This window comes from Ruegeria sp. SATB027, from assembly GCF_059613825.1.
Window position 1 is genome coordinate 56,307 of record NZ_JBXWTH010000077.1, and the last position, 108,392, is coordinate 164,698.

At 55.8% G+C, this 108,392-nt stretch carries 93 protein-coding genes and 2 tRNA genes (1 of these 95 only partly in view); 41 read left to right on the forward strand and 54 right to left on the reverse strand.

Translation table 11 applies throughout. The features are described from left to right. On the forward strand, positions 1-266 hold the end of the coding sequence (gene mtnA, locus AC2FPW_RS19425; RefSeq protein ID WP_496815016.1) for an S-methyl-5-thioribose-1-phosphate isomerase. The gene continues 829 nt to the left of window position 1, outside the view; only the last 266 of its 1,095 coding nucleotides appear in the window; its start codon lies off the left edge, out of view; it ends in the stop codon at positions 264-266. A 62-nt stretch (positions 267-328) separates the two neighbouring features. On the opposite strand, the gene AC2FPW_RS19430 is transcribed toward mtnA, so the two are convergent. Continuing rightward, on the reverse strand, positions 329-1,564 hold the full coding sequence (locus AC2FPW_RS19430; protein WP_496815017.1) for an MFS transporter: 1,236 nt from the start codon (positions 1,562-1,564) through the stop codon (positions 329-331). Between the two features lie 149 nt (positions 1,565-1,713). Here AC2FPW_RS19430 and zapE point away from each other — a divergent pair, with 149 nt between their 5' ends. Further along, a complete protein-coding gene (gene zapE / locus AC2FPW_RS19435) occupies positions 1,714-2,772 on the forward strand; it encodes a cell division protein ZapE (RefSeq protein ID WP_496815018.1) in 1,059 nt (352 codons plus the stop codon). Between the two features lie 60 nt (positions 2,773-2,832). On the opposite strand, the gene AC2FPW_RS19440 is transcribed toward zapE, so the two are convergent. The 4 genes from AC2FPW_RS19440 to AC2FPW_RS19455 are packed head-to-tail and all read right to left on the reverse strand — an operon-like array spanning position 2,833 to position 9,081. Then, positions 2,833-4,107 (reverse strand): bifunctional folylpolyglutamate synthase/dihydrofolate synthase, encoded by a 1,275-nt coding sequence (locus tag AC2FPW_RS19440; RefSeq protein ID WP_496815019.1) that lies wholly within the window; start codon positions 4,105-4,107, stop codon positions 2,833-2,835. Continuing rightward, complete coding sequence (gene accD, locus AC2FPW_RS19445; protein ID WP_209597255.1) at positions 4,104-5,036, reverse strand: acetyl-CoA carboxylase, carboxyltransferase subunit beta; 933 nt, start codon at positions 5,034-5,036, stop codon at positions 4,104-4,106. The genes AC2FPW_RS19440 and accD overlap by 4 nt, the downstream gene beginning before the upstream one ends. A 60-nt stretch (positions 5,037-5,096) precedes the next feature. Beyond that, positions 5,097-5,981: a CPBP family intramembrane glutamic endopeptidase gene (locus AC2FPW_RS19450; protein ID WP_496815020.1), complete on the reverse strand. Its 885-nt coding sequence runs from the start codon at positions 5,979-5,981 to the stop codon at positions 5,097-5,099. After that, on the reverse strand, positions 5,974-9,081 hold the full coding sequence (locus AC2FPW_RS19455; protein ID WP_496815021.1) for an ABC transporter transmembrane domain-containing protein: 3,108 nt from the start codon (positions 9,079-9,081) through the stop codon (positions 5,974-5,976). The genes AC2FPW_RS19450 and AC2FPW_RS19455 overlap by 8 nt, the downstream gene beginning before the upstream one ends. 250 nt (positions 9,082-9,331) lie before the next feature. On the opposite strand from AC2FPW_RS19455, the gene AC2FPW_RS19460 reads away from it, so the two are divergent. Both AC2FPW_RS19460 and AC2FPW_RS19465 read left to right on the forward strand, forming a co-directional pair. Beyond that, entirely contained in the window at positions 9,332-10,093 is a 762-nt protein-coding gene (locus tag AC2FPW_RS19460) for a DUF6478 family protein (protein ID WP_496815022.1), read from the forward strand. An 11-nt stretch (positions 10,094-10,104) separates the two neighbouring features. Next, positions 10,105-10,464 (forward strand): hypothetical protein, encoded by a 360-nt coding sequence (locus AC2FPW_RS19465; protein WP_496815023.1) that lies wholly within the window; start codon positions 10,105-10,107, stop codon positions 10,462-10,464. A gap of 133 nt (positions 10,465-10,597) precedes the next feature. Here AC2FPW_RS19465 and AC2FPW_RS19470 read toward each other — a convergent pair whose 3' ends face one another. The 7 genes from AC2FPW_RS19470 to AC2FPW_RS19500 all read right to left on the reverse strand — a co-directional run bounded on the left by AC2FPW_RS19470 (position 10,598) and on the right by AC2FPW_RS19500 (position 18,007). Continuing rightward, positions 10,598-11,938 (reverse strand): S41 family peptidase, encoded by a 1,341-nt coding sequence (locus AC2FPW_RS19470; protein WP_209507125.1) that lies wholly within the window; start codon positions 11,936-11,938, stop codon positions 10,598-10,600. Between the two features lie 6 nt (positions 11,939-11,944). After that, entirely contained in the window at positions 11,945-13,075 is a 1,131-nt protein-coding gene (locus AC2FPW_RS19475; RefSeq protein WP_496815024.1) for a murein hydrolase activator EnvC family protein, read from the reverse strand. After that, a complete protein-coding gene (gene gpmI / locus AC2FPW_RS19480; RefSeq protein ID WP_496815025.1) occupies positions 13,072-14,589 on the reverse strand; it encodes a 2,3-bisphosphoglycerate-independent phosphoglycerate mutase in 1,518 nt (505 codons plus the stop codon). Before gpmI ends, AC2FPW_RS19475 begins: the two co-directional genes overlap by 4 nt. 103 nt (positions 14,590-14,692) lie before the next feature. After that, positions 14,693-16,363, reverse strand: coding sequence for a sulfatase-like hydrolase/transferase (locus AC2FPW_RS19485; RefSeq protein ID WP_496815026.1), 1,671 nt, complete (start codon positions 16,361-16,363; stop codon positions 14,693-14,695). A 73-nt stretch (positions 16,364-16,436) separates the two neighbouring features. Further along, positions 16,437-16,673, reverse strand: coding sequence for a (Na+)-NQR maturation NqrM (gene nqrM, locus AC2FPW_RS19490; RefSeq protein WP_267366293.1), 237 nt, complete (start codon positions 16,671-16,673; stop codon positions 16,437-16,439). Positions 16,674-16,687: 14 nt separating this feature from the next. Next, the gene (locus AC2FPW_RS19495; protein ID WP_496815027.1) at positions 16,688-17,713 is read right to left on the reverse strand and encodes an FAD:protein FMN transferase; all 1,026 of its coding nucleotides are present in this window, start codon (positions 17,711-17,713) and stop codon (positions 16,688-16,690) included. A gap of 66 nt (positions 17,714-17,779) precedes the next feature. Further along, positions 17,780-18,007, reverse strand: coding sequence for a hypothetical protein (locus AC2FPW_RS19500; RefSeq protein WP_267366289.1), 228 nt, complete (start codon positions 18,005-18,007; stop codon positions 17,780-17,782). 80 nt (positions 18,008-18,087) lie between these two features. Between AC2FPW_RS19500 and AC2FPW_RS19505 the strand changes: the two genes are divergently transcribed. Further along, entirely contained in the window at positions 18,088-18,612 is a 525-nt protein-coding gene (locus tag AC2FPW_RS19505; RefSeq protein WP_267366287.1) for a CBS domain-containing protein, read from the forward strand. 2 nt (positions 18,613-18,614) lie between these two features. Here the strand turns inward: AC2FPW_RS19505 and AC2FPW_RS19510 are convergent, their stop codons facing one another. Then, positions 18,615-19,379, reverse strand: coding sequence for a metallophosphoesterase family protein (locus tag AC2FPW_RS19510; protein ID WP_496815028.1), 765 nt, complete (start codon positions 19,377-19,379; stop codon positions 18,615-18,617). A gap of 184 nt (positions 19,380-19,563) precedes the next feature. Here AC2FPW_RS19510 and AC2FPW_RS19515 point away from each other — a divergent pair, with 184 nt between their 5' ends. Further along, positions 19,564-20,577, forward strand: coding sequence for an NAD-dependent epimerase/dehydratase family protein (locus AC2FPW_RS19515; protein WP_496815029.1), 1,014 nt, complete (start codon positions 19,564-19,566; stop codon positions 20,575-20,577). 55 nt (positions 20,578-20,632) lie between these two features. Here the strand turns inward: AC2FPW_RS19515 and nqrF are convergent, their stop codons facing one another. Genes nqrF through AC2FPW_RS19545 form a run of 6 tightly spaced genes read right to left on the reverse strand, consistent with a single transcriptional unit; the run spans position 20,633 to position 26,496 of the window. Next, positions 20,633-21,856 carry an NADH:ubiquinone reductase (Na(+)-transporting) subunit F gene (gene nqrF / locus AC2FPW_RS19520; protein WP_209507135.1) on the reverse strand — a complete coding sequence of 408 codons (1,224 nt, stop codon included), beginning with the start codon at positions 21,854-21,856 and terminating at the stop codon, positions 20,633-20,635. 13 nt (positions 21,857-21,869) lie between these two features. Continuing rightward, a complete protein-coding gene (gene nqrE, locus AC2FPW_RS19525; RefSeq protein WP_209507136.1) occupies positions 21,870-22,478 on the reverse strand; it encodes an NADH:ubiquinone reductase (Na(+)-transporting) subunit E in 609 nt (202 codons plus the stop codon). Next, positions 22,478-23,131, reverse strand: coding sequence for an NADH:ubiquinone reductase (Na(+)-transporting) subunit D (locus AC2FPW_RS19530; protein WP_496815030.1), 654 nt, complete (start codon positions 23,129-23,131; stop codon positions 22,478-22,480). The genes nqrE and AC2FPW_RS19530 overlap by 1 nt, the downstream gene beginning before the upstream one ends. Then, the gene (locus AC2FPW_RS19535; protein WP_267365756.1) at positions 23,131-23,946 is read right to left on the reverse strand and encodes a Na(+)-translocating NADH-quinone reductase subunit C; all 816 of its coding nucleotides are present in this window, start codon (positions 23,944-23,946) and stop codon (positions 23,131-23,133) included. Before AC2FPW_RS19535 ends, AC2FPW_RS19530 begins: the two co-directional genes overlap by 1 nt. Further along, the gene (locus AC2FPW_RS19540) at positions 23,939-25,147 is read right to left on the reverse strand and encodes an NADH:ubiquinone reductase (Na(+)-transporting) subunit B (RefSeq protein ID WP_496815031.1); all 1,209 of its coding nucleotides are present in this window, start codon (positions 25,145-25,147) and stop codon (positions 23,939-23,941) included. Before AC2FPW_RS19540 ends, AC2FPW_RS19535 begins: the two co-directional genes overlap by 8 nt. Positions 25,148-25,152: 5 nt before the next feature. Then, the gene (locus tag AC2FPW_RS19545; protein WP_496815032.1) at positions 25,153-26,496 is read right to left on the reverse strand and encodes a Na(+)-translocating NADH-quinone reductase subunit A; all 1,344 of its coding nucleotides are present in this window, start codon (positions 26,494-26,496) and stop codon (positions 25,153-25,155) included. A 296-nt stretch (positions 26,497-26,792) separates the two neighbouring features. Between AC2FPW_RS19545 and AC2FPW_RS19550 the strand changes: the two genes are divergently transcribed. Then, positions 26,793-27,908 carry a THUMP domain-containing class I SAM-dependent RNA methyltransferase gene (locus AC2FPW_RS19550; protein ID WP_496815033.1) on the forward strand — a complete coding sequence of 372 codons (1,116 nt, stop codon included), beginning with the start codon at positions 26,793-26,795 and terminating at the stop codon, positions 27,906-27,908. A gap of 118 nt (positions 27,909-28,026) precedes the next feature. Then, a tRNA-Pro gene (locus tag AC2FPW_RS19555) sits at positions 28,027-28,103 on the forward strand. Positions 28,104-28,695: 592 nt separating this feature from the next. Here the strand turns inward: AC2FPW_RS19555 and AC2FPW_RS19560 are convergent. Together AC2FPW_RS19560 and AC2FPW_RS19565 are read right to left on the reverse strand one after the other, a co-directional pair. Further along, complete coding sequence (locus tag AC2FPW_RS19560) at positions 28,696-29,295, reverse strand: hypothetical protein (RefSeq protein WP_496815034.1); 600 nt, start codon at positions 29,293-29,295, stop codon at positions 28,696-28,698. Positions 29,296-29,423: 128 nt separating this feature from the next. Beyond that, a tRNA-Leu gene (locus AC2FPW_RS19565) sits at positions 29,424-29,508 on the reverse strand. A gap of 834 nt (positions 29,509-30,342) precedes the next feature. Between AC2FPW_RS19565 and AC2FPW_RS19570 the strand changes: the two genes are divergently transcribed. The 13 genes from AC2FPW_RS19570 to AC2FPW_RS19630 all read left to right on the forward strand — a co-directional run bounded on the left by AC2FPW_RS19570 (position 30,343) and on the right by AC2FPW_RS19630 (position 47,443). Beyond that, a complete protein-coding gene (locus AC2FPW_RS19570; protein WP_209507691.1) occupies positions 30,343-30,765 on the forward strand; it encodes a hypothetical protein in 423 nt (140 codons plus the stop codon). A 2-nt stretch (positions 30,766-30,767) separates the two neighbouring features. Further along, a complete protein-coding gene (locus AC2FPW_RS19575) occupies positions 30,768-32,780 on the forward strand; it encodes a dynamin family protein (RefSeq protein WP_496815035.1) in 2,013 nt (670 codons plus the stop codon). Between the two features lie 8 nt (positions 32,781-32,788). Further along, positions 32,789-34,531 carry a dynamin family protein gene (locus tag AC2FPW_RS19580; protein ID WP_496815036.1) on the forward strand — a complete coding sequence of 581 codons (1,743 nt, stop codon included), beginning with the start codon at positions 32,789-32,791 and terminating at the stop codon, positions 34,529-34,531. A gap of 46 nt (positions 34,532-34,577) precedes the next feature. Continuing rightward, positions 34,578-34,979 carry a hypothetical protein gene (locus AC2FPW_RS19585; RefSeq protein ID WP_496815037.1) on the forward strand — a complete coding sequence of 134 codons (402 nt, stop codon included), beginning with the start codon at positions 34,578-34,580 and terminating at the stop codon, positions 34,977-34,979. A 23-nt stretch (positions 34,980-35,002) separates the two neighbouring features. Beyond that, positions 35,003-35,869 carry a hypothetical protein gene (locus AC2FPW_RS19590; protein ID WP_496815038.1) on the forward strand — a complete coding sequence of 289 codons (867 nt, stop codon included), beginning with the start codon at positions 35,003-35,005 and terminating at the stop codon, positions 35,867-35,869. 69 nt (positions 35,870-35,938) lie between these two features. Beyond that, positions 35,939-37,981, forward strand: coding sequence for a dynamin family protein (locus tag AC2FPW_RS19595; protein ID WP_496815039.1), 2,043 nt, complete (start codon positions 35,939-35,941; stop codon positions 37,979-37,981). Further along, positions 37,978-39,264, forward strand: a complete 1,287-nt coding sequence (locus tag AC2FPW_RS19600) for a dynamin family protein (RefSeq protein ID WP_496815040.1) — start codon at positions 37,978-37,980, stop codon at positions 39,262-39,264. Before AC2FPW_RS19595 ends, AC2FPW_RS19600 begins: the two co-directional genes overlap by 4 nt. A gap of 340 nt (positions 39,265-39,604) precedes the next feature. Continuing rightward, positions 39,605-41,776 carry a protein kinase domain-containing protein gene (locus AC2FPW_RS19605; RefSeq protein ID WP_496815041.1) on the forward strand — a complete coding sequence of 724 codons (2,172 nt, stop codon included), beginning with the start codon at positions 39,605-39,607 and terminating at the stop codon, positions 41,774-41,776. Positions 41,777-41,977: 201 nt separating this feature from the next. Beyond that, positions 41,978-42,997 carry an FHA domain-containing protein gene (locus AC2FPW_RS19610; protein ID WP_496815042.1) on the forward strand — a complete coding sequence of 340 codons (1,020 nt, stop codon included), beginning with the start codon at positions 41,978-41,980 and terminating at the stop codon, positions 42,995-42,997. Between the two features lie 3 nt (positions 42,998-43,000). Beyond that, positions 43,001-43,783 carry a PP2C family protein-serine/threonine phosphatase gene (locus tag AC2FPW_RS19615; protein WP_267366226.1) on the forward strand — a complete coding sequence of 261 codons (783 nt, stop codon included), beginning with the start codon at positions 43,001-43,003 and terminating at the stop codon, positions 43,781-43,783. A 21-nt stretch (positions 43,784-43,804) separates the two neighbouring features. Continuing rightward, the gene (locus AC2FPW_RS19620; RefSeq protein ID WP_480910975.1) at positions 43,805-45,067 is read left to right on the forward strand and encodes a type 2 periplasmic-binding domain-containing protein; all 1,263 of its coding nucleotides are present in this window, start codon (positions 43,805-43,807) and stop codon (positions 45,065-45,067) included. A 43-nt stretch (positions 45,068-45,110) separates the two neighbouring features. Continuing rightward, the gene (locus AC2FPW_RS19625) at positions 45,111-46,217 is read left to right on the forward strand and encodes a transporter substrate-binding domain-containing protein (protein WP_267366224.1); all 1,107 of its coding nucleotides are present in this window, start codon (positions 45,111-45,113) and stop codon (positions 46,215-46,217) included. A 191-nt stretch (positions 46,218-46,408) separates the two neighbouring features. After that, the gene (locus AC2FPW_RS19630) at positions 46,409-47,443 is read left to right on the forward strand and encodes a glycosyltransferase family 2 protein (protein ID WP_496815043.1); all 1,035 of its coding nucleotides are present in this window, start codon (positions 46,409-46,411) and stop codon (positions 47,441-47,443) included. A 384-nt stretch (positions 47,444-47,827) separates the two neighbouring features. On the opposite strand, the gene AC2FPW_RS19635 is transcribed toward AC2FPW_RS19630, so the two are convergent. The 3 genes from AC2FPW_RS19635 to AC2FPW_RS19645 form a co-directional block, all read right to left on the reverse strand. Then, on the reverse strand, positions 47,828-50,041 hold the full coding sequence (locus tag AC2FPW_RS19635; protein WP_496815044.1) for an NADP-dependent isocitrate dehydrogenase: 2,214 nt from the start codon (positions 50,039-50,041) through the stop codon (positions 47,828-47,830). Positions 50,042-50,284: 243 nt separating this feature from the next. After that, on the reverse strand, positions 50,285-51,343 hold the full coding sequence (locus AC2FPW_RS19640) for an ABC transporter ATP-binding protein (protein ID WP_496815045.1): 1,059 nt from the start codon (positions 51,341-51,343) through the stop codon (positions 50,285-50,287). Then, a complete protein-coding gene (locus AC2FPW_RS19645) occupies positions 51,340-52,146 on the reverse strand; it encodes an IclR family transcriptional regulator (protein WP_480833230.1) in 807 nt (268 codons plus the stop codon). Before AC2FPW_RS19645 ends, AC2FPW_RS19640 begins: the two co-directional genes overlap by 4 nt. Positions 52,147-52,286: 140 nt before the next feature. On the opposite strand from AC2FPW_RS19645, the gene AC2FPW_RS19650 reads away from it, so the two are divergent. The 10 genes from AC2FPW_RS19650 (at position 52,287) to AC2FPW_RS19695 (ending at position 63,552) form a co-directional block, all read left to right on the forward strand. Further along, positions 52,287-53,546, forward strand: coding sequence for an ABC transporter substrate-binding protein (locus AC2FPW_RS19650; protein ID WP_480487399.1), 1,260 nt, complete (start codon positions 52,287-52,289; stop codon positions 53,544-53,546). Between the two features lie 93 nt (positions 53,547-53,639). After that, on the forward strand, positions 53,640-54,566 hold the full coding sequence (locus tag AC2FPW_RS19655) for a carbohydrate ABC transporter permease (RefSeq protein WP_267364966.1): 927 nt from the start codon (positions 53,640-53,642) through the stop codon (positions 54,564-54,566). 1 nt (position 54,567) lies between these two features. Then, positions 54,568-55,416: a carbohydrate ABC transporter permease gene (locus tag AC2FPW_RS19660; protein ID WP_267364968.1), complete on the forward strand. Its 849-nt coding sequence runs from the start codon at positions 54,568-54,570 to the stop codon at positions 55,414-55,416. Beyond that, positions 55,413-56,753, forward strand: coding sequence for an alpha-glucosidase/alpha-galactosidase (locus AC2FPW_RS19665; protein WP_267364970.1), 1,341 nt, complete (start codon positions 55,413-55,415; stop codon positions 56,751-56,753). The genes AC2FPW_RS19660 and AC2FPW_RS19665 overlap by 4 nt, the downstream gene beginning before the upstream one ends. Before the next feature lie 58 nt (positions 56,754-56,811). Further along, complete coding sequence (locus tag AC2FPW_RS19670) at positions 56,812-58,518, forward strand: IlvD/Edd family dehydratase (protein ID WP_496815046.1); 1,707 nt, start codon at positions 56,812-56,814, stop codon at positions 58,516-58,518. Then, positions 58,518-59,282 (forward strand): SDR family NAD(P)-dependent oxidoreductase, encoded by a 765-nt coding sequence (locus AC2FPW_RS19675; RefSeq protein WP_267364972.1) that lies wholly within the window; start codon positions 58,518-58,520, stop codon positions 59,280-59,282. The genes AC2FPW_RS19670 and AC2FPW_RS19675 overlap by 1 nt, the downstream gene beginning before the upstream one ends. A 4-nt stretch (positions 59,283-59,286) precedes the next feature. After that, positions 59,287-60,180, forward strand: a complete 894-nt coding sequence (locus AC2FPW_RS19680) for a 2-dehydro-3-deoxygalactonokinase (RefSeq protein WP_496815047.1) — start codon at positions 59,287-59,289, stop codon at positions 60,178-60,180. Beyond that, entirely contained in the window at positions 60,177-60,782 is a 606-nt protein-coding gene (locus tag AC2FPW_RS19685; protein WP_496815048.1) for a 2-dehydro-3-deoxy-6-phosphogalactonate aldolase, read from the forward strand. Before AC2FPW_RS19680 ends, AC2FPW_RS19685 begins: the two co-directional genes overlap by 4 nt. Next, positions 60,779-61,639 (forward strand): SMP-30/gluconolactonase/LRE family protein, encoded by an 861-nt coding sequence (locus AC2FPW_RS19690; RefSeq protein ID WP_496815049.1) that lies wholly within the window; start codon positions 60,779-60,781, stop codon positions 61,637-61,639. The genes AC2FPW_RS19685 and AC2FPW_RS19690 overlap by 4 nt, the downstream gene beginning before the upstream one ends. After that, positions 61,636-63,552 carry a beta-galactosidase gene (locus tag AC2FPW_RS19695; protein WP_496815050.1) on the forward strand — a complete coding sequence of 639 codons (1,917 nt, stop codon included), beginning with the start codon at positions 61,636-61,638 and terminating at the stop codon, positions 63,550-63,552. Before AC2FPW_RS19690 ends, AC2FPW_RS19695 begins: the two co-directional genes overlap by 4 nt. Positions 63,553-63,595: 43 nt before the next feature. Here the strand turns inward: AC2FPW_RS19695 and AC2FPW_RS19700 are convergent, their stop codons facing one another. The 9 genes from AC2FPW_RS19700 to AC2FPW_RS19740 form a co-directional block, all read right to left on the reverse strand. Beyond that, a complete protein-coding gene (locus AC2FPW_RS19700) occupies positions 63,596-64,864 on the reverse strand; it encodes an ABC transporter permease (protein ID WP_480588610.1) in 1,269 nt (422 codons plus the stop codon). Next, positions 64,861-65,781, reverse strand: a complete 921-nt coding sequence (locus AC2FPW_RS19705) for an ABC transporter permease (RefSeq protein ID WP_209597330.1) — start codon at positions 65,779-65,781, stop codon at positions 64,861-64,863. The genes AC2FPW_RS19700 and AC2FPW_RS19705 overlap by 4 nt, the downstream gene beginning before the upstream one ends. A 12-nt stretch (positions 65,782-65,793) precedes the next feature. After that, positions 65,794-66,906, reverse strand: a complete 1,113-nt coding sequence (locus AC2FPW_RS19710) for an ABC transporter ATP-binding protein (RefSeq protein WP_480483654.1) — start codon at positions 66,904-66,906, stop codon at positions 65,794-65,796. Positions 66,907-67,022: 116 nt separating this feature from the next. Next, on the reverse strand, positions 67,023-68,147 hold the full coding sequence (locus AC2FPW_RS19715) for an extracellular solute-binding protein (RefSeq protein WP_209507630.1): 1,125 nt from the start codon (positions 68,145-68,147) through the stop codon (positions 67,023-67,025). 124 nt (positions 68,148-68,271) lie between these two features. Then, on the reverse strand, positions 68,272-70,257 hold the full coding sequence (locus tag AC2FPW_RS19720) for a beta-galactosidase (protein WP_496815051.1): 1,986 nt from the start codon (positions 70,255-70,257) through the stop codon (positions 68,272-68,274). Next, positions 70,254-71,900 carry an amino acid ABC transporter permease gene (locus AC2FPW_RS19725; protein ID WP_496815052.1) on the reverse strand — a complete coding sequence of 549 codons (1,647 nt, stop codon included), beginning with the start codon at positions 71,898-71,900 and terminating at the stop codon, positions 70,254-70,256. The genes AC2FPW_RS19720 and AC2FPW_RS19725 overlap by 4 nt, the downstream gene beginning before the upstream one ends. A gap of 66 nt (positions 71,901-71,966) precedes the next feature. Next, on the reverse strand, positions 71,967-72,716 hold the full coding sequence (locus tag AC2FPW_RS19730; protein WP_496815053.1) for a basic amino acid ABC transporter substrate-binding protein: 750 nt from the start codon (positions 72,714-72,716) through the stop codon (positions 71,967-71,969). A gap of 22 nt (positions 72,717-72,738) precedes the next feature. Continuing rightward, positions 72,739-73,785 (reverse strand): LacI family DNA-binding transcriptional regulator, encoded by a 1,047-nt coding sequence (locus tag AC2FPW_RS19735; protein WP_496815054.1) that lies wholly within the window; start codon positions 73,783-73,785, stop codon positions 72,739-72,741. Beyond that, positions 73,785-74,534, reverse strand: coding sequence for a sugar phosphate isomerase/epimerase family protein (locus tag AC2FPW_RS19740; RefSeq protein WP_496815055.1), 750 nt, complete (start codon positions 74,532-74,534; stop codon positions 73,785-73,787). Before AC2FPW_RS19740 ends, AC2FPW_RS19735 begins: the two co-directional genes overlap by 1 nt. Before the next feature lie 221 nt (positions 74,535-74,755). On the opposite strand from AC2FPW_RS19740, the gene AC2FPW_RS19745 reads away from it, so the two are divergent. From AC2FPW_RS19745 to AC2FPW_RS19755, 3 genes are read left to right on the forward strand one after another with little or no spacing between them, the layout of a single operon-like run. Further along, the gene (locus AC2FPW_RS19745) at positions 74,756-74,884 is read left to right on the forward strand and encodes a family 1 glycosylhydrolase (RefSeq protein WP_496815082.1); all 129 of its coding nucleotides are present in this window, start codon (positions 74,756-74,758) and stop codon (positions 74,882-74,884) included. 43 nt (positions 74,885-74,927) lie between these two features. After that, positions 74,928-76,025, forward strand: coding sequence for a glucokinase (locus AC2FPW_RS19750; RefSeq protein WP_496815056.1), 1,098 nt, complete (start codon positions 74,928-74,930; stop codon positions 76,023-76,025). Positions 76,026-76,064: 39 nt separating this feature from the next. Then, positions 76,065-76,991 carry a carbohydrate kinase family protein gene (locus tag AC2FPW_RS19755; RefSeq protein WP_496815057.1) on the forward strand — a complete coding sequence of 309 codons (927 nt, stop codon included), beginning with the start codon at positions 76,065-76,067 and terminating at the stop codon, positions 76,989-76,991. Positions 76,992-77,115: 124 nt separating this feature from the next. Here AC2FPW_RS19755 and AC2FPW_RS19760 read toward each other — a convergent pair whose 3' ends face one another. The 13 genes from AC2FPW_RS19760 to hutI form a co-directional block, all read right to left on the reverse strand. After that, positions 77,116-77,871, reverse strand: coding sequence for a methyltransferase domain-containing protein (locus AC2FPW_RS19760; RefSeq protein ID WP_496815058.1), 756 nt, complete (start codon positions 77,869-77,871; stop codon positions 77,116-77,118). Then, positions 77,868-78,488: a pimeloyl-ACP methyl esterase BioG family protein gene (locus AC2FPW_RS19765; RefSeq protein ID WP_496815059.1), complete on the reverse strand. Its 621-nt coding sequence runs from the start codon at positions 78,486-78,488 to the stop codon at positions 77,868-77,870. The genes AC2FPW_RS19760 and AC2FPW_RS19765 overlap by 4 nt, the downstream gene beginning before the upstream one ends. After that, positions 78,485-79,771, reverse strand: coding sequence for an adenosylmethionine--8-amino-7-oxononanoate transaminase (bioA, locus tag AC2FPW_RS19770; RefSeq protein WP_496815060.1), 1,287 nt, complete (start codon positions 79,769-79,771; stop codon positions 78,485-78,487). The genes AC2FPW_RS19765 and bioA overlap by 4 nt, the downstream gene beginning before the upstream one ends. Beyond that, on the reverse strand, positions 79,768-80,388 hold the full coding sequence (gene bioD / locus AC2FPW_RS19775; protein WP_480773632.1) for a dethiobiotin synthase: 621 nt from the start codon (positions 80,386-80,388) through the stop codon (positions 79,768-79,770). Before bioD ends, bioA begins: the two co-directional genes overlap by 4 nt. Beyond that, a complete protein-coding gene (locus AC2FPW_RS19780) occupies positions 80,385-81,518 on the reverse strand; it encodes an 8-amino-7-oxononanoate synthase (RefSeq protein WP_496815061.1) in 1,134 nt (377 codons plus the stop codon). Before AC2FPW_RS19780 ends, bioD begins: the two co-directional genes overlap by 4 nt. After that, positions 81,515-82,495 carry a biotin synthase BioB gene (bioB, locus tag AC2FPW_RS19785; protein ID WP_496815062.1) on the reverse strand — a complete coding sequence of 327 codons (981 nt, stop codon included), beginning with the start codon at positions 82,493-82,495 and terminating at the stop codon, positions 81,515-81,517. Before bioB ends, AC2FPW_RS19780 begins: the two co-directional genes overlap by 4 nt. Before the next feature lie 114 nt (positions 82,496-82,609). Next, positions 82,610-83,458 (reverse strand): carboxylating nicotinate-nucleotide diphosphorylase, encoded by an 849-nt coding sequence (gene nadC, locus AC2FPW_RS19790; protein WP_496815063.1) that lies wholly within the window; start codon positions 83,456-83,458, stop codon positions 82,610-82,612. Further along, positions 83,455-85,023 (reverse strand): L-aspartate oxidase, encoded by a 1,569-nt coding sequence (locus AC2FPW_RS19795; protein WP_496815064.1) that lies wholly within the window; start codon positions 85,021-85,023, stop codon positions 83,455-83,457. The genes nadC and AC2FPW_RS19795 overlap by 4 nt, the downstream gene beginning before the upstream one ends. Before the next feature lie 6 nt (positions 85,024-85,029). Next, positions 85,030-86,079: a quinolinate synthase NadA gene (nadA, locus tag AC2FPW_RS19800; RefSeq protein ID WP_267366643.1), complete on the reverse strand. Its 1,050-nt coding sequence runs from the start codon at positions 86,077-86,079 to the stop codon at positions 85,030-85,032. Positions 86,080-86,221: 142 nt separating this feature from the next. Continuing rightward, positions 86,222-87,904: a urocanate hydratase gene (gene hutU / locus AC2FPW_RS19805; RefSeq protein ID WP_496815065.1), complete on the reverse strand. Its 1,683-nt coding sequence runs from the start codon at positions 87,902-87,904 to the stop codon at positions 86,222-86,224. Beyond that, positions 87,901-88,695: an N-formylglutamate deformylase gene (gene hutG / locus AC2FPW_RS19810; RefSeq protein ID WP_496815066.1), complete on the reverse strand. Its 795-nt coding sequence runs from the start codon at positions 88,693-88,695 to the stop codon at positions 87,901-87,903. The genes hutU and hutG overlap by 4 nt, the downstream gene beginning before the upstream one ends. After that, positions 88,692-90,230 carry a histidine ammonia-lyase gene (hutH, locus tag AC2FPW_RS19815; RefSeq protein WP_480483635.1) on the reverse strand — a complete coding sequence of 513 codons (1,539 nt, stop codon included), beginning with the start codon at positions 90,228-90,230 and terminating at the stop codon, positions 88,692-88,694. The genes hutG and hutH overlap by 4 nt, the downstream gene beginning before the upstream one ends. After that, a complete protein-coding gene (gene hutI, locus AC2FPW_RS19820) occupies positions 90,227-91,435 on the reverse strand; it encodes an imidazolonepropionase (protein ID WP_496815067.1) in 1,209 nt (402 codons plus the stop codon). Before hutI ends, hutH begins: the two co-directional genes overlap by 4 nt. A gap of 82 nt (positions 91,436-91,517) precedes the next feature. On the opposite strand from hutI, the gene AC2FPW_RS19825 reads away from it, so the two are divergent. Further along, the gene (locus AC2FPW_RS19825) at positions 91,518-92,882 is read left to right on the forward strand and encodes a formimidoylglutamate deiminase (RefSeq protein ID WP_496815068.1); all 1,365 of its coding nucleotides are present in this window, start codon (positions 91,518-91,520) and stop codon (positions 92,880-92,882) included. Here the strand turns inward: AC2FPW_RS19825 and AC2FPW_RS19830 are convergent. Continuing rightward, the gene (locus AC2FPW_RS19830; protein ID WP_496815069.1) at positions 92,879-93,427 is read right to left on the reverse strand and encodes a HutD/Ves family protein; all 549 of its coding nucleotides are present in this window, start codon (positions 93,425-93,427) and stop codon (positions 92,879-92,881) included. The genes AC2FPW_RS19825 and AC2FPW_RS19830 overlap by 4 nt on opposite strands. Before the next feature lie 67 nt (positions 93,428-93,494). Between AC2FPW_RS19830 and hutC the strand changes: the two genes are divergently transcribed. Then, entirely contained in the window at positions 93,495-94,196 is a 702-nt protein-coding gene (gene hutC / locus AC2FPW_RS19835; protein ID WP_496815070.1) for a histidine utilization transcriptional repressor HutC, read from the forward strand. A gap of 73 nt (positions 94,197-94,269) precedes the next feature. On the opposite strand, the gene AC2FPW_RS19840 is transcribed toward hutC, so the two are convergent. From AC2FPW_RS19840 to AC2FPW_RS19855, 4 genes are read right to left on the reverse strand one after another with little or no spacing between them, the layout of a single operon-like run. Next, positions 94,270-94,596: a cytochrome o ubiquinol oxidase subunit IV gene (locus tag AC2FPW_RS19840; protein ID WP_496815071.1), complete on the reverse strand. Its 327-nt coding sequence runs from the start codon at positions 94,594-94,596 to the stop codon at positions 94,270-94,272. Beyond that, on the reverse strand, positions 94,589-95,221 hold the full coding sequence (locus AC2FPW_RS19845; protein WP_480773623.1) for a cytochrome c oxidase subunit 3: 633 nt from the start codon (positions 95,219-95,221) through the stop codon (positions 94,589-94,591). Before AC2FPW_RS19845 ends, AC2FPW_RS19840 begins: the two co-directional genes overlap by 8 nt. Then, a complete protein-coding gene (locus AC2FPW_RS19850; RefSeq protein ID WP_496815072.1) occupies positions 95,218-97,308 on the reverse strand; it encodes a cbb3-type cytochrome c oxidase subunit I in 2,091 nt (696 codons plus the stop codon). Before AC2FPW_RS19850 ends, AC2FPW_RS19845 begins: the two co-directional genes overlap by 4 nt. After that, positions 97,305-98,264, reverse strand: coding sequence for a cytochrome ubiquinol oxidase subunit II (locus tag AC2FPW_RS19855; protein ID WP_496815073.1), 960 nt, complete (start codon positions 98,262-98,264; stop codon positions 97,305-97,307). The genes AC2FPW_RS19850 and AC2FPW_RS19855 overlap by 4 nt, the downstream gene beginning before the upstream one ends. Before the next feature lie 185 nt (positions 98,265-98,449). On the opposite strand from AC2FPW_RS19855, the gene AC2FPW_RS19860 reads away from it, so the two are divergent. The 5 genes from AC2FPW_RS19860 to AC2FPW_RS19880 all read left to right on the forward strand — a co-directional run bounded on the left by AC2FPW_RS19860 (position 98,450) and on the right by AC2FPW_RS19880 (position 105,658). Beyond that, positions 98,450-99,685, forward strand: a complete 1,236-nt coding sequence (locus tag AC2FPW_RS19860) for a lytic murein transglycosylase (RefSeq protein ID WP_496815074.1) — start codon at positions 98,450-98,452, stop codon at positions 99,683-99,685. Between the two features lie 643 nt (positions 99,686-100,328). Beyond that, positions 100,329-101,222: a UTP--glucose-1-phosphate uridylyltransferase GalU gene (galU, locus tag AC2FPW_RS19865; protein WP_496815075.1), complete on the forward strand. Its 894-nt coding sequence runs from the start codon at positions 100,329-100,331 to the stop codon at positions 101,220-101,222. Positions 101,223-101,293: 71 nt separating this feature from the next. After that, the gene (locus AC2FPW_RS19870) at positions 101,294-102,733 is read left to right on the forward strand and encodes a mannose-1-phosphate guanylyltransferase/mannose-6-phosphate isomerase (RefSeq protein ID WP_496815076.1); all 1,440 of its coding nucleotides are present in this window, start codon (positions 101,294-101,296) and stop codon (positions 102,731-102,733) included. A 174-nt stretch (positions 102,734-102,907) separates the two neighbouring features. Further along, the gene (locus tag AC2FPW_RS19875; protein ID WP_496815077.1) at positions 102,908-103,972 is read left to right on the forward strand and encodes a DUF2793 domain-containing protein; all 1,065 of its coding nucleotides are present in this window, start codon (positions 102,908-102,910) and stop codon (positions 103,970-103,972) included. A 381-nt stretch (positions 103,973-104,353) separates the two neighbouring features. Beyond that, positions 104,354-105,658, forward strand: a complete 1,305-nt coding sequence (locus AC2FPW_RS19880) for a UDP-glucose dehydrogenase family protein (RefSeq protein WP_496815078.1) — start codon at positions 104,354-104,356, stop codon at positions 105,656-105,658. 42 nt (positions 105,659-105,700) lie between these two features. On the opposite strand, the gene AC2FPW_RS19885 is transcribed toward AC2FPW_RS19880, so the two are convergent. The 3 genes from AC2FPW_RS19885 to AC2FPW_RS19895 form a co-directional block, all read right to left on the reverse strand. Further along, positions 105,701-106,759, reverse strand: a complete 1,059-nt coding sequence (locus AC2FPW_RS19885; protein ID WP_496815079.1) for a helix-turn-helix domain-containing protein — start codon at positions 106,757-106,759, stop codon at positions 105,701-105,703. Positions 106,760-106,823: 64 nt separating this feature from the next. Next, a complete protein-coding gene (locus AC2FPW_RS19890) occupies positions 106,824-107,561 on the reverse strand; it encodes an anti-sigma factor family protein (RefSeq protein ID WP_496815080.1) in 738 nt (245 codons plus the stop codon). Next, complete coding sequence (locus AC2FPW_RS19895) at positions 107,558-108,082, reverse strand: RNA polymerase sigma factor (protein ID WP_496815081.1); 525 nt, start codon at positions 108,080-108,082, stop codon at positions 107,558-107,560. The genes AC2FPW_RS19890 and AC2FPW_RS19895 overlap by 4 nt, the downstream gene beginning before the upstream one ends. Positions 108,083-108,392 lie beyond the last annotated feature (310 nt).

The following is a 108,392-nucleotide window of genomic DNA, read 5'->3' on the forward strand; positions in this document are numbered from 1 at the left end:
CGCCCACGATTGACTGGACGGTTCGGGATGGAGTGTCGGAAATCCCGATCGAAGAACGCGATACAAAAGAAGTGACCCATGTCATGGGCGTGGATGGACAGGGGGATATTGCCGATGTTCGCGTCACCCCGAACGGGACGGAAGGTGGCAATCCTGCCTTTGATGTCACACCCAACCGGCTGGTGACGGGGCTTATCACCGAACGCGGCGTCTGTGCCGCCTCGGCCGAAGGCCTTGCAGGATTGTTTCCGGACCGAGTCGGCTAGATTAACACCCCACACGGCTTTACCCTTGGCACGCGCACGTAGGTCGAGCGCGAAACGTCACTTCAGGCAGGGACTGCCAGACGGTTCTCTCGGATCGGTAGATGAACGATGGCGCTAAAGGCCCCAATTGCCACACCGATCCACCAGACCAGGGCATAGTCACCATACTGGTCATACATGCGCCCACCCAGCCAGACGCCCAGGAAGCTGCCAACCTGATGGCTGAAGAAGATTATGCCATAGAGTGTTCCCATGTAACGCAAACCATAGAGGTGCGCGACAAGACCCGACGTGAGCGGAACGGTGGCCAACCAAAGCGACCCCATCACCAGCGAGAATGTAATGACGGACAGCGGCGTTATCGGGAAAATGATGAACAACGCCGCAGCAAGCGTTCGACCGGCATAAACCGAGGCCAGCAGATATTTCTTGGGAAAATGATTACCCGCCCAACCTGCCACAAGGGTCCCGGCGATATTGGCCAAACCAATCAGTGAAATCGATACCGCGCCAAGTGCGGACGTGGATGTGATGCCGATGGAATGCAGCACGCTGCCGGCTTGGATCGGTCCGCACATCTCGGTCACGAATGCGGGGAAGTGGGCCGTGATAAATCCAAGTTGGTAACCGCAGCTAAAAAACCCAATAAATATCAAAGCATAAGAAGGATCTCGGAACGCCTTCCCCAGAATTTCTCCCATGCTTTCTTGCAACTCTGCCTTTGAAGCTGGTTGAGGCGCCCGCATGAAAGGCAAGGTCAATACCAGCGCAAGAATCGCAGCGGCAAACACGACGAAGACTTGTTGCCAGGGCAGGAATGACAGCAACCACTCAGCCGTCGGCGCGCCCAGAACCTGCCCAAAGCTGCCCGCGGCGGTAACGATGGCCAGCGACATGGACCGGTTTTCATCAGAGGAAGCGCGACCGACCACAGCCAAAACCACACCGAACCCGGTACCGGCAATGCCAAACCCAACCAGCCACGCATAAACCTGATGCTCGAGCGGTGTGACGGACCAGGCCGACAGAACCAGACCAGCAGCATAGGTCAAGGCGCCGAGGATAATGGCCTTTCGGTCTCCTACTTTCTCAGCGATAGCTGCAAAGATCGGTTGACCGATGCCCCAAGCCAGATTCTGGATTGCAATCGCCAATGAGAAATCCGTGCGCAGCCAGCCAAATTCACTGGCGATCGGAATCTGAAACACGCCGAAAGACGCGCGCACGGCAAAGCTGACCGTGATGATGATGCATCCAATGATCAGGATCGGGTTCAACATGCGGGTGGATTGCGGCATAGAGACCTCGGGTAGCTTGGTCCGACGGACCGTACTGGATTTACGGGTTGCGTCAATTCAACAGATTTGCGGTCACGGATAAGCAAATTTGATACGTCAGGGAAAAGGCTTCTTTTCAACGGGCTGGGTCATGGGTAAGGCTCTGGGTCATGACGGATCTGATTTCGCACTACGAAGCCCGCGTCGAGGATGGAACTCTGACGCGTGACGACGCTCAAGAAGCCGTGTTACCCCAGTTTGAGCGCATCCGTGCAGCACTGGCCGAGCCGGTTAAACGAGGGTTTTTCCGCAAGGCTCCGCCTCCACCTAAAGGCCTGTACCTGTGGGGTGGCGTCGGACGTGGTAAATCGATGCTGATGGACATGTTCGTCGACACGCTGGGTGAAGTCCCCGCACGGCGCGTTCACTTTCATGCCTTCATGCAGGAAATCCATGCCGGAATGCACAAGGCCCGGAAAGAGAACGTCGAAGATGCTCTGGCACCCGTGGCAAAGGAGGTGGTGAAATCCGTCCGCCTGCTGGCCTTCGACGAGATGCAGATCACTGACATTACGGATGCGATGATCGTCGGCCGTTTGTTTGACCTGCTGCATGAAGGTGGCGTTGTTGTCGTGACCACGTCGAACAGGCATCCGGACGCGCTGTATAAGGATGGGTTGAACCGGCAATTGTTCCTGCCTTTTATTGCCCATATCAAAGACCAGTTGCAGGTATGGGAACTGGTATCGCCCACGGATTACCGTCAGAACAGATTAGAGGGGGCTCCGGTCTATTTTACACCCATCGGACCAGAAGCGCGGCAGAAATTACGGGATGTCTGGAACGATCTTGCAGGCGGACCTGCTGATCCGTTGATATTGCAGGTCAAAGGCCGCGCCGTCGAACTGCCCGCATTTCGCAACGGGGTTGCACGGGCTTCGTTTTATGACCTGTGTGGCCGGATGCTGGGACCGGCGGACTATCTGGCTATCGCAGAAGCAATTAAAGTGTTGGTGCTTGAGGATATCCCCCGTTTGTCGAGAAATAACTTCAATGAAGCCAAGCGCTTTGTCATCCTGATAGATGCGCTCTACGAGGCAAAAGTTCGGTTGATCTGCTCGGCTGCGGCGGAACCCGAGATGTTGTATGTCGAAGGAGAAGGCACCTTTGAGTTTGAGCGTACTGCATCGCGCCTGCGGGAAATGCAGGACCAGAACTGGGGGAAGTAGGGGCTCTGCCCCCGTCGCGCTGCGCGCGCCTCCCCCGGAGTATTTGCGAAAAGATGAAGCTTAACCGTTTTCGCGCAGGATGTTTCCGGCAAGATAAAGGGAGCCGCAGATCAGGACACGCGCCTGTGGGTCTTTGTCCGTGATTGTCTTCAACGCTTCCGAAACACTTGCAGCGACTGAAGAAGGCAGGCCAACTTTGGTGGCAGCGGCGGCGGTTTCATCGGCGCTGAGCGTGGCCGCCTCGCCTGGTATGGAGATGGCGGTCAGGCTTGCAACCAGTCTGGACAGTGGCGCGAGATACCCAGTCACGTCTTTCGTGTTGAGCATACCGCAGATTAAATGCGTGGGGCGTTGCGGCATCTTTGCCAGCACATCGGCCAGCGCGATTCCTGCGGCCGCGTTATGCCCTCCATCCAGCCACAGTTCGACCTGGGGGGCTTGCTCGGTCAGCGGACCGGTTTTGAGACGTTGCATACGCGCGGGCCAATCGGCATTGGACACGGCAGCCTCGTAGGCAGTGTCACCCATTGAAAGATGACGCAGAACCGCCAAGGCGGCACCGGCATTTTGGAACTGATGTGCACCCAGCAGGTTGGGGAGCGGCAGATCACGCAACCCGGTTTCGTCCTGATAGATCAAGCGCCCGTTTTCTTCATGAACGTGCCAATGCTGGCCATGTATAAGCAGCGGTGCGCCCAACCGGGCGGCTGTGTACTCGATCACCTCCAGTGCCTCGTCTTCCTGCGGGCCGACGATGCATGGCACACCGGGTTTGATAATGCCCGCCTTTTCGGCGGCAATCTTTCCCAAGGTGTCGCCCAGATACTGTTCATGATCGATTGAAACAGGCGTAATGACTGTCACCGCCGGTTCATCAATCACATTTGTTGCATCCAGCCGTCCGCCCAAACCGACCTCAAGCAGAGTGTAATCCGCTTTGCAGCGAGAGAAGGCCAGCAAGGCAGCGCAGGTTGTGATCTCGAAATACGTGATGTTTTCGCCGCCATTCGCCGCGTAGCACTCATCCAGAACCGCAGTCAGGTCGGGTTCTGAAATCAGTTCGCCCGCCAACCGGATACGTTCGTGAAATCGCGCCAGATGGGGCGAGGTGTAGGCATGAACGGAACGCCCTGCCCCTTCCAAGCCCGCCCGGATCATGGCCTGGGTCGAGCCTTTGCCATTGGTCCCGGCAACATGGATAACCGGTGGCAGCTTGAGCTGCGGATTGTCCAAGGCGGCCAGCAATCGCCAGACGCGATCCAAGGTCAAATCAATGATCTTGGGGTGTAGCGCCATCATCCGGTCGAGGATGGCGTCAGATGTCTTGGTGTTCATTTTTTCCCGGTCTCTTCGGCCTGCGCGACCTTGGCCGTTTCATCCGGTGTCGGTGCTGGCAGGTCACCTTTGATCGCCGGCGGTTGGTTCATCAGCATCCGGGTGATGGTGATCAGTTCGTCACGCATCTCGGTACGTTTGGTGACACGGTCCAGCATCCCGTGATCCAGCAGGTACTCGGCCCGCTGGAAGCCGTCGGGCAGCTTTTCGCGAATCGTCTGCTCGATAACTCGGGGACCGGCAAAGCAGATCAGCGCGTTCGGTTCCGAGATGTGGACATCGCCCAACATCGCATATGACGCCGTCACACCACCGGTGGTGGGATGGGTCAGCACAACGATATAGGGCAGATTTGCTTCTTTCAGCATTTCGACGGCCACGGTTGTGCGCGGCATTTGCATCAGGCTGAGTATACCTTCCTGCATCCGCGCTCCACCCGCTGCCGAGAACAGGATCAGTGGGCGCTTTAGCTTAACCGCTTCTTGAGCGGCCGCGATGATCGCGTTGCCCACATACATGCCCATTGATCCGCCCATGAAGGAGAAATCCTGCGCTGCCGCAACGATAGGCGTGCGCCCGATTTCGCCTTTGGCAACCAGCATCGCCTCTTTTTCGCCGGTCTTTTTCTGCGCCGCTCGCATACGCTCGGGGTATTTCTTCTGGTCGCGGAAATGCAAGGGATCTTCTTTTGGCGCTGGCACTGCAACCTCAGTGAAAATACCGCCGTCGAACAGGTGATTAAACCGCTCGCGTGGAGTAATCGCCATGTGATGGTCACATTGGGTACAGACGTTCTGATTTTCCGCTAGTTCACGATGAAACAGCATCGTTCCGCACTCGTCACATTTCTGCCAGAGGTTTTCGGGCACTTCGCGGCGAGAGAAGATCGAGTTGATCCGGGGGCGGACGTAGTTTGTGATCCAGTTCATGTCGGAACCTTGGCTTGTGCGGTGTTGACGTCAAATAAGACGCCACGGGAAGAAATGCAATCAACGCCTGATCGCAAGCCGCGCCGCCAGCCAGCATACGAACATCACCGCCAAATCCACCAACAGCCAGGGACGAAGCTGTTCGGCGTCAGATGCATCGAACGGAAGCGAGAAAAGCGCCAGCCCGCTCAGATTACCCGGCAGGGAAACGAACAATAGCGCGATGATGTTATTGAAGAAATGTAAGGCGATAGCTGGCCCCAATGTCCCTGATCGCGCTGTGAGATCGGATGCAAGCATCCCAAACATTAATGCCCACAGCACAAACAGAATTGCATTTTCTCCTGCCAGTTCCGTTGTGTAATGGCCAGCGGCAAACAAAACAGACGGTATCCCCATCCAAATGACGGGCGACTGAAACCTGGCGGCAAGGGCTTGCTGAATGTACCCTCGAAACAGAACTTCTTCGGCGCTGGTCTGAATCAGGACAACCAATACCGAGACCGGAAGCAACAAGAGCCATGTTAAAAATGGCAGATTCTTTGACAGAGATCCCCCCAAACCGTAGGGCGGTAGCAAGACACCGACAGCGCCCAAGACAAGCAGGGCTTTCAGCACTTTCAGAAATTGGGTCGCAACCAGACCCCGCTGGCCGAAAATTGATCCCAAGGATCGGTGCTGCAGCTGACGCGCGGCCACTGCCACGCCAAGAATGATGAACCCGAAACTGGCCAGCAACAAAAGCAGCGCCAAAGGTGTGCTGCCTTGCAAAAGTTCCTGAGCCCACTTCGCTGAGCCCAACCCCGCGACCACGGTGAAAAACACCAGGTTCAAAACGCTGACCAAAACGGCGATCAATGCCAGCCCCAGCAATAGACGCCAGAGTTCGGGTTTGGCGCGGGCTGTTTCGATCAAACGCGCATGAGCTGAATACGCACTAGGCATCCTTACCAATACCTTCCTGCGCCGTTTCATCTGTCACGGGCGGAAACATGTCTTCGGCGTTCTGGGCCACGCTGATTCTGTTCGAGAGCGTCGTCAGATACCCTGCAACCGTCTGTAGCAACTGCATAGCGACCGAAGAATCGCTTTCAACAACGGCACGCAGCTCTTCCGCGCCGATACGCAAAAAGCTGCTATCTTCCGTCGCGACCAGATCCAGCTGCCTTGGTTCCCCTGTAATGATGGACAGGTCTCCGATAAGCCGACCGGGTTCTATGATCGAGATTGTACGTTTCGTTCCATCCTCATTGGACCAATCCAGTTTGGCCTGTCCTGAAATACACAAATAGGCCGCATCCGGTGCCTGACCGCGGGAAAAAATGACTTGCCCGGCGCTGGCTTCGTACCATTGCGCCGAAAACGCCAGCAGCCTCTGGTTTCTGCCATCCAGGCCTGAAAACAGCTGCGTTGCTGACAGGATCTCGAGTTTCCGGCTCAGATCGTCCGACGTGCTGTCCTCATGCGCTGGTCTGCTTCGCGAGACGCCGTCGATCCGTCCATCCTTGATTTCCACAAACAAGTCATAGGCTTCGGGATGTGCAAAATGATCCTCCATGAATATCATGATGGAATCGGGCAGCAGTTCCCGTAGTTTCAGACGCGTGCGCAACCGGCTTTCCGAGTCGTGGCTGGCTAGTGCCTTGTCCAGGATCAGGATGTCGGGGCGTTTGATGCCTGCGCGCGAAAAAGCGGCACGCTCCTGAAACACGGTTGGAAGGTTGTTGCCGCCCAGCCCGGACGGAAGGTCATAAATAATGGCCGCTGCCCGACGGCGCAGACCGGCTTCGTTCATGGCCTCTGCAACGATGTCTTCGATATCTTCGGCATGGGCACCCGCCATCAACGATATCCGGCCATAGATCGCGTTCTCCATCACGGTCAAGCGCGGCACATAGATGTCAGGCGCCACAGACATGAACAAACCGTCCATGGCACCACGCAACCGTTCAGCCTGGGTCTTGCGGATAGCAAGTATTTTTTCCTTGTATTCCTCTGGGAAATCAGGACCGATCTGTTCTGCGGTCAGAAGGAAAGGCACTGTCAATAGCAAGGCGCGCTCCTGATCGCTCAGCGCGGCATTCCCTTTGGCTTTGCGCCGGTCCTGGATGTCGAGCAGCCGATGATACATGTCCTTTGACATGCCAAGCCGCAGAAACAGAGGATGGTCAGCCCCGTCCCGCCCAAATGTCTTGCCAAGAGTATCCATGACAGCATTCGATATGCTGATCGCGTCATCTGCCAGATCATGGGTGCTGAGCAATTGCACGAACCGCGCGTCTCCGGCCAGAATGTCTGGAGATATGTCTCGCGACGGTGCCGCGAACAACAGGTTGCCCCCAAGCGGGACAGCCGGGTTAAACTGGTTGGGATCGAACCGATAAACATACCGATCCAGTCCTTTTGCCTTCAGCCGTTCTGCGATGGTTTCTCTCAGCCTGACTATTTCCTGTGCCAGTACAGGGTGTATTTCTGGATCAAACTGGGAGCGCAGAGTGCGCCGGAACATGAACTCGTCAATCCCCATGGCTTCCACCAGCTGGAACCACCAGTCACGTATCCCATCGATATCGTCCAGACCGGCAAGCCCCGGATCAATCCACTCATCTTCCAGCGAGTCCGGTGGGTTACCCGCCCGAACAGACTCGATCTGACGACGGGACGGGGTTCTTATGGCATCTGCCTCGTGTTGCGGGTGGGTGCGCAACGGCATCATGAGGTTATCGCCCAAAGTCCCGTCAAACAGATAGGGGCGTGAATAGGCATACCCGATCCGGGCCGCGATAACTGATTGGTGCAATTCGTCCAGCTTGTGGCCAGCTATGACCACATCCCCCTGAACAGGCAGAACCTCGCGGGTCAGCAACTGGCCCAACGCACTACGTTCCGACGCATGGGTTGATTGAATCGCCACACGCGCGCCCCGCGGGATGGTCAGATCAATGTCTTCCAGAATGGTTTTGCCGTCGCCATCGCGAACGGTCACATTGCGCAATTCGATATCACCGGTCAGATGTGGGATGGTTTCCGGCTCGCCGATGAACAGCTCTTCGGGGATCATGTTGTCCGGGGCAAATCTTTCGGTGACCACCTCCCACCGCAGGGACATGTCCTGTACCTGGTTGTAGTAGGTCAGAAGGTCTTTCCAGGGCCCGCTTAGGTCTTTGTACGCGCCCAACGCGGCAACCAGTGCACCTACTGTCACCTCGCCCGTGATCGCCAGGTATCCGCCCACCGAATAAAACAGAAATGGCGTCATCTGAGTGATCAAATTGTTCAGGAACTTCATAAAGAATTTCTTGTTGTAGATCTTGAACCGGATCTCGAACAAGGTCCCCAACCTGTGACTGAACTGCGCCAGACGATACCGCCAACCGCCATTCGTGCGCAGGTCACTGATGCCCGCCGCGCTTTCCCCGATTTCCGAGCTCAGACGCCGAACCTCCTGAATACGATCCTTGTTCAGCAAGTTGATCTGACGTTGTAGCTTGGGAATTAACCAGGCCTGAAGCGGGATCAGCGCGATGCTTGCCAGACCGAACCAGATGCTTTGCATGAACAGAAAGGTGACGATTGTCATCATCTGACCAAACTGAAACACCGGTTGCGCGATCGCATCCCCCATAAGGCCGCCCATCGGCTCGGCCTCGGATGTGATCATCGAGACCAGCTCTCCTTGGCTGGTGGTCGCGAAATAGGACTTTGGGAACCGCATTGTGCGTTGAATCAGGGTATAGCGCAGACGGCGCAGCATGCGTTCGGACAAGATGCCTTTCATCGTATTGATGCGCATCTTCATCAACCCGCTGGCAATTACAGTAGCCAGAAATGCAAAGCATAATATCATCAGGTACTGAACCTGAGACACTGTAATGCCCCAGATTGTCACCGTATCGCCTGGCGCACCGATGGCATCGTTGATGATTTGCTTAGGCAGCTCCAGCGACGCATACAGAAACGGGAAAGACAGGACCGTTAACAGCAGCAGGACAAGTTGCTGTTTTTTTGAATGCTTCCAAATAAAGGAAAATAATGTGGGCTCCATAGCCTGGCCTTATCGATAGCTGAACTGATGTTTGGCTGTTCAGGGGTAACCCATTTTTAGGAAACAGACGGTAAGCATTGACCCGACGTATTGCAAGAATTGACGGGGTCAGGCTCCTAATCCGGCACCTATCTTTTTTACGCTTAGCCACCAACCGGAAAACGTAGCGCTTAAGTAGTGTTTTTGTGATTGCGGGTTTATTCCTACTCATTTCTTTGACTAAAGAAGGACATTATCGGACGAAGAGACCATGCGCAGGATTCTGGATCGCTATATTCATCGCCGGACGCTCGGCCGCTGGCGCCGGGCCGTGCGGCAGGCGCCAGATTCGGCGCAGGCCGAGTTGCGGGTGAAACGCGATCAGGCGCGCAGTCTGCGTGGACAACTGGATCGCCTGATCCAACTGGCAGATGCGCGCTTGCTCCGCCCGAAAATAGGATCAACTCAGTTTCACCGGCCTGTCGGCACCGACTGGAGCTGGCGACCAAGCCTGTGGCGCGCGCCGTTGTTGCAATCCGGCATGGCCTCTGTTCCCCGTAAAACGGTAATGGACGATCAGGTCAGCTTATTTCACGACTGCCCGTTGACCGAAATCGCTGTGCGGCAAATCCGCAACCGGGGGGCAAGTGATCTGGCCCCGTTCAGTCTGGAGGTCGAGGTCTTTGGCTTCGAGGGGTCGTTCCTGTCGGTATCAATCGATTTGCCGCGTGAGGTCGCCCGCGACCTGACACGCGAGCATCTGATCCGGTTGGAAACCCTGATTGACTGCGAGAAACCGTCTGGCGTGTTTGCGCGTCTCAATGTTCAGCACGGGCCCAACATGGAGCAGGTTTTGCGGCAGCTAGACCCTTCTGAAACCGTAAACGCAGTTGATTTCGACCTGGCTCACCTGCCTCTGAATGAACGTCGGATCGAAAAGATCTGGCTGGATCTTATTTTTGAGAAACCGCAGATGAACCGTATGAGTGTGCGAGACCTTACGTTTTGCCGCTTCCATCGCGCGGACTTGTGAGACGATCAAAGATGACACAACCATCCCTGACTTTCATTCGGTTCGAAAACGGTATTTGGCACGGCCATGTTGAGGCCGAACGGCAACCAGAGTTGGAGGTTCGATATCTGGGCAAAGCTCTGGAGAGTGTTGAGCTTTCACCTACAGACAACGGATGGAATCTGTATGTGCAGGTACCCGTCACAGCCCTGTCCGAAGGCGTGCACAGCTTCGTCATAGTCGACGCAGGCAGTGTCGATAAAATTGGGAGTTTCTCCATAATAGCAGGAGAGCCCGCCGCCGATGATCTCAGGGCTGAATTGGACCTTTTGCGCGCGGAGCTGGATATGCTGAAACGCGCGTTCCGACGGGTAAGCCGCGGAGACGGCTGAAACGCTTGCGAAATCGGATCATCCATTCGGTTATGCGCACTCTGCGCGACGCCTTCGGATTGCGCTGCTGGATGATGAAATGAAATCTCGCGAGAAAGAAAAGGGCCGCGTTGTACGCGACCCATTGGTTTGGTTATTGGGACGGCCCGTGCGGGGTGAACGCTGACAAGCCTTTGAGGATGTCTATGGCATATGCCAGTTGATAATCCTCTTTCCTCAACTCAGCGGTTGCTTCGGCCCTTGCACGATCTTCCTCGATCTGGCGGATTTCATCCTCGCTCAGGCTGTCATTGTTCAGACTGCCGCGCAGGTCAGCTTCGGACCGGGTACGCCCGTTGCTCTCTTCCTCTTCTTCTGCAGGTGCAGGGCGAGGCTGTTCAACAATGATGTCCGGGCTGACGCCAAGGGCCTGGATTGATCGTCCTGATGGCGTGTAATAGCGCGATGTGGTCAGGCGCATAGCGCCGTCGCCGCGCAGCGGCATGACCGTCTGCACGGATCCTTTGCCAAAGCTCTTGGTGCCCACAACGATAGCGCGGCGATGATCCTGCAATGCACCGGCCACAATCTCGGATGCCGAGGCCGAGCCGCCATTGATCAGCACCACAATTGGCTTGCCTTCAGCCAGATCCCCGGGGGTGGCGTTGAACCGCTCACCCTCATTCGGGTCGCGGCCGCGCGTGGAAACAATTTCGCCTTCGTTCAGGAACGCGTCCGAGACTTTGATCGCCTGAGTCAACAGGCCGCCTGGGTTGTTGCGCAGGTCCAGAACAAAACCGTTCACCTTGTCGATGCCACCCGCTTCGGCAATCTGTTCCTGCAATCCTTCCTGCAGGTTCGGGAAGGTCTGGTCGTTGAACGTGGTTACACGCAGCACGACACTGGTGCCTTCGGTCCGTGCGCGCACAGCGGTCAACTTGATTGTATCACGGATAATTGTGACATCGAAGGGATCAGGCTCACCCTCGCGTACGACGGTGATGATAATTTCGGATCCGACCGGGCCGCGCATCAGGTCAACCGCTTTGTCCAGTGTCAGGCCCAGAATACTTTCGCCGTCCACATGGGTGATGAAATCCCCGGCTTCGATTCCGGCTGCGTCGGCGGGGGTATCGTCAATAGGTGAGACGACTTTGACAAAGCCTTCTTCCTGCGTGACTTCGATACCCAACCCACCAAACTCACCCCGGGTCTGCACGCGCATCTGTTCGGCGTCGTCAGGAGAAAGATAACTCGAATGCGGATCAAGAGATGTCAACATACCGTCAATGGCCGCCTCGATCAGTTCTTCCGGCTCAACCTCCTCGACATACTGGGCGCGGATACGTTCGAAAATGTCGCCGAACAAATCCAGCTGTTCATAGACGCTTGCCTTGTTCTCGGCCTCCTGCGCCAGCAGGGGTCCTGCAATCTGAGTTGTTGCAAGAATACCTGCCACAGTTCCAGCCAGACCGGCCACCACAAATTTCTTCATACGCGTTTATCCATCCTTGTCGGTCCGAAACCACGATTCCGGGTCCACGGGGCGATTGTCTTCTCTTACCTCTATATAGAGCGTTTCTGAGCGGTCAGTTCCAGTGCCATCACTGCTTGTTGACAAAATTGCGCCTATTTCCGGCATTTCACCGGGCATCAGACCAACTGGTGTGCCCTCTGGGATCACCTGACCGGTCTGGCCATAGACCTCCTGCAAACCGGAAAACACGAACAAAAGACCCGATTGAGGTTCAAGTATTATCAGGTTCCCGAGGTCCAGCAGCGGCCCGCGATAGCGAATTGTCGCAGCGGTTGGCGATGTGACCAAGGCGCGCGGGCGTGTCCCCACGATCAGGCCGGGGCGCGTGACACCAGCGGCGTCCGTTTCACCGGCCTTGTGCAGCAAGATGCCCTGTACCGGCATTGATATCCGGCCTTTCCTGTCCAAGACGCTGGCATTGCTGTCGAGGATCTCTCCTTCCGAGATCTCGGACAGACCACTTGCAAAACCATCCAGTGTTTCGGTCGATGAGATCAGAATGGCCGTACGCACCGGGTCTTCCACGAAACGGCGGGGCAAATCCGTGCGGTCAGCGATTGCCTCGCTCAGGCGGGTGCGGGCCGCCTGAACGCCCGTCAGACCCTCTGTCAAAGTTTCCGAGGCCTTTTGCTGCAAGACACGCAATGTCTGCACTTCATTCAGGTCCTGCGCCAGTTCCTGCGCGCTGGCGTTCAGGCCGGGGGTGACCTCGGACAGCATAATACCCGCGCGGGCAGCCCCCAGCGAGCCGGAGGGATGTAACATCAAAACGGGTGGTTCGGTCGTTTCAATGGTTTGCAGAACACCAAGCAATCGCCGGATTTCCTTTTCGCGCGTCCGCAACTCGGCACTCAGTTGCGCCTCGCGGGTAGCCGCTTGGCGCAGTCCCACCCGCATCGCACCCAACCCGGCCTCATAGGCATGGATCGTCTCCGTAAGAGCATTGACCCGGTCCCGGGCACTTTCGGCTTCGGATAACGCGATGGACGCCTGTTCGAGCATCTGCGCTGCATCCAAAGCAGCCTTGGAAGCGTCTGGCTGGGCCAGCGCCGGCAAGGCCAAAAACAGACACACTGCCAGAGCAGCCGGTTTCATGACAGCAGGCTTTCCCCGGTCATTTCCGGGGGTTTAGGCAAACCCATCAGTTCAAGCAGGGTCGGGGCGAGATCGGACAAACGTCCTTGGCGCAATTTCGCACCTTCTGGCCCGCCAACCAGCGCTACGGGAACAGGATTGAGCGTATGGGCCGTATGCGGGCCGCCGGTCACAGGATCGACCATGACTTCGCAATTACCATGATCGGCCGTGATAATCATCGCCCCCTTGACCTTTTCAAGAGCCGCAATGACTTGCGCCAACCCCTGATCGACAGCTTCACATGCTTTGATTGCGGCATTCAGATCACCTGTATGACCAACCATATCGGGGTTGGCATAATTTGTAACAATCAGGTCATACCCGCCTTCGATGGCTTCGATAAACTTCGCCGTAACCTCTGCGGATGACATTTCGGGCTGTAGATCGTAGGTCGCCACTTTCGGCGAGCTCGGCATAAAGCGGTCCTCACCTAGTTCGGGCGTCTCCTTACCGCCATTCAAAAAGAACGTAACATGCGGGTACTTCTCGGTTTCCGCCAGTCGGAACTGACGGAGCCCTTGCTTGGCGACCCATTCGCCCAGCGTATTTACAATCGCGCGCTTTGGAAAAACCGTGGTCATGTAAGCATTATGCCCGTCAGAGTACTCGACCATGCCCAGCAGTGCTGAAAGCTTCGGGCGCGGTCCTGTCGCGAACTCGGAAAATCCGGGCTCTCCGAGGGCGCGCAGGATTTCACGTGCGCGGTCAGCGCGGAAGTTCAGGCAAAAGAAACCGTCGCCATCGTGAATACCGTCATATCCCGTCAATACGGTTGGTGTGACAAACTCGTCAGATTCGGACTGGTTATAGGCGTGATCAACCGCGCCATGGGCGCTGCTGGCTGTTCGGCCCTGCCCGTTGACCATTGCACCATATGCTTCACTGACACGCTCCCAGCGATTGTCGCGATCCATGGCAAAGTACCGCCCGCTCACGGTGACGATGCGTACGTTTTCGGGCAGGCGTTCTTCCAGCTCAGCGATGTAAGTCAGAGCTGACCTTGGCGCGACATCACGCCCGTCCGTCACTGCGTGCAGTGCAACCGGGACACCGGCATCCGTTATGGCAGTGGCTGCGGCAAGGATATGGTTCAGATGACCATGCACGCCTCCATCCGAGATCAACCCCATCAGATGCGCAGTACCGCCAACGGACTTAACACTGGCGATGAAAGCTTGCAGAGCTTCGTTTTCAAAGAATGTCCCGTCTTCAATGGAAAGGTCGATCTGGCCCAGATCCATGGCGACCACACGCCCTGCACCGATATTGGTGTGCCCGACCTCTGAGTTGCCCATCTGCCCGCTAGGCAGACCCACATCGGGGCCGTGGGTGATCAGGGTTGAATGCGGGCACTCAGACATGATCGCGTCAAACGTCGGCGTGTTTGCCAGATAGGGTGCGTTGGCTTTTGTGTCCTCGGACAGGCCCCAACCATCAAGAATGCACAGGACTACAGGTTTGGGGGTGGCCATTGATGTACTCCATTTGCTGCTCTTGGGTCACCTTCTATCCTTTGGACTTCGACGGGTGAACCGCCTTTTGCAATGATGTACAATTATAACCAACACAGAGGTGTTAGTCCTTCAGATAGCTTTGGAAAGGGCGCGCCTTGCGATTGCGGTATTTGACTGTCAGATCCAGTGGTGCATCGTTTTCATCATAAACGCCCAGAACAACACCCCTGCCCCGGCTTTTGGTGCGCATTTCAATCAATTGCTGCTCGGACCGGGTCGTGCGCTGTGACGCCCGCCGCGTCCAGGCGAACAGGTGCTCGTACATTTCGGCGATTACACCGGCATGTTCGGCGCTGTCACCCAGATCGTTCAACTCATCAGGGTCATTCTCCAAATTGAACAGGATTGGCCGGTACCCACCTTCACAATGGATCAGTTTCCATTTCTTGCTTGCGACCATGAACATCACCGCATCGCGGACCGACATGTCCAAAACATTTGCGATTGGCGAAGCCGAGTAGTCATATTCGCAGATCACCACATCGCGTTGCAACGTGTCCACCTCCCCATAAAGGATGGGCAGCAGGGAGTGACCTTCCAGAATATGCGTCGCCACTTCCCCACCAGCCGCATCGACAAAGGTCGGTGCAAGGTCGATGGATTCTACAAGCGCATCGCTGACTGTGCCACGTGTCGCGTCCGCCTCGGGCGACGGGTCATAAATGATCAACGGCACTCTGGTTGAGGCGTCGTGGAAAAAGGTCTTTTCCCCCATCCAGTGATCGCCCAGAAAATCACCGTGGTCTGATGTCAACACGATCATCGTATTTTCCATCCGCCCGGTTCTCTCCATCCAGTCCAACAGGCGGCCCATCTGATCATCGGCTTGCTTGATCAGCCCCATATAGGCCGGGATAACCGCCTCACGCACATCCTGCCGCGAAAAGGTCTGGCCGATCTTTGTGTCCATGAAGGCTTTGAGCACGGGATGCGCATTCTGACGTTCCGCCTCGGATCGCACCACAGGCAACACATGTTCCGGCCCATACATCGAGGCGTATGGGTTCGGTACGATGTACGGCCAATGCGGCTTGATAAAGCTCAGATGACAGCACCACGGGCCATCACGCGTTTCCATGAACTCGATCCCGCGCCCGGTCAGATAGGGCGTTTCGCTGTCTTCCTCGGCAATATTCGCGGCTTCGGGTGAATTCTTCAGAAACCAGCCAGACAGAACGTTCCCATCCGCATCCAGTCCGGAATTGGCAAAGTCATGCCAGGGATTGTCACTCTCATACCCCTTTGCTTTCAGGAACTTGTTGTATTCCTTTGCCCCGTCCGGGTCATAATACCCATCCGGACCTTCGGGCAGCATACCGTCATCCCGTTCATATACGTCAAACCCACATTCGGCGACGCGCGCACCTATCAAGCTGTCAGGTTCCAGACCAAGCCGCGCCATCCCTTCGGCGTCTGCACGCATATGGGTTTTGCCGACCAGCCAGCAATCCATCCCCGCCTTACGCAGGTGATCACCCATCGTTATCTCGCCGACTTTCAACGGAATTCCGTTCCACGACGCGCCGTGAGAATGCACATAGCGCCCTGTGTAGGTGGACATGCGAGAGCTGCCGCAGATCGGTGATTGGATATAGGCGCGGTTGAAGCGCACGCCTTTGGCAGCCAGACGATCGATATTTGGAGTATGCAGATGTGGATGGCCGTAGCAGCTCAGATAATCCCAGCGCAGCTGGTCGAACATGATGAACAGGATGTTTTTTGCCTTGGCCAAGTTGACGCCCTTCCCCAAAAGTCACGAGGGCCTAGTTAGCCCCTTCTGTCCGCACAACGAAGCAAAACCTGCGTCAGGCCTGACGGTCCATTTGTTCCAGCATCTTCTTGGCGCGTTTACATTGCAGCTTGTCGCGCAGTGGGCTGTCGGGGTCGATGTCTTTTTGGCAGACAACGCATTTGTCAGCGCCCGAGATCGCGTTTAGACCACCGCAGCTGCCTTTGATGGTCTTTCCCATCAGCATGACACCCAATGACATGCCCACCATGACGAGAGCGAGAAGAATGAAGGCCAGAATAAAGGTACTCATCTCAGCTCCAACAGTCAGTTCAATCCCAGCGCGTCTTTGAACGCCGCACTATGGGCAGTGATATAGGCATCTTCGCCGCCTGTCACATCCCGCGAGATGAAATACACGGCAAGTTTATGCTCCTCCGCCAAAGCAAGACCCTTTTCCTGACCCAAAGCCAGCATGGCTGTTGCCCAGGCATCGGCCATCATCGCGTTTTCGGCCAGCACGGTAACCGAGGTGGTGCGATGCGTGATCGGGTGGCCTGTTGTCGGATCGATGATATGCGAATAGCGCACTCCATCCTGTTCAAAGAAATTCCTGTAATCGCCCGAGCTGGCCATGCCCCGATCATCCAGTGAAACAACCAGTTGGATGGTTTGCGAACCCGTTTCAGGTTTCTCGATACCAATGAGCCACGCTTCGCCCTCGTCATTCTTACCTTTGGCCACAAGATCGCCGCCAATTTCGACCAGATAGTTTTCGATGCCAGCAGCCTGCAAGGTTTCCGCAACAGCGTCAATTCCATAGCCTTTTGCAATCGCGGACAGGTTAATGCCCACACTGGCGTTTGACTTGGCAAGCGTAGCAGCATGTGTATCGAGCTTCAGCAAGCGGCCCTGACCTACACCGTTCAGCGCTGCGTTGATATCGGCATCAGATGGCACCGGGTCCTCGGGTTTGCGTGGGCCAAAACCCCAAAGTTCGATCAAAGGGCCGAGGGTTACGTCGAAAATGCCACCGGATTTCGCGTGCACTTCGTTCGCCGCCGAAAGAACCAGCGCAAATTCGTCGGAAACAGGCATTGGATCTGTGCTGGACGACGCGGAAAAAACGGAAACCTCGGAGTTCGGATCCCAATTGGACATCTTGGCATTCACAGCTGCCAACTTATCACTGACGGCCGCAGCCAGTGCGTCTTCGTCAAGGTCTTCGCCAATTGCGGTGATATTGTAGGTCGTGCCCATTGTCTCACCGGACAGACGGACCACTTCGGGTTCCTTGTCAAAAAGACAGCCTGAAAGAAGGGTGAAAAAGACCAGTATGGGCAAAAGACGCATTGGGCGTTCTCCGGGACATTCTGTGCCCGGCATATGACAGCGGTCCCCGCCAGAGTCAAATTGGCATTAAAGTTTCAGCGGAAGGAAACCCAACAGCAAAAGACCAGTTCCGGCCGGAATACCAAACAACCACGCGCGTTTGCGCCACCCGGGCTGCTGTTGCTTCCACGCCATGCGAAAGTTGTGACCGCACACGACAGCCGCAAAGAAGATCAGCGCGGCAACGGGGGGCGTAAGATAGAGTTCATTCAAAGGCTTAAGCTCCCTTTCCTGACCTGCGTTTGGCCAACTCATGCAATTGTACCCTATACAGGTCGTTTAGCTGCGCTAAGGTGAAAGGGAAAGACTTTGCAAGAACCAAAAGGAGATTGCCCATGGCTCCAACCTCTTACCAGTCGCCGTCGCGCGGTGACAAGGCTGACAAGACAACCTACAGCCAATCAGCGGAATCAAACCTGTCGCATTCGCAGACGACCGTGGCCAAGTTGCTTGAGGGTAAAGGGGATGCGGTGTTTTCGGTGCGGCCTAATGATACCATCCATTCGGTGGTGAACACGCTCAAGGAAAAGCGGATTGGCGCTGTTCTGGTGACAGATCAGAACGGGGCATTGCAAGGGATCTTGTCGGAACGCGACATCGTGCGTCGCATGGCCGATACGCCCGGACAGACCCTGCCACAGTCGGTCGAAGACCTGATGACCGGGGATGTAAAGGCCTGTACGCCCGAGGATACGCTGAATGACGTGCTGAAAACCATGACCGAAGGGCGTTTCCGCCATATGCCGGTTCTGCGTGATGGCAATTTGTGCGGTGTCATCACTATCGGTGACGTGGTGCATTTCCGTCTGAGGGAATTGGAGTATGAAGCGCTTCGCATGAAGCAGATGATCGTAGGATAGTTTCAACTGGTTGAAAGAAACCCGACGCTGCCGCTGTCTATTTCAACGGCAGTTAATCTGCCTGAGGCAAAGGCACCTGTATCGATCGACACAACCCGGTTTTTTACCCGGGGGTGGCTTACAATTGTATGACCGTGTACAACCCATTGCGCGTCGCTGCGTGCAAGCCGTGGAAACATCGGATGACCCCATAGACAGATCTGGCGATCCTGGGATTGAATGGATAGCCGCGGATCAAGTGCCGCGTGGACAAAGGTGACGTTGCCGCTGGTCCAGGTCAGCGGCAGATTTGCAAGCCAGTCCAGCAAGCTGTCGCCCATCTTGTGCCGCAGACGCTCTGCCAGTTCAGGCAGATGCTTGCCACTGTCCAACTCATCGGGACATTCGAGACCGAAAGATGCCAAAGTTTCCGCTCCGCCGTTATGAAACCAAAGCCTGGCGTATCGTTCCGGGTCGTTTACAAATTGCAGCAGCATCTCTTCGTGATTGCCAAGCAGGCATTGCACCCGCCCGTCTGACGCCTCACTCAGGTGATGCAAATGCCGCAGTACCTGCGCGCTGTATGCCCCCCGATCGATGTAATCGCCCAGAAAGACCAGTGGGCTTTGATCGTCGAGTCGTGGCAAAACCGCCTGAAGCAAATCAAGACAGCCGTGAATATCACCGACAGCTGTCACCTTTTCCGCGGGTGCCACGTCGCATGGCATCGCATTGGTGCTTTCCTTCGCCGCGGATTGGAACCGCCGTCTGATCCAGTCTTTTATCATGGCATTTGATCCCTACCTGCCCTGCGTAGTGGTCGCAATCAACAACTGTTTGAGTAGGCAAAGTGTTGACCACGAGCCTTAGATTGTCCGATATGGCCCGCAGGATGTTCGCAAGCAGTTGATCTGATGATAGGATCAACGCCTTTCGATCAGCGATGAATTTGCAGTGAGTTCTGAGGGTTTCATGAAACGAGTATTGATTACAGGTTCTGCCGGGTTCATCGGGTTCCACCTGGCCAAGTTGCTTTTGGCAGAAGGGTTTCAGGTACAAGGCTATGACGGGATGACCGACTATTATGATGTGACCCTGAAACAACGTCGACATCTGATACTGCTTCAAACCCCGGGATTTACGGCAACTGAAGACCGTTTGGAAAACTTTGACCGTCTTGTGCAGGTCGCTGAGGAGTTTCAGCCCGATGTCATCGTCCATCTGGCCGCGCAGGCAGGCGTGCGGCACAGCCTTGAATATCCTCGCAGCTATATCGAGTCGAACGTTGTGGGCACGTTCAATGTGATGGAAATCGCGCGTCAGCACAAAGTGGAACATCTTTTGATGGCGTCGACCTCATCAATCTACGGTGCAAACGAGGACATGCCGTTCATCGAAACAGAAAAAGCCGACACCCAACTGACGATCTACTCCGCCACCAAAAAGGCAAATGAGGCGATGGGGCATTCCTATGCCCATCTGTGGGATTTGCCGACCACCATGTTTCGATTTTTTACCGTTTACGGCACTTGGGGGCGCCCCGATCTGGCCTATTTCAAATTCGTCGCTGCGATACTGGATGGCAGACCAATCGACATCTACAATCATGGCGACATGTATCGCGACTTCACGCATGTAGAAGACCTTGTGCGTGGGATCAGGTTGCTGATCGATGTTCCGCCGGTCCGCCCAACCAGCCGCGCGGATATCGAAGATGGTGACAGCTTGTCGCCCGTTGCACCGTACCGCATCGTCAACATTGGCAACGGAGACAAGGTGCGTCTGATGGATTTCATAGAAGCCATCGAAGAGGCTGTTGGCCAAAAAGCGGTCAAAAACTTCATGCCAATGCAGATGGGCGATGTTCATGCCACCTGGGCTGACAATCGACTGTTGCAACGGCTGACGCATTATCGCCCGCAGACCGACCTGAAGGACGGTATCGCACAGTTTGTCGCTTGGTATCGGGACTATTACGGAAAATAGGTCGATCTGGCGCCGGAATGAAAAAAACCGGCGCACTCAGCGCCGGTTACTTTAGTTACCCGCCAAAATCGTCGAGCATGATGTCTTCGCGATCCACGCCCAGATCCAGCAGCATGTTGATAACCGACTGGTTCATGATTGGCGGTCCACACATGTAGTATTCGCAATCCTCGGGTGCCGGGTGGTTCTTGAGGTATTCTTCGAACAGAACGTTGTGGATGAAGCCGGTATAGCCTTTCCATTCATCCTCGGGCTGGGCATCCGACAGAGCGACATGCCATTCAAAATTGTCGAACTCTTCCGCCAGTTGGTCGAAATCCTCGACAAAGAACATCTCTTTCTTGGACCGCGCACCGTACCAGAAACTGATCTTGCGGTCGCGGTTCTCAAGGCGTTTGAGCTGGTCAAAGATGTGGCTGCGCATCGGTGCCATACCGGCACCACCACCGATGAAGACCATTTCCTTCTTGGTTTCACGCGCGAAGAACTCGCCAAACGGACCCGAGATTGTGACTTTGTCGCCCGGCTTCAGGTTAAAGATGTAGGATGACATCTGACCCGGAGGAATTCCTTCTGAGCCCGGAGGCGGTGAAGCAACCCGAACATTAAGCATGATCATGCCCTTTTCATCCGGATAGTTGGCCATCGAATAGGCGCGCTCGATAGGTTCGTTCACAACCGACTCGTATTGCCACAGATTGAAGCGATCCCAATCCTCGCGATATTCTTCCTGCACGTCGAAATCGGTGTATTTCAACTGATGAGCAGGCGCTTCGATCTGGATGTAGCCCCCGGCACGGAAGTTCACATCCTCGCCTTCGGGCAGGTCCAGAGTAAGGGCCTTGATAAAGGTCGCAACGTTGTCGTTCGAGCGAACTGTGCATTCCCATTTCTTGACGCCAAAGACCTCTTCTGGAACCTCGATTTCCATGTCCTGTTTCACCGCTACCTGACAGGATAGACGGTCGCCACAGGATGCTTCGCGCTTTGTGATGTGACTTTCTTCGGTCGGCAGGATCGAACCGCCACCAGAATGCACTTTCACGCGGCACTGGGCACAGGTACCACCACCACCGCAAGCTGATGGAACAAACAGTTTTTCGGCCGCCAATGTTTGCAGCAGTTTGCCACCCGCCGGAACCGAAATAGTCTTTTCACCGTTGATGGTGATGTTGACGTTGCCGGTCGACACCAGCTTGGAACGCGCAGCCATAATGATTGCCACCAGCGCCAGAACGATCAGGGTGAATAGGACAACGCCTAGCGAAAAGGTTTCCATTCTCACGCCCCCCTTACAGTTTCACGCCCGAGAAGGACATAAAGGCCATCGCCATCAGTCCGGCGGTGATAAAGGTGATGCCCAGCCCCTGAAGCCCGTCCGGCACATCCGAGTATTTCAGCTTTTCGCGCACGCCTGCCATCGCGGTGATTGCCAGCGCCCAGCCGAAACCGGATGAGATGCCATAGGTGGTCGCCTCGGCAAAATTATAGTCGCGTTCGACCATGAACAGCGAACCACCTAGAATGGCACAGTTCACAGTGATCAAAGGCAGGAAGATCCCCAGCGCGTTGTAGAGCGGCGGGAAATATTTATCGAGGATCATCTCGAGGATCTGAACCATCGCTGCGATAACGCCGATATAGGAAATCAGCCCGAGAAAGGTCAGATCCACATCCGGGAACCCGGCCCATGCCAATGCACCCGGTTTCAGCAGGAAGGACAGCAACAGGTTGTTGGCGGGCACGGTGATGGCCTGCACCACCATGACTGATATTCCCAGCCCGATGGCAGTCGAAATCTTCTTCGACACGGCGATGAAGGTACACATGCCAAGGAAAAAGCTGAGCGCGAGGTTTTCGATAAAGACGGCCTTCACGGCCAGAGAGATAAGCCCTTCCATCAGTGCGCCTCTACCTGCTGGATTTTGTATTCACGTTCTTCGACCTGGTTCGGCTTCCACGTGCGGAAAGCCCAGATTAGCAGGCCGATCACAAAGAACGCCGACGGCGGCAGCAGCAACAGGCCGTTGGGCACGTACCACCCGCCATTGTTGACCGTTTGCAGGATTGTCACCCCGAACAGGCTGCCCGAACCGAACAGTTCGCGGATGATGCCCACCAGCATCAGGATCAGGCCATAGCCCATGCCGTTGCCCAGACCGTCAATGAACGATGCTACCGGCGGGTTTTTCATGGCGAATGCCTCGGCGCGGCCCATAACGATACAGTTGGTGATGATCAGACCGACGAACACAGACAAAGTCTTGGAAATCTGAAAGGCATAAGCCTTGAGGATCTGATCCACCAAAATCACAAGCGAGGCGATGATCACCATCTGCACGATGATTCGGATCGAACCGGGAATCTGGTTGCGCAAAATCGAAATGAACATCGACGAAAACGCCGTCACCGACGTCACCGCTATGGCCATGACAAAGGCCACTTGCAGTGATGATGTTACAGCCAGTGCCGAACAGATACCCAACACCTGCAAGGTGATCGGGTTGTTGTCGACAAGGGGGTCGACCAACAGCTCTTTCTTGGTCTGCGACATCAGATCTCTCCTGCTTGCAACTTGGCCAGGAACGGCGCGTAACCCGCATCGCCCATCCAGAATTTCACAAGGTTGTCGACCCCGCGCGATGTCAGGGTCGCGCCCGCCAGCGCATCTACGAAAAACTCGGGCCCGGCCGCTGGTTGTGACTTGGCGACGGTGATCTGCAAGGCGCCGGCGTCATCATGCAGTTTCTTGCCGTTCCACAACGCCTTCCAACGCGGGTTGTCCACCTCGGCACCCAGACCAGGCGTTTCACCATGCTGATAGAATTGCAGGCCGAAAATGTCGTTGCCGTTCTTTTCCAGCGCGATGAAGCCATAAAGCGTGGACCACAACCCATAGCCATGCAGCGGCAGGATCACCTTGTCCAACGCTCCGCTGTCGTCGCGCAGCAGATAGATGACCCGATACTTTGCCTTGCGACCAATGCCTGCGGGGTCATCGTCAAGGGCAACACTTAATTCCGGATCACCGGCAGCGGCCAGATCGTCAAAGGTGGCTGGGTCGAACTGATCGTCCGCAAATTCGCCCGTCGCCAGATCCAGAACATGCGGCTCGAACGCGGCAAAGGCCTGGCTGACATCAATGCCGGGTTCATACACCCCTGCCACCTGCAGAATGTTGACCTGCTTGTCCTTCAGCTTGTTGGCCTCCTGCACCGGGCGCAGGCTGACTGCCGCGGCCGACACGATCATCGAGGCAACGAGACAAACCGCAACAGCGATGAAGATCGTTTTGCCAACCGAATCCGGTGAGGCCGCCAGAAACCGGGCAATCGCGCCCTTGCGTTCAGGGGATTGCGTATCAGACATGGCGACGCGCCCTCCGTTTGATGTTGGCCTGAACGACAAAATAGTCGATCAGCGGTGCAAAGACGTTGCCGAACAGAATGGCCAGCATCATACCTTCGGGGAAGGCTGGGTTGATCACACGAATTAACACAACCATGACACCAATCAGTGCACCATAGATATAGCGCCCGACATTGGTGTGGCTTGCCGAGACCGGCTCGGTCACCATGAAAGCCAGACCAAAGGCGTAACCGCCCAACACGACATGCCAGTACCATGGCATTGCGAACATCGGGTTCGTCTCGGATCCGATCAGGTTCAACAGCCAGGTGAACGCAATTGTGCCCGCCAGACATCCCAAAATCAGCCGATAGTTGGCAATCTTGGTGATCAGCAGGAAGGCCAGACCGATCAGGCAGGCCAGAGTCGAGGTTTCCCCGATACTGCCCTGAATGGTGCCGTAAAACGCGCTCCACCAGGTGATACCGTCAGCGGCCAGTGCCTGGTAGCCTTCGGCAGCCGACACAGCCAGAGCCGTCGCCCCGGAAAACCCGTCAACCGGGGTCCAGACTGCATCGCCCGACATCTGCGCGGGATAGGCGAAATACAAAAACGCCCGCCCCACCAAGGCAGGGTTGAGGAAGTTCTTACCAGTGCCGCCGAATACCTCTTTGCCGATGACAACACCAAAGATAATACCCAGGGCAACCTGCCACAGAGGCGTGGTTGCAGGCATGATCAGGGCGTAAAGCATCGAAGTGACAAGAAAGCCTTCATTCACCTCATGCCCGCGGACGGTTGCGAAAATGACTTCGAAAATACCGCCTGCCACCAACGTGACAATATAGATCGGCAGGAAGTACATAAGCCCGTGCATGACATTGGCAAAAATGCTGTCCGGACTAAGCGAGATGCCAAGAACCTGAAGAATTGCAATCCGCCAACCAGTTGCAGACTCTGGGCCAAGCGCGGAAATGGCCGAGTTTGCCTGATAACCGGTGTTCCACATTCCCCACAGGATGCACGGAATAGTAGCAATCACGACATACGTCATGATGCGCTTCATATCCACGTAAGACCGCGCATGAGGAGCAACGGTGGTTACGGTTTTCGGAGTGTAGATGAAGCTTTCCACCATCTCGTAGATCGGAAAAAGCTTCTCGTACTTGCCGCCCTTGGTAAAGTTCGGCTCGATCCGGTCAAAGAAGTTACGCAATCCCATTCGGATCAGCCCTCCTTTTCAATCTTGTTCAGGCAATCGCGCAGCGCCAGCCCGTATTCGTATTTCGCCGGACAGGCAAAGCCCACAAGGCCCAGATCCTCTTCGTCCAGTTCAAGCGCACCCAGTGCCTGAGCCGTATCCGTATCCATCACCAGCAAGGCCCGAAGCAATTGTGTGGGCAGGTAATCCTGCGGCATCAACTCCTCGAACACGCCTGTCGGCACCATCGCGCGGCGGCCACCGTTCAGGTTGGACGTGAAAGCATAGAGTTTTCTGGAAAAGGCCGAGCCCAATACTGGCTGGACGGAATACTTGGAAGGCATTGGTCGGATCCAACCCATCGGAATCTGATCGTGATCCTCTCGGATGATACAGATTTGACGGGCAAACCGCCCCAGATATCCGGTCGGTCCGTCGGCATGTTGACCCGACAGGATCGAACCCGAGATAATGCGGGGCGTTCCGTCCACACTTACCTCACCTCGTGTCAAGTCGTCCGTGGACGCGCCCATCACGGTGCGGATCAAACGCGGCTGACGCGCACCGGGCCCGGTCAAGGCGATCACAACACTCGGATCCAGACGCCCGGTCTGCATCAGGCGGCCAATCGCGATGGTGTCCTGATAACCGATAGTCCAGACTTGCTTTTCCCCCGAAATCGGTTCGAGGAAGTGAATATGCGTTCCTGCCAGGCCCGATGGATGTGGACCGGAAAACGCCACGGCCTCGACACCGGCGACATCCGCGCCGGGGATCGTGTCACCTTGTTTCTGGCAAATATAAGTCTTGCCTTCGGTTAGCTTGCTGACTGCCGCCAACCCAGCAGCAAAGGCCTCGGGCGCTTCGGCAATGATCGTGGCGGCATCAGCCGCCAAAGGGTCACTGTCCATGGCGGTCACGAAAATCGCGTTCGGCTTGGCACCGGGTTCCGGCATTTTCGAATAAGGCCTCGTGCGGAATGAGGTCCATAGACCAGCGACGCACAGTTTTGCAGTCACGCCTTCGGCGCTGTGCGCATCGCCCACGCTCGAAAAATCCAAGCCCGTGTCATTGGCGTCGGACACTTCGATGACGACGCTCTGCAACACCCTGCGGGCACCCCGGTTGATGGCAACAATCTTGCCTGTCACCGGTGCAACCATCATCGCGTCAGGCGCATCTTTGTGACAAAAGAGCGGCGTACCCCGCTCGACACGATCACCTTCCTGCACCAGCATCTTTGGCTTCAGGCCAATGTAATCCCCACCCAGAACGCCAACGGTCGAGTATTCCGGACCCGGATGAATGGTTTGGTCGGGAGCGCCTTCCACTGGCAGGTCCAACCCTTTTTTAAGTTTGAAAGTTTGCATGCCGCTACGTTCTTCCAAGCCTCTTTCCTGCGCCAGCCCTGCCGACACCCTTTAGGGGTCATGCAATAACGCGGTTTTTTCCGGTGCCCATCGCAAAAGCGTCGAAACGGGTCCAAATTCCGCAGGCGTATTTCTGATCACGGACCCTTTACGCGCGGATGCCCGCAAACGCAAACCTGTTACCGCCGAAAGTTAAGATCAAACTGCAAAATCTTGGAGTTTTCCCTCAAGATGGCCAAAAATTCGGGTCAAAATTGCGTGTCGCGCCCGCTGAACTTCCAGTGTAAGCAACCGGAATGAAAAAAGACACAGACTTCGAAATCTTTCTGATTGCCACCCCGGGCCTTGAAGCCCCCCTCTGCGCCGAGGCGCAGTCCAACGGGTTCGCTCAGGTCAAGACGATTCTAGGAGGTGTCATTTGCCGTGGTTCGTGGTCCGAGGTCTGGCGCGCCAACCTGACCTTACGCGGTGCAAACAAGGTTCTGGTTCGTCTGGGCAGTTTTCCTGCCGTGCATTTAGCCCAATTGGACAAACGTGCGCGCAAATTCCCGTGGGGCGAGTTCCTGCGCTCCGGTGTTCCGGTCAAAGTCGAGGCCACCAGCCGCAAATCCAGAATATATCATGCCGGTGCCGCACGGCAGAGAGTTGAACAAGCGATATCCGAAACTCTGGGCGCTCCGATATCTTCCGACGCCGATGTCAGGATCTTGCTGAGAATCGAAAAGGACATCTGTACATTTTCCGTCGACAGTTCTGGAGAGCTTTTGCACAAGCGTGGTCATAAAGAAGCAATTGCCAAAGCGCCAATGCGCGAAACGATGGCAGCCATGTTTCTGCGTGACTGCGGATTTAGCGGCAATGAACCGGTGTTGGACCCGATGTGCGGTTCGGGTACTTTCGTGATCGAAGCCGCCGAGATTGCCCTGGGGCTGCGCCCTGGTCGGTCCCGCAGCTTTGCGTTTGAAAACCTTGCGGGCTTCGACCCTGACCGCTGGCAAGACATGCGCAGCGAGTCTGAGGTTGCTGAATGTACTCTCACCTTCTGCGGCTCAGACCGCAACGCCGGAGCTATCGAAGCCGCAACAGCCAACGCCGAGAGAGCGCAGGTTAACGCCAACACGCGTTTTCAACAGCTTTCCGTCAGTGACATCAAACCCCCTGCGGGACCCGCCGGGCTGGTCATTGTGAACCCTCCCTACGGAGCGCGAATTGGAGATGAAAAGCGTCTGCGCTCTGTCTACGGAGCCTTGGGTAAATCTTTGATGAGCCGGTTTCAAGGATGGCGTGTCGGGATTGTGACCAGCGCTCCGGCTTTGGCTCGGGCGACCCGCCTGCCTTTGCTGGCGCCCGGTCCGGTCGTGGACCACGGAGGCACCAAGATCCGTCTGTACAAAACGGATCCGCTGCCATGAGAGTCGCGTGACCTGTTTTGCCCGTCCGTTACCGATCCAAAGACGGAAGATTAGGATGATCGCTTCTCAAAATCCTCTTGCGCATCGGCAAAGCCGCGTATAGATCACCCGCCACGGTCGGAGTGTAGCTCAGCCTGGTAGAGCACTGTCTTCGGGAGGCAGGGGCCGGAGGTTCGAATCCTCTCACTCCGACCAGTAAAACAAGGCGCCCAAAGGTGCCTTTGTTGTTTGCCGCTGATCGGCCGCAACGATATCCACAACGTTTCGTGTGCTGGATGTGCTCAGTTCGTTTGCAAGCGCCAGCTACCTACCACGCAGACGTACCTCATATCTTCCAGTCAATGATCCCAGCGGCCTTCTTAACCTCTTCTGGGCTTACGTGACTCATGCGCTTTTTCCAATGCCAATGTCGTTCCTGTGATGTACGTGCCTGGGTTTAAGTTATCCCCGGTGTTTTTGAGATCACCGACGCGATACATCAACTTGGCAACCTCGACAAAAAGACTTGAGGCCACATTGTTAACGCTGTTTTGGCCAGTACCGCCTGCCAAAACAGGCCGGACGGCGTTGTTATCTGCCTCTAGGTCCGAAAACCGCGAGTTTACGTCGCCAGAATCCACAAGCCGCGCGCTGACGGATGCTGTGTTGGCCGGCTGGGAATAAATTCCCCATCCGTCTCAGGGCATACCCTATCTCCAATGGGTTAAGCCCAGCAAAAGCAGGGTTTTTGGGTTATTTGTTGATTTCGGCCAAGTTATCTTTCCGTGGAGGAAGTCAGTGGTCGTCTTCAGATGTTTGCCACGCCTTTCGGCAATAAGACAAGTTCTCGATTCCTATAGAATGACACGTTATGGTCGTTAATGGCCTTTGCGTGCGCCATGGCTCGACCTCTCGCGTAGGAATTAACGTTTTCAGCCTTCACTATTTCAAATTCACACATTTCCAGTAGTGCAACCAAGCCGGAGAGATTGGGTGCAAAGACGTTGGTGAAATCACCGCCCAATTCCCCACGGGGGTAGATTTGCATGATCGGCTCCTTATTGACTTTTGGAGCTATTTCTTGAAGCGAAGCCGGGTTTTTGAGGCCATCTGTTAGAAAGTAATCGTCAATAGACGCTGTTTCAAAGAAGGCAGAACCCTCATCACGCAAGACTGAGCGCACGTTGTCAATCGCCTTTGAGCCCAATCCAAACAAATCACCCATTACAGCCCGCCCGGTTTGCGTTCCGCTGCTGCCAATTGGCCAATTGCGCGCGATAAGCAGCTTGTTCCAGTCCAACCCGTTCAACATTTGCGATCTGCGCGGGATCCCTGCGGTTTTCTTAACCTCCTCTGGACTTATGGACTGATAAGGAAAGCCCGATTCACCAATGGAAAAGATGCGCACTTTTAAGGGTGTCAGAGGTGTGCGATTGGATCGAAGACAAGAAATCCGGCAGCGAGTGAACAAGGGGCCAGTTGGGGGCGCTGAAGCAAACTAGAAACTTAAATTTTCAAAACTTCAATTCATCAAAATGGTGCGGGTGGAGGGACTTGAACCCCCACGCCTTGCGGCGCCAGAACCTAAATCTGGTGCGTCTACCAATTTCGCCACACCCGCAACTCAGCGCCGCAGCGCTGGATTGAAGCGGTCAATAACAAAGCTTGCTTCCGAGCGCGAGGGGTAAAATACATGTATCGCCAAGTTTGTAGATCCTCTGATGAGATATGGGGCAACCACGCTATCTTATGAAGATGTATAGCCCCAAGAGGCTTGTCAGTGGAAAGTTGATGGGAACATCAGTGGCCGTGAAACCCGATATCCTGCGGGACAATGTCCACGCTATTTTGGAAGAGCTCTTCATTCGTGCCGAAGTTAAAATTTGACCCAGCTAGCCTGCGAAATATCGCTCTTACGTTGACCAAAGTCCTAGAAAAAGCCGACAGCTTGTTGTCAGATCACCACTGGCGAACATGGAAATCCTACTTCATTGCCCTTGCGCGTTCATAGTTGAACCCATGGGAGGAGGCGCGGGATTACTCGCCACGACACCCCAGAAAACGCATCTGCGACCCTTTCCAACTCAGAGAGCAACTTCAGGTTTCTGAAACAACAAGAATAACTTATCCGACTAAAGTGTCCTTCAGGGCCACACAGATTTTTGAATATCCCGCACCGTCAGGTTCAGGCAATTGTGTTCCGCCGGTCTCCGCTCGGTTTCATACAGTAGGTGCGGAATGGCTCTTGCGTCATATGCATTCCCGCGCAGGTTGAGGCATTCTCAAGAGAACTCCACCACAAAGCTGCCACATTTCAAACGCCAAAAAATCTTATTCACGTCAAAATAAGACCGCCTTGAAGGGTCTTGTTGTTTAGCAGGAGTTAATGAGTCTTTTTTGCCACTTTGGCGCCGGTACGAGTTTCCTGCTCAACTCCAGTACAAGGTTTACTGCTGTGACCGATCTGAATCCCTCCGCTACTGCCGAGCAAGAGGCTGTCTTCTTTGCTCGCGAAAGCTTTCTTGGCGAACTCAAGATCCTGAACCGGGACCACCCGAACACGGGCTTTGGGATATCGCTCCGAACCCATTCCGGAGACCACTACCTGCTGGCCAATGCGCGTATGCCATTGCCCGCGGTCAAATCCGAAGGTTTCCCGACCGGACGCCGCGTTGCGTGCCTTGAAAACGGCGATCGCTTCAGCTCGATCGAAGTGCTGGCTGACGCCAAGGCTTACGAAACCATCAGCCCGCGCGCCGAGGCTGACATTCTAGGCAACGCTTTGGACCTGATCGCACGTATCGACACGCTGACAGGAATTCCAACGGGCCGTCCTTCGCATGAACCCCGCATCGCTGCTACGGGAACCGGAGGTTAAGCATGGCGCGCAATGATCACCTGTTGTCTGTAGGCAACGAAGCTCTGGCGCCGATGACTTCGGCAATGTCATCACTGACGGCGCAGATCGATCAATTGACTGAGGTGGCTGATGCGCGCTCCTCGGCACGTCTGGCAACACTCAAGACCCGGATGGAAAACTTCACCGCCAGCATCACCATGGTCGGTCAGGTAAAAGCGGGCAAATCATCGATTGTCAACATTCTCGCAGGGCGCCCATCTTTGCTTCCGTCGGATGTGAACCCGTGGACGTCGGTCGTCACAACCCTGAATATCAACACGCGTCCACCGGGCGATACCAAGGCCAAGTTCACCTTCTTTGAGCAGGAAGAATGGGACAATCTGATGGTCGGGGGCGGCCGGTTGGGCGAATTGGCCAACCGTGCCGGTGCAGATGACGAGATGGAGGACATTCGCCGTCAGATCGGCGAGATGAAAGCAAAGTCGGAAGAGCGTCTTGGAAAGCACTTCGACCTGATACTTGGCCAAAGCCACCAATACGATCACTTCGATGAAGAACTGATCCAAAGATATGTCTGCCTGGGCGATGAGGACGACCCGGATATCAATCCAAAAACAGGCCGGTTCGCAGATGTGACCAAGTCGGCCGAGTTGTACATGGATATTCCTCAGTACCCGATTGCGCTGAAACTCTGTGATACGCCGGGTGTCAACGATACCTTCATGGTGCGTGAACAGATTACCCTGCGCAGCCTGCGCGGGTCCGAAGTCTGTGTTGTGGTGCTTGCTGCAAGCCAAGCCCTGACCACCATGGACATGGCCTTGATGCGGATCATCGCTCAATTTGAGAACCGCCAGATTGTCCTGTTTGTAAACCGGATTGACGAGTTGTCAGACCCGGTCAATCAAGTCCCCGAAATCCGCGACCGGATTCTGGATACTCTGAAACAGAACAACATCGACGCAAAGACAAGTGTCGTGTTCGGCAGTGCCTTGTGGGCCGAGGCAGCACTGACCGGGAACCCCGAGATTCTGAACGAAGAATCCCGCGAAACACTCAATACATTTTACCTCGCTGCCGGGTTCGGTGATCAGGCCCCCTCGCTGGACAAAATCTGGGCATTGTCCGGTTTGCCTGACCTGCTGCTGGCGATAAACGAGCGTATTGCAGAAGGTGCCGGAGCGCGGCTGATGGATCGGGTTCGCCATCGCGCCCGCAACATCGCCAGCCAGATTCGTGCCACCGCCGTGGCAAAGACTCTGTCAGAGGGTGAAGGCGTTGCGCGTGATCTTGACGGTGTTTCTCCGGAAGATGCAATTGCGAAAGTTTCTGCGGAATATGAAAAGAAAGCAGCCGAACTGACCAATGCATTGCGTGACAAAGTATTGGAGCGCCTGAACTCGGCCGAGGCGAATTTTGTGAAGCGCGCCACGGATTCTCTGATCGCGCACCTTGAGAAGAATGGCGAGCAAGGCACTTGGCAATACGACCCTGCTGGATTGAGGACTTTGCAAAAAGCAGCTTATTTCAGTTTTGCCCGCGCAATGCGTAAGGATGCTGGCGCGCTCTACTCAACTGCGGCTGCGGATGTCGAAGCGCTGTATCACAAGATACTTGGCAACCACCTGGGTGAATTCAGCATCGAAGCACCTATCGTGCCGCGCGTTCCACCACCATTGGGGATTGGCCGGACGATCGCTCTGGACCTGCAAAGTACCTGGTGGCGACGCTGGTGGCAAAAGCGCAAAGGCTTTGAAGCATACGCTGCCGATTACACACGCCTGATCGCGTCCGAGGCAAATTCGATCACCAAGGATATCGAGGAAAACCAGATTGCGGCCGTGTTGGAAAACGTCCGCGCTATTCTGGCGGATTTCATGCGGGAACAGAAGGAAACGTTGCTGAGCATCTCATCATCAGCAGACAAAAACTCCGGCCAGACCTCGGCAGCGATGGCGGGCCTGCAACCTCAGAAATCGCGAGACGAGATTCTGGGTGACATCCTGAAAGACCTAAGCAACGAAGCGGCATAAGTAGAAAAATGGCAAAAGATTCACAAACACGCTTTGTTTCACCGAAAGCATGGGAACGTATCGAGCAGTGGTCCCGCCGCAAACCGGTTTTCGCTTTGATGGGTGAATTCAGCGCTGGCAAATCCACTCTGATGAACTTTTTACTGCGAACGCAAACCTTGCCAACGCAGGTTACTGCAACCCAGTTACCACCGGTCTGGTTTAGCTGGGGCAGTGAAAAACCATATATCAAGCGGCATGACGGAAGCGTCGAACCAATCGAGCTGGATCAGCTTGAGACTGTAGGCGTCAATGACGCGCAGTTCATTCGTATCTTCCTTGAAGCCGATATTCTGGAAGCCGTCGATCTGATCGACACCCCCGGCATCTCGGACCCCAAAATTTCGACAGATGTCTGGCAGCGCGCAGTCGGGCAGGCAAACGGCGTCATTTGGTGCACCCATGCGACACAAGCCTGGCGCGAAACCGAACGTGCAACGTGGGTTTCGCTGCCGGACCGCTTGCAACACAACTCGCTGCTGTTGGTGACGCGGGCGGATGCACTAAACCTTAAAGACCGTCAAAAGGTTCTGCGACGTGTCAATCGCGAAGCCGGACATCTGTTCAACCGGTCCATTTTGTTTTCCGCCCGGGATGCGATCAATGCCCGCGACAAGACTGGCGACGCCGAAATGTGGTCGCGCAGCGGTGGCGGCAAGATGATCGACAGTTTTCTGGAAATCACAGAACAGATCATGGACAATCGCGCCGATCAGCTGGCGCGGTACCAGATCGACAAAAGCCAGTCCGGCGCATTCAAGGTTCAACCACTGCGCCCCGCCCGCAAACCAGACGACCGAGAGGCACTGGCGGACGGCATCGAAGCTACTCCTTTGCGGCTGGTCAATCCGCTGGAAAACGAACAGCAACCAGAAGCCGACGATCATAATGTCGTAACAAGCTTCCCCATCCGGCCAGCCCGTGTAGAGCGACGCGTTGACGAAGGCGAACGGGTTCGGATCAACCCGGAAGACGCTGAACGGCTGCGGGCAGAAATGGTATCAGACACCGAGCAGATGCCTGAGGAAACCGATACCAGCGACGAGTTGCGTGCCTTCTTCAAGGACACCTCGAGCGATCCTCTTGAGTTGAAGAATGTCGCCGGTCTGGAAGAAGACGTGGACGAGTTCGACCTGTCCGGTGAATTCGGTGCTGCCGATAATGCTGACGACCTGCTGGGTGACGCTCCAGATGCTGAAACGGGCGACAAGTCCGTTGATGACGTGCTGACCTCGTTGAACACGACTCTGCGTGAAGCCGCGGCCGAAGCGGACGAAGTCGAAGTTTTCACGCCGGAAGTTGAATCGCGTGATGATCGGGGTATCGAAGTCTCGGTATCCTCCATTGCGGCTCTGATGGCGGCTCAGCCCGAGAACAACGCCGAGGATTACGAACCTGAGCCTGAGACAAACGGCTTGATAGAAGTCGTAGCCTCAGTCGAGGAAGACGCCCGCGATATCCGCCACGATGCGCACATCGATCTTCCAGAATCCGCAGCCGGGTCGCCGCTTAGCGCGTCGGATATGTGGCGGGAAATTACAAACAAGGAGGACCTGCCAAAGGACGCAGTCGGGCTTCAGAATGTATTCAAAGCCTTTCTTGCCGAATTTGACCAGATCGCAGTTGAATATAGTGCGAAACAGTCCAGACACGCCCCGCAAGCCATTCCAAAAACGAAAGAAAACAGCAATGCAGAATGGCATGTTTTGTAAGGATGCCTTAATCAAGGCGCTGAAAAGAAGGACGATAAAGAGTTAAATGTCCATTCAGGATGCATTGAACACTGCGATTGAAACGATACCCGACTGCATTGCAGCCGGGTATATCGACATGGAGACCGGCATGCTTTTGGGCAGCAGTGTCTCTGATTCTGATTGCGCTGAATCGCTGGACACTTTGGCAATAGCAGTGGCCAATCTGTTTCAGGGGCGGGGTGTCGCTGCATTTGAAGCGCTCTTGCACGAGGCCGGAAACACTGATGAGGAAAACGCCGGGTTTGGGGAAATCGCGGTATTTTCAAAAGACCGGTTGAACATCTTTTTGCGGACCAGGGAATATCCTGATCATGTGGTCTGCTATATCTGCCGCAACAGCACGAATGTAGGGCTGGCGCTCACGAAATCGCATCTCAGTCTCAAGCCGGTTGCGGCCGCAGTCTGAACGGGACCAGAGGGGGTCACGGTATGATGGACACAGACATTCTCGACATGCTCGAAGATATCGGGCGGTCTTCGGTTGCCCGCCTGTCTCCGACGGTGATTGTCCCCGGTGAAACTGCAACAGCCCGCCGGGCGGCTGTGTTGCGTTTCATTCGCGGAACGATATTGCCCAGACGACTGGAGCTAACTGCAGCCAACGGAAGCTGCCTGAAAATCGAAGTAAACAGCTCCCGGATCACGGATGTGTTTCAGGTGCCGTCCGGGCAGATCCCAGATTTCGAAACGGAAACACGTACCGCGCTGGTCGACAAACTGGCCCAACTGATTTCAGACATTTCAGCCGCCCCTGCCCCACTGGAACTGATGTCTGGAAAGCCAGCCTCGACGCTGGAGGCTGATGATGTTGGTATTACGCTGAGTGAGATCGAGAACGCCTGCGCCGGAATTGAGCTTTCCTCTGAGCCCATCGTGTCTGTCGTTCCGGACGTTGAAAAACCTTCAGACAACAGCCCTGCCCCGGCAGCAGGGTCGGGCAATTCGTTGGCGCAACAGTTTTTTGACGGAGCTGCACGCTTTGCCACAGGTCGTGTTCTTGTGGACAGTATGGAAAACACTGCACTGGTTTGCGAAGGAACCTGCAAACCTTCCGAGGGGATGCACCCCAATCAAGAGATTTTGACACGTTTTGTTTCAGATATTGCTGGTTGGAACAACGACACCCGGGACGAATTCGAAGGCCCACATCTGATCGTCATGCGGCCATCGGGTGGTAAGGGTGCGGGCATGGCTGTTCTGGGCGACAACGAACAGATTGCTGTGGCCATTCATGATGCCCGCAAACTTGGTGCGGTAATCAATCTTTGGAAATCTTTGGGGGAGGCTGAGGAATGACCGCCCCCAAAGCATTCAAATTTTCGACTAATTCAATGCGTTGTTTTTTTGTAGTCAGGGTAAAGAGTAATGAGTGAAACACATCGCCGCGAGCTTATTCGCATCGCAGAAGACATGAACGGGACAAGCAATGACGAAACACGTCAGTTCATATCGCGCATCATTGGTGATCTGGGAAAACTGAAACCGTCAGTTGCCTTTGTCGGGCAGATCAAGGCAGGAAAGTCGCGCTTGATCAACGGCTTCACCGGTCAGGCAGAATACCTGCCGTCGGACGTGAACCCCTGGACAACCGTGATCACCGACATGCATTTCGGGCACCCGAACGGTCGAACCGAAGGGGCCGAGTTCCATTTCTTCGACAACTATCAGTGGCAATCACTGATCGCCGAAGGCGAAGAGTTGCGCAACATGTTCCCGGATGACGAGGACAGCTACAAGCGCGAGATGATCGAAGAGCAGGTCGAAGCCATGAAGACCCGGGCGCGTCGGCGACTGGGGGACAGTTATGAACAGCTGTTGGGTCAACATCACGATCTGGATCAACTGACATCCGATGATCTGGCGCGTTACGTGTGCGCCGGGGACGACCCCGCAGAAGACGGGACAGTTGACCCCGGCAGTGATCGCGGACTTTACAGTGACATCACACGCAAGGCCGAGGTCTATTTTGACATCGGTCATTTCCCATTCCCTCTGACCGTCACCGATACGCCCGGAGTAAATGACCCCCTGCTGATCCGTGAGGAGATTTCGCGTCAGTATCTCAAGGAATCCGATTTCTTTGTGGTGGTTCTGTCAGCGCATCAGGCGTTGTCGCGTGCGGACCTGAAACTGTTCCGGCTGATGCAGGCATTGGAACTTGGACAGATCGTTGTCTTCATCAACCGTGTCGATGAATTGGGCGGCGGGGCCGAAGATGCGGCAAAGGTGCGTCTGGATGTTGTAGATGGGCTCGAAAAAGCGTTGGGTACTTCGAATATCGATGTCCTGATGGGCAGCGCACAATGGGCGCACTATGCGCTGACCGGCGATGAAATCGGTGTGAACCACGATCATATTTTGGCGTGGTTGCGGGCGCACCCGGAACAGATGCAACAATACCTGAACGGTGTGGCCGAGATCAAACAAGGACCGGGCCCCATCAGCCGCGAGGCTGTACTACGGTTTGCCGCGATGATTGCGTCAGGCTTGCCGGACTTGCGCCGCCATGTCACTCAGGCGTTGGCGGACGGGCCGATAAACGAACAGCTGAGGATGGCGTGGCAGCATCTCGACAGCTTCGCGCGTGGCGATTTGGAGCGGTCACAGGTACATCTTCGTGCGCTGCAAGACGAAGGCAGCGCGGGGGCGCACAGCCCGGATGACAGCGACAAGACGCTTGGTGATCTGCGCAAACTGATTGCGGACAAATCGCAAGACATCGTCAAGGACATGGACGATGTTCTGTCAAACCTGCGTGGGGTCATGGATGACACAGTCTCTGAATCCGTCTTTGTTGTGGTGCGCGGACCTGAAGGACAATCCCCATTGCTTGCCAAAGGCGGCGCGACCGAATTGAATTTCACTCCTTTGCGCGAACAAATGCGCGAGTTGGTGCAGGGCGCGTCGCAAGTTGTGCGGCAACGCATGTTGAGCGAACTTTACGCGATCGACATGCAATGCAACGCCGCTTTGCGGGCACTGCCGGGTTGGCAGGAACCAGTCGACAATCGCATGAACACAAGTGCAGTGCGTTGGTTCCGCCCGGACACCACTGCCTTGACCCGTGGCATTACCGTTGAGCTGCGTGTAAACTGGTTGTCGCGTCTGATATCGCGCAACAGCGTTGTGGCGCGGGCTGAGCGCATGATCGTGCAGGAATTCGAACTGATTGGCGATGACCTGATCGACACAACGCGTGAAAATCTTCTGGAACGGTTGAAAACCGTTCTGGATCATTACTTGGCCCTGTTGGCAGGCCATCTTGAGCACCGTTCCGGAGCGGGTGAGTTGAATGCTCAGGCGGAAGCACAAGCTGCGTTTGAACGGGCGCGCCGTATTGCTGACGAGTTGGATAGTGTCTTTGGAACAAGCAACGTGGACGAACGACAAGCAGAGGCTGCGGAATGATTGAGTTTCCCGGAACCGAACAGGAAGTGCGCCAGCTGGAGCGTTTTCTGACAACGACAGAAAAACTGTCGTCGGACCCGAAATTGGAAGATATGCGCGCACGGGCCCTGGCCCATGCCGAGCGCTTGTCCAACGCGGTCAACATCGGTTTCGCTGGAGAGTTCGGGGCGGGCAAGTCAAGCCTTGCGAACATGCTGGCAGGGGCGGATATCCTTCCAACCGGCCCGCAGCACCTGAAGCTGCCACTTGTCATCGTTGCCTACGCGGATACGCCAGAGACGACAGTCGGCTGGTGGAACAAGGAGCCAAAGACATATTCTGGCATAGCACTGGAAAAGGCCGCTGCGGATGAGCCTGACTTTATCTCTGTTGGATTGAACACCCCTGCTCTGAAAGAGATATCACTGTTCGATCTTCCCGGCTCTGGCGCATTGGATGATACATACAAACAGACACTGGACCTGCTGAAATTCGTCGACTGTGCCATCTGGTGTACCAACGGCACAAGCGCATGGCGTGAAACAGAACGGCATTTGTGGGCGCAGGTGCCGCCCGAGCTACGAGCCAACAGCCTGCTGGCGGTCACGCATGCTGATTTGCCCCCGGTGCAGTCCGCTCTGGATCGGGTATTGGCTCGATTGAACAAAGAAAAAGAAGGTTTGTTTCGCGCTGTGGTCCCAATTGGCACGCCCGTCGCGGTGCGCGCCATGGCACAAGAGCCGGAACCTGATTTCGATCTTTGGGAAAACTGTGGTGGCCAGGAACTTGCGGAAAAGGTCCTTGATGCGGCGTCTGACCGGCGGCGCAGTGACCTTGACGCTGCTCAGAAGGATCTGGAGCACGAGTTTCTGCCATTCCTGGAAACATTGAAAGGGCCAGAGCCGGAACCGACCGTGAGCGATACTGCCTCAATGCAGTCAACGTTGGAGTCTGCCCTTCCGCCACTGAACAACCCCATTCTTGAAGACTGGCTAGCTGCCATTGCAAGCATCTATGAAGACCTGCGTGACTCCGCTGATATTGAACCCGCTGCCTTTCTGCAAAGCTGCCAGGAAATCGTCGAAGATTTCGCGGAACGGCTGGACCAAGGTGGCGAGATCGATCCAGATGCTGACTGGATTCCGGCCGAGTTCGAAAAAGCGACTGACTTGTTGTTGTTGCTTCAGTTTGAAAGCGGAGATGCGCCTTTGAAAGACGCAATCAGCATACTTGTACAGCTTGGTGACAACCTTGCATGGGCTGGCAGTACCGTCGCCGCGGCACAATCCAAAACCGGTACCTAGCACTTTCCATCAGGATTGAAGCGCTGTTCAGCGATTCGAAGGGCCGAAGAATCGGCCCTTTATTGTTTCGAATTCGTAGACCAAGGGACCGATTTGGGGTCGTCAGTTTTCATTTATTCCACCCCGTTAATCAATATATTGTGTTATTGTTCCGCGCTAACACCATATATGCCATAATCAAAAAAACGATCCTTAGTGAAGCCATCAGGCGGCCCCATTAAAGTCAAATTTGAAACGTCTAACCGTTCTCAAGTGTCCTGCGGTTGTTTTTGGTTGTGAGTTCGTGGGCTGCCGGCCCTGTTTAATTAAGCCGCAAAATGAGTAGAACGGGCGGATTAATATGAGCCACAACCAGGCTGTCGGTGCAACGCACGACGAACCAAAAATTGAAGGACTGCAACCGGGCGCAAAGCTGTTGCGCGGGCAGTATGAGATCCTCCGATATCTCAGCAACGGCGGATTTGGGATCACCTATTTAGCACGCGACAGCCTGGAGCGTGATGTCGTGATCAAGGAATGTTTCCCCGGTGCGTTGTGCCGTCGCAACGGGGACTTGGTTGAGCCGAACGACCCGTCCTACAAGGATGATTTGCGCGCCATTATCGACCTGTTTATTCAGGAAGCCCGCAATCATGCGCGTCTGGTGCATCCGAACATCGTCGACGTTCATCAGGTGTTCGAAGACAACGATACCGCCTATATCGCTATGGATCTGATCCGTGGTTGCGACCTGCTGGACTATGTTGAAAATCCGGAAAACGACGGTGGTCCTGACTTTATCGTGCAAGTCACGGAAAAGATGCTGTCCGCGGTGTCGTTCATCCACCAAAGCGGGATGCTGCACCGTGACATTTCACCCGATAACATCCTGATTGACGAAAACGGAAACCCGGTCCTGATCGACTTCGGTGCCGCGCGTGAGCAAGCCGCAAACAAGTCGGCCGCATTGTTGACCCTGCGCGTCATAAAAGACGGATATTCGCCGCACGAGTTTTACGTCCGTGGTGCCGAACAAGGGCCCAGCAGTGACCTCTATGTCTTGGCCGCGACTCTGTATCACGCAATCAGTGGTGAACGCCCGGTAGACGGCCAGAGCCGCCTGAATGCATTCAACAACGGGCAGGACGACCCTTATACCCCATTGGCAGGCCGCTTTGACGGATACCCCGACGGATTCCTCGAAGCAATCGACAAGGCAATGGAAGTACACGCAACGGACCGGTTGCAGACAGCCCTGGATTGGCTGCGCATGTTCCGCGGCCCTGGCGTGATGTTTGATACATTCGCCTATCGCCCGGTTTCCGTGATTGTCGGCATGGATCGCAAGGACAAGGAAGAAGAAAAGGCGCGGATCAAGGCCGAAAGTGAAAATGCCGAAGCGGTTGTGACGGCTCTGCTCGCCGGGAACTCGGACGTTGTTCGTGAAAACGAAAAAAAGAATGAACCCGAGATGGCCAAGATTTCTGCAAAAGCGGAAACACCGGTCGCTGTTGATACCGTGGTTCAGAGCGGATCCGGTGGCAGCGGCAAGATGATCGCTGGTGCAGCAGTGCTTGTGGCAGCGTTGGCCGCAGGCGGTTTCTTCGTGATGTCCGGCGACAAAGGTGAAGAACAAGCCGAGGTTACGACGACGCTGCCTGAAGCAACCACACAAACTGCCGAAGCAGAACCGCCCGCGGTGGAAGAACCCTTGGCCGAAACACCTGAACCCGACGTCACGGTCGCTTCAGAGCAACAACCTGAACCAGAAGAGCCTGTCGAGCAGGCGCAAGTTGAACCTGCGGAACCAACCGCTGTAGAAACAGCGTCCGAAGCTACCGAGACTGCCGATGCCCAGGAACAACCTGCAGAACAAGAGGTTGCGGCCGTTGTGGACGAACCCAAAACCGTAGCCGCTTCCGGCACTCCGGTCGAACAACAGGTATCTTTCCACCATTGGGATGTTGAAATCCCCTTCCAGACGTCCCGCCGCCGGACCGCAACAGGTGCAACTATTGCGGTTACCGGTGTGGACGCCAATCAGGACATGAGCGTTATCGGCGAATGGGTGGAACTCGGAGTTGTGATCTTTACTCTGAACGGCAACCCGGTTCGTCAGGACATCTCTTTCGCGGCGCAAGTCCTGGACAAGCTAAGCGTCGACCCAGACGGCTTTACACGGGTTGCAGCCCGCTACCGGCCGCTTGGAAAGACCCGCGCGCAGAATGGCCTGCTGGCACTGCCTGTGCTGCGCTCGGTCGGATTGGAGAACGGTTACTCGTTCACAGTCAGCAGCTCGGGAGGTGAAGGGTGGCAAACAAAAGTAAGCTCGGTTCCAGCCGAGGCGACAGGCAGCCTGCAAAAAGGCGATGTTCTGTTGAGCGAAAGCCAGACCAACATGACATTGAATACGTCCGAAAGCCTTGATGGCATGCTGGCTGCGCTGGTTTCCGACAGTCAGCCAGAGGCAAAGCTGACCGTATTGCGCAACGGTGCTGAGGTAGCTGCGACCATGCAGTTAGCGCAGGAGTGATCTAACCGGTTCAATTTTGATCTGCCAGTGTGTGTTTACTGAGGGTGGCTTTTAGTTTGCCGCCCGGCGGGAACCGGCCCGCCGCAGAGAGTACCAGTTTCCATGTTTTCAATTGAGTGTCTCTGCGTTGTTCCACGCAGGGTTAGGTAGCAGCCCCATGGCACAAAAGGTCCGTGCCAACAATTCGAAGGTGTCGACACCATGTTCAAATACAAAAGCCCTCTGAGCCGGCTTCTCGAAGGTGCCGGTAAATCCAAAGAAGATGATGTTGCTGAAAACGCTCATGCAGCTGACAGCGCGGCACCTGAAACCGAAAAGCAGGAGCCTATCGCAGACTTCAACGCGCTGCGTGCCGCACTGGCCGGTGGAAACATGACGTCTGAATCCTATGAGGAAACAGACGAGCTTATCCCTGAAGAGAAAATGCCGGAATTCGACGAAGTTGCGACGGAGAACACGGAAGAGCCGGTTGAAGTGTCCATCTTCGTTGAAGATGCAACTGACGAGGACGACCAAGATACCAAAAACTTGATGGCCGACCCCGACGATGACGAGGATATCTCGGACGATCAAATCATCACTTTGCATGTAGCAGACGAGCTTGCCGAAACACCGGATGAAGTTGCGCCGCTCATGGATGTAGCTGAAATGAGCGCGCCGGAAACGGTGGAAGCTGAGGTTGCAGCCCCGTCCGTGCAAGAACCGGCGGTGGTGGAAGAGGGTGCCGTACAGGCTCAACCCACGCCTGCCGCCCCAGCCGAGGACCGTCGCTCGCGGGTCAAAACAACGTTCCTTGGGTTTGAGCGTGCGGACACGCATGTTCAGGAATTAATCGAAACATCAGAACCTGTCTCAAAAACCGAAGCCGCTCAGGAAACATTCCCGGTTGGTTGGCTGGTGGTGACGGCAGGTCCCGGACGGGGCGCAAGCATCACCCTGACCGAAGGCCTGATGCAAATCGGCCGAAACGATGATCAAGCGATCCAACTGGATTTCGGCGACACGGGCATTTCACGTTCGAACCACGCTGTTATTGCTTATGACCCGGAAGATCGGAAATGCTATCTGGGGCATGGCGGTAAGGCCAACCTTGTTCGCCTGAATGGTAAACCCGTTCTGAGCACAATCGCACTCTCCAGCGGTGATCTGATCCGCATCAGTGAAACATCAATCCGATTTATGGCCTTCTGCGATGAAGGTTTTGATTGGCGGGATTCCTGATAGATGCTGGCGACTCCGGCATATGATGTTGCGCTGATCCTGAACCAGGGTCAGCGGGAAACGCAGGAAGACGCGATTGCTGCGCGCATGTTCGACGCATCGGACGCGGGCTATATCGCGATCGCTGACGGTATGGGTGGCCACGAGGCGGGCGAAGTGGCTTCGGAAATGGTGATTGCCGCTTGGCGGAACGCGCTGGATACCGAGCTAGAAGCCGATACCTTGAATGAAGGCGCCGCAATTGACGCGCTGCCATTGGCAGCCATGCAAGCCAATGCAGCGATATCCGACCATAACGAGGCACAGGGCCAGGGTTTCAACATGGGCTCCACCTTGTTGGGTGTCCTCTTTCTGGGTCAGCGTGTGTTCAGGATTTCGATCGGAGACAGCCCCCTTTACCTGTTCCGCGAAGGCAAGTTGACACAGGTGAACGAAGACCACTCGATGGCCCCCGTGATCGACGCAAAACTGGCCGCTGGTGAGCTTTCGGAAGCTGAAGCACGGGGACTGGACAGGAACCAACTGACGTCGGTGATCATGGGGGGTGCTATTCCAAAAGTGGATTGCCCTGAAGACCCGCTGATCGTGTCTCCGGCTGATATTCTGATCCTTGGCAGCGACGGGCTTCAGTATCTTAGCGACGCTGAGATTCAGGATGTTCTGCGCCTGCATCAGCAGGAGCTAGCACAGGAAATCGCCGAAGCCTTGCAACTGGCAGTGCAGGCCAAGGGCGACCCCGATCAGGACAATCTGTCGATCGCAGTCGCAAAACTTACGAGAAAATAACCAGGCAAAGCAACAGGACCCATGAGAAAACACCTATTCATATCAAGCCTTGCACTTGCCGCCGCCACAGGCGCGGCGTCAGCGCAAGAGGCATGTTCAAGCTACGAGATTCAACGTGGCGATAGTCTGCGGGAATTGGCAATCCGAGTTTACGCGACCGAAGATTATCGGCCAATCTACGATGCGAACAGGGATGTTATCGGCACAAATCCCAATATCATTCGTGTCGGCGATGTTTTGAAATTGCCTTGCCTGGAAGATGTCGGGCGCGCACCTGAGTTGCCCGACACCGAAGCAGGACGCCTCGCGGCTGAAATGGCCTCAGAACTGGTAAAAGCGGCAGAAGAACGCGCGGAGAAAGCCGTGGCCGAAGCGGAAGCCCGTGTCGCGGCGGCAGAGGCTGAGGCAAAGAAGGCAAGTGAAGATGCAGTCGTCGCTGCACGGGCCGCTGCCAAAGAAGAGATTGAGGCAGCCCGCTCGGAAGCCGCTGCACTGATCAGAAATGCTAACGCTGAAACGCGCCCGGAAATTCGTGATCGTCAGTTGCTGTTGATTACCGGTGGGAACTACGCTCCGTTTACGGACGAAGCATTGCCCAACCGGGGGCTTTACACGCATCTGGTTGAGACAGCGATGCTGCGGGCCGCGCCGGAACAAGCGTATAAAATTCAGTTTGTGAACGATTGGTCGTCGCATCTGGATTTGTTGATGCCAACACTTGCATTTGACGGCACCTTCCCGTGGTCCCGCCCAAATTGCGAAGATGCAGCAGCGTTGTCGGAAAGTGACCGCAATCGTTGTGAGACCTACAATTTCTCAAACCCGTTCTATGAAGTCGTGGATACATTCTTTGCGCGCGATGGATCGGGGTACGAGCAGACGTTGACCTATGCCGACTTTGCCGGGACAACAATTTGCCGCCCGGAAGGCTGGTCGCTTTCACATATGGACGCGGTAAGTCTTTACGAACCCGTCATCAAGCTGATGCGGCCAACATCGCCTGATGATTGCTTTCATGCTGTGATGGACGGAACTGCCGATATCGTGGCAATCGAAGCGCATCTGGCAGAGGAAGCCATCGCACGGCTTGGCTATAAACACCGGATTATCGAAAACCCCAACCTGGCGGCGATCAAGTCGCTTAATGTCATGACCCACAAAGATAATCCTGATGGGGAAGCGATCTTAGAGACGCTGAATCAGGGTCTGGCAATCATGCAGCAGTCAGGCGAATGGCGCGATATCGTGTCGACCGCCCTGCGTCACCAAATGGAAAATGGATAAGGCCCCGTCTGGCCTGACAAACAAAAGTCTGGAGGAAGTGGAAATGTTTAACGAGAAAATTAAGAAACTGGCGCTGTCGGCAACTGCCATCACAGCTCTGAGCGCGGGAGCCGCCGCTGCACAGGAAGCGTGCACGAACTATACCGTGCAAGATGGTGACACATTGGCAACCATCGCCATTGCCGCCTATGGCACCTCGAACTACCAGCCAATCTTCAACGCGAACAGGAACGCGATCACAAACCCGGGGGCTCTTAATCCTGGGCTGGTGCTGGCCCTGCCCTGTGAAGACGGTAGCCTGCCGAACGGCCAAAGCGCGCAGGAAATCATCGCTGCTGAAGAACAGCGCGCGGCCAGCGTAAAGCGGTCGAATGTCTATGCGCCGCCGATCAAAATGGTGGCTGGTAACGGCTGGGAACCGTTCACAACCGAAACACTGAATGGCGGGGGCATCATGACCCGTCTGGCAACGACCAGCCTTCAGCGGGCAGGAAACAGCCGTGAGTATTCAGTCAGCTTTGTCGACGACTGGAGTTCGCATCTGGATACACTGTTGCCGCTTGGTGCCTTTGATATTTCAATTGCATGGACCGTTCCTGATTGTACCAACCGTACATACGAATGGTCCCCGGAAACCGAAGCTCGCTGCACTCAATTTGTAGCTTCGGTCCCGGTTTACGATATCGTCGGCGGCTTCTTCACACTGCCGGAAAGCGAATACGCAAGCGCGACCAGCTTCAAGGACCTGGAAGGCTCGACCATTTGCCGTATGGCAGGCTGGAGCATGGTTGTTCTGGAAGAGCAGGGACTGAACCGCGAGAACACGACTGTGGTTCAGCCCAGCTCGGCCCGTGATTGCCTTGACGCTGTATTGACCGGAACCGCAGATGTTGCGGCATTCGAAGTTGATCTGTTCGCATCGACAATGAAAGACATGGGTTTGACTTCGGCTGACATCGTTGAGAACCCCTATGTGTCCACACTGTCGTCGATGAGCTTCCTTGCGCATCGCACCAACCCGTTCGCGCGCGAATACATCGCGATGATGAATAAGGGTCTGATCGAAATGCGTCAATCCGGTGAATGGTACGCGATCATCTCGGATACGCTGCGTGAGCAAAACGCAAAGTTGAACGCAGCTTCGAACTGATCCCTCGGTTCAGCTGAAACTTTGGGGCCGGTTCTTGAACCGGCCCCCTTTTGCTGAATTATCGGCGCGATTCAATCGGATGCCAAAATTCGGCCATTTATCTGCTTCAGAAATACCTCATACGCGCAGCATCTTGAGAACAAAGTGCAATCATCCTTCAAGTGACACGTCCGAGCGAGCAAGAGTGACATATGATACAGGGTGCCTTGAATATCCGAAGTGGATCTCTGACACGGGCGTCGTGGCCGGGCTTGGAAATTGCTGTTATCTTGCCCTGTTACAATGAAGCCGTTGCCATTGGTGAAACAGTCAAGCAGTTCCGCGCCGCCCTGCCGGAGGCGGTAATTTACGTATTCGACAACAATTCCACGGACGGCTCGGCGAGAGTGGCGCAAGAAGCTGGCGCGCTGGTCTACTCTGAAACATATCAGGGCAAAGGTAACGTTGTCCGCAGGATGTTTGCGGACGTGGATGCGGATGTCTACGTTATGGCAGACGGGGATGCGACCTATGACAGTATGGCAGCACCTGAATTGATAAATCTGCTGGTCTCTCGAAATCTTGATATGGTCAACGGCGCACGGGTAAACGACGACATTCAAGCCTATCGGCGGGGCCATAAACTTGGAAACGCCTTGTTCAGCGGGCTGGTGAAGTTCTTCTTTAAAAGCAAAATCAACGACTTGCTCTCCGGTTATCGTGTTTTCAGCAGACGCTTTGTCAAAAGTTTTCCAGCGGTTTCCAACGGTTTCGAAATTGAAACTGAACTTACGGTACACGCGATGCAGATGCGCATGCCAATTGGAGAAATTGAGACCAAATACGTCGCACGGCTTCCGGATTCGAATTCCAAGCTAGCCACCTATTCCGATGGGTGGCGAATTCTCAAGATGATTGGCCTTCTGATCAAGGACGAAAAACCAATCGCTTTCTTCCTCTCTTTGGCCTTGTTGATTTTCTTACCGTCGCTTTTCGTTTTCGTATCGGTTTTCCGAGAGTTTCTGGAAACGGGGTTGGTTGACCGAGTTCCATCTTTGGTTGTCGCAGTATCCGGTTTTGTCGGAACCATGCTGTCGATCGTGTGCGCGCTTATCCTGGAATCCCTGGCGCTCGCCCGGCGTGAGGCGCGTCGCCTTTCTTATCTGCGGCATAAGGGTGTTGCGGTTAGCGGAGCGAACAGAATACAAGCGCCGATTGCCAGCCCAGAACCCCGGCGTGTTGGCTAAAACCCTGTCTCCAGTATTTTTGTGAGCACTCGATTTCGTGTTCAACCATGGTTGAACTGCTGAGCTGTCCGGAAAATCCTGAGAACCAAAATGAAATGAGCAGCACCCCAAATGCTGGTCATTCTCTGAGTGAGTGATAAGGCCCTAAGGCATCACCAGTGAAATTCTCTGTTATCCAAGGTTTAAAGCAGTCAGCGCTGTCGTGCTATTAGGGGAATCCCGTAAGTACAAACAAATTTTTTATAAAGCATTGTAAATGCAAAAATCTTTTGCCGACCCTACTTTCCGTCACAGTGTCTGCGATACAAAAAGGGACCGCACAACTGTGCCGGTCCCTTTCCATGTTTTGAACAGGCGAGGGATCACCTGTTTTGCCGTTAGCGATTAGCCGATGATTGCGTTCAACGTTGTGCTGGGCCGCATAACCGCTGCCGTTTTGGCTGGGTCAGTGTGATAGTAACCTCCCAAATCCGCAGCTTTACCTTGCGCTGCGGCCAACTCGGACAGGATTTGCGCTTCATTGGCGGCCAGATCCTTGGCCAATGATTCAAACTCGGCAGCCAGTTCCGCATCTTCGGACTGGGCGGCCAAAGCCTCAGCCCAGTAGCGAGCAAACCAATAGTGGCTGTCGCGGTTATCCGGCTGACCAACTTTGCGGCTGGGTGAGCGGTTGTTGTCCAGAATACCCTGCGTCGCTGCTTCGGCCGCCGCACCCAGAATGCCCGCTTTCTCGTTGCCTTTGCTGTCAGCAAGGAAGTTCAGCGATTCACCCAACGCACAGAACTCACCCATCGAGTCCCAGCGCAGGTGATTTTCTTCGACCAACTGCTGCACATGTTTGGGCGCCGAGCCACCGGCACCGGTTTCGAACAAACCACCGCCGTTCATCAGTTTGACAATGGAGAGCATCTTGGCCGAAGTACCAAGCTCCAGGATCGGGAACAGGTCAGTAAGATAGTCCCGCAGCACGTTGCCTGTGATGGCAATCGAGTCGTTACCAGCGGTGATCGTCTCCAACGACTGACGGGTCGCTTCACGCGGGGCCATGATCAGAAACTTATCGGCCACGCCAGCAGCCTCAAGCGCTGGTTTGACATATTTGATAAGCTCCGCGTCATGGGCCCGGTTTGCGTCCAACCAGAAAATCGCCTCGGAACCGGTCAGACGCTGACGGTCCATGGCCAGCTGAATCCAGTTCTCGATCGGCGCTTTTTTGACAGTGCAGGCGCGCCAGATATCGCCGGCCTCGACACTATGGCTGTGCAACGTTTCGCCATTGGCCAGAACGATGCGAATTGTACCATCCGCCGGTGCCTCGAAAGTTGTCGGGTGCGAACCGTATTCCTCGGCTTTCTGAGCCATCAGGCCCACATTCGCCACGGCTCCGGCCGTGGACGGGTTCAACGCGCCATTGGCTTTGAAGAACTTGATGGCCTCATCATAGACGGTCGCGTAGCAGCGATCAGGGATCACACAGTTGGTGTCACCTTTGGCACCCGTCTGGTCCCAGCCCTTGCCCCCGGCACGGATCACAGCAGGCATTGAGGCATCAATGATCACATCCGATGGGACATGCAGGTTCGTGATTCCGCGATCCGAATCCACCATATACATGGATGGACGGTCCGCCTTGAGCGCGTCGATAGCCGCCATGATGTCAGCATGACCCTGTACGCGCTCCAGCAGCGCGCCCAGACCTGAATTTGGGTTCACACCCAACGCATCCAGTTCCGCGCCGAACTTTTCGAACACGGGGGCCAGCCAGGCTTTGACCGCATATCCAAAGATGATCGGGTCTGAAACCTTCATCATCGTGGCTTTCATATGCAGCGAGAACATGGTCCCGTCTCTTTTGGTGTCCTCAATGGCATCTGAAAGGAACGCAGACAGTGCCTTGACCGACATGAAAGTCGCGTCGGCTATGGTTCCTTCTTCCAGCGACCAGCCGCCTTTCAGAACGGTGACGTCATCATCTTTACCTACAAACTCGATTTTTGCATCGCCTGCTTGTGCTGCGGTGATGGTGGCCGAAATCTCGTTTGCATAGAAATCATTGGCCGGCATGGACGAAACTTTGGTCTTGCTGGCCGACGCCCATTCGCCCATCGAATGCGGGTTGTTCTGAGCATAGTTTTTCACCGCACGCGCCGCACGGCGGTCGCTGTTCCCTTCGCGCAGAACCGGGTTAACAGCAGAACCTTTGATCGCGTCATAACGGGCGCGGATCGCCTTTTCCTCATCCGTTGCAGGTTCTGCGGGGTAGGTCGGAATGTCGTAACCCTGCGATTGCAGTTCTTCGACGGCCGCAACCAACTGTGGAACCGAGGCAGAGATATTTGGCAGCTTGATGACATTGGCATCAGGTGTCTTCACCAGATCGCCCAAATCCGCCAGATCGTCGCTTACACGCTGATCGTCGGTAAGGTTCTCGGGGAATGCTGCCAGAATACGTCCCGCCAGAGAAATATCTTTGGTACCAACGCGGACGCCCGCAGCAGATGCGAACTTGCGGATGATGGGCAGGAACGAAGCGCTGGCCAGCTCTGGCGCTTCGTCTACAATGGTATACAATATGTCGAAGTTCGATTTATCTGCCATATTCTTTTACCTTTTTTAAGCCTTTCGGGGCGTGCGATCCAAGAGTTGCAACCACAATTGCGTGGCGTGAGAGGGGCTAAACCACGATACAGCCCCTGGGTGACTCTGTTTTGACAGGGCTTCCCTTAAATCACGTTTGACTTGGAATCAATCGCATCTGCCCGCGCGTTTTGCCACGGGTCAGATAAAGTGTCGTGTAACTCTTGGGACGGGTAAGACTGCCCGTGGGCTGGAAGGTCGTGGCTAACGATACCGTTGCCCGGTCTCTGGATCAAAAAACATCACACGATCTGGCTGTATGGCGATGCCGATCCGATCCCCGGTTCTGCTTCTTTGGTCGTCCCGTTCCTCAATGATCAGCTTATCACCATTTGGCGTCCGTAGATATGAATAGGAAACGCCGCCCAAGGCTTCGGTCAGGTCCACGGTGCAAGTATCGGCCGAACGGTCAATCTGGATATGTTCGGGCCGCATGCCCAATATCACCTTGGTCCGACCGGAGGGGATAGTCGCAGAAACGGGCAACGGCTTGCCTAGCGCGGGATGGGAGACATGGCCATCCCCATAGTCACATTCCAGAAAGTTCATTGCAGGCGAACCAATGAAGCCTGCGACAAACCGGTTGTCGGGATCACGGTACAAATCCATCGGAGCCCCAACCTGTTCAACACGACCATCCCGCAGCACGACGATCTTGTCGGCCATGGTCATGGCTTCGACCTGATCATGGGTCACGTAAATCATTGTCGCGCCGATTTCCTGATGAAGGCGCGCGATCTCAACACGCATTTCCACGCGCAACTCGGCGTCCAGATTGGACAAGGGTTCGTCAAACAGGAAAACGTCGGGGCCGCGAACGATGGCACGGCCAATCGCAACCCGCTGCCGTTGACCACCCGACAGAGCCTTGGGTTTGCGTTTGAGATACTGGTCAAGCTTCAGAATGTTCGAGGCTTCCTGCACTTTTCTGGTGATCTCGGCCTTTGGGACACCGTTCATGCGAAGCCCAAAGCCCATATTTTCCGCCACGGTCATATGCGGATAAAGCGCATAGGTCTGGAACACCATCGCCACACCACGTTTGGCCGGGTCCATGTGGGTTACGTCCCGAACCCCAATGTGGATCTGGCCTTCCGACGTTTCTTCCAAACCCGCGATCATCCGAAGCAATGTGGATTTGCCACATCCCGAAGGGCCAACGAAAACACAAAACTCACCATCTTCGATCTGCAAGTCGATGCCGTGAATGACTTGCGTCTGGCCGTACCGCTTGATTGCCTGATTCAGGGTTACACCTGTCATGTCGCTTGCTTCCTGTCATTGCCGAGGTCTGGTCGCGTTTCAGGGAAACGCCATGCCTGTGCCTCAGTGCTGATTTGTTCAGCCACCCGCCGCACACGAGGCACCCATGCCTCGAGTTGTTCAAAATCCATTCGTTGGGTCGAGCCGGTTACCGAGATTGCGCCCAGGACCCGACCGTTTGTTGTCAGAATGGGGCAGGCAACGCAGATAATTCCGGGTTCATGTTCTTCGTCATCAACGGCAAAACCCTTGCTGCGAATTCGATCAAGATCCGTGCGCAGGTCATTGCCGGACGTCAGAGTCTTGTCGGTAAAGCGGTGAAAACTCTGCTGCGAAATTGCCCGGTTAAGGTCACTTTCATTCAGAAAGGCAAGCATCGCCTTGCCAACACCCGTGCAATATGCCGGGCCTACCTTACCCGCCTGGGAATACATCTCGATCGGTTGCGCCGCGTTGCGTTTGTCTACGTAAAGAACCTGACCTGCATCAAGCTGCGCCAAATGCACAGTCTCTCCGGTTTCCTGGCTTAGAATATCGAGAAACGGACGTGCGATAGGGGCCAGTGAGCTTTGGGTCCAGGCTGCATGCGCAAGTCGTACCAAACGCATACCCGGCGCGTAGGTTTGGCGCTCGGGGTCGTAACATAGCATTCCCTGATTGGTTAATGATTGCAAAAACCGATACAATGTTGCTTTCGGAAAACCGCTGCCGTCCAGCAACTCCGAAAATCGCACAGGGCGCTGAAATGCGGCGACCTGATCCAGCACGTCACATGCTTTGCCAATAGTTCCGTCACCTGACACGGGCGTCCGTTCTCCTCCGCTTGCCCATCGCAGTTCGCACGAGGGTCTTGACAAGACTAACCGAGTCGATGTGTAGTTTTCAATATATAAAACATAGTTTCACTATTTGGAACTTATGTGGAAGCAACAGGGAGGAAACCATGTATTCCACTTTCAAGCGCACAACCGCTGCGCTGGCACTTGGCGTTGCTATCGCGGCACCGGCGGCTGCCGACCTGACCGGAGAACTTCGGATTTTTCTGGACACGTCGAACCCGGCCCCGCGCGCAACGATGGAAGCGATGATCGAGCGGTTTGCAGCGCAGCACCCCGGCCTGGAAATTGAAACCACGGTGATCGACCGCGAGGCGTATAAGACCCAGATCCGCAACTTTCTGACGGCCGACACACCTGACGTGGCCACTTGGTACGCCGCCAACCGAATGAAACCATATGTCGAGGCCGGTCTGTTCGAAGACGTCTCGGATCTTTGGGCGGAACCTGAAATCGCCGAAAACCTGGCATCAACCAAAGGCGCGATGACCATCGACGGCAAACAATGGGGCGTGCCCTATACCTACTACCAGTGGGGCGTTTACTACCGCAAAGACATCTTTGATGAGCTGGGCCTGAGCGAACCGACCACTTGGGAAGAAGAGCTGGCAAATTGCCAGAAGATCGTCGATTCAGGTCGCGCTTGCTATACCATCGGGACCAAGTTCCTTTGGACCGCTGGCGGTTGGTTCGACTATCTGAACATGCGCACCAACGGGTTTGATTTCCACAACCAACTGGCCAATGGTGAAATCAGCTGGGAAGATGACCGGGTCAAACAGACCTTTGCCAACTGGAAGCAGCTGATCGATATGGGGGCCTTCATTGAAAACCATCAGACCTATAGCTGGCAGGAGGCTTTGCCGTTCATGGTCAATGGAGAAGCCGCCGCGTATCTGATGGGCAACTTCGCAGTCGCGCCCTTGCGTGAAGCAGGGCTGACCGATGATCAGCTGGATTTCTACCAATTCGTGTCAATCAACCCTGATGTCGAACTGGCTGAAGACGCGCCGACCGATACATTCCATATCCCGGCGAATGCCTCGAACAAAGAAGCAGCGCGTGAATTCCTGCGCTTTGTTGTCTCGTCGGATGAACAGACCGAGATCAACAACGGATCGAACCTCGGTCAGTTGCCGGTGAACGCGCAATCTTCGGTGGATGATGACAAATTCTTGCAGCAGGGCTTTTCGATGCTCTCGACCAACAGCCCCGGCGGAGTGGCTCAGTTCTGGGACCGCGACGCACCGGCTGAAATGGCCAAAGTGTCAATGGAAGGTTTCCAGGAATTCATGGTTAAACCAGACAATGTTGACCGTATTCTGGCCAAGCTGGAACGCGCGCGAGAGCGTATCTACGACAACTGATCAGGCTTGGGCCGGGCTGAAGCCCGGCCTACTTGACCCGCTTTGTTGGGCAGGTTTCAGCCCGCCTTCACCTCAAGAAAACCCGGGACACCCATGACCTCTGCCGCCGACGCCCCTGAACAGGAAAGCTGGTTCCACAGAAACCAACAGCGCATCGCGCCGTGGCTATTTCTGGCTCCGGGCCTGCTGTTCTTCATGGTCTACGTGATCATTCCGGTCTTCCAATCCTTCAACCTGTCACTTTACGAGTGGGACGGGTTGGGTGCAGCCGAATATGTAGGCATGCGCAACTATGAAGATTTGTATTGGGAATGGGTTGACCGGGACGCATTCTATATCTCGCTCAAAAACAATCTGATCTGGTTGATCCTATACCTTCTGGCCATTCCGGCGGGCCTGTTCATTGCCTTGTTTCTGAACCAGACAGTCTGGGGTATCCGCCTCTACAAATCGCTGTTTTTCTTTCCATTTGTCATTTCTCAGGTTGTCGTTGGCCTCGTATTCACGTGGTTTTACGACCCGACTTTTGGTCTTCTGAATGAGCTTCTTGGCTTATTTGGAATGGGCCCCTTGAATGTGTTGGGCGACGAACGTTTGGTCACCTACGGCATCATCGTCGCGGGCCTTTGGCCGCAAACCGCCTATTGCATGATCCTCTACCTCACCGGACTGAATGCCGTCGATCCAGAACAGATCGAAGCCGGACGCCTGGATGGTGCCAAAGGCTTGAGAATGCTTTGGCACATCATTCTGCCGCAGTTGCGCCCGGCGACTTTCATTGCATTCGTCGTGACAATCATCGGGGCGCTGCGCAGTTTCGACCTGATCTCAATCATGACACAGGGTGGGCCATTCGGATCCTCCCGCGTGCTGGCCTATTACATGTTCGAAGTCGCCCTATCTGAATACGGCTTCCGCATGGGGTATGGCGCGGCAATCGCTGTGGTGCTGTTCCTGATCATGCTCTGCTTCATCGCCTATTTCCTCTGGTCGATGTATCGCGAAGAAAGGGAGCACTGAGATGTTTCCCAAACCCATCGAAAAACAACCTCGCGCCGCGCAGATCACCTATCAGGCGATGCTGCCACTTGCCTTGTTGCTGTGGCTGGGGCCCTTGCTGGCGGTGGCTCTGTTTTCGGTCAAACCAGCGGCGGATTTCACCAATGCAAACTACTGGGGTCTGCCATCCAGTTTCGAAGGCGCGATCAATTACGGGCAGGTGTTCTTCAACTCGGACATGCCGCGATATTTGCTGAACTCTTTCATGATCACCATTCCTACGGTAATCGGTGCCGTTGCTCTCAGTTCCATGACCGGCTTTGCACTAGGCATCTACAAATTCAAATCGAACCTATGGATTTTCTTTATGTTCGTAGCCGGCAATTTCGTGCCATTCCAGATCCTGATGGTGCCTGTGCGCGACCTGACACTGGATTTAGGCCTCTACAACACAAAAACCGGCCTCGTCTTGTTCCACATCGCCTTCCAGACCGGCTTTTGCACATTGTTCATGCGCAACTTTATCCGGGCCCTGCCCTTTGAATTAATCGAGGCCGCGCGGGTCGAGGGTATCAGCGAATGGCGCATCTTCTGGTACGTGGTGCTGCCGTTGATGAAACCCGCAATAGCCGCACTCAGCGTGCTGATCTTTACCTTCATCTGGAACGATTACTTCTGGGCGGTCGTCCTGACACAGGGCGCGGAAAGCCAACCTGTCACGGCAGGCATCACCAGTTTCAATGCCCAGTTCCGCGCCGCCTACCAATTAATGAGCGCGGGCTCGATCGTAGCAGCGCTGCCGCCGGTTGCCATGTTCTTCCTGATGCAAAAGCACTTTATCGCGGGCCTGACCCTCGGAGCTGTAAAATGACAAAGATAACTTTTATCGGAGCAGGTTCCACGATTTTTATGCAGAACATCGTGGGGGATGTTCTGTTAACGCCTGCTCTGGCGGACAGTCATTTTGCGCTGATGGATATCGACCCCGTACGCTTGACGGAAAGCGAATCTGTAGCCCGCGCCATGGTCCGTTCCGTCGGGTCAAACGCGACAGTATCCACACATGCGGATCGACGCGCGGCACTTGATGGCGCTGATTTCGTTATAACTGCCTTTCAGATTGGCGGGTACCAGCCTTGTACCGTCACTGATTTTGAGATCCCCAAACAATACGGGCTGCGCCAGACCATCGCCGATACGCTGGGCGTGGGTGGCATCATGCGGGGGCTGCGCACTGTGCCGGTCTTGTGGGACGTAGCGCATGACATGATGCAGCTATGCCCTGATGCGACACTACTACAATACGTCAATCCGATGGCCATCAACACCTGGGCACTGGCCGAGAAATATCCATCATTGAAGCAGGTCGGTCTGTGCCACTCGGTTCAGAACACTGTGGCGGAACTGGCACATGATTTGGACCTATCAAAAGACGACATTCGCTACAAGGTCGCGGGCGTCAATCACGTCGCCTTCTTCCTGCGGCTTGAGCATCAGGGCCATGATTTATACCCCGCCCTTCGGCAAGGTTATGTCAGCGGCAGGATCCCCAAGGCGCCGCTGCTGATGCCGCGCTGCCCCAACAAGGTGCGCTACGAAGTGATGGACCACCTTGGCTTTTTCTGCACCGAAAGTTCTGAGCATTTGGCAGAATACGTGCCATGGTTCATCAAAGACGGGCGGGCGGACCTGATCGAGAATTTCTCAATCCCACTCGATGAATACCCGACCCGCTGTGTGGAACAGATGAGCAACTGGAAAGAGCAGGCCAAAACCCTGACTGACGGGCGCGACATAGCCGTCACTCGCAGCCATGAGTTTGCGGCAGACATAATGAACGCAATCATCTCTGACACCGCCTACGTGGCCTATGGCAATCTGCCAAACACCGGCCAGATACCTCAGCTGCCTATGGGGGCTGCTGTCGAAACACCGTGTCTGGTTGATGCAAATGGCATTCAGCCTTCTGTCATCACAGACGTCCCACCGCAGCTGATCGCCCTTATGCGTACCCAGATCAACGTTCAGGAACTCACAGTCAGGGCATTGGTCGACCAGAACCCCGAGCATATCTATCATGCAGCCATGATGGACCCGCACACCGCCGCCGAACTGGACCTGCGCCAAATTCGAAATCTGGTGAACGACCTTCTGTCTGCCCATGCCGACTGGCTGCCAGATTGGTGCCGCCCATCTCGCGCCGCTTGAATTTCACCTTTTTACAAATACTCAAATCCACCCAGACCCAAAAAAGCATCACAGAACAATGTCAAAACGCCGCTCACAGCATTGGTACGGGAAACTCGACAAGGATGGGTTCATCCATCGATCCTGGATGAAAAATCAGGGTTTTCCTGATCACGCCTTCGATGGGCGGCCAATCATCGGAATCTGCAACACATGGTCGGAGCTGACCCCTTGCAATTCCGGCCTGCGCGATCTGGCCGAAGGAGTAAAGCGCGGTGTGTGGGAGGCCGGGGGCTTTCCCGTCGAATTCCCGGTCATGTCGCTGGGCGAGACCCAGATGAAACCCACAGCCATGCTGTTTCGCAATCTGCTGGCCATGGATGTCGAAGAGTCGATCCGCGCATATGGCATTGACGGTGTGGTTCTGCTGGGCGGGTGCGACAAGACCACGCCGGGCCAATTGATGGGCGCAGCCTCGGTCGATCTGCCGTCGATCGTTGTCAGCTCCGGCCCTATGCTGAATGGAAAATATCGCGGTCAGGATATTGGCTCAGGAACCGATGTGTGGAAGTTCTCCGAGGCCGTGCGTGCCGGAGAGATGACCCTTCAGGATTTTATGAACGCGGAATCCGGGATGTCCCGCAGTGCCGGGGTTTGCATGACCATGGGGACAGCCAGCACCATGGCGTCTCTGGTCGAAGCGATGGGCATGAGCTTGCCCACCAATGCCGCCCTGCCCGCCGTTGACGCCCGCCGCATGGCCCTCGCCCATTTGACCGGCAAGCGGATTGTCGAAATGGTCGACGAAGACCTGAAACCATCGGACATTTTGACCAGGGAAGCCTTCGAGAATGCAATCCTCGCCAATGCGGCCGTTGGGGGATCGACCAATGCCGTTGTGCATCTACTGGCGCTCGCAGGTCGCGTAGGCGTTGACCTGACGCTCAAGGACTTTGAAATCGGATCAGAGATTCCCCTTCTGGTGAACTGCATGCCCTCGGGCACATACCTGATGGAAGATTTCTGTTACGCTGGCGGTGTTCCGGCTGTGTTGAGCGAACTCAAACCTTTCCTGCGACCGGCCAGAACGGTTCTGAACAAGGACATCTCGGCCCATTTCGAAGGTGCCGAATGTTTCAACCGCGACGTCATCCGCCCTTTCAACGATCCGGTGAAGCCCGCTGCTGGCCTTCGTGTTTTGCGCGGCAATCTTGCGCCCAACGGAGCCATCGTCAAACCTTCTGCCGCAACAGATGCCCTTCTTGAAACCGAGGGTGAGGCGTTCGTTTTCGAAAACATCGAAGACCTGAAAGCCAATATCGACCGGGATGATCTGCCGGTCACACCCAAAAGCATTCTGGTGCTCAAGGGATGTGGACCCAAGGGTTATCCCGGGATGCCCGAGGTAGGAAACATGCCGATTCCGGCCAGATTGGTGAAGGAAGGCGTTCGCGACATGATCCGTATCTCGGATGCCCGCATGTCCGGCACCGCCTATGGCACCGTCATCCTGCATGTCAGCCCTGAGGCACAGGCGGGTGGCACGCTGGCGTTGGTGAAAACCGGCGACCGCATCCGCGTATCTGCCAGCGCCGGCAAGCTTGAACTGTTGGTGGGCGAAAAAGAATTGGACGCGCGCCGAGCCCAATGGAACCCAGACAAGCCGCATTATTCCCGCGGGTATGCCAAACTTTACGTCGATCACGTGCTGCAGGCCGATCAAGGGGCCGATCTGGATTTCCTCGTCGGCAAAGACACCCGCCTTGTGACCAGAGAGAGCCACTGATGACCCAAGCAGCGACATTTCATGACTTGAACGGGTCATCCGTCTATATCACCGGCGGAGGCTCGGGCGTGGGCGCAGCATTGACGGATGGGTTTCTGGCTCAGGGGGCCAATGTAGCTTTTATCGGCAGATCGGACGCCAGCGGTTTTGTCGAAGAGATGCGCGACAAACACGGCCGCGCACCTCTGTTCATGCAGGGTGACATGACCGACACCCAGCTTCTTCACACGACAATGGCCAAAGCCGCCAAAGCCCACGGCCCCCTGAACGTTTTGGTTAACAACGCGGCCAATGACCAACGCCATACACTTGAGGAAACCACGACCGAGTTCTGGGACTGGATGATCGAGGTAAACCTGAAAGCCTATTATTTCGCCTGTCAGGAAGCTGCCCGGCAAATGAAAGAAGGCGGCGTTATCATCAACTTCAGTTCGATCAGCTACATGATGGGCAATGCAGGCTATCCGATCTATACGACGTCAAATGCGGGCATTACAGGGATGACTCGGTCTTTGGCCCGCGAACTGGGACCAAAAAACATACGTGTGAATGCGCTGGCTCCCGGTTGGGTTTTGACGCAAAAACAACTGGATATGTGGGCGACGCCCGAAGATTTGGCCGCGCATTTGGATCGACAATGCCTGAAAGAACATTTGACGCCCGAAGACATGGTTGCACCGACATTGTTTCTTGCATCCAACGCCAGCCGGGCGATGACCGGTCAGTGTATGGCGGTTGATGGCGGCGTCGTGGTTTCAGGGTGACACAATGAATACTGAATGGATCGCCGCCGATTGGGGCACATCTCACCTGCGGGTCTGGGCCATGCAGGGGGCAACGGTGCTGGACTGCGCGCAGTCCGACAAAGGTATGGCACGTATCGGAACCGGCAGGTTCCAGACCGCCCTGATGGAACTTGTTGAAAACTGGCTGAAGGATGGCCCCATCGATGTGATCGCCTGCGGTATGGTCGGTGCACGCCAAGGCTGGGTCGAAGCACCTTATTCTACCGTTCCGTCGCAGCCCTTGCCGCAAGTACCGGTCCGTGTTCCCAGCACAGACCCGCGCATCCGGGCCTTTGTCATACCCGGATTAAAGCAATTGGCCCCGCCGGATGTGATGCGGGGCGAAGAAACACAGATCGCGGGATTTTTGGGAACTCGCCAGAACTGGGATGGTGTCCTCTGCCTTCCAGGAACCCATACGAAATGGGTTCAGGTCAGCGCAGGTGAAATCGTGAGCTTTCGGACGCTCATGACCGGAGAGCTTTTTGATTTGTTAAGTGCTCAATCTGTGCTGCGGCATTCTATAGGTGAAGAATGGGATGAAGATTCCTTTGCCGATGCTGTGGCGGATACATTGTCCAAGCCCGAACAATTGGCTGCGCGCCTGTTCGGCTTGCGGGCTGCAGACCTGCTGCACGATCAGGACAAAGACATCGCGCGCGCGCGGCTGTCCGGACTGCTTATCGGTGCTGAATTGGCCGCCACTCGTCCATATTGGCTGGGCCAACAACTGGCTATCATTGGCACAGATGCCGTATCGCGGGTCTATGCGGCAGCGCTGAGACAACAGGGCGCTTTTGTTGAGACTGCAAACGCCACCGAAGCAACGCTGGCCGGGCTGGCACTGGCGCGCAACATGACAAGGCAAATCGCATGAGTCGCCCCATCATCGCCATTCTGCGTGGTCTGCAACCACAGGAAGCGGAAGCCGTTGGCAGAGTTATCATCGATGCAGGGATCGACCGGATCGAAGTTCCGCTCAATTCGCCTGATCCGCTCGACAGCATTTCCATTCTGGCCGAAGCTTTCGAAGATCGCGCCCTGATTGGCGCTGGTACTGTACTAACGGTTGATCAGGTGGACGCAGTTCGGAATGCCGGCGGCAGGCTGATCGTGTCACCCAACTATGATGATGACGTGATCAAACGGTCTGTGGCGTTGGGGATGCAAAGCTGGCCGGGCGTTTACACGCCGACCGAAGCGTTTGCCGCTCTCAAAGCAGGGGCCACAGGATTAAAGCTGTTTCCTGGTGTCATGGCTGGCCCTTTAGGGCTCGCAGCACTTCGCCCCGTCTTGCCCAAGGAAACACGCGTCTTTGCCGTCGGCGGTGCCGGGCCCGAAAATTTCGACCAATGGATCAAAGCCGGTGCCGATGGATTCGGGATTGGATCAGCGCTGTACAAACCCGGCATGGACACAGTCGAAGTCGCAGAACGCGCGGGGCAAATCGTGGCAGCCTTTGACAAGGCGGCAGGATGAGTACGGTCTTTGACGACCGCCCATGCGCGTTGGGCGAAGGTCCGCTATGGCACCCCGCTCGGCAACAGCTTTTATGGTTCGACATTCTCAACAAACGCATGATGACGCGCGAAGGCGAAAATCAGATAAGCTGGGATTTCGATGAGCATGTGTCTGCCGCAGGCTGGGTGGATCGTGACACATTGCTTTTGGCGTCGGAAACGGGTCTTTGGCAGTTTGACTTGAAGTCCTGGCATCGAGCGCTGGTCACGCCGCTTGAGGCAGACAACCCAATCACCCGCTCGAATGACGGTCGCGCTGATCCCTGGGGCGGTTTCTGGATCGGCACGATGGGTAAACAGGCTGAAGCCGGGGCCGGATCAATCTATCGGTTCTGGAAAGGTACACTCAGATGTCTCGTGCCGGGTGTGACGATTTCTAATGCAATCTGTTTTGCACCGGATCGATCCGTGGCCTATTTCTGTGACACGACGGTCAGGCAGGTCAGGCGCTGGAGCTTGAATGCAGAAAGCGGATGGCCCGAAGGGGAAAGCACGGTATTTCTGGACCTACGCAAAGAAGGCCTGAACCCGGATGGTGCGGTGGTTGATGCCGACGGCAACATCTGGGTCGCGCAATGGGGGATTGGACGTGTCGCGGCCTACACGCCCGAAGGTCAATTCCTGAAGGCCATTTCCTTCGACGCGTCACATACGTCCTGCCCGGCCTTTGGTGGCGACGGCTTGGGCACGCTGTTCTGCACCTCGGCACGGCAGGGGTTGAGCAACGCGGATATTGAATCCCAACCCACCAACGGCATGACCTTTGCAATGCCAAACGCGGGGCGAGGGCAGGCAGAACACAGGATCATATTATGAAGCCGGAACTTGGTGTGTGTTACTACCCTGAACACTGGCCCGAGGCGATGTGGGCGGAAGATGCCGCGCGCATGGTGGACACTGGCATCTCGTGGGTGCGCATAGGAGAGTTCGCCTGGAGCCGGCTGGAGCCCCACCCCGGAACCCTGCAATTCGAATGGCTGGACCATGCGGTTGAAACACTTGGCAAGGCGGGATTGAAAGTCGTGCTTGGCACACCAACAGCAACGCCACCGCGTTGGATGCTGGACAAACATCCGGACATGCTGGCTGTGGATGCACATGGAAACACACGCAAATTCGGGTCACGGCGACATTATTGCTTTAGCCACCAGGGTTATGTCGATGAATGTGTCCGTATCGCAAGGGTCCTGGGGAAGCGCTATGGTCACAACCCGTATGTGGCGGCATGGCAGATCGATAATGAGTATGGGTGCCACGACACAACCGTCAGCTATAGTACCCCGGCTCTGAACGCATTCAGGTGCTGGCTGGCTATTCAATACAGTTCCATAGAACAGCTGAACAAGGCCTGGGGAAACGTGTTCTGGTCGATGGAGTACCGTAGCTTCGATGAGGTTGATTTACCCAATCAAACTGTAACCGAGCCTAACCCCGCTCATGTACTGGCGTTCCGTCGGTTCAGTTCAGATCAGGTTGTGGCATTCAACAAAGCTCAGGTCGATGTGTTGCGACCTTTGACCGATGCGCCGCTGTTGCATAACTACATGGGCCGTATTCTGGATTTCAACCATTTCGAGGTTGGCGCAGATCTGGATATTGCGACTTGGGACAGTTATCCGATCGGATTTCTATCGGACCGATTGGAAGATGACGAAGCCCACAAGACCGCCTTTCTTCAGCAAGGCGATCCGGACATGCAGGCGTTCCACCATGATCTTTACCGGGCAGTAGGCCGTGGCCGATGGTGGGTGATGGAACAACAACCCGGTCCTGTGAATTGGGCGCCCTATAACCCGGCACCCCTGCCCGGAATGGTACGGTTGTGGTCGCTTGAGGCTGTCGCCCACGGTGCTGAGGTTGTGAGCTACTTTCGATGGCGCCAAGCCCCCTTTGCACAGGAACAGATGCACGCGGGTTTGCTGACACCGGACAATCGCCCTGCCCCTGCCTTGCACGAGGCCCGTCAGACAGCGGATGAGCTATATACATTGGGCGAGGTGCATCAGGCACCATCCAAGGTTGCTATATTGTTTGATTACCCCTCGGACTGGGCCTGGACATCGCTACCGCAAGGAGCAGGCTTTGATTATTTCCGGTTGGTCTTCTCAGCTTATCGTGCATTGCGCCGTGCGGGGTTGTCGATTGATTTCGTTTCGTCCAATGACCTGTCCGCGCATTATGCACTGATCCTTGCCCCCGGGCTGGCAACGATTGACCCGGATTTGGAGCGTAGGTTAACGGACAACTCGGATCTGGCCATCCTAGGCCCGCGCAGCGGCGCAATTACCCGTGATTTCCAGATCCCCGCCGCTGGTCGACCTAGCCTGAAAGGGTTGGACTGCAACGTGGATTTGGTCGAAACACTGCCCCCCGCTGTCAACCGGACTGTCCGAGGCGGCGGCGCGGCACAGCATTGGATTGATCGCCTTTCAGGATCAGCCGAAGAAACTCTGAGGTTTGATGACGGAGCGCCTGCGCTTATGGCAGGGGACGGGCTTTGGTATCTTGCAGGCTTCCCAAACGAAATATTATGGGATCGAGTCGTCGGCTTGGCTGCGAAAGAAACGGGATTGAGCCTGAAGCCAATGCCGCCAGGACTGCGACTGCGTGAGACAGCCGACCACATGTTCCTGATCAACTATAACGCTGAACCGGTGGTCTGGAACGGGTCGACCATCGGCGGTTGTGATGTGAAAATCCTGAAGCGCAATCTGCCCGGACAGAATTGAATCCTGTCCGGGCAGATACGTTGGTTGCCGCTTGGCGCAGCGATCAGTCGCTTTTCAGGCTGTTGGGATCAAACACCCCTCCAAAACCACTGTTGTTGGATGGCTCACTCTCGGATTCGGAAGCACCTTCATTGCTTTCATTCTCGCTGCCATCCAGCGAGTTCGGAGCGAAGACATTACCAAAACCGCTGTTATTCGACGGCTTTGGCGCGGTTTGGGCATCACCCTGCCCGGCTTTTTCCGCCTCCTGCTGTTTGCGGCGTTCCTCACGCTGCTTGCGCAGCTCCTGAATGCGTTGTTCTGCTTCCAGCTGCTTTTGCTCGCGAACATCGGCAATGCATTGCGCCGGACTGTAGGTCGCCGCTGTGCCAATAACGGTGATCGTTACAACCGCAAATGCGACCAACAACACGGCGGCCATGTTACCGGCAAAGAAACTTGGCAGCTTGATCTTGCCAGCCAGTTCCTCGACCGTTGCGTTCTTACGCGCCGCTGCTACCAGTTCCTGACGTTTAAGCTTGGCTTCGTTCAACAGAGCGAAGAAAACCGTCAGCGCAACGATAATGAATGCCAGCGCCGAGATCGCGGGTGTGATGCCGTAGCGGACCTTCTGAGCCAGCTCAATCGTCAGCGTCGGGTATTCACCAAAGGTGAAAGTGGTGGTGTTGTAGTTCTCGAACGAGGCCAAGAATGCCAGCACCGCCGCCGAGGCGATTGCAGGGCGCATGAAGGGCAGCAGGATCTTGCGGAAAGCCTGTGCATGGCTGGCCCCAAGGTCCAGTGCCGCCTCGGTCAAGGCAACATCGTACCGTTGCAACCGCGCCACCAGCACCAGCATGCAGTAACTGGCGATGAAGGTGGATTGGCCGATCACCGTCAGGAAGATGCCGTTTGACAGAAAGCTGTCTGCACCCAGCCCCAGCATCCGGTTGATCCGGTCCCAGAAGACCAGCGTCGAGATACCAAGTACCACACCGGGGATCAGGATCGGTGCGATGATGACAGTATAGTAGGTCGCGCGAAGCTTCGGCCAGATCTGGGTCAGCATCAGCGCGCCTGCCAAACCCATCGCCACGGACAGGATCACTGTGCCGATTCCGATGATCAGCGAGTTCTTGATACCGTTCAGGATGCGCTGATCCTGAAACAGTTCGCCAAACCACTGGAATGTCAGACATTCCCATGGGCTCATACGGGGGAAGCCGGACGAGTTGAACGCGGTGATCGACATGATCACAAGCGGGCCCAGCAGATACAGGAAGAAGATCGCCAGATAGACCCAGATGCTTATACGGAGGAAGGAATTGTTCATTTCCCGATATCCCCCATGTTCACTTTGAACAGGCGCATCATGGCCAGCACGAACAGAATACAAGTGACCAGCAGAACGATTGCGTAGGCGGCGCCCTGTGGCCAGTCATTGTTGTCATTGAACTGCTGATAGATCAGTTGGGTGAACCACAGACTGGACGGCCCGCCCAGAATTTGCGGCGCAGCCAACGCACCGGCGGACAACATGAAGACCATGGTACAGCCCGAGCTGATCCCCGGCTTGGCATAAGGAATGACCACACGCCAATGTATCCGCCACCAAGGCGCCCCAAGGTCGCGTGCTGCTTCGATCTGGTTTTTGTCCAGACTTTCAATCACGTTATACATCGGGAAAATCATCAGCAGAATGTAGGCGTATCCCAGACCCGCATAGAGCGCGATGTCATTGCGAATGAAGTCGAACGGCGTATCCCAGATGCCCAGTCCCGTGAACAACGTGTTCAACACGCCTGTTTCCCCAAAGATGATGCGCAGCGCAAAGGCGCGCAGGATTTCGTTGATCCAGTAAGGGATGATCAGCATGATCGCAAAGATACGAATATGGCTACCTTCAGCCTGACCCAGGTAATAGGCAATCGGATAGCAGATGATCAGGTTGAAAACCGTCACAAAAACCGCAGCCACAAGAGTTCGGAAAAACACCCTCAGATCAACGGTGTTGTAGTCCTGACTGCCGCCTTCGGGGCCGTAAATCAGATATTTGTAGTTCTCCAGTGTATATACGTCTTTGGGTCCGCCGATCTCTGGCGGCGGCAGGTTCGGACGGAACGAGAAGTCCAACATCGACAGCTGCGGAAGGATGATCAGGCCGATGGTCCAGAACAGAACCAGACCCAGGATCGCCACTCCCATGCCGGTGCCGTTGCGATTGAAGAAGTCTTTCAGAAACTGGGGCATGAGTTTTTCCCCTTATTCTGCAGCCAGTTCACCCGCAGGAACGATGACGGCATTATGCGTCTTGTATTCCAACGTGATGTTCTGTCCGGTGTGGTCCTCGAAGGATTGTCCATGGTTCGGGATCGACACCTTGATCTCTTTTCCGCCTTCACCTTCGGTAAAGATATTGAAGACGTTGCCTTCGAATTCTTCGTGGTTGACCCGCGCGGTAACAAAATGGTCACCCGAAGCCCCCTCGGGCGCAATGGCGAAAGCTTCGGGGCGAATGAACATCATCGCACTATCGCCTTCTTTCATCTTGCCTTGGTTGGCGGTCGATATCCGTGCAACCAGGTCGCCCGAGCGGTTGGTCGAGATCAGCGCCTCGTTGCCCATGACCTGCTTGATCTTGCCACGGAAAACGTTGTTTTCGCCGACAAATGAGGCCGCGAAAGCCGTGTTGGGATCGTTGTAGATGGTTTTCCCATCGGCAATCTGGTCAATCACACCTGCACGCATGACGGCGATATTGTCTGACATGGTCAGCGCCTCGCCCTGGTCGTGTGTGATGTAGATAAAGGTAATGCCCACACGCTGCTGTATCTCACGCAGTTCCGTTCGCATGTGCTGGCGCAGTTTGAGGTCAAGTGCCGACAAAGGTTCATCAAGAAGCAGAACATCCGGCTCGGCGCAAAGGGCGCGAGCGATGGCCACTCGCTGACGCTGACCCCCCGATAATTCGCTGGGAAGTTTGTCGCCTTGCCCCGGCAGCGCGATCATGTCCAAAAGCGCATCAGCGCGCTTGCGCCGTTCGGCGCTGCTGGCACCTTTGATTTCCATCGAGAACGTGATGTTCTCCCAGACCTTCATCAAGGGAAACAACGCCAGGTTCTGAAAGATCAGCGCAGTGGGGCGTTTGTTAGGTCCGATGCCCCGCATGTTCTTGCCGCCGATCAGAACATTGCCTTCGCTAGGCTCGAGAAAGCCGGAAACAGCCCTTAAGATCGTTGTTTTTCCGCAACCCGAGGGCCCGAGGAACGAAAAGAAATCGCCCCCGTTTATATTGACGTTTGCATCGCGCACGGCGACGAAGTCACCGAAACGGATCCACAGGTTTTCCAGATCGACTCCGACCCCTGCACTCATTTTTGGTATCTCCCTGAGGTGCGTGCTGTCACCACACCACATAGCTTTCCGTTACGCCGGAGCGGCGCACAGATTGTTGCCCCCCGCAGAACGCGAGGGGCATGGTTTCAGATCGCTTATGCGCTCTTGAACTTGTTGACGAACTCGGTCCGCGTTTCAGCATACCATGGTGCTTCGGCCGGCCACGGGTTGAGGTTGGCCAGCGAGTCGCCCGGATAGGCCTCGGCAAAGTTCTTCTTGTAGGTGTCGCCAGAATACTGGTCAGCCCCCAGAACAGGAGAGTTGTACCCGTGGCTGTCGATGGCAACACCGGCAGGTTTGGCCTGATAGGCGAAGTCGATGAAGGCATAGATCTGGTCGATATTCGCCGCACCAGATGGAATCGACATCCCGTCAACCCATGCCATCGCCCCTTCGATAGGCGCCTGATAGTGCACCGGTTCACCAGCCGATTTCAGTGCCAGTGGCGGACCGTCCCAAGTTTGACCGACAACAACACCTTCGTTCAGAAGGCCGTTCTTCTGCGTGTCGGCGTCGTTCCAGATCAGCTTGATGCGATCCTTACGTGCAATGCACCAGTCGGTGATCTGACCCCAGACCTTGCGCATGGTTTCTTCATCGCCATATGCGGCCCAGACCGAACCCGGTTCCATCTCGCCGGAACGCTCCATGTAAAGACCAGCGCCAAGCATCATCGAATGCGCGCGACCCATGGTTTTGCCTGCGTTTTCTTCTGACCAGACGTCGCCATAGGATGGTGCGTCCCCAGCCGGCAGCCACAAGTCGGTGCGGTATGCAATACCTTCGGTGCCCCAGATATGCGGCAACCAGTGGACCCCGGCGCCGCCAAAGTTCCAAGCATCCGTACCGATTTTGGCCATGGCAGGGTTCACCAAGTCGACCGGAACCTTGTTCATGTCAAAGGGCTGCAACAGCTCCAGCGGCTCCCACTGCAACGAGCGGTTGTTGGTCGGTGAGACGATGTCAAAGCCCTGACCTTTGGTTGCCTTCATCTTGTTGATGATTTCTTCGTTTGAGCCGATCCCGGTGTAGTTCACCTTGATGCCGGTAAGGGTCTCAAACTCTTCGATAAAGCTGGGCGGCAGGTAATCCGACCACATCAGGATGTTGATTTCACCGGACGACGCCAGTGCGCTCTTGCTGTAAAGAGGCGCGGCAAGTGCTGCGGCACCCGCTCCTTTCAAAACAGTGCGTCTGGAAAGTGATGATTTGGTAACCATAGTGTTCTCCCGTTGTTGGACTCGATTTTTTTGTTTTCTATTCATAGGACTTTCTGCGCCCATCCGTCAGTCCAAAAGTGACAGTTTGCGAAAATCTTATGTCCAGTTTCGCGATTTGACACGTCTAAGCTGAATTATGAGGTGCTGCATTCTCCTGCCAGACGGTAATGTCCCTTGGATTGACCGGATCTGAACCAAGCAATATTTGACGTGCACGGCCAACAGGCAAAGGCTTTGAAACGTCACTGAAGTTGAACGCGTAGTAGGTCGAGCCGCGTTGGGTTATGCGCAAATCGGGATCGCAAGGCGTTGCATTTATCCCAGCCCAGTTCAGTACCTCACCGACAATCGCTTGCAAAAGCTCATTACGCGGAACCATTGCCAGATAGGTCGTGCGGTCAGAACGGATGACCGCCGGGCTGGCATCGCAATAAGCGCTCTTGAAACGGGCCAAAACGTGCTCTTTGGTTTCGACGATTTCACGCCAGCCTGTGAATTCAAATTGCTGTCCATCGGGAAGAATCACAGCCTCCTGCGCAAGTGAAGGGAGCGATTCGACACGCGTGACACGGATACCTGTTAACTTTGCCAATTCGCCCGGAGCCAGATTTGAAGGAGTGTTCATCCCGGACGTCTTGCTGCCGGAACGGGCGCCTATCAGTATCTTGGCTCCCGAAGCGTCAAGCTTGTCTGCCAGATCCGCAGTCACGATCATACTTTGTGGCAATAAGATGAGGGCGTAGCCGCTCAGTTCATCTTCAGGGCCAACAAAATCAAGATCGACCCCAAAACCACGAATTGCAGTGTACCACTCGCGAAAAATCTGAGCATTGGGGAAATCCTTGTCGTGCGGCAGAATATCCGCCGCCCAGATCGAGGTATAATCCAGCAGCATTGCAACCCGTGCTTTTGCCCGTCGCTCGGGCGGCAACGTTGCGCGATCCTTCACGATCTGGGCCAATTCAACAGCGGCCTGATCCAGGCTGCCATCCGACCGCAATATCGCAGTATGGTATTGCTCTTGCGCAGATTTTGCCTGCCTCCAGCGAAAAAACATCACGGCTTGCGCGCCGTGTGCATAGGCCGCCCAAGTCCAAAGCCGAACCATCCCCTCTGCCGGAGACGGATTCTTATCAGCCCAATCTACCGGACCCGGCTGCTGTTCCAGCACCCACATCCGACCGCGCCCCTGACTGCGATATAAATCACAATGAAAACCCTGATAATCCGGTGCGCCGGTGCGCAAATAACGGCGCTTTTCTTCATCCGAAAGGGAAGAGCCCAAAAGGTTCCCCAGTGGGTAGCTGTCGAACCCGATAATATCCAGATCCGCAGCCACGGCGTGGTGATCGAATTCGAAACTGCCCGCCATGAAGTTATGGGTGATATCCCGCCCCGGTGCATATTTGCGCAGAACATCCACCTGCGTTTTGTTGAACAGACGAACCCGTTCTGAAGAATAGCGCGCAAAATCCAGCGCGTGGGCTGGGTTGGGCGTGGCGACCAACCCGTTGGGCAGTTCGATCTGACCAAACTGAGAGTAGAGTGACCCCCAGAAAACAGTTCCCCACGCGTCGTTCAATGCATCGATTGCGCCATATCGGTCCTCCAACCAGCGCCGGAAACCAGTCCGCGCGGCATCGGAATAGCTGAGAACTGTATCGTGGTCGTTGTACTCATTGTCGATCTGCCACGCTTGGACATACGAATTCGAACCATATCTGCGAGCGTATTCAGTTGCGATCCTTTGCGCCTCGGCCAGATAAACCTCACTGGAAAAACAATAATGCCTGCGCGAACCGAACCCTCTGACCCGACCATCCGGCCCAACGGGCAGGATTTCGGGATACTCATCGATCAACCATTTGGGGGGGGCGGCCGTTGGGGTGGACATCATGACCCGTAGTCCAACCTGCCCCAATATCTCGATCACCTGATCCAGCCAGTCCCAGTGAAACTGACCGCGCACAAGTTCGATCAGGCCCCAGGTGAATTCAGCAATCCGCACCCAATCCAACCCCATGTCCGCCATTCGGGCGGCATCGTCTCGCCATTGCGAAGGGTTCCACTGTTCGGGGTAGTAACAAACCCCAAGTTCCAGCGCGCTCATCGTGTGTCCTTTGCTGTGCGTCGTTCGATCCACTTCAAGAAACTGGCGCAGCCGAGTGTGAGGACAACATACAGGATTGCCGCCGTGTTGAAGGGGGCAAAGGGCAGAAAGCTGGCCGCCTGAAATTCTCGCATCCTCTGGGTCATGTCGCGGACGGACAGGATTGACAGCAATGACGTGTCCTTGATCATCGCGATAAACTCATTGCCAAGCGGTGGAGTTACAATCCGCAGGGCTTGCGGCAGAACGATAAGCCGCGCCGTATGCCATCGCGACAAACCCAGAGAGCTGCCCGCTTCCAATTGGCCTTTTGGTATCGCCTCGATCCCGGACCGGAAAATTTCGGCCATATAGGCGGAATAACCAACCGAGATCGCGATGATCCCCCGTGTCATATTGGTCATATCGATACCGCCGCCGGTAACATCCTTGACTGCGCCCGCCAGCGGCAAACCGATATAAAGAATGATCACCAGCATCGGAATGCCACGTATCGTATCCACGAAAAACTCGGCCCCGACCGCAAGCGGATGCAGCTTATGCTGAGCCCCGCCGATGGTCAGTGTCAGCAACAAAAACCCGAGCACGGCAAATGCCAGGGCTGGATTGCGGTACTTGTCGGGTAGAAATCTTGTTTGCCACAGGACCGGATATCCTTGCGAATGCGCCTCCTCCGGGACAAAAGCGCCCGAGACACTGTCGACCGTTTCGATTTGTTCAAGCGCGGCAGTGGCATCGGTTGCGCTGCGAATGCGATATTGCTGACCGCCGGCCCCCTCGAACTCGCCAAACCGGATAATGTCAGCCTGCGCCTGCGGCGTGCCGCGCACAACCGCGATACGCCCCTCGGTGCTGCCCACCAGAACAAAGCTGACCTGCGGCTGCATGAAGAAAAAGGCCGAGGCTGCCAGCAATGCCAAACTGATCGAACCATAAACGACCGTAGTACGCGCCTTTGGTTTAAACGATTGCAACCCGACCCAGACCAAACCAAGAATGGCCGCGAAGATATAGGCAAAGATGGCCGCGCGGAATGTAATGGCCACCCCGGTCGCGAACTGCCAATGAGCCATGAACATGAGATAAAACAGAACCGCGCCTGTGAGACTCTCCAACCCCAACAAGACGCGCCCGCGCCAGGGCGGCTGCAAACGTGCCGACAGTAGGCAAAGCGCGACTACAGCTGCGTAAACCGCCAGGAAAACCTGTAATCCCGTCTGAACCCTGGCGATCACGTCCGGAAACAGTACCCAGGTCTGATTGGACCGATCGATGAGGGGCGAGGTGTTTTCGCTGAGCGCATGAAAGAAGACCGACTCGGCAAATGGCATCAGAAGTTGCGGAGAAACAAAGCTGATGACCAAAAGCGTCGCAGCCGCCGGTAACGCGGCAAGCGCGCAGAGCCGCAACCAGCCGGGGGAGTTCTGTGAAAACCGCACGTAGCGTGCGCAAAGATATCCAAAGATCGCAACGCTCGCAATCAGCAGAAATCCAACAAAGATGGCCCCCGCGTCTGTGCCGATCCCCAGAATCGCGACCAGAGACCGCAAGTATTTTGAGGATGTGGCGAACAGGTAGATAATAAAGGGCGCTGCTGCGAGCAACACCAGGTTACTCGGGCGGATCGTGCTGAGGCGCGACATGGAACTTCTCCGCTATGACAAGGCCCGGCGGCACTGGCCGCCGGACCAAAAAAGGGCGCTAATGGATCAGTTGGTGCCCCAGTATTTGGCTGTCAGCTCGTCCAGCGTTCCATCCTCCTGAATGGCCTTCAGACCGGCGTTAATAGCGTCCACCGTCGGATCGCCTTCCTGAAACACGATACCCAATGGATCGGATTGCAGGCCTGTGATGCCAACAGTCAACTCGCCCGCAAATTCCTGCTCATAGGCCGCCGCCGATGTGCCATCGATGATCACGCCCTGGACGTCTGCGTTTTGAAGCGCCAGAATGGCGGCCGAGAAGTTGTCGTAAAGGCTGACATTCTCGCGCCCGACAAGCTCTTCCGCCAATTGGGCGTTGGTCGTCGCAGTTTGCGCGGCCAGTTTCTGGCCACCGGCTTTGAAATCCTCAAGTGTCATGTCAGCATTATCGACCTGCAACAGAATGGCCTGGCTGACAACGATGTAAGGCTCGGAAAAGTCCATGGTTTCTTCGCGTTCCGGTGTGATCGACACGCCCGAGATAACCAGATCGAACTCGCCCTGCTGAAGGGCCGCAAAGATACCGTCCCAGGCGGTGTTTACGAAGTTGGGAACGCAATTGACCTTTGCACAGATCGCATTCATCACATCGACGTCAAAGCCCACGATCTCTCCGGTTGTTTCATCCACGGTTTCCATCGGTGGATATGTCGCATCGGTTCCGATTTTCAGAACACGACCTTCCAGGTCGGCAGCAAAAACCGCTGGAGCCATCAGTGTCGTGAGAGTGGCAGCGGCAAGTAGGTTTTTAATCATGTTCAGGTACTCCTTTGTTGGATCAGGTGGTCTGCGCCGCATCCGGCGCCGGGGTGTCAGGTTGTCGCTCGATCAATGTGGCCCTGATCTTTTTCTGAATCTCGGACGGATCGACCCCGTCCAAAGCTTTCAACATGAACTCACCCAGCAGACGGCTTGTTTCAGCAATCGGCAAGTAATAAGTGCTGGGTGGCGGTACAAAATACTGGCTGAGCTTCAAGTCATCGTTCGAGATGACCACAACGTCCCTGCCAACCTGCACTCCGGCTTTGTCGGCAGCTGACAGCGCCCCAAGGGTTATGGCCTCATTGGCGCAGATGATTGCGCTCGGCGGTTTCGACAACTGCATAAGCGTCGCAAATTTCTGCTGACCGGATTCCGCGGTGGTCGGGCCGGTGGAAACCAGTGCCGGATCGAACTCCACACCGCATTCTGACAGCGCATCAGCATAACCCCGGCGGCGTTGTTGCGCATAGATCAGGTCATCCGGCGGGTTTATTAAAGCGATGCGACGATGCCCCAGCGCAAGCAGCCGGGTCGTGGCATCATAGGCCGCTGCCTGACTGTCGAAGTCCACATAAGGATGCGGTTGAGGGCTGTCGCTCATGCCGTATGTGACAAAAGGAAAGCCCTGCCCCTGCAGATACGCGACGCGTTCATCATGAACACGCGTGCCGGAAAAGATCACGCCATCAGCCTGCCCTTCCTGCACGATGGACTTCAACGTTTGCAGCGCGGCCTCGCCATCACATGCGCTGAATACGCTCAGCTGATAGCGTGATCCCATTAGTGCATTGGATATTCCGGCCAGAATTCGCGTAAACTCTACACCTTCCCACTCTTCCGCCGCATCGTTTGAAACACTGACCATGACCGCGATTCGATAGGATTTATTGGTGCGCAGCTTCAGGCCATCCAAATTCACCCGATAACCCAGATCCGATGCAACTTTCTGAATCTCTTCCCGGGTTTCCCGTTTTACCGATACGGAACCCCGCAAGGCATTCGAGACTGTGCCAACGGAATACCCTGTACTTCTGGCAATCGATTTGATCGTCGCCCGCGCCATCACCCAAACCCTGCCAATTGTTCCGTCAAAAATGACCGACCCGTTTGCAGGGTGCGCACGTGATCATCGGTTTCGTCATGTTCGACAAACAGGTCCGTGCAGTTGGACGAGGCAAGCGCGCGCAGGGTTGCGTTCCAGTCAACCACGCCTTCGCCCAAATCGCGCCAGCGCGCGTCACCTGTTCCGCCTGCTGGATCGATATCCTTTGCATGCACGGACAGGATTCGATTGGCGTGGCGGCGGATCGCGTCCGCAGGATCCAGACCAGCCGCAACCAGCCAACCGAGATCTGGCTGCCAAAAGACGTCTCCGCCGGAAAGGATCAGATCAAGAGGTGTGTCGCCAGCCTCACCGATAAGATCAAAATCATGATTGTGATACGCAAGGCTGATACCATGATCTGTCAGTTGGTTTGCCCATTTGGACAACTGGCCCGACACCGCCCTCCATCCCTCGGCGGTGTCGGGCCGCACCTGGGGCGCCAGCCAAGGCATGACAGCCACCCGGCATTCCATTAGGTTTAATACTTCGACGATATCCGAAAATCGTTCTTCGAACTCTTCCCACTCAAAATGTGCAGATCGAACATTAAGGCCTGACCCGATAATAATGCCCGCCATTTGAGCGGGGGTCAGGCCATGCAAGCCGGTGGTTTCGACATCTGAATACCCGCAGGCCGCAACCAATTGCAGTTGATCTGCAAGATCACCGCATTGCCGCACTGTGTAGAGTTGGGAAGAAACTCGCATCCATCACCATTGAAACGTTTCAATTAGCGTGAATTACGAGCTGCACCCTTGTCAAGCGCCGTATGGATGCGATCTGTATGGCCAGCCCTGAGAAGGGGCTCCGAACCTTTGCCCAAAACCCAGATGGGGTGGGCAATCGAGTCATTTCTTTCAACCGATTTCAGATCCAAACAATGAAGGGCTATACGAGCGGGCCACCAATCTGTATCACCGAAAACGGTATGGCGAGCGCGGAACGTCTTCAGAATGATGATCGCATGGGTTATCTCAACCGACACCTGGCTGCCGTAAGCGACGCTTTGGTACAAGATGTTCCGGTAAGGGGCTGTTTTGTCTGGTCACTACTGTGACAAATGCGAATGGGCCTTGGGATGTGGAAAAAGGTTTGGACTGGTGGACGTGAATTTTGAAACGCTTGAGAGAACACCCAAAGCGTCTTTCATGGCGCTCAAGTCTGCCCTTTCCGGGGGTCAGAACGTCTCTCAGCCGTTAGCGCAACCATCCAGTGCAGCGCATGAGCATTGGAATCTGGTCGCCGACATAGGAGGCACCAACACGCGGCTGGGCGTGGTAACGAACGGAGAGCTGACAGACCTTCGCAAGCGCCCGACGGGGACACTGGAAGATCTGCTGGAAGCGTTTCACGCGCTTCGGGATGAAATCGGAACAAATCCACAGGCGGTTGTGGCGGCAGGGGCGGGCCCAGTCCGCAACGGCACGATTCGGCTGACAAATGCCAATCTGGACCTGTCCGAGGCCGAATTGGCAAAGGCCACTGGTGCCAGTCATACGTTTGTAATTAATGATTTCACCGCTGCAGCGTGGTCGGTGGCAGAAGTAACCCAAAAAGACGTTGCCGTCTTGCAAGGTCACGCGACACCGCCCGCGGGCACGCGATTGGTGGTGGGCCCCGGCACAGGGCTTGGCGTGGGGGCGTTGCTGTTTTCCGAGGGCCACTATCACACAGTCTCTGGCGAAGGTGGGCATGTGGGCCTGTATCCGCGTCACCGCGACGAAGTTGACATCTTTGAAGCAGCCCGCAGCATTGCGCCTGAGTGTTTTTTTGGTGACAGCCTCGCGCTGGAAGCTGAAATGTTCCTGAGCGGTACGGGCTTGCCTATCCTCTATCAGGCGATCGGGCTGGCGGCAGGCCATATGCAGACACCAACGCGCTCGGCGAAAGACATTCTGCTTGATGCCCGCGACCGTTCTGACCCCATCGCGGTACAGGCCGCTCGGATGTTCAACACCCATCTGGGGGCTTTGATGGGCGACATGGCCGTCACACTGATGCCTGCAGGCGGAGTATTTCTTGTTGGCGGTGTCGCAGAAAAGAACCGCTGGTTATTCGGTGATGAGTTCAGAGAGGCGTTCAACGGCGGTGGCCGTTTCAGCGAACTGCGCCGCTCATTGAACCTTTATGTGTCCGAGCAAGCAGAATTCGGCATCATCGGGGCGAACAATTTCTGCAAGAACGCTTTGATGCGATAGCAAGTCTTCCTGACAAAATATTTTGAAAAGGACTACGAAATGATCCTGTGCTGTGGTGAAGCCCTGATCGACATGATTTCCGAGCCGACAGTGTCGGGCGCACAAGGATTTGTACCGCACACAGGTGGGGCGATATTGAACACGGCGGTCGCAGTCGGTCGTCTGGGTGTTTCCGTCGGAATGCTGACCGGTGTGTCGTCTGACATGTTTGGCCAACAAATTACAAAGGCGCTGAATTCAAGCCATGTTGACACGTCACATGTGATTGTCTCTAACCGCCCCACGACCCTTGCCTTTGTACAGCTTAAAGATGGTCACGCCACTTACAGCTTTGTTGATGAAAACACCGCCGGACGAATGCTGCAACCCGAGGACATGCCGGACCAGCTTACAGCCGTGTCCGCCTTATATCTTGGGGGTATCAGTCTGGCATGTGAACCCTGCGCGGATGCCTATGCCTCACTTCTGAATCGCCACGGAGCGGATCGCGCAGTGATGTTGGATCCGAATATCCGACCGGGCTTCATCAAGGATCAGACCCGGTATCGAACCCGTCTGAACCGCATGATTGCGCAGTCCGATATTGTGAAGGTTTCAGACGAAGATCTTGACTGGATCATCCCGGGAGCCGAACCCGAGGCCGCCAAAGCGTCTCTTTTGTTGCAGACCGGTCCGTCAGCCCTCATCGTGACCAGGGGTGGCGACGGGGCGAATGGGTACCTGGCCGACGGATCCAAGGTTTCGGTTCCTGTGAAACCTGTTCAGGTTGTCGACACAATCGGCGCGGGCGACACGTTTAACGCTGGTGTTCTGACTGAACTCAGCCGCGCAGGGCATTTGACAAAGCAGGGGCTGCGCAATCTGACCTCTGAAAGCTTGCGGGCGGCCATGGCGTTGGGCGCAACTGTTGCCGCCGTAACAGTATCACGCGCCGGGGCAGAACCGCCCTGGGCACATGAGGTTTGATTGCCTGCAAAAACCCGAAAAAACGAACTGGTGACAATCGCATCAAGGCCGAGGGCCGTGGCTGCGGAGTTTGCGACCGTCTGGAAGTCGCACAAACTACGTTAAACCACGGCAGTATAAGCACCTATCGCTTCCGGGCAATGATCCACACGGGATGATATGTCAGTGAGACCCCGCGATTCGTGCCGAACTCCTTAGCGTATTCGTTTTCGAACCGAGCCAGCGTGGACTTGGTCCATGTCCCTTGCGCCCTGCCGTTTACACCTGTTCTTCGCAAATACCTAAGTACCTCGCGGGGCGTATTGAAATAGGTTTGCCTCAGGCTTTCACCAACGGCCAATATCTGCATCGGGCCGTCGACAGCAGCGGCAAGAGCAGTCGGCGTAGTAAGTCCCGGTGCACGGGCAGTTGATCCAATCTGACTAAGCTCTTGATATTGCTGAGGGCCAAAACCCGAAACCGCCAACCACCCGCCGGGCTCCAGCGCGTCCACCGCTTTGTGAAGCAATTGCAACGGGCTTTCCATCCATTGGATCATCGAAGCCGAGGCGATCAGATCAATCCGGGAAGGCCAGTGAACTTCACGCGCATCACCGGCAATGAACGTGGCCTGTTCCGCATCCGCCGTTGCCTGAGCCTGCGGCGCGATGTCGTTCAATATGAGGTTTGGCAGGTGAAATTTTTGTCGCATCAGACGGGTCAGATGCCCTGTGCCACATCCCAGCTCGAAGACAGTTTCAAAGCGGTCCGGGGCTCCGGCACGACGCAGTTCGGACACCAGCTTGCCTGCAACCCAGGCTTGTTGACTTGCCGTGTCGTGGTAGGTTTGAAAGCTTCGGCTAAAGCTCCGCTGCACCCTGTCTGCCAGTTGCGCTGTCATGATACCCAACTCGCCCAACTTTGCCCCCGTAGGAATGGTACGTGCGGCCCCGCAACATGCGCGACTCGGGCCGAGGTTGAGGCCCATGCCGTTTCTTGGGCCGATGTCGGAATGATCCGGTCGTTTGTGGGTATCCACACCCTGTCAAAACCCGGATCAGGGGCAGACCCACGTTGGATCACGGCAAATAGCTCCTGTTGCGCCGCTGCGATGTCCAGTTCCGGGGGCTCACCTGGCAACCCCGCACGGCGGCAGAACTTGGCAAAGCTGCGCTCGGAAAGCTGAGCCGCCGTTTCCTTGATCATGTCGGGCGCAATGCCACGTTCCGGGCACGCCGGGTGCAAAGTGCCGCTGATGGCGATCAAACGGTCGGGACGAAAGCCCGAGCACGCCAGCCAATGCGCAGCCGACGCGACACCAAAGGAAAAGGCCAGCATATCAATGTGATCGAAACGGGCGAGATCAGGCAGGGGATCATCGAGGCTGTTGTAACCTTCCACCAAAAGGATATTCCCGCCCCCCGCAAGACCCCGGAACGGAGCATCGCCCAATGCCCATCCACCGAACACAAGGGTCAGAGTACTGTCACCCGATTGCGCCAGCCAACGGCTTTTCATTTCTGCCCCCCAGCCAGAGCAAGCATCGCAGACGTTACCCTGCTCAGTTCGTCAGGTGAAATGACATAGGGGGGCATGCAATAAATATTGCGAGCGAACGGGCGCAGCCAAACACCGGTTTCCGCAGCCAATCCATGTGCGATGGAGGGGTCGACCCGCTCATCCATCTCGATGACGCCGATTGCGCCAAGCACGCGCACATCCGCTACACCGGATAGATTGCGCGCGGGGGCGAGTTCGGCCTTCATCTGCTGCGAGATTGATGCAACTTCCTGCTTCCAGTTTCGCCGTTGCAACTGGTCAAGGCTCGCCACCCCTGCCGAACAAGCCAAAGGGTTGGCCATGTAGGTGGGACCGTGCATCAAAATTCCGGCCTCGCTTTCACCGATCCCGCGAGCGACGGCCTCGGTCGCGATAGTGGCTGCCAAGGTGATATGCCCACCTGTCAATGCCTTGCCAAGACACAGGATATCCGGAACCACCCCCGCGTGATCCATTGCAAACATTTCGCCGCTGCGTCCGAAACCGGTCGCGATCTCATCAAAGATTAGCAAAACGTCATGCGCATCACACAAGGCGCGCGCCCCGCGTAACCATGCGGGGTGATAGAAATACATCCCACCCGCGCCCTGCACCACCGGTTCAAGGATCAGTGCGGCAATCCTGTTGCCTTTGTCGTTCAGCAACGCCTCAAGCGCCTCCAACCCGTTCTCGGAAGGGTCGTCAAGCCACTCATCACCGAACTGGATGTGAGGGCGTGGCAGAAAGTGCTGGATCGACAACGCACCGCGAAACAGACCATGCATCCCGTTGACGGGATCACAAACGCTCATCGCTTTCCATGTGTCGCCATGATAGCCACCCCGGATCGTGGCAAATTCAGACCGTTCGCCCCGGCCTTTGGCAATCTGGTACTGGACTGCCATCTTCAACGCGACTTCAATCGCGACCGAGCCGCTGTCGCTGTAGAAAATGCGATCCAGGCCATCTGGCAGAAGGTCGACCAACCTGCGCCCGAGTTCCACGGCGGGTTCGTGGGTCAGACCGCCAAACATCACATGCGGCAGTGTATTCAGCTGCTTTTGCATCGCATCGATGATGGCCGGGTGCCTGTGGCCATGCACCGTACACCACCAGGACGACATTGCGTCGATCATTCTGATGCCATCAGCACGCGTCAGCCAGACACCTTCTGCCCCGGTAATCAGGTGCATCGGGCCGGGTTCAAGCACATGTGTATAAGGGTGCCACAGATGGCGCGCATCAAATTCCAACGGGGTCACAGGAACCTCCGAATGGTCGCCACATCGATTGCCGAAAATGCGCTGTTCAGGCACTGCGGTGTCAGATCGCTCAGAAATGGCAGGCGTCCCAGATGATGCACTTTACACATCTCGACGATGGTTTGCTCTACGTCCGGCACGGGGTCACCCACGAATGCGACGCCGACAACCTCGCAGCCAGCAGCCCGAAGCGCCATCAGAGACAATGTGGTGTGGTTGATCGTTCCCAAGGCGGTGCGCGCAACAAGAACAACCGGAGCCTGCCATCCGGCAATCACGTCCAGAAAGAAGGACTGGCGGTTCAGCGGCACCATGAGGCCCCCTGCCCCTTCGACAACCAGAGGCCCGTCCACTTTCGGAATTTCAAGACGCGAGAGGTCAATCTCAACGCCCATGTCTTCGGCAGACAGATGCGGTGAGGCGGGCATGTTCAGCCGGTACGCTTCGGGCAGAACCTCGGCACCGCTCAGCGCGCTGACGGTTTCAGTGTCTGTAACATCCTCAAGACCAGACTGAACAGGTTTCCAGTACCGGGCCTGCAACGCTGCCGCCAGACCAGCCGAAAACACGGTTTTTCCAACACCTGTGTCGGTTCCGGTAACGATCAGCGCGCTCATGCGGCCTCCGACTGACAGATTGAGATAGTGGTGAACAAGGCCGTGATATCCTGAAGGGTGACGTTTCCGGTAATCGAGACGCGCAAACGGGATGTGCCTTTTGGGACAGTGGGCGGGCGGATGCCCCGAACGTCAAAAACCTGCTGCTGCAAAGTGGCCGCCATCGCCATTGTGCGCTCGTCATCTCCCAGTACAACCGGGATGATCTGGCTGTTCAACGCGGCGGCGGGCAACCCCAGTTCCCGTGCGGTGTCATGGGCATGGCGCATACGTTCATGCGCGCCTTCAACCAGGCTGACATCCTCGGCCAATTCCCGTAACGCAGCACGAACCAGAGCAGCGTTCAAAGGCGACGGAGCGGTCGCAAAGATGAAGGGACGAGCGCGGTTGATCAGGGTATCTATCATCACGCGCGGACCGCAGATCAGCCCACCTGAAACACCAAGCCCTTTACCGCAGGTATGCAATGTCAGCAGATCAGCATTCAGGACATGCGCAAGACCCCTGCCTCGTTGGCCGAAAACACCGGTGGCGTGGGCCTCATCAACAACCAAAACTGCATCAGCTTCGCGCGCAAGTGCGGACAGGTCTTCCAGCGGCGCCAGGTCACCTTCCATAGAATACACACTTTCGACCGCAATCCAGACCTGACCCGAACCGCCTGTAGATTGCCAGTCGCGCAATACGTTGCGTGCATCCGCAACATCATTGTGACGGAAGGCACGCAGGTCTGCACGGCTGGACCGCATACCTTCATGGGCGCTCGCGTGAACCAGGGCGTCATAAAGGACCAAATCCTCAGCCGCTGGCAACGTGGAGAAGATTGCCTGATTGGCCTGGAACCCGCCTCCCATGAACAGCGCGGCCTCAGCCTCAAAGAATGCGGCCGCTTCCCGCTCCAGCGCTTCATGTTCAGGGTGGTTGCCCCGCAACAGACGTGAACCTCCCGAACCTACAGGCACACCCCGCGACAGCGCATCATGTGCCGCACGTTGTAACACTTGAGATCCGGCAAGACCCAGATAGTCATTCGACGCGAAATCCAGCCCTTGCGTCGGGATCAAGGCCCGGCGGCGGTGCCGGGCTTGAAGCGCATCAAGCATCGATTCCAGTCGGTTGACTGCTTTCATTCGGCAGCTTCCGTGCAGTTTCGCGTTTCGGCTTTTTCAGCTTGCAGGCCAAGTTTCGCAAACAGGATCGAGTCGGTGTCTTCTTGGGGGTTTTCCGCCGTCAAAAGAGTTTCACCGACAAAGATGGAATTTGCCCCGGCGAAGAAGCACATCGCCTGCATCTCGTCGCTCATGTCACTGCGACCGGCGGACAACCGAACATAGGCTTTGGGCATCAGAATGCGAGCGGTCGCGATGATCCGCACAAAGTCGATCGGATCGATCAGCTCGGCGTCGGCAAGCGGGGTATCGGCCTGCGGCATCAACATATTGATCGGCACCGAGTCCGGCGGAGGCGTCATGTTGGCCAATGTCAGCAACATGTCGATACGGTCGCCAGTATGTTCACCCATCCCCAGAATGCCGCCCGAGCAAACCTTGATCCCGGCTTCCTGCACCCGGTTCATCGTGTCAATCCGATCCGCAAAGGTGCGGGTGGTGATGACTTCGGAGTAATAACGTTCCGAGGTGTCGATGTTGTGATTGTAATAGTCCAAACCGGCATCGCGCAGCTGCACCACCTGGGTGTCGTCGAGCATACCCAGCGTCATGCAGGTTTCCATACCCAGTTCCTTGACGCCCTCGACCATCGCGACCAGCGCATCCATATCGCGCGCCTTTGGCTCGCGCCACGCCGCCCCCATGCAAAACCGGGTCGCGCCGCCATCGCGGGCTTTTTTAGCCTCGGTCAGAACGCGCTGAACCTCGATCAGCTTCGACGCGGGCAAGGTTGATCCATTGCGGGCTGATTGCGAGCAATAGGCGCAATCCTCGGCGCAGCCACCAGTCTTGATCGACAATAGCTTCGAGGTCTGGATCTGGTTCGGATCAAAGTTTTCGCGATGCACGGTCTGCGCACGAAACAAAAGATCCATCAACGGAAGATCGTGAATAGCTTGCGCAGTTTTACGGGTCCAGCCGGAGTGTGGGATGATCATTTTATCTATAAAACTTTCTGCAGCTTGCGTTGCCGTGAATTTATTATCGATAAAACTTGAATACGCAACTGTGTTGGCGCAAACGATCATAAATCAAGCGGAAATGCCGCGCCTTCAGAAATCGAGCCCCAGATCGACGGTGCGGGCGGAATGCGTCAAGGCACCGGACGAGATGTAATCCACCCCTGTCGCCGCAATTGATGCGACCCGTTCCAACGTTACATTGCCGCTGGCTTCGGTCTTCAACCGCCCGCCCACCATGGCAACCGCTTCGCGCAGCATGTCATTGTCCATGTTGTCCAGCAAAACCACTGAAGCACCGCCAACGTCCAGCACTTCGGCAAGCTGGTCCAGTCGATCAACTTCAATCTCGACCGCCATCATGTGACTGGCCTGTGCCTTGGCGGCTTCAAGGACCTGCCGAATGCCACCTGCCGCAGCAATGTGGTTGTCCTTGATCAGGATCGCATCTGATAAGGAATAGCGGTGGTTGAAACCGCCACCGTGCAGCACGGCCTGTTTTTCCACGATGCGCAGGCCTGGCGTGGTTTTGCGCGTGCAGGTCATGCGGGCCGTAGTGCCGTTGGTCTGCTCCACAAATGCGGCTGTCATTGTGGCAATACCCGTCAGGCGTCCGGCAAAGTTCAGAGCGACGCGTTCGCCGGACAGGATCGATGCGGCAGAGCCCTTGATGGTCATCAGTGTATCACCGCGTGCGCAACGCGAACCATCGTTGATCCGCACGTCAACCTCAAGCGACGGGTCCACAAGCCGGAACGCGATTGCGGCGACCTGCGTCCCCGACACGACGGCGTTTTCGCGCGCGTTCAGTCTGGCTGTATAGGTTGTTTCCTGTGGGATCACGGCGCGGGTTGTCACATCACCGTAGCTTCCTAGATCCTCCATCAGCGCAGCGCGGACCATGGGTTCCAGGATCAGATCTGGCAGGATCGCATATGTCATGACAGTTCCTCGCAGGCTTTGGCCCGAATGCTCATTGCTTCGGACAAATACATCCGGGACCGCTCTCCGGGCCCATCATTGGCTTTTGGAAAGTCGGATCGCTTATGGGCACCGCGGCTTTCTTCGCGGTGCAAAGCAGCAGCAGCGATCAGAGTCGCGGTGGCACACATGTTGCGAAATGACGGGCAGGCACCTTGCTGCGCCTCCAACTGCGCAATAGTTTGCAGAGCACGGATTAGGCCCGTCCAGTCCCGGACAACACCAACGTCGCGCGTCATGGTTTCGCGCAACTCCTGGATAGCCTTTGTCGTGTCTGGGGTCACCACGTGAACAAACTGCAATGCAACGGGGTCGGCATTTGACACCACCGGAACGGATGCCCCTATACTTTCGGCGCAGATGCGCGCAAAGACAAGCGCCTCAAGCAACCCGTTCGAGGCCAGCCGGTTGGCCCCGTGAAGGCCGGTCGAAGATGCCTCACCGCAGACCCAAAGCCCGTCAAGTGTCGCGCGACCGTCAGTGTCGGTGGCAATACCACCCATGTGATAATGCGCTGCCGGTGCGACCGGGATCGGTTCGTTGACCGGGTCGATACCATTGCGCGCGCAGTATTCGGCAACTGCCGGGAACAGGTCCGTTATCTTCGAGCCCAATGCGGTGCGGGTGTCCAGCATGGGTCGGTTGCCTGCCTGCACTTCGGCAAAAATCGCACGCGCGACAATGTCTCGCGGGGCGAGTTCCGCGTCCGGGTGAACGGATAACATGAACCGCTCACCCTTATTGTTGATCAGGGTTGCCCCTTCGCCGCGCAACGCTTCGGTTGCCAGCGGTGCCGGATCTTCACCAACATCCATTGCCGTCGGATGAAACTGAACGAATTCGGCGTCAGCAATAAGCGCACCAGAACGTGCGGCCATCCCGATGACCTGCCCACGAATGCGTGCCGGATTGGTCGTCAAGGAATACAACCCACCAGAGCCACCCCCGGCAAGCAATACGGCAGGCCCGCAGATCGTAACGGGCTCGGACCCTGTTTCTGATGCGTCCTGAACCGTGACACCTGTCACCCGACCGTTTGATACGTCCAGCGCCGTGGCAAGGACACCTTCCAACACCTGAACCGAGGGCGTTTCATGCACCCGTTCGATCAGGGCAGCCATGATTTCACTACCTGCCTGATCCCCCTTCACCCGTACGACACGGGCGAAGCTATGCGCCGCTTCGCGTGACAACACGTAACTGCCATCCTTGGTGCGATCGAATGGTGTGCCCAATGTCGTCAGGTCAAGGATATATTGCCGAGCCTCGCGCGTGACCAGATCGGCAACGGCCGGAACGACTATTCCCGCGCCAGCCTTGACGGTGTCCAGGCTATGGCTTTCCGGGCTATCCGACAAATCCATTGCCGCGGCCACACCGCCTTGCGCCCATGAGGAACTTGCACCTTCGCCCAAAACATCGGGTGAGATTACAACCACTGGCCGCGGCGCGAGCTTCAATGCTGCATAAAGCGCGCCGATGCCAGCCCCCACAATAATGACGCGATCCGTGGTGACTTTGGTCATTTCAGATCAAATGCCGAGCTTGCGGGACAGATCAATCATCGCCTGAACGGATTTGCGCGCCTTTTCAGCCACATCTTCGGCGACCTCGACCTGCCCTTCCATCGTGTGCAGGGCGAAGAGGATCTTTTCAAGCGTGATTTTCTTCATATACGGGCACATGTTGCATGGCCCTACAAATTCGACCTCGGGCAATTCATCGGCAATGTTGGATGCCATCGAACACTCGGTGATCAGCATCGCCTTTTTCGGCTTTTCATCATGCACGTATTTGATGATGCCGCTGGTCGAGCCGGAATAGTCTGCCTCGGCCACCACATCCGGCGGGCATTCAGGATGCGCGATAAGCCGTGTTCCCGGGTTCCATTCGCGGAAGTCGCGCAGGTCCTGTGCCGTGTATTGTTCATGCACAATGCAAGAGCCGGGCCAATACACCACATTCTTGTGGCTTTGATTGGCAACATTTTGCGCCAGGTACTGATCCGGCGTCATGATGACCGTATCACTTTCCATGGCGTTGACGATCTGAAGCGCGTTCGAAGAGGTGCAGCAGATATCCGAAGCTGCTTTGACCTCGGCAGTGGTGTTTACATAGGACACAACCGGCGCGCCGGGGTATTTGGCACGCATTTCATCGATTCCCTCAGCGGTGATCGATTCTGCCAACGAACAACCGGCATCCATGTCGGGCATCAGAACAGTCTTCTGAGGGCTGAGGATTTTCGATGTCTCGGCCATGAAATGAACACCGGCCTGAACAATCACATCTTCTTCGACTTCACTGGCCTTGATCGCAAGCTGCAAACTGTCCCCAACGAAATCGGACACACCGTGAAAAATCTCGGGCGTCATGTAATTGTGCCCAAGGATCACGGCATTACGCTCTTTCTTGAGCGTATTGATGGCTCGCACGTAAGGCGCGTAGATTGCCCAATCTGGTGGGCTGACCACGCGGTCCATGCGGGCAAACGTGTCTTTCATCTCATTGGCCAGTGCGGCCGATGGGGCAAGGTCATAAACGTCCGAAATCACCGAGCGGACATGTGCAATATCGAGCAACGGGTAGCCACCTTTGTCAGTTGCCTTCAACCCCACGGGGTTGTTGAACGGCTTAGCCCTAGCCGAAACAGCACCGGTTCGAAACTGGAAAATGTGACGTTAGCGCTAAGGCAAACCGACAAAACAAAGGTTGGCGTGGTAATCAGCCCAAAATGCCCGGCAATCGCAGCCCATGTTCACGAGCGCAGGCTTTCGCGTCCTCGTACCCGGCGTCCGCATGACGCCAAACGCCTGACGCGGGATCATTCCAGAGCACCCTCTCCAATCGCTTGGCGGCGGCATCGGTTCCGTCTGCGCAGATGACGACGCCTGCATGCTGACTGAACCCCATGCCAACGCCACCGCCGTGATGCAGCGAAACCCAGGTCGCACCCGAGGCCGTATTGACAAGCGCATTCAGCAGCGGCCAGTCCGAAACAGCGTCCGAACCGTCCTTCATCGCCTCGGTTTCGCGGTTGGGTGAGGCAACAGAACCACTGTCAAGATGATCTCGGCCGATGACGACCGGAGCTTTCAATTCGCCGTTTCTAACCATCTCGTTGAACGCCAGCCCGGCCTTGTGGCGATCTCCTAGCCCGATCCAACAGATCCGCGCCGGCAGGCCCTGAAACGCAATACGCTCCTGCGCCATGTCCAACCAGTTGTGCAGATGGGTATTGTCGGGGAACAGTTCCTTCATCTTGGCGTCGGTCTTGTAGATATCTTCAGGGTCGCCGGACAACGCGCACCAGCGGAAGGGACCGATACCCCGACAAAAGAGCGGGCGAATGTAGGCGGGCACGAAGCCTGGGAAAGCAAAAGCGTTCTCCAACCCCTCATCCTGAGCCACCTGTCGGATGTTGTTGCCGTAATCCAACGTCGGCACGCCCGCGCTCCAAAAGTCCACCATTGCAGCGACGTGTTGCTTCATCGAAGCACGTGCAGCCTTTTCGACCGCCTTCGGGTCACTTTCGCGCTTGTCTTTCCATTGCGCCATGGTCCAACCAAGCGGCAGGTAGCCATTTACCGGATCGTGGGCACTGGTCTGATCCGTGACAATATCGGGGCGCATCCCGCCAGCTTGCATCCGAGCGTAAATTTCCGGGAAGATTTCAGCGGCATTTCCCAACAGACCAACGGATTTCGCTTCGCCTGCCTTGGTCCAGCGATCAATCATTGCCAGCGCTTCGTCCAGCGTCTCGGCTTTTTCGTCCAGGTATTTTGTACGCAAGCGAAAGTCGATGCTGTCCGGGTTGCATTCCACGGCCAGACAACAAGCCCCTGCAAAGACAGCGGCCAGAGGCTGCGCGCCGCCCATTCCACCCAGTCCCCCGGTCAGGATCCACTTACCTGTCAGGTCACCGCCATAGTGCTGTCGCCCGGCCTCGGCAAAGGTTTCATAAGTGCCCTGCACGATGCCCTGTGTACCGATATAGATCCACGAGCCAGCGGTCATCTGGCCGTACATCATCAGACCTTTCTTATCGAGTTCGTTGAAGTGGCCCCAATTGGCCCAGTGCGGCACAAGGTTCGAGTTAGCGATCAATACGCGGGGTGCATCGCTATGGGTGCGAACAATGGCAACCGGCTTGCCGGACTGGACGATCAGCGTTTCATCCTCTTCCAGATCCTTCAGGCTGGCAACGATGGTGTCAAAATCCTTCCACGTCCGCGCCGCGCGGCCAATCCCGCCATAGACCACCAGTTCATGCGGGTTTTCGGCCACGTCCGGATGCAGGTTGTTCATCATCATCCGCAATGGCGCCTCGGTCATCCAGCTTTTGGCGTTCAGTTCTGGTCCGGTGGGCGGAAAGATGTCACGGGTGTTTTTGCGAGGATCGGTCATCGGGCAAGCTCCAATGCTGTGTCATTGAGGACGTCTAGAATGTCTTTCAACCAACGGCGGAGACGGTTGGCTTTGGCGGTGTCAAAAGTCCAGGGCGGTATTTCTGAGGTCAGGTAGGTCGACTGCGCCAGCTCCATCTGGATCGCGTGAATACAGTTATCCGGATGTCCGTAGTGGCGTGTCGTCCACCCGCCTTTGAAGCGCCCGTTCAAAACGGTGCTGTAAGGGGATGAAGCGGCAAACTCATGTGCAATTGTTTCGATTTCCAATGCACAGGTCATCCCGTTATTTGTGCCAATGTTCATGTCGGGCAATACGCCGTCGAACAGAAAAGGAATGCGGCTGCGGATTGAGTGGCAATCATACAGCACAGCGATGCCATGGATCGCCTTCACCCTCTCCAGTTCGGCCAGCAAAGCGGCGTGATATGGCGCATGAAATGCGTCACGCCGTTCAATGATATCTTTTTCAGTTGGAGGGATGTCCCAGATGTCCTGCCCGTCGAAATCCGTCAGCGGCACCAGGGTCGTCGTGTTCTGGCCAGGGTAAAGGGAAGTACCGCTCGGGTCACGGTTGGCGTCGATCACATAGCGATGAAAGGTGGCCCGGACCGTGGTAGCACCGGGCAAAAGCCCGTCGTAAAGCATGTGGATGTGCCAATCCGTATCTGCCAGCGCCCGACCCCGTGCATTCAGCTTGGCATCAATCGCCGCAGGCACATAGGTTCCCGTGTGAGGCAGCCCCAAAACAATTGGACTATCGCCCTGAACTACTTCGACTGGATCAGTCATGCGCCAAGCTCCGGCATGGCGACACCAGCGCCATCGGAAATCTCACCGCTTGCAATAAGGGCCGAGGCTGCTTCGATGTCATTTGCCATGTACCTGTCATCTTCCAACGCCGGTACAACAGAACGCAGACGCGCCATGACACCTTGAAGGCTTTCACTGGTTGGCAGCGGCGCGCGATATTCAACCCCTTGCGTTGCGCACAGCAACTCGACCCCCAGGATACGTTCCAGATTGGTCACCATTTGCCCCAGCCGCCGTGCGCCATGGGCGGCCATTGACACGTGATCTTCCTGATTGGCCGAAGTCGGTGTTGAATCCGTGACGCAAGGATTGGCCAGATGCTTGTTTTCGCTCATCAGCGCGGCTGTCGTGACTTCGGCAATCATCAGGCCAGAGTTCAAACCGGGGTTGGGTGTCAAAAAGGGAGGCAAATCAAAGCTGAGCACCGGATCGACGATCAGCGCGATGCGTCGCTGCGCAATCGCCCCGATCTCGGCCACTGCCAGAGCAATCATGTCGGCGGCAAACCCGACCGGTTCTGCATGAAAGTTTCCGCCTGATACGATCAATCCGGCCTCGGCCAGAACCAGAGGGTTATCGGTGGCGGCGTTGGCTTCGGTTTCCAGTGTCACCGAAGCCTGACGCAGCACATCCATTGCGGCACCAACAACCTGCGGCTGGCAGCGGATGCAGTACGGGTCCTGAACCCGCGTATCACCGTCCCGATGGCTTTCGCGAATGACCGACCCAGCCAGTAGCGCGCGCATGGTTGCACCCGCTTCGATCTGGCCCCTGTGGCCACGCAAGGCGTGAATTTCGGGTTGCAAAGGCGCGGTAGACCCCATGATCGCATCAGTTGTCAGGGCTGAAGTGACCAAAGCGCTTTGCGCCGCCCGCCAAGCGCCGAAAAGCCCCGCCAGCGCAAACGCCGTAGAAAACTGAGTGCCGTTGATCAGCGCCAGACCTTCCTTGGGGCCAAGTTCGACCGGGGTCAAACCTGCCGCTGCCAGCGCGTCGCCGCCAGACATGAGGGTGCCGCCAAACTCGGCCTCACCCTCGCCCATCATGACGGCTGCCATGTGCGACAGCGGTGCCAGATCGCCCGAAGCACCAACAGACCCCTGTGCCGGGATTACCGGTGTCACCCCTGCGCCAAGCATCGCTTCCAGCAGGTCAATCAGTTCCAGCCGCACACCCGACGCGCCACGTCCGAGGCTGAGCAGTTTGAGTGCCATCATGAGCCGCGCAACAGCACGCGGGATCGCTGGTCCGACGCCACAGCAATGGGACAGGATCAGGTTGCGTTGCAGCGTCGCGGTATCCTCGGCCGCGATCTTGACGCTTGCCAGTTTTCCAAAGCCCGTATTGACCCCGTAAACGGCGGCTTCGCCAGTCGCCGCCTCAATGATGCGAGCGTGTGCCGCGGCTATCGCAGGCCTGCAATCCGGGTCCAGCCGAACGGCGCATTCTTGGCGGAATACCTGTTCCAGCTGCGCCAGAGAGACAGCGCCGGGAGTTAACGTCAGAGTGGTCAAAATGCGCCTCCGAATATGCGGGCGTGAAGGGGATTAAAACCGATGCGGTAGGCAAGCTCGGCCGGGTGAGTGACATTCCAGACAGCCAGATCCGCCCGCAGGCCCTGAACGATCCTGCCGCAGTCTCTCAGGCCCAGTGCACGCGCGGCATTCACAGTGACACCTTTCAACGCTTCCTCGGGGGTCATTCGAAACAAGGTGCATCCCATGTTCATCGCAAGCAAAAGTGATGTCATCGGAGCCGAGCCCGGATTGCAGTCGGTCGCAAGGGCCATTGGCACGTCGTACTTGCGTAGCAAATCAATTGGCGGTTGTTGCGTCTCGCGCAGGGTGTAGAAAGCCCCGGGCAGTATCACGGCCACCGTGCCTGCCACTTCCATGGCTTTGACACCGCTTTCGTCCAGATACTCGATATGGTCGGCAGAAAGCGCGCCATAGCTTGCAGCAAATTTCGCACCACCCAGGTTGGACAGTTGTTCGGCATGCAATTTGACCGGCAGTCCTAGTTCCTTGGCAACGTCAAACAGTGGCACCAGTTGGTCAGGCAGGAAGGCAATCCCTTCGCAAAAGGCGTCCACTGCATCAACCAAACCCTCGGCATGAGCCGCGCGAAGCGTCGGGATGCAAATCTCTGCAATGTACGCCTCGGGCCGGTCTTTATACTCGGCGGGCACACCATGGGCGCCCAGAAAGCTAGTTATAATGCGCACCGGGCGGCTTTCCTGCAGGGCCCGCGCGGCGCGCAGCATGGTCAGCTCAGTTTCACGATCAAGCCCATAGCCCGACTTGACCTCGATCACCGAGACCCCTTCGGCGATCATCGCGTCCACGCGCGGCAGGGCCTGCGCAATCAAATCCTCTTTATTGGCCGCACGCGTGGCTTTCACGGTCGAAATAATACCACCGCCCGCGCGGGCCACCTCTTCATAGCTGGCACCGTTAAGGCGCATCTCGAACTCAGCCGCGCGGTGGCCACCATGCACCACATGGGTATGGCAATCGATCAGAGCCGGCGTCACCAACCGCCCGTCCAGCGAGGTTTGAGAGAACGTCGCGTATTCTTCCGGCAACTGCGTCTTCGGACCGACCCACGCGATCCGGTCCCCACGCACGACAATCGCCGCGTCTTCGATCAATCCGTATGCATCCGCACCAACCATGGTTGCGGCGTGCAGATCTGTGAACAGATGATCGTGGGTTTGCATTCGAATCCCTCTTCGGTGCAATTCTCTCTTTTCTGGTACAGGTCTTTATGGCATATGTCTATTCATAAAACCGGAGGTAGGGATGACGGTCATTTTCGCAAAACGGGCCTTTCTGGCAGCCGGCTGGGCAGAGAATCTGCGACTCGAGATCAAGAATGGTCGCATTGCCCGACTGACACCCAATGCTGTCGCGCAAATCGGCGACACCCGCGTCGACACTCTACTGCCCGCTTTGGCCAACCTTCACAGCCATGCCTTTCAGCGCGCCATGGCGGGAATGACCGAATATCGGCTGGCTGGCCGTGACAGTTTCTGGACTTGGCGCGATCTGATGTATCGCTTCACAGCCCGCCTGAGCCCTGACCACATTCAGGCCATCGCCGCGCAAGTTTATGTCGAGATGCAGGAGGCCGGATACGCCTCGGTCGGTGAATTCCATTACCTGCACCACCAACCGAACGGGCAACCCTATGACAGAATTTGCGAACTCAGCGACCGGATCATGGCCGCCGCCGCCGAGACCGGAATTGGCCTGACCCATCTGCCCGTGCTCTACAGCTATGCAGGAGTTGGGGAAAAACCGCTGGAGGCGGGGCAGAGACGCTTTGGAAATGATGTGGACCGTTTTTGCGAACTTGTCGCGCAGGCGCGGGATGCGCTCGGTAATCTTCCCGACGACTGTCGCGTCGGCATCGCGCCACACTCCCTGCGCGCCACCTGTCCGCGCGATCTGGCGCAAGTGGTGGCATCACAAAGTTCCGGTCCAATTCATATTCACATTGCCGAACAACCCAGAGAAGTTGAGGAAGTTCAGGCTGGCCTTGGCGCGCGTCCGGTCGAATGGCTGCTGGATAATGCCCCGGTTGATTCCAACTGGTGCCTGATCCATGCCACCCACATGACTGACGAAGAGACTCGCGCCATGGCCCATAGCAATGCCGTTGCCGGTCTGTGCCCGGTGACAGAAGCCAACCTGGGCGACGGGCCTTTCAACGGCCCTGTCTATCTGAGCGCAGGCGGCGCCTTTGGCGTGGGATCGGACTCCAACGTGTTGATTTCCATGACCGAAGAACTCCGCACACTCGAATACTCGCAACGACTGCGCGACCTGTCACGTAACGTGATGGTGGTCGGCGAAGGCTCGGCCGGACAAACCCTTTATCGCGGCGCAGCTATGGGCGGCGCGCAGGCGCTTGGCCGCAATGCGGGGCAAATTACCGAAGGAATGCTGGCTGATCTCGTCGCCATCGACAGTCAAGCCCCTGCCCTTTGTGCACTACAGCCCCACCAGTTGCTGGATGGTTTAGTCTTTGCCGCCAAAGATAATGTCGTTACTGATCTTTGGTCCGCAGGCCGACACCAGGTTCAAAACGGGCGTCACGTCCTGCGCGACAAAGTCGCGAACAACTACAAACAGGCAATAGGTGGGCTTCTTGCTGAGCTTTAGGTCGGGGTCTTATTGAAAATCACGCGAAGGATCTTAGAGCCCGCAGCCGGACTGATCGTAACAGCGGCGTTCAGCGTCATTGCGTCTCCGGCAACCAGCTGCGTTTTGTCTGACATGTGGCCCATTCCCGAGACGACAAAGACGAACTCGCCCGCAGCCCCTTCGAATTCCTGATCATTTGCAAAAACGTTCACTACCACAACGACGATCTTTGGATCGTAGATCACATTGAGCGCACGACACGGCCCGCCCAACAGACGCGCATTCAGCGCGAGCGCTCCGTCGAACGAAACCGGCAGGAATGGTCGCGCTGGTAAAACGCCACTATCGCCGAGCAAATCAAGCCCGGCGCCTTCGATGATCGTGTGTACACGCGCCATGCCTGGAAATCGGGAAAAAGGCCCATCCCGATCGATCCGGGCCACACTGATACGCCAGACGACGTGCTCGCCGACCCGCTTCGCGGCAAGTTCGGTTGTTACACCACCACCATTGGCCCAAGGCGTAACCGCGCAATCCTGCAATCTTATAAGGTTCTGGGTCAAATTCTTTGCATCTCACCGTTAACATAGACATAATACTAATAAGTTCGAAAAAAATAGTGAGCACAATGTGAACGGGCAGAAAAACACCGGCTTCCAGGATGTCCGCGATGAAGTTCTGAATCGCATCCAGACCAGAATCTGGCCGCAAGGCAGCCTGCTGCCTACCGAACTGGAGCTTGCCGCCGAATTCGGTTGTGCTCGCGCAACTGTCAATCGCGCTCTGCGTGAACTCGCTGATCAGGGTATTGTTACACGGAAACGCAAAGGCGGCACGCGTGTGGTCACAACACCGGTCAAACAGGCCAGGCTGCCCATTGCAGTAGTCCGGCAAACCATTGAAGACATGAATGCAGAATACCGGTATGCGTTGGTCAGCCGTACGCTGATAGATTGCCCGGCATGGCTACAAGCCAAACTCGGACTGCCCGAGGGCACACAAATTCTGCATTTGCGCTGTATGCACCATGCCGACAATCGCCCCTTCCAGTTCGAGGAGCGATGGATCAATACAGCCGCAGTACCGCACGTCATGAATGAGGACTTTCTGACCACCGGTCCAAACGAATGGTTGCTGGCCGAAGTTCCGTTTTCGAACGCGGAAATTGCCTTCTCGGCTGTTCCGGCGACCGGCTCGCTTCAGGACTTTCTTTCAGTTCCGCCCGGAACACCTTTGTTCCAGTTGGAGCGGACAACGTGGTTTCGAAAAACCCCGGTCACCTTTGTACGCATGACCTTTCATCAGGGGTATCAAATGCGGACAACCTACTGAGGCTTTTTCCGCTATTGGTGGTCCTGCCGAAAGCCAAATCTCGACCCGCCACCCCGCTTGTTTCAAATACGCACTACATCAAGTGCATGTGCATTCGGGTGGCCAAATTGCCCAGAACCCAGACGGTGCCAAGGATCATGATCATCAGAACCAGTGTCGAAAACAGCACCAGATGCAGATCTTCGCGGCTGCTGCGCCGACGGTCGATATGCAGGAAGTAGACAAGCTGCAACACAAGCTGCGCCAATCCAAGCAACCCGATGGTCAGGTAAATACCAACCGTTTCAATCCCATAAACCTGCGCTACGCCAAACATCGCTAAGGTCAGCAAAAGCGAGCCACCGTACCCGATCACATAGCGCCGACGCTCGCGACGATGCATTTCAGAGCGCTTATCCATAGGTCAGACCTCCGAAATACACGATGGTAATGATGCCAATCCAGATCAGATCGAGAAAATGCCAGAACAACGCCAGCCGCACCACGCGCGAAATAACCACATCCGTCATGCCCTTGACGCGTAGCTGGATACCCAAAACGATCAGCCAAAGGCATCCAGTCGCAACGTGCAGACCATGAAGCGGGACCAACCCAAAAAAGGCTGACAGAAAACCGCTGCGCTGCGGAATGCCGCCTTTTTCCGCCATGGCCATGAAGTCAAGCACTTCCAGCACCAGAAAACCAAGCCCCAGCACAAGAGTGACGCCAAACCACAAGACAATGCGACCGCGCGGCAGATTGTACTTCAGCGCCAGCATGGCAAGACCCACTGTCAGGCTGCTGGTCAGCAGTATCAGGGTTTGCGCAAAAACACTTTTCAGATCAAACAACTCGTGCGGGCCGGGACCACCTGCCTGTGCATCGATCATTGTTATGTAAATCGCAAACATGAGGCCGAAATAAACCAGATCGCTCATCAAGAAGACCCAGAACCCAAAGGTGACAACCTCGGTCGCCTTGTGGGCACTGGCGTGATGTTCTCCCAGATTGATACCGGGATAGCTGTGTGTCGGCGCGCGCTTCATGTCACCACCTCCAGATCCGGGCGGGCAAGGCCGCGGTTTTCCGAAGAAGTTTCTGAGTCGCGATCAACCGCCGCTTCGCTGTGGACCAACGCCAACCAAGCTTCGTGATCCCTTCGCACCTCTTCCGCGGGGATGGTGAGTTCTGTACTGTCATCAAATGTCCAGATGATCACCGCAAGGATCATCAAAACCGTCATTATCGCGGCAAGCCACCAGATCCACCAGACCAGCGCAAACATCCATATGCCGCTGAGAACGCACAGGACAATGCCAATTCCCGTGTTTCGGGGCAGTTCGATATCTTCATAAGCGTCTGGTGTTGGATAGGCTGTTCCTTTTGCCTTCTGTGCCGTGAATTCATCCCGATCCGTAACCTTGGGGATGATCGCAAAGTTGTACGCAGGAGGCGGTGAAGGGATAGTCCATTCCAATGTGCGACCATCCCAGGGATCCCCAACAGGAACGCGGGTTTGGTCGCGGTCACGAATGCTGACCCATAGCTGGATCAGGACCGAGAACAATCCACAGGTAATAACTATCGCTCCGATGATGGCCACGATCATGAAAGGGTGGAAAGACGGATCGCTATAGCTGAAAGAGCGGCGTGGCATGCCCAACAGCCCGACGAAATAGAGCGGCATGAATGTCAGCAAAAACCCCCCGGTCCAGCAAAAGACAGAAACCCGGCCCCAGAATTCGTTCAGTCGGAATCCAAAGGCCTTGGGGAACCAGTAATTGTATGCCGCCAACAATCCGAACAACACGCCAGGCAATAACGCGTTGTGGAAATGAGCTACCAAAAACAGCGTATTGTGAACCTGGTAATCTACGGTTGGGTTTGCCAGGATCACACCGCTCAGCCCACCGATGGCAAACAGCATCAAAAATGACAACCCATAAAGCATCGGCACCGAGAATCGAATGCGCCCCCGCCACAACGTCGCCATCCAGTCATAGACTTTCACGCCGGTTGGGATGGCAATCAGCATGGTCGCAATGCCAAACACCGCGTTGATCAGCGCGCTTTGACCCATGGTGAAAAAGTGGTGCAGCCAGACCGTGAACGACAACACTGCGATCGACATGGTCGCAATAACAAGCGAGTTGTAGCCATAAAGCCGTTTGGCCGAGAAGGTCGCAAACACCTCGGAATAGATGCCATAGGCAGGCAAAACCAGCAGGTAAACCTCGGGGTGGCCGAACAGCCAAAACAGATTGGCATAGTTCATCATGTTGCCACCGAGGTCGTTTGTGAAAAAGTGGAAATCAAGATAGCGATCAGCGGCAAGCATCAGCGCGGCGACACCCAAAGGCGGCATAGCAAAGACGATCAAGATCGAACTGCAAATGATTGTCCAGCAATACATCGGCAGCCGCATGAACGTCATGCCCGGCGCGCGCAACTTGTAGATCGTAACGGCAAAATTGATACCCGTCAGCGAGGTGCCAATGCCCGAAACAACGATGGCCCAGATCCAATAATCCGGCCCAACACCGGGATTGAACGCTGCGCCGGTATACGGTGGATAGGCTGTCCAGCCGCCGGTCGAAAACTCTCCAATCACCAGCGACACCATCAGCATCATGCCTGACGAAACCGTAAGGCCCAGACTAATCTGGTTTAGTCGCGGGAACGCCACATCGCGCGCGCCGATCATCAGTGGGACGATGTAATTCGCAACACCAAAGACAAAGGGAACGGCAACAAAGAAGACCATGATTGTGCCGTGAGTGCTGAAAAGCTCGGCAAAGTGTTCGGCTTCGAGGAAACCGTCGCCGGGCCCGGAAGCCTGCTGCGCGCGCATGACAACGCCTTCAAGCACACCGCGTGCCAGCATCACGATGGCAAAGACGATATACATGACACCGATCTTCTTGTGATCGACGCTGGTCAGCCAATCGCGCCACAGGGGTGTCCACAAACGAAACCAGCTCAGCAATCCTACGACAACCACAGCGCCAATAATCACAACAGCTGCGGCTGTATTGGCCACGATCTCATTAGTATTTGGGTTCTGGATCAACCCGGCAATCGGAAAAGCGTCCCAACTCAGACGCCCGAAGAAACCTGTCTCGGTTGGCGTCATTTTTGCGCCTCCTGCCCAAATGTTGCAGTTCCAGGCTGTAGATCGATGGGCAGCGGCTGACCGCTGTGGTAGCGGCTCAGGATATTCAGGAACAGATCGTCTTCTATTGTGAAGTAGAGCGCATCATCCGGCATCCGAGATGTTCCCAAAGTGGCCTGAACTTCATCCCTGTCTGTCCGCATGGCCAGTTTCCGATAAGTTGCCACATCTAGTTGGATGCTGTTGTTACGCACTTTTTCGACCCAAGGGTCGAAATCCTCACCACTCATTGCGATGGTGCGGAACTTCTGCTTGGTAAAGCCCCGTCCGTTGTACTGAGTGTTTTCACCCTGCATCACTTCCGGCGCATCCGCGACAAGATGTAACTGGGTGGTCATGCCCGGCATCGCATAAATCTGTCCGGCCAGCGCGGGTATCATAAACGACTGCATCACGGTATCGGTTGTCAGCGTCAATGCAACTTGCCGCTTTGTCGGAATTCCGAACTCTCCCACAGTGGCGACCCCAAGATCGGGGTACAGAAACAGCCACTTCCAATCCAGACCGACAACCTGAACCCGCAGCGCCGGATCTTCACCAAACGGTGCCGAATACGGGTCAAGCCGATGCGTCGCCTTCCAAAGATAAAAAGACAGCAAGGCCACGATTATGACAGGCACACCCCACATGACAAATTCCAGCTTGGCCGAGAAATCCCAATCCGGCGCGTAGGGCGCAATGCGGTTGCTTCGGCGGCGATACCGAAACGCTATTATCGGGACCAGCACCAATACCGGGATAACGGCCAGCAGGATCAATACGGTCGCCCGAAGCAAATGCGTTTTCTGAACTGCCGCTATTGGGCCTTGCGGGTCCATAAAGCTGTCGCTGGCCAAAGCTGGTTGCGCCGAAACGATCAACAGGAGCACAACGACAAGCCTGAGCAAGGATGGATTTGATGAAATGACTTGTGCCACAGCTGACTGTCCTCTCCTCATCTCAATCCCATGCAACTATCGGCAAGCGGGTGAAATTTCTCAAGAGTTTTCCGAACCACAAATTGCCAACCTCAACTTACTTTCAACTTTGGGTGTAAAGAGCTACGGGTCGCGCGGCATCTTCCCGTTGACTTGCAAGGCCAGTCGGGACAGATAAATCGTCAATGCGTATTTTGCTGTTCACTCTAGGATTGATCATTCTGTCCCAGACCGCACTGGCACAGGATCGTGCAGCAATTGAACGCCAGTTTCAGTCGTGGTTGTTGGAGACGATCTGGCCGCAGGCGCAGGCCAAAGGTGTTTCGCGCAACACACTGCAACAGGCGTTTTCCGGTGTTACTCTGAACTGGGACCTGCCTGATCTGGTTCCCCCCGGACATAAACGCAAAACGCCCAAGGCGCAAAAACAAGCCGAGTTTGGATCGCCCAGCCGGTATTTCAATCCGGGGTCAATTCAGGGCGCAATGTCTATCGGGCGCAGGATGGCGAGGCAACACTCTGCGATTCTTGCGAAAGTCGAAAGCAATACAGGCGTTCCTGCTCGCATCATTCTGGCAATCTGGGGCAGAGAGAGTGGCTATGGGCAGGTGCCGATCCGCCATGATGCGTTCAGGGTTTTGTCGACCAAGGCATTCATGAGCACGCGCGCGGACTACTTCACGGCCGAGCTTATCGCGGCTCTGCAAATCGCGGAGGCAGGACCCCTGCCAGCCCGGCAAATGAAAAGCAGTTGGGCAGGCGCGTTAGGACAACCCCAATTCATGCCATCAAGCTATTTGGCTTACGCCGCAGATGGCAACGGCGATGGGCAGGTCGATATCTGGGGGTCATCCGATGATACAATCACATCGATTGGCAACTACCTGAAACAGCACGGCTGGATCGCCGGGCGTGACTGGGGTTTCGAAGTGTCTGTGCCGGCAACCGTTTCATGTGCATTGGAAGGACCTGATCAGGGGCAGTCAATCCAGCAATGGGAAGCGATGGGCATAAACCGGGTCTCGGGCAAACCTTTTCCAGCCCACGAGATGCAGGGGGTGGGTTACCTGATGATGCCAGCAGGACGATTTGGTCCTGCTTTTCTCGTCACTCCGAATTTTCACGTTTTGAAGGAATACAACAAAAGCGATCTTTATGCTTTGTTCGTCGGCCACGTCGGTGACAGAATCCAATTTGGAAGCGGTGATTTCAAGGGGCAATGGGGCAAGGTCGGTGGCTTGTACCGTTCTGACATAGCAAAGATGCAGGGCGCGCTGGAAAGCTTGGGGTACGATGTTGGAGGCGTTGACGGCTTGCCAGGTTTCAAAACCCGTCGATCCATAGGCAGATGGCAGGAAACGAAGGGTGTTGCACCCACCTGTTTTCCCGAAACCTCAATGACAACGAAACTGGTCCGATAAGGCGCCAAGCATGCGTTGAACGGTCCCTCGCGACTTGCTTGAGCATCTTATAGCTAGTCGCAACAGACCGTCGTTATCACCAATCTTTGCGGTTCCGGCCATATTGTTGCCCATTCGAAAACGGACTTGATGCGTCAGATCATGTATTTCCAAGACGCTTGGTTGTTTGCCGACGGGATACTTGTGCACATAAGACACGTTACTTGACGCAGCTTGCGACTAAGTGAGCCGTGTTAATTTCAGCTGCACAGTCCCTGCCATCTAAATTCTTTTCGGCCGCGCAGTCCTAAACTTCTCGTCATAACAAGGCGCTATGCCCATCCAAAGAAAATATGCAGGACTCCGTCCGGGAGTTTTTCAAGGCGACCGACGCCGCTCCAAACATATCAACTTTCCGTGAACGACAAATCGTCGTCAGATTTTTAGCACAGAGTTATAGCGGAAGGGTCTCTGGGAACTGTGGTTCAGGCCTTGTATACAGGAAACACCGGAGTCGGCTTTTGACTCATCTGGACCGAGGTGGCACGATTTGGTCAATAACGGCCGGCACACCGGGCATGATTGATTGACGCGGTTTTGAAGACTAAGAGGACATTCCGGATGTTTTCTGCTTTTCCGGCCAAGATTTGTTTTGAGAGGCACCATGACACGTAAAGTCACCAAAGCAGTTTTTCCAGTGGCGGGAATGGGAACCCGGTTTTTGCCGGCAACCAAATCTGTTCCGAAAGAGATCATGACGTTGGTGGATCGCCCGCTGGTGCAATATGCAATCGATGAAGCGCGCGCCGCTGGTATCAAAGAATTCATCTTTGTGACTTCTCGCGGGAAATCCGCGCTTGAAGATTACTTTGACCACAACCTTGTCCTCGAACAGGAACTAATGGCCAAGGGCAAAAACAAGCTTCTCGATATCTTGAACAAGACGAATATGGAAAGCGGCGCGATTGCCTATATCCGCCAACACAAAGCCCTGGGGTTGGGGCATGCTGTATGGTGTGCACGCCGTTTGATAGGCGATGAACCCTTTGCTGTAATGCTGCCTGACGATGTGATTGCTGCAGATAAACCATGTCTGCAACAAATGGTTGAAGCCTATGAGGAAACGGGCGGCAACATGGTGGCAACGATGGAAGTTTCACCAGAAAAGACCAGTTCGTACGGCGTGCTGGATGTCGTCGACAGTATCGGCCCGGTCATTCCGGCCAAGAGCATGGTCGAAAAACCCGAACCCTCAAAAGCGCCATCCAATCTGGCAGTTATCGGTCGCTATATTCTCCGACCTTCCGTGTTGAACAACCTGAACGCAATGAAAACCGGAAGCGGCGGTGAAATCCAACTGACTGATGCAATCGCCGAGGATATCGCATCCGGCGTGCCCGTTTTTGGATACAAGTTCAACGGGCAGCGTTTCGACTGCGGCTCAAAATCCGGTTTTCTGCAAGCGACCGTTTCCTTTGCCCTTGCCCGTGACGACCTGCGTGATGATCTGAGCCAATATCTGAATGACATCGTTGCAACTGGAAAAGCGGCCCAGTAGCCACGGGATCTCCCATTCCACAAAAAGAATTGAACAATATCGTTGGTCATCAGCAATTCAGGGGCACGTGTATGAACAGAACGGTCTATCCAGTCATCCTGTGTGGTGGTTCAGGAACGCGTTTGTGGCCCCTGTCGCGCAAAAGCTATCCCAAGCAATTCGTTCCACTTGTCGGCAAAACCAGTCTGTTACAGGATTGTGCCGACCGGATGCTTGGACCCTCGCATACGCCCTATGCCAAACCGCTGGTTCTCACCAACGAAGCTTTTCGGTTTATTGTACCTGAACAGCTGACCGCTATTGGGATCGACCCCGGTCCGATTCTGATTGAGCCTGAAGGGCGAAACACGGCCCCTGCCGTACTGGCGGCTGCGTTGTACCTTGCCTCGCGTGATCCGGATGCCATCATGCTGGTCGCGCCTTCAGATCATGTGCTTCCAAACAAGGCCGCTTTTCATCAGGCCGTCGCCACAGGCGTGCGCGCAATTGCCGAACGAAGCGATCTGGTGACATTTGGCATCACGCCCACTCGACCTGAAACCGGGTATGGCTACTTAAAGCTGAACGACGCCCCAGACGCGTCCGGGGGTGCAGTTCGCCTGGATCGGTTCGTGGAGAAACCGGATTTGGAAGCCGCGCAGGCGATGGTGAAAGATGGCAGTTACCTGTGGAATTCCGGCATCTTCCTGTTTGCGGTACGTGACATAGTTGCAGCATATGAAAAATACGCAAGCACCCTTGTTGCACCTGTCCAAAAGGCCGTCGACAGCGCAAAGGCAGATTTGGGGTTCCTGAGATTGGACCCTTCGGCTTGGGCTGACGTCGATGACATCTCGGTCGACTATGCGGTCATGGAAAAAGCCCCCAACCTCAGCGTGGTTCCGTATTCCGCAGGTTGGTCGGATGTTGGCAGTTGGACGGCTGTTCAAGAATTGTCAAACCCTGATGAAAACGGCGTCGCGACATATGGGGAAGTAACCACAATCGACTGCCGCAACGTTCTGATACGATCAGAATCACCTGCGCAGGAAGTGGTGGCAATGGGGCTTGAGAACATTATCGCAGTTGCGATGCCGGATGCTGTGCTGGTTGCTGGCATGGATAAAGCTCAGGACGTCAAGCAGGCTGTCGCTGCCTTAAAGGCTAAAGGGGCCAAACAGGCAGATACGCTTCCGGTCGATCACCGCCCCTGGGGCTGGTTTGAGAGCCTCGTGATCGGTGACAGATTTCAGGTCAAGCGAATCCATGTGCATCCTGGCGCAGCGCTCAGCCTGCAGTCCCATCACCATCGGTCCGAGCATTGGATTGTGGTTGAGGGCACCGCCAAGGTTACAGTTGATGATCAGGAACGGTTGGTCAGCGAAAACCAGTCTGTCTATATCCCGCTGGGTGCCGTGCACCGGATGGAGAACCCCGGCAAAGTACCCATGGTTTTGATCGAAGTGCAGACCGGTACCTATTTAGGCGAAGATGACATCATTCGATATGAAGACATTTATGCCCGGGACTAAGCGGCGACTTAGTTCTCCATAGGCCATACTCGGGTCGGCTTGTCCCCGGGGATACTCAAGTTAACAGATTATTTCCTGTGCGGTCGGCGAGGTCAGACGGGATTGACGCGTCTTACGGCAGAGTGGCGCGCAACCGACTTTCGGACCGACAGCCACAGGAGGACCCTCGTGTCAATGACCTCACCCAGATTGCGCCTGCCTTTTCTACAACCTTCGCAGGCTCAAAAGCACGTCACCCACAACGAGGCACTACGACAGCTTGATCTGGTCGTTCAGCTAACAGTTCAGACAACCAATGCCAGCACCCCGCCCGTTGTCCCCGAGCAGGGTGATATCCATGCTCTGGGCGTCACCCCCACCGGGGACTGGGCCGGACATGCAGGAGAGCTTGCCGCATGGCTGGACAACGCCTGGCATTTCTTGACCCCGTATGCGGGCTGGCGCGCCTGGGACGAGGCCACTGGTGAACTGAAGTTCTGGAATGGGTCTGACTGGCTGCCCTTGCCCGTCAATACTCAGAACCTGAATGGTATTGGGGTGGCAACAAGTTCGGACGCTACGAATCGCTTGTCTGTCCGAAGCCCGGCAACGCTTCTGAGCCATGAGGGCGGCGGGCATCAGCTGAAGATCAACAAGGCGGGTGCCAGCGATACAGCATCGCTGGTGTTTCAGTCGAACTGGACCGGTCACGCTGAAATGGGGTTATCCGGAAGTACGGGGTTTTCAATCAAAGTGTCCCCTGACGGAGGTACCTGGACGGAAGCTCTGACTTTTGACCCCGCGACCGGAACAGCGGCTGGTGCGGCTGTTCAGGGCGATGCGACGGATACCACTTCGGGTCGCTTGATGCGTGCCGACTACGGTTATGGGCCGGGTAACCTTCTGGGGTCGGTATCAGAAGTTGGCGGTATACCAACCGGTGCGGTCATAGAGCGCGGAAGTAACACCAATGGCGAATTTACACGTTTTGCCGATGGAACCCTGATCTGCACCGCCGCGTTGCATCCTGTCGCATGCACGGCCGCGGAAGGCGTATTGTTCGCAAGCGCTGCAATGACGTGGAACTACCCAGCGCCATTTTCCTCTGCGCCAAGCGTTAGTGGCAGCGCTGGAGCCAATAATCGTTTCATCGGGTTTGATGTGCCCGGAAACACTCAAGCCACGTGCAAAGCCCTCTCTGTAACTTCGGATACAGCGGCTTTTTCACCAAGTGTCATCGCCATAGGGCGCTGGTTCTGAGCACAGCTGCCGCCTGAACTGTGGTTCGGGCGGTTTTTTTGCGTCGTCGGTCCATTTCTATAGCAATCGCCAATTCCATTGGGCCCGCTACAGCCGCCTTGCTCCGGGCGGAAAGTGGGCGGCGCAACACCGCCCGCTTAGTGGCTGTTTATTACTGGTCCATGCCCAGAATTGTATCTTTTCAGCTGACAATGGACGTGATTCAACAAGTTCTGCGCAGCACGACGGATTGTAAAAACTCTGTTCCCGCGCATATTGCCTCAAAAACAACAAGAAAACATGGGAACTCAGCAACCATACCTGTAAATCATTGAAACCGGCGCTGGATTCTTCGATTGTGCCCGCGCCGTTGATAGTAATTGGTATAAAAGGATTTGGCAGATGCGCATTGCAATGATCGGCACCGGGTATGTGGGCCTTGTTTCCGGTGTGTGTTTCTCGGACTTCGGTCATGATGTGATTTGCGTTGATAAGGCTGAGCAGAAGATCGATATGCTCAAAGCCGGACAGGTGCCAATTTATGAACCGGGTCTGGACGTGCTGATGGCGCGAAACGTCGCGGCTGGCCGCCTGAGCTTCACAACCGATCTTGCAGCCGCAGTGGACGGCGCGGATGCTATCTTTATTGCGGTTGGAACGCCAACCCGGCGTGGAGACGGCCATGCGGATCTGACCTATGTGATGGCAGCGGCGGAAGAAATCGCTCAGGCTGTCACCGGGTATACCGTTATCGTCACAAAATCGACTGTGCCCGTCGGAACAAACCGAAAAGTGCAGGAAACAGTCAAGGCTGCTAACCCCCAGGCCGAATTTGACGTGGCTTCGAACCCTGAATTCCTTCGCGAAGGCGCGGCAATAGACGATTTCATGCGTCCGGACCGCGTTGTGGTCGGCGTCGAAAATGACCGCGCTGCCGAGGTGATGGCAGAAATTTACCGCCCTCTTTACCTGCGCGACTTCCCGATCCTGACCACCGATCTGGAAAGCGCCGAGATGATAAAATACGCCGCCAACGCGTTTCTAGCGACCAAAATTTCCTTCATCAATGAAATCGCCGGGCTATGCGAAAAAGTTGGCGCGGATGTCAAAGAAGTATCGCGTGGCATTGGCCTTGACGGGCGGATTGGCAACAAATTCCTGCATGCAGGACCTGGCTACGGTGGTTCATGTTTTCCAAAAGACACGGCCGCGTTGGCCAGGATCGGGCAGGACCACGCGCATCCGATGCAAATCACCGAGACCGTCATCCGCGTGAATGACGAAATCAAGAAACGGATGATCGAGAAAATTCGAGACGCATGTGACGATCATTTCAACGGCAAGACCGTGACGGTTCTGGGTGTCACGTTCAAGCCCAACACGGACGATATGCGCGACGCACCTTCGCTGTCCATCGTCCCCGCCCTGATTGGCGGTGGCGCAACGGTGCGCGTTGTTGACCCTCAGGGAAAATCTGAAGGAGAAGCGCTTTTGCCGGGCGTCGAATGGTGCGACGACCCGTATATCGCCGCGCAGGGCGCGGATGTTGTTGTGCTGCTGACGGAATGGAATGAGTTCCGCGCGCTGAACCTTTCCGAAATTGCAGCATCTATGAACACAGCCAGGATGGTTGACCTGCGCAACATCTACTCGAAAACTACAGCGCTGAAATCGGGGTTCGAAACCTACGTCGGTGTTGGACGCTGAAAGCGCCCGTCCAATCTTACCGTTTCGCAAGTGGTTGACGGGTCATAGTGCGGCTGTCCAAACCCGGTAACGGCCTTGGCCAGTGACTTCACGCACCAGACCTCTCCGGGTGAACAGATCGAAATTCCGCTGAACCGCCGCGCGCGAAGAGTTGGTCAAGTCTTCCGCAAGCGGGGCCGAGACCATTGGCCACGCCGCCAGAGCATCAATCAGTCGTGGTGGGGTGCGGCCGCTCATATCTTGCGTCGCGTCGCGGGCCTTGCCCTCCCAGACACTGATCCTGTCGAGGTGCAGCAAGGCCGCAAGAACCGCTTGCCCGGCGCCCTGTATCCAAGACCCCAACTTGTCCGTCGGCCCACCCGTTCCGCGCAACGCACCCGGACCAGACAACGCCAGAGGCATGAACATTGCGCCGCCCCGCCCCATCGAAGCCGCGTGCCGCGCAGCGATAATTGCCGCCTCGGTGTCTTGTCCGACGCCCTGTGATATAGCTCGCCAAGCATGAAACGCGATGGCCGATTGTGTTACCGGGTGCAGCCTTTCCGCATTCTGCATGACTTCGGCTAGATCAACGATCGCTTCGGGCGTCGCATCAGAGCCCTGAGCCAGACGGTCAAGAAACGCGGTCAACCCACTTTCCCACCCGCCACTAGCAGGGCCAGCGCCTGAGCTCAGACGGCGTACGGCCCAACCTGCCCGAAACAGCGCCTGCACGTCATCGTGGGTCGCGCCGATCCTCAGACCCGTCCACAAAGCCAGGCGGTCCACGCTGACCCGATCCCCTGTCCACCACCCCAGATCGGACGTTTCCATAAGTGCCAAACGGTGCGTCCACCCCTCAGGCCCCGAACGCAGCCGCTCGTCCAGAGCACCAAAGGTCAGGGCAAGATCAGCAAGCTCTGCCGACAGTTCTGATTGTGCCGAATGCCAATCGCGCGGATCGAATAACGGGCGCTGATCTGATCGGGGACCGGGCAGAAAGAAATCTTCCTCCACGTCCTGGTCCGGGGGCAAAAACCAGGGATCATCCTCTTCTGCCGGATCGCCGTCATAGATGCTGGCTGGGCCAAGATCATCGACCTCGTCTTCTGGAAGGGGCATGGTTTTCTTCGACGTCATACCCGGCATTCTTCGGGCATTTGCAACAGTTCACAAGGGTTTTCCATCAGCCCGAGAATGTGCGGGTCAACACTTCCAGTTCGTTGCTTAAATCCGTCTGTGGGGAATTGCCCAACAGCATATATCCATAACCGCCCTGCTCCCACTTTGCAGTTGCCAAACCGCTCAACACCGTTTGTTGGACTTCGGTATTTGGGGCATTCGGTCCCTGGCGAATGACACAGAAGGCAAGTGGTCGACCCTGATCATCGGCAAAAACCACTTGGATCAAGGGCTTGCCATTGAAGGAAAGAACCTGCGCCCGCTTCAGCTCCAGCCCTGGCAAGGCTTCCAGTGTTTCCTGATTCAGCGTTCGTCCCAGTTCGGCTTCGGCCATTGCAAATTGCTTGGCCAGCGACGCGTCCGAACTGTCCAGCGATGCAATCGTTTCCGGCACGTAAAGTGATTGATAGATCGCGGCCTGCTGGGCCCAGCTTAAATCTGCTGGCCGGGTGGCCCAGAATGTTACGGCGACGGCTGCAAATGCCGCGCTGGCCGCCACCGCAATAAGACGCAGAAACCCGTTATTGGCGGGCCGCGTCGTTATTTCCGGCAGGTCCACCTTCGGCGCTTCAGCGGGCAGGTTCTCAAAAACATCCCGAACAACAGGCGCAAATGGATCCAGCGCTATCAGACGATGTTCCAGCGCAGCGTCATCTTCAACCGCAGCCTCAATGGCGCGGGTCTGAGCCTCGTCCAGGCTGCCTTCCAGATACGCTAGAAGCGTCTCGTCGGAAAACGTCATTTGCCACTCCGTCGCGCGCTGTCCGCTGCATCAATCTGCATCACGGTTTTAAGTTTCTGCCGGGCATTCGAAAGCCGGCTCATGATCGTGCCAATTGGAACCTCCAACAAGGCAGCGGCTTCGCGGTAACTGTACCCCTCAACGAAGACGAGCATTACCGCTTCACGCTGTGCCTCTGGCAACTGCATCACTTGAGTAAACACTTCAGCCGCGAAAATATTCGTTTCTGTATCCGGTCCCGTTGCAACCAGATCCGCTTCGGGGGTCACCGACAGCGCCTGCGCGCGCCGAACCGACCGTGAACGCAGCTCATTCAGCCAGATCGATCGGCAGATTGTCATCAACCAGCTGTCCAGTCGGTTGTGCGACGTCACCTGATGATGTCGTTCGAGCGCGCGCAAACATGTGGCCTGCAACAAATCGTCAGCCACGTCCGAGGTACCCGATAATGCCAGCGCAAACCGCCAGACACGCTTTGAATGCGTCTGAACCGCATCGCGGACGGCTTGTTCAGAAGTCATCTCGGCTCTCATCGAATGATCGCGACCTGCTTGTGTTTCTCAATCGCGGACCGGACCCGCAAGGGCAGAATTGTCATATTTAGCGGTGAAATGAAACGAAACTCCTGCTCCATGCAGTCACGTTTGCGTCTGTAATTGTTGCAGCGCCTGTTTTTGCAACCAACTTGGCGTTGGATATTGGCCAATTGCGACGGTTGTTTTGGTTTCGACCAAAGACATGGTGTTCCGATGCACATTAGCCGTTCAATAGCGGTATTGGCTTGGTTGAGTTTTTTGGTTTTGGTTGCGGGTTTGGTGTTGAGGTCTTATT

Coding starts and splice junctions, on each gene's coding strand:
- AC2FPW_RS19430 (WP_496815017.1), bottom strand. CDS start 1,564: ATGCCGCAATCCACCCGCATGTTGAACCCGATCCTGATCATTGGATGC.
- zapE (WP_496815018.1), top strand. CDS start 1,714: ATGACGGATCTGATTTCGCACTACGAAGCCCGCGTCGAGGATGGAACT.
- AC2FPW_RS19440 (WP_496815019.1), bottom strand. CDS start 4,107: ATGAACACCAAGACATCTGACGCCATCCTCGACCGGATGATGGCGCTA.
- accD (WP_209597255.1), bottom strand. CDS start 5,036: ATGAACTGGATCACAAACTACGTCCGCCCCCGGATCAACTCGATCTTC.
- AC2FPW_RS19450 (WP_496815020.1), bottom strand. CDS start 5,981: ATGCCTAGTGCGTATTCAGCTCATGCGCGTTTGATCGAAACAGCCCGC.
- AC2FPW_RS19455 (WP_496815021.1), bottom strand. CDS start 9,081: ATGGAGCCCACATTATTTTCCTTTATTTGGAAGCATTCAAAAAAACAG.
- AC2FPW_RS19460 (WP_496815022.1), top strand. CDS start 9,332: ATGCGCAGGATTCTGGATCGCTATATTCATCGCCGGACGCTCGGCCGC.
- AC2FPW_RS19465 (WP_496815023.1), top strand. CDS start 10,105: ATGACACAACCATCCCTGACTTTCATTCGGTTCGAAAACGGTATTTGG.
- AC2FPW_RS19470 (WP_209507125.1), bottom strand. CDS start 11,938: ATGAAGAAATTTGTGGTGGCCGGTCTGGCTGGAACTGTGGCAGGTATT.
- AC2FPW_RS19475 (WP_496815024.1), bottom strand. CDS start 13,075: ATGAAACCGGCTGCTCTGGCAGTGTGTCTGTTTTTGGCCTTGCCGGCG.
- gpmI (WP_496815025.1), bottom strand. CDS start 14,589: ATGGCCACCCCCAAACCTGTAGTCCTGTGCATTCTTGATGGTTGGGGC.
- nqrM (WP_267366293.1), bottom strand. CDS start 16,673: ATGAGTACCTTTATTCTGGCCTTCATTCTTCTCGCTCTCGTCATGGTG.
- AC2FPW_RS19495 (WP_496815027.1), bottom strand. CDS start 17,713: ATGCGTCTTTTGCCCATACTGGTCTTTTTCACCCTTCTTTCAGGCTGT.
- AC2FPW_RS19500 (WP_267366289.1), bottom strand. CDS start 18,007: ATGAGTTGGCCAAACGCAGGTCAGGAAAGGGAGCTTAAGCCTTTGAAT.
- AC2FPW_RS19505 (WP_267366287.1), top strand. CDS start 18,088: ATGGCTCCAACCTCTTACCAGTCGCCGTCGCGCGGTGACAAGGCTGAC.
- AC2FPW_RS19510 (WP_496815028.1), bottom strand. CDS start 19,379: ATGATAAAAGACTGGATCAGACGGCGGTTCCAATCCGCGGCGAAGGAA.
- AC2FPW_RS19515 (WP_496815029.1), top strand. CDS start 19,564: ATGAAACGAGTATTGATTACAGGTTCTGCCGGGTTCATCGGGTTCCAC.
- nqrF (WP_209507135.1), bottom strand. CDS start 21,856: ATGGAAACCTTTTCGCTAGGCGTTGTCCTATTCACCCTGATCGTTCTG.
- nqrE (WP_209507136.1), bottom strand. CDS start 22,478: ATGGAAGGGCTTATCTCTCTGGCCGTGAAGGCCGTCTTTATCGAAAAC.
- AC2FPW_RS19530 (WP_496815030.1), bottom strand. CDS start 23,131: ATGTCGCAGACCAAGAAAGAGCTGTTGGTCGACCCCCTTGTCGACAAC.
- AC2FPW_RS19535 (WP_267365756.1), bottom strand. CDS start 23,946: ATGTCTGATACGCAATCCCCTGAACGCAAGGGCGCGATTGCCCGGTTT.
- AC2FPW_RS19540 (WP_496815031.1), bottom strand. CDS start 25,147: ATGGGATTGCGTAACTTCTTTGACCGGATCGAGCCGAACTTTACCAAG.
- AC2FPW_RS19545 (WP_496815032.1), bottom strand. CDS start 26,496: ATGCAAACTTTCAAACTTAAAAAAGGGTTGGACCTGCCAGTGGAAGGC.
- AC2FPW_RS19550 (WP_496815033.1), top strand. CDS start 26,793: ATGAAAAAAGACACAGACTTCGAAATCTTTCTGATTGCCACCCCGGGC.
- AC2FPW_RS19575 (WP_496815035.1), top strand. CDS start 30,768: ATGGCGCGCAATGATCACCTGTTGTCTGTAGGCAACGAAGCTCTGGCG.
- AC2FPW_RS19580 (WP_496815036.1), top strand. CDS start 32,789: ATGGCAAAAGATTCACAAACACGCTTTGTTTCACCGAAAGCATGGGAA.
- AC2FPW_RS19585 (WP_496815037.1), top strand. CDS start 34,578: ATGTCCATTCAGGATGCATTGAACACTGCGATTGAAACGATACCCGAC.
- AC2FPW_RS19590 (WP_496815038.1), top strand. CDS start 35,003: ATGATGGACACAGACATTCTCGACATGCTCGAAGATATCGGGCGGTCT.
- AC2FPW_RS19595 (WP_496815039.1), top strand. CDS start 35,939: ATGAGTGAAACACATCGCCGCGAGCTTATTCGCATCGCAGAAGACATG.
- AC2FPW_RS19600 (WP_496815040.1), top strand. CDS start 37,978: ATGATTGAGTTTCCCGGAACCGAACAGGAAGTGCGCCAGCTGGAGCGT.
- AC2FPW_RS19605 (WP_496815041.1), top strand. CDS start 39,605: ATGAGCCACAACCAGGCTGTCGGTGCAACGCACGACGAACCAAAAATT.
- AC2FPW_RS19610 (WP_496815042.1), top strand. CDS start 41,978: ATGTTCAAATACAAAAGCCCTCTGAGCCGGCTTCTCGAAGGTGCCGGT.
- AC2FPW_RS19615 (WP_267366226.1), top strand. CDS start 43,001: ATGCTGGCGACTCCGGCATATGATGTTGCGCTGATCCTGAACCAGGGT.
- AC2FPW_RS19620 (WP_480910975.1), top strand. CDS start 43,805: ATGAGAAAACACCTATTCATATCAAGCCTTGCACTTGCCGCCGCCACA.
- AC2FPW_RS19625 (WP_267366224.1), top strand. CDS start 45,111: ATGTTTAACGAGAAAATTAAGAAACTGGCGCTGTCGGCAACTGCCATC.
- AC2FPW_RS19630 (WP_496815043.1), top strand. CDS start 46,409: ATGATACAGGGTGCCTTGAATATCCGAAGTGGATCTCTGACACGGGCG.
- AC2FPW_RS19635 (WP_496815044.1), bottom strand. CDS start 50,041: ATGGCAGATAAATCGAACTTCGACATATTGTATACCATTGTAGACGAA.
- AC2FPW_RS19640 (WP_496815045.1), bottom strand. CDS start 51,343: ATGACAGGTGTAACCCTGAATCAGGCAATCAAGCGGTACGGCCAGACG.
- AC2FPW_RS19650 (WP_480487399.1), top strand. CDS start 52,287: ATGTATTCCACTTTCAAGCGCACAACCGCTGCGCTGGCACTTGGCGTT.
- AC2FPW_RS19655 (WP_267364966.1), top strand. CDS start 53,640: ATGACCTCTGCCGCCGACGCCCCTGAACAGGAAAGCTGGTTCCACAGA.
- AC2FPW_RS19660 (WP_267364968.1), top strand. CDS start 54,568: ATGTTTCCCAAACCCATCGAAAAACAACCTCGCGCCGCGCAGATCACC.
- AC2FPW_RS19665 (WP_267364970.1), top strand. CDS start 55,413: ATGACAAAGATAACTTTTATCGGAGCAGGTTCCACGATTTTTATGCAG.
- AC2FPW_RS19670 (WP_496815046.1), top strand. CDS start 56,812: ATGTCAAAACGCCGCTCACAGCATTGGTACGGGAAACTCGACAAGGAT.
- AC2FPW_RS19675 (WP_267364972.1), top strand. CDS start 58,518: ATGACCCAAGCAGCGACATTTCATGACTTGAACGGGTCATCCGTCTAT.
- AC2FPW_RS19680 (WP_496815047.1), top strand. CDS start 59,287: ATGAATACTGAATGGATCGCCGCCGATTGGGGCACATCTCACCTGCGG.
- AC2FPW_RS19685 (WP_496815048.1), top strand. CDS start 60,177: ATGAGTCGCCCCATCATCGCCATTCTGCGTGGTCTGCAACCACAGGAA.
- AC2FPW_RS19690 (WP_496815049.1), top strand. CDS start 60,779: ATGAGTACGGTCTTTGACGACCGCCCATGCGCGTTGGGCGAAGGTCCG.
- AC2FPW_RS19695 (WP_496815050.1), top strand. CDS start 61,636: ATGAAGCCGGAACTTGGTGTGTGTTACTACCCTGAACACTGGCCCGAG.
- AC2FPW_RS19700 (WP_480588610.1), bottom strand. CDS start 64,864: ATGAACAATTCCTTCCTCCGTATAAGCATCTGGGTCTATCTGGCGATC.
- AC2FPW_RS19705 (WP_209597330.1), bottom strand. CDS start 65,781: ATGCCCCAGTTTCTGAAAGACTTCTTCAATCGCAACGGCACCGGCATG.
- AC2FPW_RS19710 (WP_480483654.1), bottom strand. CDS start 66,906: ATGAGTGCAGGGGTCGGAGTCGATCTGGAAAACCTGTGGATCCGTTTC.
- AC2FPW_RS19715 (WP_209507630.1), bottom strand. CDS start 68,147: ATGGTTACCAAATCATCACTTTCCAGACGCACTGTTTTGAAAGGAGCG.
- AC2FPW_RS19720 (WP_496815051.1), bottom strand. CDS start 70,257: ATGAGCGCGCTGGAACTTGGGGTTTGTTACTACCCCGAACAGTGGAAC.
- AC2FPW_RS19725 (WP_496815052.1), bottom strand. CDS start 71,900: ATGTCGCGCCTCAGCACGATCCGCCCGAGTAACCTGGTGTTGCTCGCA.
- AC2FPW_RS19730 (WP_496815053.1), bottom strand. CDS start 72,716: ATGATTAAAAACCTACTTGCCGCTGCCACTCTCACGACACTGATGGCT.
- AC2FPW_RS19735 (WP_496815054.1), bottom strand. CDS start 73,785: ATGGCGCGGGCGACGATCAAATCGATTGCCAGAAGTACAGGGTATTCC.
- AC2FPW_RS19740 (WP_496815055.1), bottom strand. CDS start 74,534: ATGCGAGTTTCTTCCCAACTCTACACAGTGCGGCAATGCGGTGATCTT.
- AC2FPW_RS19745 (WP_496815082.1), top strand. CDS start 74,756: ATGGCGAGCGCGGAACGTCTTCAGAATGATGATCGCATGGGTTATCTC.
- AC2FPW_RS19755 (WP_496815057.1), top strand. CDS start 76,065: ATGATCCTGTGCTGTGGTGAAGCCCTGATCGACATGATTTCCGAGCCG.
- AC2FPW_RS19760 (WP_496815058.1), bottom strand. CDS start 77,871: ATGACAGCGCAACTGGCAGACAGGGTGCAGCGGAGCTTTAGCCGAAGC.
- AC2FPW_RS19765 (WP_496815059.1), bottom strand. CDS start 78,488: ATGAAAAGCCGTTGGCTGGCGCAATCGGGTGACAGTACTCTGACCCTT.
- bioD (WP_480773632.1), bottom strand. CDS start 80,388: ATGAGCGCGCTGATCGTTACCGGAACCGACACAGGTGTTGGAAAAACC.
- AC2FPW_RS19780 (WP_496815061.1), bottom strand. CDS start 81,518: ATGAAAGCAGTCAACCGACTGGAATCGATGCTTGATGCGCTTCAAGCC.
- bioB (WP_496815062.1), bottom strand. CDS start 82,495: ATGATCATCCCACACTCCGGCTGGACCCGTAAAACTGCGCAAGCTATT.
- nadC (WP_496815063.1), bottom strand. CDS start 83,458: ATGACATATGCGATCCTGCCAGATCTGATCCTGGAACCCATGGTCCGC.
- AC2FPW_RS19795 (WP_496815064.1), bottom strand. CDS start 85,023: ATGACCAAAGTCACCACGGATCGCGTCATTATTGTGGGGGCTGGCATC.
- hutU (WP_496815065.1), bottom strand. CDS start 87,904: ATGACCGATCCTCGCAAAAACACCCGTGACATCTTTCCGCCCACCGGA.
- hutG (WP_496815066.1), bottom strand. CDS start 88,695: ATGACTGATCCAGTCGAAGTAGTTCAGGGCGATAGTCCAATTGTTTTG.
- hutI (WP_496815067.1), bottom strand. CDS start 91,435: ATGCAAACCCACGATCATCTGTTCACAGATCTGCACGCCGCAACCATG.
- AC2FPW_RS19825 (WP_496815068.1), top strand. CDS start 91,518: ATGACGGTCATTTTCGCAAAACGGGCCTTTCTGGCAGCCGGCTGGGCA.
- AC2FPW_RS19840 (WP_496815071.1), bottom strand. CDS start 94,596: ATGGATAAGCGCTCTGAAATGCATCGTCGCGAGCGTCGGCGCTATGTG.
- AC2FPW_RS19845 (WP_480773623.1), bottom strand. CDS start 95,221: ATGAAGCGCGCGCCGACACACAGCTATCCCGGTATCAATCTGGGAGAA.
- AC2FPW_RS19850 (WP_496815072.1), bottom strand. CDS start 97,308: ATGACGCCAACCGAGACAGGTTTCTTCGGGCGTCTGAGTTGGGACGCT.
- AC2FPW_RS19860 (WP_496815074.1), top strand. CDS start 98,450: ATGCGTATTTTGCTGTTCACTCTAGGATTGATCATTCTGTCCCAGACC.
- galU (WP_496815075.1), top strand. CDS start 100,329: ATGACACGTAAAGTCACCAAAGCAGTTTTTCCAGTGGCGGGAATGGGA.
- AC2FPW_RS19870 (WP_496815076.1), top strand. CDS start 101,294: ATGAACAGAACGGTCTATCCAGTCATCCTGTGTGGTGGTTCAGGAACG.
- AC2FPW_RS19875 (WP_496815077.1), top strand. CDS start 102,908: ATGACCTCACCCAGATTGCGCCTGCCTTTTCTACAACCTTCGCAGGCT.
- AC2FPW_RS19880 (WP_496815078.1), top strand. CDS start 104,354: ATGCGCATTGCAATGATCGGCACCGGGTATGTGGGCCTTGTTTCCGGT.
- AC2FPW_RS19885 (WP_496815079.1), bottom strand. CDS start 106,759: ATGCCCCTTCCAGAAGACGAGGTCGATGATCTTGGCCCAGCCAGCATC.
- AC2FPW_RS19890 (WP_496815080.1), bottom strand. CDS start 107,561: ATGACGTTTTCCGACGAGACGCTTCTAGCGTATCTGGAAGGCAGCCTG.
- AC2FPW_RS19895 (WP_496815081.1), bottom strand. CDS start 108,082: ATGACTTCTGAACAAGCCGTCCGCGATGCGGTTCAGACGCATTCAAAG.